Genomic DNA, 112,328 nt, shown 5'->3' on the forward strand with positions numbered 1-112,328 from the left:
GAGCCGCACGCGCGGCAGACCGGAATCTCCGTCCTTTAGGGCGGAGTGGATGTCAAAGTCTGGTACTTGTCCATAGCGCTGGGTTTCCGGCGTGACACTCGCAAGACGAAGGATTTCATGAGACTGCGTACCCGAGCCGCGATCCTGGTGGCGGTCGCGACGGCGGCCGTCGGCCTGACCACCGTGCCCGCGAGCGCGGCCACGGTGCACCGCGCCCACATTCACTGCTTCAACATCTCCTGGCAGAACGGCTGGTCTGCCACCGTCTACTACCACAACACCTGCGGGTCGACGCAGCACATCGCTGTGGCCAAGGGCAGCGACACGCGGTGGTGCGGCGCCGTGAAGGCGCACGCCAAGGGCCACCACAAGACTTGGCTCCCCGCCGGAGCGAAGGTCGTCTGGCGGAAGAGCTGCTGACACGAGGCTCCCCCTGAGAGCCTGATCGCCGGCGCCCACGCATGAGGCACGATCCTCGGCGTGGGCGCCGTCGTGTCCGGCCGGGCGGTCAACATACCTCTACCAATCGGACAATGAGTACGCATGTGCATGCCGCCGCTCCACCGTCCGTCCTAGGGTCTGCGCTGGTGGGGGCGTGCGCTTCGGGAACGGGAGCTCAGGCCTTGTACAGGAGTGACAGCGGCTTCTGCGGATCCCGATGACCGAGCAACTGCGTGGCGGTCCGCCCGACGTAACGGGTCAGCGACCGGGCCAGATGCGGCTGGTCGAAGTAGCCGAGCAGGTGGATCACCTCGTGGACCGGCGTACCCCCCTGGATCAGGACGGCCGCCTGGCGGGCCCGGTCGATCTGCCGGATGGCGCCGCGGGTGAGCCCGGTGGCCGCCACGAAGCGCCGCTGGAGAGTGCGTTCCGAAACGTCCGGCGTCGCACCGCGCAGCACCGCGGCGACGACCGGGTCAAGGGCCAGGACGTCCTCACGCACCATCCGCCGCACGAACGCCTCGGCGTTGTCGTAGTCGGGAAGCCGCCAGGAAGACCCCTTCAGCCAGAACGACCTGCGCGTCGCGTCGGGTATCTCCGCGACGTCGTCGACGAGCCGGTTGACCGGTAGATGCGGCATCGAGGTGCCGATCGAGAAACTGATCCCGAAGAACATGGACTCCTCGGGGACCGGGGCATGGCCGGCCTTCGTCTCCGGCCCCACGACGGCCACGCTGACCTGACCGCGGTGCTCCCAGAAGACCAGGTCCCAACGCGCCGCCGCGACCGCCATCATCTGGTCGACGCCGTCGCTGCGGCTCCGCCACACCCGCTCGATGTACGGCGAATCGGACGGTCGACTCTCGACTTCCAAGCCCATCCGAGCCGATCCCTCCTCGCTCCTCGGCACCACCGACGGCGGTGTGACCTGCCACCCGAGCACTCGACGCCACCCGCACAAGCCACTCCTCAGAACCTATGCGACAACCCCGTCGAAAGGCGGGCAAGACTCCACCTTCTCATCGGAAGAGGCACCCGCGCGGAGCCCGCCCGAAATCAGGGTAACCAGGCACGACAGATCCCTGGTCAGCATGAGGAAGGCAACTTTCCACCGTGTCACCACGCGCGCCAACGCTAGGCGAGAATGATCACACAGGTGTCACGCCTGGCTCCGTCGTACTTGGTATTGGCGGCGGATCGAGCGTCACTCTGATGTCCACGTGCGGGTTGGAGCCATGACGAGCGTCTATGACAGCGAACGGCTGGCGGCAAGCTATGCCTTCGACCGCCCTCCGGTGCATCAGCAGATCCTCAAGTCAGTACGCCTGAAGCGTCCGGTCGGGCGGGCGCTGGACGTCGGATGCGGTGCCGGCGTGTCCACTGCCGCGCTCGCACCACTGACCGAGCAGGTGATCGGCCTGGAGCCGGTCCCGGCGATGCTCGTGCATCGGCGATCCGTCGCGCCATCCGCACGATTCGTCGTCGGCACGGCGGAGGGCCTGCCGTTTCCCGGGGCGTCGTTCGACTTGGTCGCCGCCGCCGGATCGCTGAACTATACCGATCTCGCGTCGGCCCTTGCCGAGGTGGCCCGCGTTCTGACCCCGGACGGAGTCTTCCTCCTGTACGACTTCTCGCAACGGCACTCGCTGACAGGCGACGCGCTGGCGACCTGGTTCGAGGCGTTCCAGCAGCGGTTTCCATCGTCATCTGGATGGCGGCCACTGGTCGTACCGGAGTTGTGTCTTGCCGGGACGGGGCTGCGCCTGCTCGATTGCACCGACGTCGAGATCCCGGTGCCGATGACGTTCGACGACTACCTCCGCTACGTGCTGGGCGAGGTCAGGGTGGACAGCGCCATCGCGCGTGGGGACGACAGCGCCGAGCAGGCACGCGACTGGTGCCGCCGTACGCTTGCGGAGGTCTTCCGGAGCGGGGAGATGACCGTGGTTTTCCGTGGCTATCTGGCCACGCTGGCTCCGACCAGTCACGACTGACCCCGCCGCGCCGCCCCGGCTCGGGCGCTGTTGGAGCGGAAACGCGGATGCCCGTGTCCCGACTCCGCCTCCATCCCGAGGACGGCCAGGAACCGCGGCTACTCCCCGGTCACCGAGACGAACCCCGTGCCGGCTCGGTAGTTGGGGGACTGGTGGCGGAAGTAGGTGTTGTAGACCTCGCAGTAGCGTCCCCCGGAGGCCAGCAGGGCCGCGTGGTCGCCTTCCTCCACGATCCGCCCGTGGTCCAGCACGATGATCCGGTCGACGTGCTCGATCGTGGACAGCCGGTGGGCGATGACGATCGAGGTCCGCCCCGCGAGCACCACGTCGAGTCCTTCCTGGATCTGCGCCTCGGTCAGCGGGTCCACGCTCGCCGTGGCCTCGTCCAGGACCACGATCGCCGGATCCTGGATCAGCAGCCGGGCCAGCGCGACGAGCTGGCGCTGACCCATGGACAGCGCCCGGCCGTGCTCGCCCACGTCCGTCTGCAGGCCGTTCGGCAGGGCGTCGATCCAGTCGCCGCCGCCCACCGCCGCCGCGGCCGCGCGCACCTCCTCGGGGGTGGCCTCCGGCCTCGGGTAGCGGACGTTGTCCGCGACGGTGCCGCTGAACAGGAACGGGACCTGCGGCACCGCGCCGATCTGCCGGCGGTAGCCGCTCAGGTCCAGGGACCGGATGTCCTGCCCGTCGATCAGCAGCCGCCCGTCCTGGAACTCGTAGAAGCGCGTGATCAGCTTGCCGAGCGTCGACTTCCCGGCGCCGGTGTGGCCCACCAGCGCCACGGTCTCACCTGCCTCGATGCGCAGGTCGAAGTCGCGCAGCACCGGATGGGCCGGGTCGTAGCCGAATGTGACGCCCTCGAACTCGATGCTGCCCGCGAGCTCGCCCGCCGGCCGAGCGTCGGTCTGCACCACCCGGGGCGGCGCGTCGATCAGCGCGAACACCCGCTCGGAGGCGGACAGGCCCTGCTGGAACTGCGACCAGAAGGCGGCGATGGACGTCAGCGGGAACCAGAAGAGCGCCACTCCCTGCAGGAACAGGTACCAGTCGCCGGCCGACAGGCCGCCCCCGACCACGGACGTGCCGCCCAGTTGCACCAGCCCGACCGTGGCGAGCCCCGACACCAGGAACAGCACGGGGAAGATGCTGGAGAAGACGAACCCCTGCCGGAGCGTCACCTGGTAGCTCTGCCGGTTGATGGGCCGGAACTCGTCGTAGACCTGCTGCTCCTGGCGGAAGTTCTTCGCGACCGCGATCCCGCCCATGGTCTCCTGCAGGTTGGCGTTGACCCGGCTCAGGGAGCGCTGCGCCCGGCGGGTGCTGACCCTGGCCACCCGCCGGAAGAGCAGCGCGATGCCCACCACGATCGGCACCACCAGCAGTGTCAGCAGGGCCAGCTCCGCGCTGCGCAGGAACAGCAGGACCGTCACGAAGCCCACCATCAGCACCTGGCTGATCAGGTCCATGGTCAGCGTGGACACGGTGGCGAAGTCGTCGGTGTCGGACGTCACCCGGCTGACGATCCTGCCGGACGGCGTCTCGTCGTAGAACGACAGGTCCCGGGCCAGCACCGCGTCGAACGCGTCCTCGCGCAGTTGGAGCACGACGTCGCCGGTCACCCGGGCGCTGTTCCACTGGCGGACGAAGTTGAAGGTCCAGGAGAGCACGCCGGCGACCAGGATCGCGATCACGAGCTGCCAGACCACCGCGGCGATGGTGCCGTCCGTGATCGTGTCCACACCCAGGCTGATCAGCAGCGGAAGGGCCGCCTGAGTCGCGGAGCTCAGCACGATCATGCCCGCCACCAGGAACATCGTGCCCAGCTTCGGCCGGAAGTAGGACAGGATCCGGCGTAGCAGGTCACGATCGCCATAAGTGCGGTCGTAGTCCTCCGCGTCCAGGCCGTCCATGATGAAGCCCATCAGCGCGTCCCTCCCTGCTCGCCGGCCATGATGGTGCGTCCGTCTCCCATGTCGACCTCGTCGTAGTGGGCGAAGACCCGCCGGTAGAGGCGGCTGCGCGCGATCAGCTCGTCATGCGTGCCGAAGTCGACCACCTCGCCCCGGCGGAGCAGCAGCACCTTGTCCGCCCACCGGATCTGGGAGAGCCGATGGGTGATCAGCAGCGTGGTGCGCCCGTCGAGGATGCGCCCGATCGCCTGCTGGATCCGGTCCTCGGTCGCGGAGTCGATCGCGCTGGTCGAGTCGTCGAGCACGAGGATCGCCGGATCGGTCAGCAACGCCCGCGCGATGGCCAGCCGCTGCCGCTGCCCGCCCGAGAGCGTGACGCCGCGCTCCCCGATGACGGTGTCGTAGCCCTCTTCCAGCTCGCTGACGAACTCGGCGGCCTGGGCGTCCTCCGCGGCCCTGACCACCGCCTCCTGGTCGGCCCGCTGGCCGAGGCCGAAGGCGATGTTCTCGGCCACGGACCGGGAGAACAGCACGATGTCCTGCTCGATGGTGGAGATCTGGGAGCGCAGCGAGTCCAGGTCCCAGTCGCGTACGTCCACCCCGTCGACGAGGATCCGGCCGGCGGTGACGTCGTAGATCCGCGGGACCAGCTTGGTCAGTGTGCTCTTGCCCGACCCGGTCTCCCCGACGATCGCCACCGTCTCACCCGGCCGCACGGTGAACGTCACCCCGCGCAGCGCCGGCTCCCCGTCGTCCGCGTAGCCGAACGTCACGTCCTCGAAGACGATCTCCCCGCTGATCGGCGCGGCGTGCCCGTCCGGCCGCTGCTCGATCTCGCTTTCGGAGGTGATGATGCTCAGGATGCGGCGGGAGGACACGATGCCGATCTGGACCAGGGAGAACGTGAAGATCGAGATCTGTGTCGGGAAGGCGAGCATGCCCATGAGCCCCATGAACGCCACCAGTTGCCCGACGGTGATCTCCCCGGCGGCCTGGAGGGCCAGGGCGTGCCACAACGCCCCCGCCATCGCGAACGCGAACAGCAGGGTGGGCAGGTAACGGGCCTGGACCAGCCCGTTGCGTACGAACGAGTCGCGGTAGCGGCGGGCGTCGGCCCGGAACCTGCCCCGCTCCTGCGCCTCCTGCGCGGTCACCTTGATCACCTCGATGCCGCGCACCGCCTGGTTGAGCCCCGCGTTGAGATCGCCGAACTGCTCCCGCATCCGCGTCGACACCGGGTTGAGCTGCCTCATGTAGTGCCAGAGCGCGATCGCGAACACCACCGTGAACACCCCCGGCACCAGCAGCAGCCGCGGATCGACCATCGCGATGAAGACCAGCGCCACGACCCCCTGGAAACCCGAGTCCACGATCAGGTCGGCGCCCGGCGTGACCATGACGGACAGTTGCCTGATGTCGTTGGCGGCCCGGGCCATCAGGTCCCCGACCCGCTGACGGCTGTGGAAGGTCTGGCTCTTGCCCAGCAGGCTCACGTATAGCTCGTCGCGGGCGTCCCGCTCCAGCCGCTTGGCCAGCACCTCGCTCGACAGCCGCGCGACGAGGTCGAACAGCCCCCTGGCCGTCACGATGGCGAGCAACGCCCACGAGATCAGGCCGAGCGCGTCCAGCGGCTCACCCCGCACGCCCAGCACGGCGTCGAAGGCGTCACCGGTGAGCTGGGGAACCATGCCGTTGAGCGCCACCATGACCAGCGACCCGCCGAGGAACCCGGTCAGGTGCGTGGGGTGGCGGCGAAGGTGGGACCAGAGCCAGCGCACCGGGCCGCGCCGGTTGAAGAGCGGACCGGAAACGGTGAATTCAGCATTGCTGGTGGTCACAGGACCGGCCCTCCGAGCCAGACGTCAGGCGAACTTCGAACCTGCTTTCTACCACCGGCCACCGACAATTTCCCAGCGCTTTTTGCGGCGCCCGGATCGGGGCCGGAACGATTTTACGAAAGACGCGGGGGCGGGGGGAGGGGCGCTGCTTTCACGGACGACGAGCTCGGTGGCCAGCTCGAAGTCGCCCCGGCCCACCGGCTCCGCGGCGAGGGGTCGGCCGCCTGCCGGGTACGCTGGTGCGACGGCGTCCGTCCGCGCCCAACCTCCGGCGATCCGCCCCAGCCGGGTCACCTCAGGAGGCAAAGGGAGGTCCACCTCCCGGCCGGGCTTCGTTGCCGATCGTGCGCCCGCCGTACCGGTCGCTGGGGGATCCGCCGGCGGGCCGCGGGAGACGATGATGACCAAGCGAGCCGACTTCAAGCGGCGTGTGCGCGCCCGGATGGCCAAGACCGGCGAGTCGTACGCGACCGCCCGCAGCCACCTCCTCGGCGAGCAGCCGGCCCCTAAAGCCGGCACCCCCGCCGGCGACGGGATGGCGGCGGCCCTGCACGTGAGCAACGGTGATGCCACGGACCTGCCCGGGACCGGGCTCGCGGACCGCGTTCTCTACTGGCGCGACGTCCTGCACGAGGGGCCGGTGCCCGCGGTCGGGCCCGAGGAGCTCCGCCGGATCAGGGCCGACTTCCTGGCCGGGGCGGACGCGGACGACCGAGCGGAGGGCGCCGCCATGTTCGCCGAACGGGACAGCACGCTGGAGGCCAACCGCGACGGCGAGTACGTGCTGTGGTTCGAGGCGGACCTGTACGACCAGCTCCAGATCATCCAGATCCTCGCCCGCCTGGCCGACCTGGGCGTGCCGGCGGAGCGCATCACCCTGATCTGCATCGGCGAGCATCCCGGCATCGCCCGCTTCGGCGGCCTCGGCCAGCTCACGGCCGAGCAACTGCGTGAGCTGCCCGCCACGAACGCCTGCGCCCGCCTGACCCCCGCCGCGCTCCGGCTCGCCACCCATGCCTGGGCCGCCTTCCGGGCGCCGACCCCGGACGGCCTGCGTGCCGTCGCCGGTGACCGCTCGGGTGAGCTGCGGTTCCTGGGTGAGGCGTTCGACCGGCTCAGCCGGGAGTACCCGGCGACCCGCGACGGGTTGTCGCTGACCGAGCGGCGGCTCCTGGCCGCCGTCGCCGACGGCGCGACGTCGGCCGAGGCGGCGTTCGTCCGGGCGGCGGCGCGGGAGACGCGCCCTTTCCTGGGGGACACCTGGGCCTTCGCGATGATGGACCGGATGGCACGCGCCCCCGTCCCGCTGCTGCGGGCCGAGCCTGACGGCCGCCCGGTCGGCCGCGGCACCGGCCTGCGGCTGACCGGCACCGGAGCACAGGTGCTCGCCGGTGCGGCCGACCACGTGACGCTCAACGGCATCGACCGGTGGATCGGCGGGGTGCACCTGCGCGGTCACCACGTCCAGTGGCGCTGGGACGACGGAACCGAGACCATCAAGGCGCCCTGACCGGCCGGATCCCACGGCCCGGCACCGGCTCGTACGCCGACGCTGGGCCGGGAAAGCCGGGCCGGGAAAGCCGGGCCGGGCGGATGGGGTGGCAGGGCTGTGGCGCGGCGGTGTGGGCCGCCGCGCCACAGGCGTGGTGTTCGGGGACTCGGAGGTCAGCCGGCGCTGCAGGAGACCGTGGGCCAGGTCGAGTTGCCGTTGCGCTGGATCGTCACTCCCCAGTTGTTGCCGTTGCCGTTGGGCCTTGCGGTCAGGACCTGGGCGCTGGGGTAGCTGGCGCTGATGTTCCAGGTGGACATGATCCGCGACGGGGAGGGCACGTTCATCGTCACGGTCCAGTTGGTCGAGCCGCTGACCGCGACGTTGAGGTTGTAGCGGTCGCTCCACTGCTCACCCGCGGACAGGGACGCGGTGCAGCCGCTGCCGCCGCCCCCGCCGCCCCCGCCGCCACCACCGCCGCCGCCGCCGACCGTGATGTTGGAACTGCCGCTGCTTTGATAGCCCTCGGTGGCGAGAATCATGTAATCGTGGCTGCCCAGATTCATGCCGTAACGAGCCCACGCGTCAAAGTGGTTGCCGGACGTTATGGTGCCGCCCGTTTTCTTCGACTGCCGGACGCTCCAGTACTGATTGAAGGTCCTCGTGCCTTCGATGGAAGGGGCGTTGTAGCGCGTCGTCTGGTAGATGTCGTACGTGCCGCCGTCGCTGGTCACCGTGCCCTTGTACGTTCCCGTGGGCCGATAGGTGCCCCAGTTGTCGACGATGTAATACTCCACGAGCGGGTTTCTGGTCCACCCATAGAGCGTCAGGTACGCATTGCCGGACGGATTGAAGCTCCCCGAATAGCTCACGCTCCGGCGTCCACCGGTGCTCCAGCCCTTTCCGGCGACGAAGTTCCCGGTGTTGCGCCATGAGGTGCTGTAATTTCCGCCGGAGCCCAGCTCCATGGAGACGGTTCCCTGGCTGTCGGTCCAGAACGAATAGAAGTAGCCGTTGTTGTTGCCGGTCTGGTTGGTGGTGATCGGGGCCGCGCTGGCGACGCCGGGCAGCATCGCGACGGCCACGACCAGCGTGACGGCCAGGGTGCAGGCCCGGCCGATGAGCAGCCTGGCGTTGCCGCGTCTGAGGCGCTGTGGGTGGGCGAGCTCGCCGTTCATGTGCGTGTTCCCTCCTCTGCGGGCTGACGTGGGCGGCCGGCGTGATTACAGCCCGGGCGGGGCTGCCGGTGGCCAGGGTGACGATCACCGCGGTGGCGTCATGACCAAGAAACTATCGGTCCGATGGCGAAAGTATCGGATCGCCTGGCCAAGTTGTCAACGATTCCCAACCGGCCGTGGTGAGCCTGTCAAACCGTCCATCCAGGTAATTGGCCTGTCCTGGTAGCCAAGGTCGGAGGGAAGACGCATGAAAGTTTCGTTGGAACACCGAAAGTATCCAGGTCGGCGCTGATGCGCCCTGGCACGTGAAAAAGCGGCCGCCCTCATCGGACGGCCGCCTCTTCAGGGAGCGTTCATCGGGAAGAAGCGGGCTCCAGCCGGTCGTCGCGGCAGTCGCGCGGTGCGCTCACCGGGTTGCAGCGCACCGCCCGTCCGCCGGGGAGTTCGGCCACGAAGTCGCTGTCGTACCGGGAGGCCATGCCGACGCTCGGGAAGTCCGTCGTCACCATCTGCGCGCCGCTGGCCAGGGCGGTCTTGACCCGGGCGAAGTCCTCGTCGATGACCGACCGCAGCGGCTCGTCCGAGCGCGTACGGACGATGTAGCCACGCTTGACCAGGTCCCGGATGGTCGCTTCGTTGTCGCCGCGCGGGTCGTTCACCATCGTGATCGCCGCGTCCGCGTCGCCGGGGTTGCCGCGTGTGAAGACCGCGCGGCCCTGGAGGCTGGGGTGCCCGTCGAGGTACATGTCACGGATCTCGCCGGGGCCGCCGTTGTCGAAGAAGAACATCACCTTGCCGCGCGCCCAGTCGAGGGTCGGCCAGCCGTGCTTCAGGATCGACTGCTCCAGCGTCAGGCCCGGACGGCGCAGGTCGTCGGCGGTGATCAGCTGCGACTCGCTGAACACCGAGCGGATCTCCTTGTCGATGTCGTCCAGCAGTTTCCGGTCCCACGCCGGGCTGACCGCGCCGCCCGCCTGCTCCAGGCGGTCCTCGGTCTGCTTGAGCTCCAGTTGCATGATGACCGGCACGTGCCCGGGGTTGGCCTGCGACCACTTCCTCACCTGCTGGAGGCAGGCCACCAAGGTCCGGCAGGTGGCGTTGACGTCCAGGTCGGCGACGTGCATGACCTTCATGCCGGGCGCGGCCATGGCCGGGTCCTCGATCGGGCCGAGGCCGGCCAGCTTGCGGACCAGCGGGTTGCGGTAGAGGCCGCCCTCGGGGTCGGGGAGCAGGTCCAGCTCCACGGCCCGTACGTTCTGGCGGCCGAGCAGGTCGGCGATGGACGCGTGCGAGTAGGCGCCCCACGACGGGTAGGTGGGGTCCATCTTGACCCCCTGGGCCAGTTCGGCGCCCTGCAGCTCACGGTGGTAGGCGTTGTGGGCTCCCATGAACTGGATCTGGTTCATCCGGACGTTGCCGGCTGAAGCGGTGGCACTCGCCGGGGTCGCGGCCGGGGCCGTCTGCGCGGAGACGGCGGGTGGCGCGACGGCGGTCGTGACGACCGTGGCGAAGGCGGCGGCGAGCATGGCGCCGAGGCGTGCGCGGGAGATCATTGGTCCTCCTGAGGTGACAACCCCCGCAGGTTAGGGAGCGGTTGTGTCCCCCGAGTGCCGTCCGCCCTCCGGGCGATCATCACATGTGTGAACCTTGCCTGAATTAGGCGCATTGGTATGCTGTGTCCGGTATCCGACGCTTCTGGGTGGCCCGAGACGGATCAACGGTACGCCGCGCGTCTCCGCGCTGTCAGCGCCTGTGCGTCACCTGGCCGCCCGCGGACCTCTCCTGCGTCCCGTACGCCTCGCGGAGGGTCGTGCCGACGGGCGCCCGTACGTCCTCCGAGCCAGGCCGGCCCGGCGGTCGAGATGGAAATCGATCACGAGTAGTTCCCTGAAGTACCGGGTGTCCGGATCTTTGGATGATCACCATGGCTACCGGACGGGCACTCGCAGGCGGCCCGGCAGGTAGCGGCGCCTGGCCGCCATGTCGGTCAGCGAGACGTTGACGGCCGCGCGGTACTTGAACGACATCCAGTCCTGTGCCGCGTGCAGCTCGTTGAACCAGGGCTCGCCCGCGCCGTCGTTGGTGATCCGGTAGGTCAGCAGGCCGAGGCCGCCGGGGAGCCGCCGCAGGCCGGTCACCTGGACGGAGAACGGGCGGCCGGCGAGACGTTTCAGCGGCGCCGTGGGTGCCCGTATGCCGCCACTATTCTCATGTCGAATAGTGTCATCGAAAAGACGCGCTTAACACGGATCACACTGCTACCTACCGTTTGGTCAGGCCGATAAGACATGGACTGGCTGGGGGTCACGTGGCCGTTGACGCTGTCTCTCGACGTAACATCCTCCGACTTGGCGCCGGCACGGCCGGCGCGCTCGCGCTGGGCCCACTGCTCGCGGGGCCGGCGGAGGCGGCCGTGGCCGCCGCCGGAGCCGGGACCGCGCCGCTCGGCGCCCTGGACAAGGCGAAGGACATCTACCGGGCGATCGGCGTGCGGCCGCTGATCAACGCGCGCGGCACGTTCACCATCCTCAGCGGCTCTCTCATGCTGCCCGAGGCCCGTGCCGCCGTCGACGCGGCGGCCCGGCAGTACGTGCACCTGGACGAGCTGGCAGCCGCCGTGGGCAAGCGGCTCGGCGAGCTGACCCGCGCGGAGTTCGGCATGGTCAGCTCCGGCTGCTCCGCCGCGCTCACGCACGCCACGGCGGCCTGTGTCGCCGGCGGCAACCCCGACCTGCACACGCGCATCCCCGACCTGACCGGCTTCCAGAAGACGGAAGTGATCATCCCCAAGCACTCGCGCAACGTCTATGAGGCGGTGGTCAGCGCGGTCGGGCTGAAGGTGGTCGAGGTGGCGACCCGCGCCGAGCTGGAGGCGGCGCTGGGCCCGCAGACCGCGCTGGTCTACATCATGGCCGGGCCGAAGGTGGACGAGAGCGAGATCCCCACCAGGGTCATCGCCGAGGTCGCCAAACCCAAGGGCGTGCCGGTCCTGGTGGACGCCGCCGCGGAGATCCTCACCATCCCCAACGTGCATCTCGGTTACGGCGCGGACCTGGTGGCCTACAGCGGGGGCAAGGCCATCCGCGGCCCCCAGTCGGCGGGCCTGCTGCTCGGCCGCGAGGACCTGGTCAGGGCGGCGTGGGTGCAGAGCGCCCCGCACCACGGCTTCGCGCGCGGCTTCAAGGTCGGCAAGGAAGAGGCCATGGGCATGCTCATGGCGGTGGAGATGTGGGTCCGGCGCGACCACGACGCCGAGTACGAGCGGTGGACCGACTGGCTCAATGACATCGCCCGCCAGGTGTCCGGCGTGCCCACCGTGACCACCTCGATCGAGCAGCCCGAGGGCCTGTCCAACCGGACGCCGTCGCTGATCGTGCTGTGGGACGAGGACCAGCTCAAGGTGTCCGGCCAGACCGCCACGGACACCCTGTACGAGGGCGAGCCGCGCATCGCCCTGAACCCGGCGAGCGGCGACGGCAAGACCGGCGTGTCGATCACGCCGTACATGCTGACGCCCGGCGACGAGAAGGTCATCGCCCGCGAGCTCGTCAAGCTCCTGAAGAACCCGCCGAACTCCCCGGAGCAGGACAAGCCGCCCACGGTTGACGTCAGCGGCGACTGGGCCCTGAAGATCAAGTTTCTGGCCGGCGGCTCCGACGCGCACCGCCTGCGACTCTCCCAGGACGGCAGCACCGTCACCGGCACGCACACCGGCGACTTCGTCACCCGGGACCTGACGGGCACCGTCAGCGGCGCCACGGTACGCGTCCGCAGCAGGTACGGCGAGGAGCACGGCGACTCCCTCGACTTCACCTTCACCGGCACCGTCAAGGGCGACGCGATCAGTGGCGAGCTCGACATGGGCGAGTACCTCAAAGCGACCTGGACGGCGACCCGCGGCGGCTGACCCGGGCCGCAGCACCGCCGTTCCCGATCGAACCGACCCCACGCCGCTCCGGCGTGGACCAAGGAGGAAGTGTTGAGAGAGAACCGCCGGGACTTCATCCGCAAGGCCGCCCCCGCCGTCGCCGTGGCCGCCGCGGTCCCGGTCATCGCCGCCGCTCCGGCCGCGGCGGACGACCGTGACCCCAAGGGCCGCAAGCCGCGGAAGGAGGTCCACTACCCGGGTGGCGAGCCGCCGGAGAACCCCCTGTTCAGCCCGGTCGTCACCTACGGGAACCTGGTCTTCCTGTCCGGCATCGGCGCGCATTTCGAGGGCGATATCAGCGCCCACACCGACCACGTGCTGAACGAGCTGGAGCGCAACCTCGAAGCCGTCGGCTCGTCCATGGCGAAGGTCCTCAAAGTGAACGTCTATCTGAACAGCCTGGACGACTACGACGGCATGAACGCGGTGTTCCAGGGCCGGTTCGGCCCCGAGCCGGGGGTGCGGACCACGATCGCCGCGGCGGCGGGCATCCCCGGTGACTCCCTCGTCGAGATCGACTGCATCGCCGTCATCTGAAAGGTCGGGTATGAATCTTCGATCGCGGGCCGGCCGGGCCGTCATCCCCGCGCTGGTCTCCCTGGTCCTCGGCGCCTCCTCGGTCGCGGCGGGCACCGTCCCGGCCGCCTCCGCGTCGACCGCGCAGGGCAGGGAGCCGCAGTACGACCTCCTGATCAGCCGCGGCCATGTCATCGACGTGAAGAACGGCATCGACGCGGTCCGGGACGTCGCCGTCAAGGACGGCAAGATCGCCAAGGTCGACAGGCACATCGACGCCCGGGAGGCCGAGCGGACGGTCGACGCCGCCGGCAGGTACGTCACCCCGGGCCTCATCGACATGCACACGCACCTGTTCACCGGGCCGGAGGACGCCTATGCCAACGGCTTCCTGGGCGTCGCGCCGGACGGGTTCACCTTCCGCTCGGGCGTCACCACCGCCGTCGACACCGGCTCCTCCGGCGCGTCGAACTTCGCCGAGTTCAAGAAGAACATCATCGACCGCTCGAAGACCCGGGTGCTGGCCTTCCTCAACATCGTCGGCAAGGGCATGGGCGGCGGCGACGTCGAGCAGGACCTGAACGACATGCGGGCGGGCCCGGCGGCCGAGGTCGCGCAGCAGAACCCCGACGTCGTCGTCGGCATCAAGACCGCTCACTACGAGGGCCCGGAATGGGACCCGGTGGAGCGGTCGGTCGAGGCCGGGGAGAAGGCCGGCATCCCGGTGATGGTCGACTTCGGGTCCAACCGGCCCGAGCGGCCGCTCGCCGAGCTGCTGACCGAGAAGCTGCGGCCCGGTGACATCTACACCCACGCCTACTCGGGCCTGCGCGGTGAGCTGGGCGAGGACGGCAAGCTCAACCCGGGCATGTGGGCCGGCCGCAAGCGGGGTGTGGTGTTCGACGTCGGCCACGGCGGCGGCAGCTTCGCCTGGGAGGTCGCCGTACCGGGGATGAAGGAGGGCTTCCTGCCCGACACCATCTCGACCGACCTGCACATCGACAGCATGAACGCCGGCATGAAGGACATGGCGAACGTCATGTCGAAGCTCCTCACCCTCGGCATGCCGCTCAAGGACGTGATGGCGGCCTCCACCTGGCGGCCCGCCCAGGTGCTCGGGCACGAGGAGCTGGGGCACCTGTCGGTGGGCGCGCCGGCCGACATCGCGGTGTTCTCCCTGGAGAAGGGCAGGTTCGGGTTCGTCGACAGCTTCGGGTTCAGGATCGACGGCAAGCAGAAGCTGCTCTGCGAGCTGACCATCCGCGGCGGCGAGGTGGTCTGGGACCTCAACGGTCTGTCCGCGCAGGTCTGGAAGCCGGGCTCCGGCCAGGGCGACAGCCCCGACCAGCACTGACGAGCACCTGCTGACGGGCAACCGCCCCGGCTCAGAGCCGCCGGGGCGGTTGCCCGTCCCAGGGCCACTGGGGTGCGGGCAGGCTCGTGAGGGCGCGGCGGACGGCCTCCACCGCCGGGGACACCACGGCACCGGCCCGCCACCACACCGCCACCACCCGCTCGCAGTGGGACTCGGCGATCGGCACCAGGGCGACCCCCTCGGTGTTGGCCGTGGTCATGGCCAGGCCGTTGGTGACACCGGTGCCCATGCCGTGGCGTACCAGGGAGATGAGGGTCTGCGGTTGGTTGGTCTGGGCGGCGATGACCGGGTTGAGGCCGGCCATGGCGAAGGCGAGGTTGGCCTCGTACTGGCGGCCGTGTCCCTCGCCGCTCTCGCCGATGGTCACCACCGGCAGGGAGGCGATCTGGGCCAGGCGTACGCTGCCGGCGCGCGCCAGCGGGTGGTTGCCGCGGAAGACGGCGACCAGCGGCTCGTGCCACAGCACCTGGCTGGCCACCTCGTCGGAGCCGACGAGCGGCTGCAGCGGCCGGATCGCCAGGTCGAAGGCGCCCTCGACGAGGTCGTCACCGAGCGCCACGCTCGGCCCCTCGCGCAGGACGAGCCGGACGTGCGGGTGCGTCGCGTGCAGCGCCCGCACGGCCAGCGGATAGAGGTAGGCGGCGGCGCTGGGATAGGCGCCCAGCCGCACCTCGCCGCGGACCACGCCGCCGGTCAGCTCGGTGAGCACGCTGAGCCGGCGCAGGATCTCCTCGGCGTGCGGCAGCAGCGCGCGGCCCTCCGGCGTGAGCGTCGCCGGTTGCAGCGAACGGTCCAGCAGCCGGGTGCCGAGCAGGCGTTCCAGCTCGGCGACATGGCTGCTGACCCGCGGCTGGGAGCGGTAGAGGGCCTTGGCGGCGGCCGAGAAGCCGCCGTGATGGGCGACGGCCACGAAGCTGACGATCCAGTCGACCCGATAATGGTGCACGTTTCGGATGTCCATCAGCCCCGCTCTCTTGCCGCGGCTCCGGGATCTCCGCGACGCTTACGAACGGGGCATACCCGGATTTAGCCGATCTTCAGCGGATGAATTGGTCGACGTAGCCGGCGCCGAGGCCGACCTTCTCGTAGTGGGCGCGGCACATGTCGATCTTGGTGAAGGTGTCCTCGTAACCGATCTGCGCGCCGTCCTCGTCCACGTACGCCATCGCGCCGGAGATGTTGAAGAACGTGATCATCTCGGGGCAGTCGTCCGGCACGGCCAGAGTGTGGATCTCGCCCGGCGGCTCGTAGACGAAGTGGCCGGCCTCGGCGACCCACTCGTGCTCGTAGTAGTGCCATTTGCCCTTGATCACGTACCCGAAGACCGCGCCGGGGTGGCGGTGCCTGGAGACGATGCCCGCGGCGGTGACCTTGAGCAGGTTGCACCACTGCCCGATCACCGTGTTGAACATCAGCGGCCGGAACCACACATTGGGCGCCTGCGGCACCCACACGCGCTCGTCCTCGGGGAGGGCCGCGACGGCGATCTCCGGTGGCACCACGGAGGAGATCGGGATCACGGGGGCTTGCGGTCCGGTCATGGCTGCTCCTTGTCTGTCTGCTCTCATGGGGTCGTCACGCGGCCAGGTAGCCGCCGTCCACCGGAAGCACCACGCCCGTGATGAACCGGGCGTCGGGCCCGCACAGGAACGCCACCGCCCCCGCCACGTCCGCGGGCTCGCCCCAGCGGCCCATCGGCGTGCGATCGACGATCCGCCTGGCCGCCGCGCCGTCCTCGTGCAGGGCGGCCGTCAGCGCGGTACGGATCCAGCCCGGCGCCACCGCGTTGACCCGGATGCTCTCCGCCGCCCACGCCACCGCCAGCGCCTTGGTCAACTGCATGACCCCGCCCTTGCTCGCCGTGTACGCGGGCGACTTGGGGCCGCCGAAGAAGCTGAGCATCGACGCGACGTTCACCACGCAGCCCCGGGAGCGGCGCAGCAGGTCGTGGGCCGCGACGCAGGCCCGCATCGTGCCGGTCAGGTTGACCTCGACCACCCGGGCGAACACCGCGGGATCGTACTCCTCGTCCCTGGCGATCACCCCGGCGGCGTTGACCAGCACGTCGAGCTTGGACAACCCGCTCAGGAACCTCTCCAGCGCCCCGGCCTCGGTCAGGTCCAGCTCGACCCGCCGCACGTCGCCCCGCAGGGGGTCCCCGGGGGAGGGGCGCGCGGCCGGGTCGGCGCCGAGTCCGGCGGCGATCACCTCGGCCCCCGCCGCGGCGAAGCGTTCGGCCACTGCCGCACCGATGCCGCTGGTGCCGCCGATCACGACCACGGTGCGACCGTCCTCGGTGCCGCCCGCACCCGCCGAATGTGCTTCGTTCACCGGGCACCTACAGCGTGGAGGCCCCGTCCTACGGGGCGGGCAGGAAAAGCGGAACGGTGGGGCATGCAGGCCTCCCGGTTTTGTCGGTGACGGTCAGTAGTTTGATCGGCGTGTCCCGCTACCGGCTCCAGCCCACACCTGCCCAGGAGGCAGCGCTGCTGAAGCATTGCGCACATGCCCGCTTCGTGTGGAATCTGGCCGTTGCGCAGCACGCGCATTGGAGGCCGGGACGCAGGAGCGCGCCCGGGTTCGCCGAGCAGTGCCGCCAGCTGACGGAAGCCAGAGCGGAGTTCGAGTGGTTGCGCGCGGGGTCGATCATCGTGCAGCAGCAGTCGCTCAAGGACTTCGCCCAGGCCATGGCGAATGCCAACGCCGACGTGAACGCGGCCCGCAACATCAAACACGCGGCAGGGCATGCCGTGTCCGCGCGGGAAGGGCCACGGATTGCCGGGCCAGTGCACCGCGAACCTCAACGCGACCTCCTCCTCGTGGGGTAGTTGCTGTTGGAATCCCCCGTCTTCAAGCGGGGGAGGATGCCAATGTGATCCTCTCCGCTGCTCTCCGCCATCGATCATGCGGGACGAGGATGAGCCCCATTCGATTCAGTCCCCGCGCCGTCCGCCCCCACGCCACGTCGGTGACCCTTCTGCCAGGACGGTGTGGAGATGCGGGATGGGACCCACCGCGCCCGGCCCGGTGGTGGTCAGGGCGGCGGCGACCACGGCGTACCCGGCGGCCTGGAGCGGAGAGTCCCCGTCCAGGAGGCGGGCGGCGAAGGCGCCGTCGAAGGTGTCACCGGCGCCGGTGGCGTCCACCGCCGTCACCGGGTGCGCGGGCACGTGCGTGACCTGGCCGCCGGTCCCGAGCAGCACGCCGTCGGCGCCCATCTTCAGCACGACGATCGACGGGCCCCGCCGCGCGAACGCGGCCAGCACCTCCCGAGGCTCGTCCAGGCCGGTGAGCAGGCGGCCCTCCTCCAGGTTGGGCAGGACCACGTCGGCCAGCTCGGCGGTGCGCAGCACCACCGCGCGGGCCCGCTCCGGCGGCCACAGGGCGGGCCGGTAGTTGGGGTCGTAGGAGACCAGGGTGCCCGACCGCCTGGCCACGTCGATGGCGTGGAACGCGGCGTCGCAGGCCGAGGCGCTGATCGCCTGGGTGATGCCGCTGAGGTGCAGCAGCCGGGCGCCGGCCACGGCCTCCTCGGGCACGTCTCCGGGTGACAGGCGGCTGGCGGGCGACCCGGCGCGGCGGTAGGTGAAGGCATGCCGGCCCTCGCCGTGCCGGGTGACGAAGTAGATGCCGGTGCTTCCGCCCGGCTCGCCGGTGACGTGCCGTACGTCGACGCCCTCGCTCTCCCACAGCCGCAGCAGGGCCCGGCCGAAGGCGTCGTCGCCGACCCGGGTCAGGTATCCGGCGCTCGCGCCGGACCGGCGGGCGGCGATCACCATGTTGGAGGTGTCGCCGCCGAAGCCGAGGTGGAAGGCGGCGGCGTCGGCCAGCGAGCCCTCGGCCGCCGCGTTGAACTCCAGCAGCGCTTCCCCGAGGGCCAGGATCTGCGGGTGCGGCATCGGCTCAGATCCGGTTGTACTTGGCGAGACCGTCACGCAGCGAACCCGAGGCGAGGATGAGCCGCGTCTGCTCCCTCTCCCGCTCCTCGATCTCCTGCGCGGTCCGCAGCACGTCCCCGGCCAGCGCCTGGGGGACGCAGACCACGCCGTCGCGGTCGGCCACGATCAGGTCGCCCGGGTGCACGGTCACCTCGCCCAGCACGATGGGCTGGTTGAGCGAGACCGTGCGGTAGCGGCCCAGGGTGGTGGCGGGCACGCTGCACCGGGCGTACACGGCGAAACCGGGGAAGTCCCGGCGGATCTCGGTGACGTCGCGCACGCCGCCGTCGAGCACGCAGCCCGCGATCCCGCGGGCGATCCCGCCCGCCGTCATGAGCCCGCCCCACACGGCCACGTCGGCGCCGCCCGCGTCGATGCACACGACGCTGCCGGCGGGGGACTCGTCGATGGCGGTGAGCGCGTGCGTCGGCGGCTCCGACTCCGACGTCGGCACCTCCCGGACGGTCACCGCGGGCCCCACCAGCGTGCCGGCGCCCGGCGCGACCTGGCCGAGCGCGCCGGCGAGGTAGCCGCGGGTGCCGTGCTGCTCGACGGCGTCGGCGACGGACGCGGTGGCGATGGAACGGAAGGCTTCCAGGACGTCCTCGGAATATGGGGGCATGCGGAGTGTCTCCTCGTCGTCGGGGGAGGGGGATGATCGCGCGGGGGGATGGTCGGGCACCGCAGGGCGGTGGTGTCTCAGGTCGTGGTGAGGGTGTCGCTGCCGAGCGGGACGATCCTGCGGATGACCAGGCCGTACACCAGCGCGCCCAGCAGCGACACGCCGCCCGCGACGGCCAGCGGGACGAAGTACGAGCCGCCGAAGGCGTCCAGCAGGACGCCCACGACGAGCGGGCTGACGAACCCGGCCAGGTTGGACGCGAAACCCTGGATGCCGGCCAGTGACCCGACGTTCGCCGTGGTGGGGGCGACGTCCACGGGCAGGGCCCACAGGCTGGAGGCGGCGAAGCAGAGCGCGCTCTGCGACAGGGCGAGCAGCGCCAGCGCCAGCCAGGCCTCCTCGACGATTCCGGCGAGCACGATCACCGAGGACAGGACCAGCCCGAGCACCAGCGGGAACTTGCGGGCGTAGGTGACGCTGCGGCCCTGGCTGATCAGCCGCGCCTGCACCCAGCCGCCGAGCCACTGCGCGGGGATCGCCAGCAGCGCCGGGATCATCCCGAAGAAGCCCAGCGTGAGCAGGTCGAAGCCGCGGGCGTCCACCAGGTAGGACGGGAACCAGGTGATGAAGAAGTACAGCACGAACGACAGGCAGAAGAAGCCCAGCACCATGCCCCACACCGTGCGGTAACGGAACAACCGGGCCCACGGCATCGGCGTCATCTGCTCGCCGGCCTCCATGCCGCCGCCCGCGCGGATGTAGTCGCGCTCGCCGGGCGTGACCTTCGCGTGCTCGTCGGGGTCGCGGTAGAACCTCAGCCAGATCGCGCAGTAGATCAGCCCGACCACGCCGGCCGCGACGAACGAGCCACGCCAGCCGAGCACCGCGACCACGGCGGTGGTGATCGGCAGCGCGAACGCCGTGCCGGCCCGGCCGCCGCTGTCGAAGATCGAGGCGGCCATGCCCCGCTCGCGGGTGGGGAACCAGCGCGCGACCACCTGCGAGCTCGACGGGTACGCGGGCGACTCGACGGCCCCGAGCAGCAGCCGGACCAGCAGCAGCACCACGAACCCGGTGGCCGCGCCGACCAGCATGGTGGCGATCGACCAGGCGCCCAGGGCGAAGGCCATCATCCTGCGCGGCCCGAACCGGTCCACGAGCCACCCCGCCCCCGGCAGGAAGGCGGCGTACGTCCAGAAGAAGGCCCCGAGCAGCAGCCCGGTGGCGGTGTTGGACAGGTCGAGGTCCTCGGTCATGTACGGCAGCGCCACCCCGAGGTTGGCGCGGTCGAGGTAGTTGATCGTGATGGAGCCGAAGGCGAGCCAGATCATCGTCCATCTGACCCGTCCCGCGGGTGTCGTGTTCAGGGCGGGGGATGCGGTCATGCACGCTCCTCGGGGTGTTCCACCGTCCACGGGCACACGGAAGCGGACGGCAAGGGGAGGTGGGGGGCTTGTTTCCGCAGGGAGAGGTGGGCTTGTTCCGCGACGGCCGGGATGAAAGCGAGCCTATGAGTGACCAGGTTTCGTGTTAAGCGCACGTTATGTATACGAATATTCGGAAAACGGATCCCGGCTCATTCGCATCCGCGGCCGGGCCTTGTTGGCTTCGCCGGGCTGGGTTAGAGCATGGTTCATGTTGCGACCGGAACTCCGTCTCGAATGGTTCGTCTCGTTCCTCGGCGTCATCGACACCGGAGGTTTCAGCGCGGCCGCCGAGGCCGTGCACCGCTCACAGCCCAGGGTGAGCACGCACGTGGCCGCGCTGGAGCGCGAGGCGGGCGTCTCGCTGTTCGACCGTAGCAAGCGGCCGGTGGAGCTGACCGAGGCGGGCGCGGTGCTCGCCGAGCACGCCCGCGCCATCCTGAGCCAGCTCGGCAGCGCGGAGGAGGCGATGGCCGCGCGGCGCGGCTCCGCTCGCGGCCTGGTCACGCTGGGCAGCTATCCGAGCGCCGGCGCGGCGTTCGTGCCGGGGCTGCTCGAACACCTGGCACGCACCCGGCCCGCCATCAAGGTCGTGCTCGTCGAGCGGGCGACGCTGGAGCTGGACGCGGCCCTGACCGCCGGTGAGATCGACGTCTACCTGCGCCCGATGGCGCCGCCCGCCGGGCCCTCGGTACGCTGGCGGCCGCTGTGGCACGAGACGCTCGCGGTCGTGCACCCTCCGGGCCACCCGCTGGCGGAATTACCCGACCCGTTGCCGGTGGCCGCCGTGGCGGCGTTCCCGCTCATCACGATCGGCCGGCTCGGCTCGGCGGAGGAGCTCGGGTTCGAGACCTACCAGGCGTTCCGGGCGCAGGGCTTCGAGCCCAAGGCCGTACAGGCCACCAACCAGCCACAGACGCTGATCTCCCTGGTACGCGCCAACCTCGGGATCGGCGTGACCAACCGGTTGGCCGTGGCGACGGCCGACACCCGCGGCGTGCGGGTGCGTCGCCTCGACGCGCCCGGCGGCCGGCGGGTGGCGGTGCACTGGGACGCCACCCGCCCGCTCACCCCGGCCGCGCGCACCCTGCTGCGCGAGATCCTGCTCACCCCGGTGCCGCCGGACACCGAACGGCTCGAACCCGGATGACGGCGCCCCGAACGCCTCCCTCCGCACGAGCGTCGCCGGGACTCCCCGAGGCCGGCCGTGCCAGGCCCCGGTGGCAACGTACAGGCTGCTTCCTGGCCGCACCCGCCTGGCCGCGCTGCTCGACGGGGCCGGCCAGAGCTGACCGAGGTTGTCAGCAGTGTGCTAACAGGGAGCAAACACGCCTTGGTGTTCGATGAGCGCATTGACCCAAGGAGATGACAATGGACGCGAACGCACCTCGTGAGCCCGAAACTGGTGGTTGGAGCCAGTTCGGGAGCAGGCCGCCCGCTGCCGGGGGCTTCCACCGGCAGGGGCCGCCGGTGGTCCCGCCGCCCGCTCCGCAGCGGCAGCCGGGGTTCGTCCTCACGCGTACGGCGGTGGTCGGGCTCGCGCTGGGCGCCGTCGTCGCGCTCGGGGTATCGGCGCTCGGGGGCGGCGCCATGGGGGCCTATCTCGCCGACGCCGGCCGGGTGGTGCCGGCGGCCGGCGCCCCCGCCGGCCCCGGCCCGGTCTTCCAGTCGGCCTCCGAGCGCTACACGGTCGCGCAGGTGGCCGAGATCGTGCAGCCGTCGGTGGTGATGATCGACGGGCAGACCGCCGGGGGTTCCGGCGTGGTGCTGTCGGCGGACGGGCTGATCCTCACCAACAACCACGTCGTCGCCGGGCAGAACGGCCGGCTCACGGTGAAGTTCAGCGACGGCAGGACCGCCCAGGCGAGCGTGGTCGGCACCGACCCGCTCACCGACCTCGCGGTGATCAAGGCCGAGGGGGTGTCGGGGCTGGCCAAGGCGACGCTGGGCGACAGCGACCAGCTCAAGGTCGGTGACGAGGTGCTGGCCATCGGCAGTCCGCTGGGCCTGGACGGTACGGTGACGTCGGGCATCATCAGCGCGCTGGACCGTACCGTGACCTCCGGGGACGCCCCGCAGCAGCCGCAACTGCCCCCGGGCTGGGGCGGCCAGCAGCGGGAGGGCGAGACCACCACGCTGGGCGGCATGATCCAGACCGACGCGGCGATCAACCCCGGCAACTCCGGCGGCGCCCTGGTCAACGCCAGCGGTGAGCTGGTGGGCATCAACAGCGCCGTCGCCCCCGACGGGGTGAACCTCGGTTTCGCGATCCCGGTCAACACCGCCAAGCAGGTCGCCGACCAGCTCATCAGCAAGGGCAAGGTGAGCCACGTCTACCTGGGGGTCACCGTCGCCGACGCCACCGGCTCGGTGGCGGGGGCGCTCGTCCGCGAGGTGGCGGCGGGCAGCCCGGCGGAGAAGGCGGGGCTGAAGCCGGGTGACGTGATCACCAAGATCGGTCACACGCCGGTCGAGGGCGGGGACACGGTCGTCGGCCAGGTCCGCGGCTTCAAGGTGGGCCAGCAGGTGGAGGTCACCTACCAGCGGGACGGCAAGGAGAGCACCGTGACCGTCACCATGCAGGAGCAGAAGTGACCTCGCCGCCGCCCGGCTCGCGGGTGCGCGCTTCTCCGGTCCCGGGCCGCGGCGGGCGGTCGCCGGGGCAGCGCCCGCCGCAGGGGTGAGTCCGGTCCGCCAGGCGCGGCCCGGGAACGTCCGGTTCGCTACCGGCCGGGGAAGCTGACCGGGCTGCGGTTGCCCGCCTTGTCGACCGCTCGTACGCCGAAGAAGTAGTTGTCCTTGAAGATGTTCTTCAGGCTGACCGTGGTGACGTTGCCGACCTCGATGGTCTTCGTCCATTCCGGTTCGGTCGTCGCCCGCATCATGACCTCGTAGCCGGCCAGGTCGGGCTCGGTGTTGGCGACCCAGGTCAGCGTGGTGTCGGTGTCGAAGCCGCTCGTGTCCATCCTCGCGCCGCTGGGCGCGGCCGGGGCGAGTGCCAGCGAGGCGAGCGAGATGGCGTTCACCCGGGCCACCCGGGCGATGTAGTCGAAGTCGCAGAACTCGGGCAGGTCACCGATCTGCACGCCGTTCTCCACCCGGACGTTCTGGTGCTGATGGCGCCAGTCCTCGTTGATCTCGGTGAACCGCGCCGCCGCGTAGCCCTGCTCCAGGAACGGGATGTGGTCGCCGCCCCGCCCGAACCGGTCACGACGGTAGATCATCTTCACTTTCATGCGGGTCGAGTCGTTCTCGGCGACCTCCTTGACGTACCTGGCGAGCTGGCGCGCGAGCGACTCGGTCTCGCCGCCGCCGAACCGCCGCCAGTCGGCCTCGGCCGCCGCCGGCGTCTCGGCCAGCCCCTCGGCGAAGATCCGCACCGTGTACGGGTCACGGATGCCGTTCTGCCCCACGGAGCTGCCGATGATGTCGTTGGTGAACATGCCGGCGATGTTGCGGTTCTGCTGCTTGGCCTGCTCGGCGAAGTAGGTGGAGCCCCACAGGCCCTGCTCCTCGCCGGCGACCGCCATGAAGACGATGGTGGCGTCGAACTTCCTGGTCGCCATCACCCTGGCCATCTCCAGTACGGCGGCCACCCCGGAGGCGTCGTCGTTGGCTCCCGGCGCGTCGGTGGCGAAGTCGGCGACCCCGGTGGGCATCGAGTCGTAGTGCCCGCTCACCACGTACGTACGGCCGGCCGACTCGGCCTGGGACCCGTGCAACGTCGCCACGACGTTGGTGACCGGGATCGGCTGCGGGTAGCGGGGAGGTTGGGCCGGCTGGATGAAGGACTGCAACTCCACGGTCATCCGGCCGCCCGAGGGCGCCGCCGCCTTCGTGAACTCCTCGAACAGCCAGTCCCTGGCCGCGCCGATGCCACGGGTGGGGTCGTCCTGCGCGGAAAGGGTGTTCCGGGTGCCGAACGAGACAAGCTTCAAAACCGTTCGCTTGATGTTCTGGGCGCTTATCTCGCGCAGCATGCGGCGTAATTCGGTGGCGGGTGCGTGGCCGCCGTTTCCGGTCGCCGCCGATGCCGATGCCGGAGCCGCCGCGGCTCCGATGATGAGTGGTGTGCCGCCGACGGCCGCCGCTCCCGCGAGTGCCTGACGTCGAGTGAGTCCCTGGTCCTGCGAAGGCTGATGGTTCATGACGCTCCTGCCTTTTGCGAGGGTGCCGAGGTACCGGCCCTCCGAAAATATGCGCCCCGACTAGGCCCGTCCAGATCACTTGACAGATTTCGTTAATTGGACGTCCGGGCCCGCGACCGGCCCATTACATTGCGCTGATGCTTTTCTCTCGGCCGGGCCCGGAAAAGCCGGGTAATGCTTTTTGGCGGTTGCGGCTCCGCCTTTGCCGCGATCGGCACGGCTCGCCGGCCGAATGCCGCGACCGGATCCTCCCCTTCCTCCGTGACGGCGTCACCTCACTCCTCCTCTACGTGGCCCCCACCCCCGAACTGCTCACCGGCCGCGTCACCCTGGAGAGCGTCCTGGCCGAACTACGCACCGGCTGACCCGCCACGACAGGGCGGCCGACCGCCCGCGGAGGCCTGTCGACTTCCCACGCCATCAGGGAGCCGCTGCCGCAGCCTTGGCGGCGTGACGTCCGAATACCTGCGGTGGTCGGGGTCGTCGTTGCTGTCGAGCACCACCCGGTCCGTACGCCGCGGGAACATGGTCGCGTAGACCGCGCCCACGTAGGTGCCGTAGGAGACACCCCAGTAGGACAGCTTCGGCTCACCCAGCGCGGCGCGCAGGCTGTCGATGTCCCTGGCCTCGGTCCGCGTGCTCATGCCGCGCAGCACGTCCCCGCCGTCGCGGGCGCACGCCTGCGCGACCCGGCGCGCCCAGGCGACGTTCGCCGTGATGTCACCGCCCTTGCCGGGCCACCCCTTCATCAGGGAGGACCCGAGGTCGGCCGGGTCCAGGCCGCACGACACGGGACCCCCTGCCCCTGCGCGCACGGCATCCGGTCGATCTTCTCCGCCGCCTGGGCGCCGTACGGAACGGCGGCGACCAACAGGCCGGCGATGGTCACAGGAATCACAATCCGTTTCACGGCTACAGCTTGCCGATCACGGCCCCACGGCCACGATCAGGGACACCGGCCAGGAAAAGGTGGGGCAGGCCCTAGCGTGACGCCGGGGTGACATCATCTCCGGCCCGCTGTGCGATTGCTATGGCGCCATGATGATGTCATAGTGGCGTCATGGACCTTGCGCCGTATGTCGACCACCTCCGCCGGGAGCTCGCTCTCGCCGCCGGCGCGGGCGGCGAGGAAGCCCGCGCGCTGGCCGAGCGGCTCGCCGCGACACTCGAGTCGGCCGCCCGGCTCGCCCTGCTGGAGGCCCTGGCGGCCGCCGCCGACGAAATCACCCAGGACCTCACCCCGGGCTCGGTCGAGGTGCGCCTGCGCGGACGCGACCCCGACTTCGTCGTGACCCGGCCGCCCGGCACCCGATCGCTGGAGGAGGAGGGCGAGGCCGCGCGGCCCGACCGGCCGGCCGCCCCGCCGCCACCGCCGGACGACGAGGGCGGGACGTCCCGGATCTCGCTCCGGGTCCCGGAGTCCCTCAAGCCACGCATCGAGGAGGCGGCCGCCGCGGAGGGGCTGTCGACCAACTCCTGGCTGGTCCGCGTCATCTCCGCCGCACTCGAACCCGAGCCCCGCCGCCGCCCGGGCCGCGGCGGGACCCGGCAGACCGGGAGCAGCTACAGCGGATGGGCGCGCTGATGGCCACGCCGACTCATGACGAGGAGATCACCATGCCGGCCTTCGACACCCCACAACCCATCGTCGCCGTCATCGACATGGCGACCGCCACCATCCGGATCAACGCGAGCGACCGCACCGACACCGTCGTCGAGGTCCGCCCGGACGACCAGTTCAACGAGGCCGACGTGCAGGCCGCCCAGCGCACGCGGGTCGACTACGCCAACGGCAGGCTCACCGTGCGGACGGACCGGGAGCACGGGGGCGGCTCGGCCCTCGGCTGGGGGCTGTCGCTCGACAAGCTGGTGGAGTCGCCCACGCGCTGGGCGCGTTCGCTGGTGCTCGGCCCGGGCTCGGTCGACGTGACGATCGACCTGCCGGCGGGCTCCCGCGTCGATGCCAAGGCCGCGGCGAGCCTGCGCTGCCGGGGCGCGCTCGGTGAGGTGTCGTTCGTCACCTCCTACGGCGACATCGAGGTCGAGCGGGCCGGGCGGCTGCGGCTGAAGAGCACGTACGGCGACGTCTCGGTCGGCCATGCGTCCGGGCACGCCGAGGTCACCTCGGCCCACGGCGCCATCCGCGTCGAGGAGATCGACGGCACGGCGGCGATCAGGACCTCGCACGGCGACGTCCGCCTCGGCGAGGTGACCGGCGAGCTGCGGCTGAGCTCCGCCCACGGCGACAGCACCGTCGACCGCGCCCTGGCCGGCGTCGTCGCCAAGACCGCCTACGGCAGCATCCAGATCGGCGAGGTGGCGTCCGGCTCGGTCGTCATGGAGACCACCGGCGGCGGGCTGGAGCTCGGGATCCAGGAGGGCACCGCCGCGTGGCTGGACGTGAGCTCGAAATACGGCACCGTGGACGTCTCCCTGGACTCCAGCGACGGCCCCGGCGAGGCCGACCGGATCGTCGAGGTGCGGGCGCACACCACGTACGGCGACATCGTCATCCACCGTTCCTGACAAACCGAGAAGGAGATTCCCATGCCAGCCGCGATCGTGGCCGAGGGCCTGACCAAGAAGTACGGCGACGTCGTCGCCCTCGACGGGATGGACCTGACCGTCCCGGAAGGCACGGTGTTCGGGCTGCTCGGCCCGAACGGCGCCGGCAAGACGACCACCGTGCGCATCCTGACCACACTCCTGAAACCGGACGCCGGGCACGCCATGGTGGCAGGGTTCGACGTCGTCGAGGACGCGCGCCGGTTGCGCGCCCACATCGGCGCCTCCGGCCAGTACGCCGCCGTCGACGAGCACCTCACCGGGGCCGAGAACCTGGAGATGGTCGGCCGCCTCTACCATCTGGGCGTCAGGCGCGCCAAGCAGCGCGCCCGCGAGCTGCTGGAGCGTTTCGACCTGACCGAGGCGGGCGACCGCCCGGTGCAGGGCTACTCGGGCGGCATGCGCCGCCGGCTGGACCTGGCCGGCGCACTGGTCGCCGCCCCGCCGGTGCTGTTCCTCGACGAGCCCACCACCGGCCTCGACCCGCGGGCCCGGGCGAGCCTGTGGGAGATCATCGCCGAGCGCGTCGCGGACGGCACGACGGTGCTGCTCACCACCCAGTACATGGAGGAGGCCGACCGGCTCGCCGACCGCATCGCGGTGGTCGACCACGGCCACGTGATCGCACTCGGCACCGCCGACCAGCTCAAGGACCAGGTGGGCGGAGACCGGATCGAGCTGTCGATGACGAGCGCCGCCGACCTGGAGACCGCCCGGCGGACGCTCGCGCCGCTGGCCGTCGGGGACATCCAGGCCGACCTCGCCGCCCTGCGGGTGACGGTCCCGGTCTCCGGCGGCGCGGCCGCGCTCACCAGCGCGCTCGGCCACCTGGCCGCCGAGCGGATCACCGTACGCGATGCCGGCCTGCGCCGCCCGACCCTGGACGACGTGTTCCTGACCCTCACGGGGCACGAGACCGACGACAAGATCAAGGAGACCGTCCGATGAACACCCTCCAGATGGCGATCGCCGACGGCATGACCATCACCAAGCGCAACGCGTTGAAGATCAGGCGAGCGCCCGACATGCTGGGCGGCGTCGTCCTGCTGCCGATCGTGTTCGTGCTGCTGTTCACCTACGTCTTCGGCAGCATGATCGAGCTGCCCGGCATGTCCTACGCGGAATACATGCTCCCCGGCATCTTCGTCATGACGATCACCACGAGCGCGCAGATCACCGGCTACACCCTCACCCAGGACCTGCAGAAGGGCATCTTCGACCGGTTCCGCACCCTGCCGATGTCACCGTCGGCGGTGCTGACCGGCCAGACCGTCAGCGACCTGATCACCAACGTGACCAGCATCGTCACGATGATCCTGGTGGGGCTGGTGGTCGGGTGGCGAGTCCACTCCTCGCCGCTCGAAGCGTTGCTGGGCTTCCTGTTGCTGTTGCTGTTCGCGTACGCCTTCTCCTGGGTGACGGCGACGGTGGCGCTGGCCCTGCGCACGCCCGAGGTGTTCAACAACGTGGCCACCCTCGTGTCGCTCCCGCTGGTCTTCCTGTCCAACGCGTTCGTCGACAGCTCGCGCCTGCCCGGGCCGCTGAAGCCGATCGCCGAGTGGAGCCCGGTCTCCACGCTCATCCAGGCCGCCCGCGAGCTGTTCGGCAACACCAGTGCGGCCATGCCCGTGCCCGACGCCTGGCCGCTGCGGCACGCGGTGCCGGCGGCGCTGCTGTGGTCGCTCGTGCTCCTCGCCGTGTTCGTGCCGCTGGCCAGGCGGCTCTACAAGAGGGCGGTCAGCCAGTGATCCCGCACGAGGAGACGGCGGCCGTGGCACCCCTGGTGCGCGCCTCCGACGCGGACCGCGACCGGACCGTCCAGCGGCTGCAGGTGGCCTTCGCCGAGGGCCGCCTCACGGCCGGCGAGCTTGAACTGCGGCTCGAACGGGCGCTCACCGAGCGCTCCCACGACGGCCTGCGCGCGGTCACCTCCGACCTGCCGGACGGTCCGGGCGGCCCTGCGGGTGACCTGGCGGACGACACGGTCCGCCTGAGGTCCAAGGGCGGCAGCATCGTGCGCGAGGGCGAGTGGCGGGTCCCGCGCCTGCTGCGGATCGACTCGAAATACGGCAAGGTGCGGCTCGACCTCTCGCGGGCCCACTTCCCCCATTCCGAGGTCGACATCGAGCTCCGGCTCCCGTACGGCTCCGCCACGATCATCCTGCCCGCCGGGGCGAGCGCGGACGTCGACGGGGTGCGTACCAAGTGGGGCAGCGTGAAGTGCGAGGCCGCGCGCACCGGCCGGCCGCACGTCCGGCTCACCGGGGACCTCGCCTACGGAGATCTGACCATCCGCACCTCGCGCGGGTGACCCCGCGCCCCCGTGAGGACTGCCCTCACCGCGGGAGGGCAGAGCGGACGCACGGGGCCGCTCGTTCCGCACGCCGGGGATGCCGGTGGTGCCGGCCGTCGGGGCGCTCTTCTCGCTCTGGCTGATCACCTTCCTGGATCCGCTGACGTGGCTGCGCTTCGCCGCCTGGTTCGCGGTCGGAGCGTTCATCTACTTCTCCTACGGCCGGCGGCACTCGCTGCTCGGGTGATCCGCCGCACTCCTGAAGCCCGATGCCCGCGCGCTCGCTCCGTTCGTTGCCTAATGTGCAGTCAAGGACGCAGTGCGGGAAAATAGCCGGGCCCGCCTCGCGGGCGAGCACGGCGGCCCAGGAGGAACCACGGAGGATGACGTCGGGAATGAGCGCTCAGACGCAGGAGCATCTCGGCCCGTACCGGGTGATCGGGAAGATCGGCGAGGGCGGCATGGGGGTCGTCCACCTGGGGCTCGACGGAGGGGGCCGGGAAGTCGCGATCAAGGTGCTGCACCCGTACGTCGCCGCCGATCTCAAGGCGCGCGACCGGCTGTCCCGTGAGGTGGAGACCATGCGGCGGGTGCGCAGCCCGTACGTGGCCGAGGTGATCGACGCCGAGCTGACGGGCGACCGGCCGTACGTGGTGACCCGGTTCGCCGCGGGCCGCACGCTAGAGGACACCGTGCTGGCCAACGGCCCCATGCCGGCCGGCGAGGTCATCAAGCTCGCCCGCGGGCTGTGTCAGGCGTTGGTCGGCATCCACGCGGCCGGCGTGATCCACCGGGACCTCAAGCCGTCCAACGTCATGATGGTCGACGGCGAGCCGCTGGTCATCGACTTCGGCATCGCGCATCTGGTCAACGCCTCCCGGCTGACGCAGACCGGGATGATCGTCGGCACGCCGGGCTTCCTGGCGCCGGAGATCATCCGCGCCGCCGAGATCACCCAGGCGGCCGACGTGCACGCGCTGGCCTCGACGGTGTTCTTCGCCGCCACCGGGCAGCCTCCGTTCGGGACGGGGTCGTTCGAGGCGGTCTGCTTCAACACCATGGAAGGGCGGGCGCGGCTCGACAAGGCGCCGGCGTGGCTGCGCGACTGGCTGGGCCGGGCGCTGCAGGTCGATCCGGCGGCCCGGCCGAGCGCCGGGGAGCTGCTGCGGCTGGCCGGGGCGCTCGATCCGGCGCCCCGCCGGGGCGGGGGCACGCGGCTCGCCGAGCGTACGCTGACCATGGACATCGTCTCCGACCTGCTCCCGCCGGTCGACTACTCGGCGCGGCGGCAGGAGGAGGACCATTCGCCCGCCGTGGCGCCGACCCGGCAGGCCGACCGGCCGGAGGAGCGCCGCCCGGCCCCGCCGCCTCCCAGGGAGCCCTTCGACCTGCGGCGGTTCCTGCGGGGCAGCGACTTCGTCGGGGTGCTCATGCTCGTGACGCTGATCGCGATGACCGTCGTCATGCCGGTCGGCGTGGGCCTGCTGGCGGCGGCGATCTGGCTGGTGCTGCGCGCAGTCGAATACTACTTCGCCGAGGACCGGCGGGAACTGCTCGTGACCGCGCTCATGACGGTCGGCCACATGGTCCTGGCGCTCGCGTTCGGCACCGTCGCCGCGGGCCTGCTGCACATGGCCGCCGTCCTGAGCGCCGGCCACGCGGAGTCGCTGGCCGCGGGCGCCTTCACGCTGGGACTGTTCGTCCTGCCCGGGGCGGGCCCGGCGCGGCGGACCGCCGCGCGGGGCCTCGCCCGGCTGCTGCCCGGCAACCGCGCGACCGTGGTGACGGTGGCCGTGATGGGGCCGGTCGCGCTGACCGCCGTGATCGTGGCCTTGGTCCAGGCGCTGTAACCGGCGCCCCGAGCCCCGGCCCGGGGCGCTGAGGGCTCGGCTCAGCGGGCCGGGGAGCCCGGCTCAGAGGGGCTGGCGGACCCCTCCGCGCCAGACGGCCGACACCAGCGGCACCCCCGGGCGGTAGGCGAGGTGGACGTGGCTCGGCGCGTCGAGCAGGACCAGGTCGGCGCGGCAGCCGGGGGAGAGGCGGCCCACGTCCTCGCGCCGCAGCGCCCTGGCCCCGCCCAGCGTGGCCGCGGTGGCCGCCTCGTCCGGGGTCATCCCCATCTCTCGTACGGCGATCGCCACGCAGAACGGCATCGAGCTGGTGAAGCTAGACCCCGGGTTGCAGTCGGTGGACAGCGCCACCGTCACCCCGGCGTCGAGCAGACGGCGCGCGTCCGGATACCGGGCCCGGGTGGAGAACTCCGCGCCCGGCAGCAGCGTCGCCACCGTCGAGCCGCTCGCGAGCGCGTCCACGTCGGCGTCGTCGAGATGGGTGCAGTGGTCGGCGGAGGCCGCGCCCAGCTCCACGGCGAGCCGCACGCCGGGGCCGGGACCGAGCTGGTTGGCGTGCACGCGCGGGACCAGCCCGGCCTGCACCCCGGCGGCCAGCACGGCACGGGCCTGGTCGCCGTCGAAGGCGCCACGCTCGCAGAAGACGTCCACCCAGCGGGCGTGCGGCGCGCACGCCTCCAGCATGGGGCCGGTCACGAGCGCCACGTAGGCGTCCGGGTCCTCGGCGTACTCCGCCGGCACCACGTGCGCGCCCAGGTAGGTGACCTCGTCGGTGTGCTCGCCGGCGATCCGCAGCGACCGCGCCTCGTCCTCGACCGTCAGCCCGTAGCCGGACTTGCACTCGATCGTGGTCGTCCCCTGCCGCAGGGCCTCCCGCACGTAGCGGGCGACGTTGGCGGACAGGTCGGCGTCGGTGGCGGCGCGGGTGGCGGCCACGGTGGTGCGGATGCCGCCCGCCGTGTACGGCCGCCCCGACATCCGGGCGTTGAACTCGGCGGTGCGGTCACCGGCGAACACCAGGTGGGAGTGCGAGTCGACGAAGCCGGGAAGCGCGGCCCGGCCGCCCGCGTCCACCCGCTCGTCGGCTTCCGGGACCCGGGAGGCGGGTCCGGCCCAGGCGACCCGGTCGCCGTCGAACACGACGGCGGCGTCCGTGATCGTGCCCAGCTCGGGATCGTTGGTCAGCAGGCTGCCGATGCCGGTGATGGCGACGGACATGAGAGGCGATCTTCCTTTCGTCAGGTGGTGACGAGGCGGTCAACGGCGCGGGCCAGCGCCCCCGGCACGTCGCCGGCCGTCAGGTGGACGCCGTCGCGCACGACCGTACGCCCGCCGACCACGACGTGGCGCACGTCGGCGGCGGTCGCGGCGAACACCGCGGTCTCCGCGCCGAGCGACGGCGGCGGGCCGGCCGTGCGCACCGAGTCGAGCGCGACCGTGGCGAGGTCCGCGAGCGCGCCCGCCTCGATCCGGCCCGCCTCGGGCCAGCCCAGCGACGCGTGCCCGTCCAGGGTGGCCGCGCGCAGCAGCGCGGCGGCGCTCCAGTGGCCGCGCCGCCGCGTCCGCAGCCGCTCGTCCAGCTCCATGGCCCGCGCCTCCTCGAACAGGTCGATGACGGCGTGGCTGTCGCTGCCGAGGGTCAGCGGCGACCCGGCGCGGGCCAGGTCGGCCGCGGGGCCGATGCCGTCGGCCAGGTCCCGTTCGGTGGTGGGGCACAGGCACACGGTGGTGCCCGAGCCGCCGAGCAGCCCGAGGTCGGCGCCGGTGAGGTGGGTGGCGTGGACCGCCGACGTGCGGGGGCCGAGCGCGCCCCGCTCGGCCAGCAGCCCGGTCGGCGTGCGGCCGTGGGCGGCCAGGCACGCCTCGTTCTCGGCGGGCTGCTCGGACAGGTGGACGTGCAGCGGCGCCTGCCGCTCGGCGGCCCACTCGGCGACCGGCGCGATCTGGTCGGCCGGCACCGCGCGGACCGAGTGCACGGCCGCGCCGATCCGGGCGTGCGGCCGCTCCTTCAGCTCCGCCGCCCGGGCGGCCCAGGCCGCCGCGTCGCCGTCGCTGAAGCGGAGCTGGTGCTGCTCGGGCGGCGTGCCGAAGCCTGCCGCCAGGTAGCACGTGTCCAGCAGGGTGATCCGGATCCCGGCCCGCGCCGCCGCCTCGATCAGCGCCTCGCCCATGGAGTTAGGCTCCGCGTACGGGCGGCCGCCCGGCGCGTGGTGCAGGTAGTGGAACTCGCCCACGCAGGTGATCCCGGCCAGCGCCATCTCCGCGTAGACCGCCCGCGCCAGCTCCAGGTAGGAGCCGGGGTCAAGGCGGGCGGACACGCCGTACATGGTCTCGCGCCAGGTCCAGAACGTGCCGGAGCCACGCTGGACGAAGCCGCGCAGCGCCCGGTGGAAGGCGTGCGAGTGGGCGTTGGCCAGCCCCGGCACGGTCAGCCCCGGCAGCCGCTCCGCCCCGGGCGGGGGCGCGGCGACCCCCGTCCGCACGGCCGCGATCCGCTCCCCGGCCGTCTCGATCACGACCCCGGAGGCGACCGCGCCGCCGGTCCAGGCGTGCTCGGCCCAGTACGTCACCGGCACGCCAGCCCCGCCAGCACGTCGGTGAGCGCCTCCACCCCGGCCAGGCAGTCGTCCTCGCGGGCGTGCTCGGCGGGGGAGTGGGAGACGCCCGTGGGATTGCGGACGAACAGCATCGCGGCGGGCACCTTCGCGGCCAGGATGCCCGCGTCGTGCCCGGCTCCCGTGGGCAGCACCGGCACCTCGTAAGGCCGCGCGGCCAGCAGCCCGACCAGCTCGTCCCGCAGCGCCGGCGCGAAGTCCACGACCGGCGTGAACGACTCGCGGACCAGCTCCACCTCGCCTCCCTCCCGGGCGGCGTGCTCCCGGGCGGAGCGCTCGATCGCGCCGACGACCCGGCCGAGTGTGGGCTCGTCGGCGGCCCGGGCGTCCAGCCAGGCCCGCACCAGGCTCGGGACGGCGTTGACGCCGTTCGGCGCCACGCTCAGCTTCCCGAAGGTGGCCAGCGCCCCCGCCGCCGCGGCGTGCTCCCGTGCGGCCAGCACAGTCGCGGCGTAGGCGGGCATCGGGTCGTGCCGGTGCTCCATCCGGGTGGTGCCGGCGTGGTTGGCCTCGCCCCGGAAGTCGAAGCGCCAGCGCCCGTGCGGCCAGATCGCCGAGGCCACGCCCACCGGGGACGCGGTGTCGCCGAGGTGGCGGCCCTGCTCGACGTGGAGCTCGACGAAGACGCCGACGCGGGCCAGCCGCTCGTCGTCCGGCCCGATCGCCTCCGGGTCGTGTCCGGCCCGCTCCATCGCCTGCGGCAGTGACACCCCGTCGGCGTCCCGCAGCCCGGCCGCCTGCTCGGGGGTGAGCCGCCCGGTGGCCAGCCGCGAACCCACGCAGGCCACCCCGAACCGGGCGCCCTCCTCGTCGCCGAAGTTCACCACGGCGACCGGCCGGGTGGGCCGCGCGCCGCGCGCCCGCAGCCCGTCGAGCGCGGCGAACGCCGACACCACGCCGAGCGGCCCGTCGAACGCGCCGCCGTCGGGCACCGAGTCCAGGTGCGAGCCGGTCACCACCGCGTCCCCGGCCGCCGGGTCGCCGAGCCAGGCCCACTGGTTGCCGTTGCGGTCCACCTCGTAGGCCAGGCCGCGGGCCGCCGCCTGCTCGCGGAACCAGTCGCGGCATTCGGCGTCCGCCCCGGTCCAGGCGTAGCGCCGGTATCCGCCGGACCCGGAGTGCCGCCCCACCGGCAGCAGCTCCGCCCACATCTCCCCGAACGAGCCCGGCATCAGGACTCCCGCATGGGGACGCGTACGCCGGTGTCGTGGGCGACCTCCTCGGCGCGCTCGTATCCGGCGTCCACGTGCCGGATGACGCCCATGCCGGGGTCGTTGGTCAGCACGCGGCGGATCTTCTCCCCGGCCAGCGCCGACCCGTCGGCCACGGTCACCTGCCCGGCGTGGAGGGAGCGGCCGATGCCGACCCCGCCGCCGTGGTGGATCGACACCCACGACGCGCCCGAGGCCACGTTCACCATCGCGTTGAGCAGCGGCCAGTCGGCGATCGCGTCGGAGCCGTCGCGCATGCCCTCGGTCTCCCGGTAGGGCGAGGCCACCGAGCCGCAGTCCAGGTGGTCGCGGCCGATCACGATCGGGGCCCTGAGCTCGCCCGCGGCCACCATGTCGTTGAACCGCTCGCCGGCCCGGTCGCGCTCGCCGTAGCCGAGCCAGCAGATGCGCGCCGGCAGCCCCTGGAAGCGCACCTTCTCCCCGGCCAGGCGGATCCAGCGGGCCAGCGGCTCGTTGCCGGGGAACAGGTCGAGGATCGCGCGGTCGGTCGCGGCGATGTCGGCCGGGTCACCGCTCAGCGCGGCCCACCGGAACGGGCCCCTGCCCTCGCAGAACAGCGGCCTGATGTAGGCGGGCACGAACCCGGGGAAGTCGAAGGCCCGCGCGTATCCGGCCAGCTTCGCCTCGCCGCGGATCGAGTTGCCGTAGTCGAACACCTCCGCCCCGGCGTCCAGGAAGCCCACCATGGCCTCCACGTGCCGGGCCATCGACTCGCGGGCCCGCCGGGTGAAGGCGGCCGGGTCCTTGTCCCGCTCGGCCGCCATGTCCTCGAAGGCGACGCCGAGCGGCAGGTAGGCCAGGGGGTCGTGGGCGCTGGTCTGGTCGGTCACGACGTCGATCGGGGCGCCCTCGGCGAGCATCCGCGGCAGCACGTCGGCGGCGTTGCCGAGCAGGCCGATGGACAGCGGGCGGCGGGCGTCGCGGGCCTCGATGGCCAGCCGCAGCGCGTGCTCCAGGTCGTCGGCGCGCACGTCGAGATAGCCGTGGTCGAGCCGGCGCTGGATGCGGGACGGGTCGCACTCGACGCAGATCGCCACGCCGCCGTTCATGGTGACGGCCAGGGGCTGGGCTCCGCCCATCCCGCCGAGCCCCGCCGTGAGCGTGATCGTTCCGGCCAGCGAGCCGCCGAACTTCCTGGCCGCGACCGCGGCGAACGTCTCGTACGTGCCCTGCAGGATGCCCTGCGTGCCGATGTAGATCCACGAACCGGCGGTCATCTGGCCGTACATCGTGAGCCCGGCCGCCTCAAGCCGGCGGAACTCCTCCCAGGTGGCCCAGTCGCCGACCAGGTTGGAGTTGGCGATGAGCACGCGCGGGGCCCACTCGTGGGTGGTCATCACGCCGACCGGCCGGCCCGACTGGACGAGCATCGTCTCGTCGGCCTTCAGCGTGCTCAGCGTGCGGACCATCGCGTCGAACGAGCGCCAGTCGCGGGCGGCGCGGCCGGTGCCGCCGTAGACGACCAGGTCGTCGGGGTGCTCGGCGACCTCGGGGTCGAGGTTGTTCTGCAGCATCCGCAGCGCGGCCTCCTGCGGCCAGCCCAGAGCGGTCGGCTCGGTGCCGCGCGGAGCCCTGACGGGGCGTGCGCCTTCCATGATGTCTTCCCTTCGGTCCTGCGTCTGTTTCTAGAAAATCCCCAGGCCAGGGGGTCGTACCAGCCGTCTGGATCATCTTTTGTCTGGGATATCAGACACTTGGGTACGCTTCCAGCATGTCGATCGTGCCCGCCGCCGACCAGGTGCTGGCGATCCTGCGTTATCTGGCGGCGCGGGCCGGGCCCGCCTCGGCCGCGGCCATCGCGCGTGACGTGGGGTTGCCGCGGTCGACCACGTACCACCTGCTGGACACGCTGATCCGCAACGGCTTCGTGGTGCACCTCGCGGAGGAGCGGCGTTATGGGCTGGGGGTGAGCGCGTTCGAGCTCGGCTCCGGCTACGTACGGCAGGCACCCCTGCAGCGGCTGGCGCGCGCGCCGCTGGCCCGGCTCGTCGACCGCACCGGGCACAGCGCCCACCTGGCGGTGCCGCACGGCCGCGAGGTGCTCTACGTCGTTGAGGAACGCGCGCCCGGCCGCCCCCCGCTGGTCACCGAGGTCGGCGTGCGCCTGCCCGCGCACCTGACCGCCAGCGGCCGGGCAGTCCTGGCGGGCCTGCCGCCCGGCCAGGTCAGGGCGTTGTTCCCGGACGCGTCGGCGTTCGTGCGGCGCGGCGAGGCGGGCCCCCGGTCGCTGCCGGAGCTGCGCGGCCTGCTGTCCGAGGTCCGCCGGCGCGGGCACGCCACCGAGGAGGGCGAGGTCACCCCGGGCTTCTCCTCGATCGCCGCCGCCGTCCCCGACCACCGGGGGCATCCGGTGGCCGGCGTGGCGGTGACGTTCCCCACCGAGGAGGTGGACGGCGGGCAGCGCCGGGTCATCGCCGACCGGGTCATCCGGACGGCTCAGGAGCTCAGCCGCCGCATGGGCGGCGTCGCCTCCGACGGATAGACCATCGCGGCGGGCGGGTTCGCGGTCCGCCTGGCCCACGGGTAGTAGAGCGCCGCGGTGGCGGCCAGGCCGACGATCCAGGAGATGTCGGCGCCGCCGAGCAGCTCGGTGATCGGCCCGGTGTAGAGCGCCTGTGCCAGGAACGGGATCTGGATCAGCACGCCGAAGGCATAGCTGACCAGCGCGGTCACATTCCACCGGCGGTAGCGGCCCGCCGGGTCGTACAGGGCGGGGATGTCCACCCGCTCCTTGGAGACCAGGTAGTAGTCGGTCAGGTTGATCGCGCTCCACGGCGTGAACACCATGAGCAGCAGCAGCACGAAGTTCTTGAAGTTGGCCAGGAAGTCGGTGCTGGCCGCGACCGCGACCACGACCGACACGGCGGTGAAGCCCACGATGTACCACGCGCGGGCCGCCTGCGAGATCCGCGAGCGGCCGCTGAAGGCGGTCACCGTCGTCAGCACGCACATGAACCCGCCGTAGGCGTTGAGCGTGTTGACGGTCAGCTTGCCGACCACGATCACGAGATAGATCAGCAGCGCGACCGCGGCCGGCCCGGCCAGCTCGCCGACGAAGCCGACCTGGTCGCCGACGAACGCGTCACCGGAGACCGCGGCGATCAGCGCGCCCAGCGTCATCGCCCACTGCGACCCGATCACGCTGCCCGCCAACGTGGACCAGAAGGTGCTCCGCTCGCTCGTCTCGCGCGGCAGGTAGCGCGAGTAGTCGGCCACGTACGGGCCGAAGGTGAGCTGCCAGCCCGCGCCCAGCCCCACGGCCAGCAGGAACGTCGGCGCGTCGAACCCCTTGACCCCCACGACCGAGCCCACGTCGTATTTGGTGAACAGGGCGATCAGCAGGTAGCCCAGGCCGAGCAGGCCCATGACGGTCGCGATCCGGCCCACGGTGTGGATGAGCCGGTAGCCGGTCACCGCCACGACCACGGTCAGCGCGCCGAAGATCAGGATGCCGGCGGTCGCCGGGACGTGCAGGATCCGGGCGAGCGCCTGCCCGGCCAGCACGCTGCCGGTGGCGGCGAACCCGAGATACATGAGCACGACCAGCACGAGCGGCAGGACCGCACCGAGCACGCCGAACTGCGCCCGGCTGGAGATCATCTGCGGCAGGCCGAGTCGCGGCCCCTGGGCGGAGTGCAGCGCCATCACGATGCCGCCCAGCACGTTTCCGATCAGCAGGGCCACGATGGCCCAGAGGGCGTCGGCGCCGAAGACGACGGCCAGCGCGCCGTCCACGATCGCCGTGATCTGCATGTTCGCGCCGAACCAGAGTGTGAACTGGCTGCGCGGGGAGCCGTGCCGCTCGGCGTCGGGAATCACGTCGATCGTCCGGCGTTCCACGGCGGGAGCCGGACCCGGGGGTGCTTGCTGTTTCATGACGGTCCGCCTCTCGCGCCTCGTCGCGCTGTGGGGAAAAGGGGATGGGAGGAATGTACAGTCCTGTATATACAGCGGGCCAGCCCTGGGTCCGGATAAAATTCGGGCCACCGGGCCGGGACATCCGCCCGTCCCCCGTCCCCGAGGATCGGAAGGCCGTGGCGCCCATCACTGTGGTCGAGCTCGCTGCCAGGTTCCAGGAGGCCGGGCCGGCCTCCGTTCCGGCCTACGAGCGGGTCAAGAACGTCATCGCCGCCGGCGTCCGCTCGGGCCGCTGGGCACACGGTCAGCAGCTCCCGTCCGAGCTCCAGCTCGTCGGCGCGCTCGGCCTGTCCCGCATGACGATCAACCGGGCGCTGCGCGAGCTGACCCACGAGGGCCTGATCGTGCGGCGGGCCGGCGTGGGCACGTTCGTCGCCGTGCCCAAGGCCGCCTCCGCCCTGCTGGAGGTGCGCAACATCGCCGACGACGTGCGGCGGCGCGGGCACCGCCACCGCACCGAGGTCGTTCACGTACGCGAGGAGCCCGCCGAGGCGGCCGACGCGGACCTGCGGGCGGCGGCCGGGCCGACCGTGTTCCGCTCGCTCATCGTCCACTTCGAGGACGACCTGCCGATCCAGCTCGAAGACCGCCTGGTCAACCCCGCCGCCGCGCCCAGCTATCTGGAGCGCGACTTCACCCGCGAGACCCCGCACGCCTACCTCAACGAGGTGGCCCCGCTCACCCGCGGCGAGCACATCGTCGAGGCGGTCGTCGCCGACGCCGCCGAGCGGCGCCTGCTGCGCGTCGGCCGCCACGAGCCGTGCCTGCTCGTCCGCCGCCGCACCTGGTCGAAGGACGTCCTGGTGAGCACGGCCCGCCTGCTCCACCCCGGCTCCCGCCACCGGCTCGAAGGCGGCTTCGGGGTGGAATGACGGCGGCCCGGCCCGCCGGACGCCGGCGTCGCCCAGATCGACCACCCCCGAGCTCCCGGAGTGCCCACCGGCTGGACCGGTGCGGCCTCCGTGCGCGTCATCGCCACATGCGAGCGATCACATCGGACGGTCACCGGCCGCTACCGATCATTCATTCTCCCGTTCACCGCCACACGCCTGGTTCCGCCCCGGCGTTCGCCTGAACACGCTGGACTGCCGACTCGGTCATATCGCCCTGAACCGGTCACTTCACCCGGGCGTTTATCGAGTCTAAGGATGTGTCATGGACAACAGTCATCGCAGCGATCGCCGCTGTCGCGCGCGGCTCCTGCTCGGCGTGGCGGCGCTGGCCGTCGTGGCGCCTCTGTCGATCCCCGGGGTGGCCGCCGCGGACACCCCCGCCGCGCCGTCCCCGTCCCCGTCCGCGTCCGCCGGCGGCACCGCGCCGCAGTGGACGACGCGGACGGTCGCGCCGGGGGTGGAGGTGCGCACCGGGACCCTCAAGAACCCCGCCGCCACGCCCAGTTGGACGATCACCGTGCAGGCCGAGGTGAAGGCGCGCTACACCGGCGCCCAGGCGTGGGCCGCCGTGGGCACGGAGGCGTGGGCGTCGCAGACCGCCGACCGCCTGCGCGCCGCCGGTCTCGACCCGGTGGTGGCCGGTGTCCCCTGGCCGGACTACGCCGACACGCCGCACGGCCTCATGGGCGTACGCGTCCGGGTCGGGTCCTTCCCGACCCAGGACGCGGCGCGGAGCGTGGCCTCGCAGGTCACGGCCGCGGGACTCCGCAACGTCGTGGAGTGGACCGGCTATGACGTCGACCAGGCGGCCGACGTGGAGAACATCAGCGTCGCGGTCATCGACCCGCGCCGGTTCCGCGGCGCGGTCGAGGCCACGCACGGCGACAACGTGGCCGACCGGGAGACGACCTCCGCGGTGGCGGCCAGGCTGGGCTCGCTGGTGGGCGTCAACGGCGGCTTCTTCGTCACCTCCGCCGCCGACGGCGTACCCGGCATCATGGCGGGCATCGGTGCCTACGACGGGGAGCTCACCTCGATGGCGGTGGGATCGCGGGCGGCGCTGATCCTCGGGGACGGCGGCCGGCGTACCCGGATCGCCGACCTCAGCACCACCGTGACGGCCCGCGCCGGCCGCGCCGAACACGCCGTCGAGGGCATCAACCGCACGCCAGGACGCCTGCGCAACTGCGGCCGGCCGGGCGCGGTCCCCACCGCCGACCCGCGCCACGACACCACCTGCACCACGGCCGACGAGCTGGTGAAGTTCACCGACGACTACGCCACCGCCCTGCCGACCGGCGACGGCGTGCAGGTGGTGCTGGACGCCAAGGACCGGGTCGTGTCGGTCGGCGACAGGACCGGCACCGTCGCGCCCGGCCAGACCGTGCTGCAGGGCATCGGCGGCGCGGCCGGCTGGCTCACCGAGCACGCGAAGCCCGGCCGGAAGCTCTCCGTCACGGAGGACATCCGCGACGAGCACGGCCGCAAGGTGACGCTGCACGCCCGCGACAGCATCGTCAGCGCCGGCCCGACGCTGGTGGAGGACGGGCGTACCCGCATCGACGCCGCCACGGAGGGCGTCCTCGACCCGCAGGACCTGTCGTTCGGCTTCGCCTGGGCGAACAGCCGCCAGCCCCGCACCATGGCCGGCATCGACCGGCGCGGCCGGCTGCTACTGGTGACCGTGGACGGCCGGCTCAGCGGCGGCAGCGAGGGCTTCACGCTCGCCGAGGGCGCGGCCTTCATGCGCTCTCTGGGCGCGGTCGACGCGCTCAACCTCGACGGGGGCGGCTCCTCCGCCATGGCGGTGAACGGCGCCCTGGTCAACCGCCCGTCGGACGCGACGGGCGAGCGGCCGGTGGGTGACACGATCCAGGTGCTGCCCACCCGCTGAGCCGGGCCATCACCGACGCGGCTCGCTCCCGCACTGGTGGCACAACCGCAGTGGCGAGGACGCGGAGATCATCGGCGCCGTGACACCACCGTCGTTCTGACCTGCCCGCCGTCCGACCACCGTTCACCGAATCTGGAGGCACCCCGGATGACCGAAGACGCAACCCTGGAGCAGCAACTCGCCCGGCGACACCGGCAACCGGCAGGCGTGGAGCAGTTCGGGATCGAGCCGATCCCCGAGGACAAGAAAACCGTCGCCTGGTACGACCTCTTTGTCATCGTGCTGAACTTCCTGGTCAATCCGGGCACGGTGTTGACGGCGGGCACCGCGGTGGCGGCCGGGTTGCCCTTCTGGGGAGCGATGGTGGCCTCGATCCTCGGCATCGTCATCGCCTTCGGCGTTTATGTGATCATGGCGACGGTCGGCGTGGACTATGGCATCCCCGGCCAGGTGGCCACCCGCATGGCCTACGGCCTGCGGGGATCCCGGTGGCTCCCCTCGGTGGTGCGGACGATCTCGTCGGTGTTCTGGTTCGCCTTCCAGACGATCGCGGGAGCGCTGGCGATCATCTCGGTGGTGGAGCAGTTGTGGGGAGTACGGCTGCCGGTGCAGGCGGTGAGCGTCGTGTTCGCCGTCTTCCAGGTGCTGGTGGCGACCGTGGGTTACGGGCCGCTGAAGCTCCTGTCCCGGTTCGCGTTCCCGTTGAAGATCGTCATCACCGCCTACCTGATGTACCTGCTGATCACGCAGCCCGCGGGCTCGTACGCGGGCCTGGACGTCTTCGGCTGGGCCGGCGACATCGGCTGGCAGTGGCCGCTGCTGGCGTTGTGGATCAACACGGTCGCCTCCGCCTGGTATTCGATGGTGACCGACGCCGCCGACTTCTGCCGCTACTCCCGGGGGCGGTTCGACATGCAGTTCGGCACCATGCTCGCGGCGGTGGCCGGCACCGCGATCGCCAGCATGCTCGGCGCGTACGCGGTCGCCGCCACGCACGCGGCCAACGGCAACGCCTGGGACGTGCTCGCCCGGATCTCCTCTCCGCCGGCGCTGCTGCTGATCCTGGTGCTGGTGGTGCTGGACAACTGGACCATCAACGTGCTGAACCTCTACACCGGCGGGCTGTCGGTGAGCAACATCTTCGTACGGCTGGGCCGGTTCTGGGCGACGCTCGCGGTGTCGGTGCTCGGGGTGGCGCTCTCCCTGGTGCCCGAGGTCATCAACGAGTACTCCGGGCTCATGACCACGATGGGCAGCATCTTCGCGCCGATCGCCGGCGTGCTGATCGCCGACTACGTCATTCTCAAGAAGATGCGGCTCGACGTCGGCGCGCTCTTCGACCGCACCGGGCCGTACTGGTACTGGCATGGCTTCAACTGGGTGGCCATCGCCTGGACGATCGCCGGATTCGGCCTCTACAACCTGCTGCCGATGGCGAGCGTCCCCAACCTGACGTCACTGGTGATCGTGCTGGTCGGCTACGTCGTGACGACGCGGATCGTGGCCCGCGGGTCCACGGTGGCGGCCGTGGCGGCCCGCCCGCTGGACAGTCCCGTCAGCATCCGACTCAACGAGCGCATTGTGGAGAGGTACGGATCTTGAGCATTCTCCCTGATGTCGACGACATCCTCGACGGCCATACCCACGTCGACGAGGTGCCGGCGCTGGGCTGGATCGACCCGCCCGGCAAGCTGGTCGCGCTGCTCGACGAGGCGGGCATCCGGCAGGCGGTCGTCATGACCTACACCGAATATCCCGGTTACAACCCGCAGGCCCTCGACTATCTCGCCCAGGTCGTCGGCCGGTATCCGGATCGGCTCATCGGGTTCGTCCGCGTACATCCCTGGTATCAGGAGGAGATGCCGCGGATCATCGACCGGGCGCTGGGCGAGCTCGGCATGAAGGGCGTCAAGCTGCACCCGGTCGGGACCCTGGACCACCCGGCCGGCCCGTCCACGCTGCGGGTGCTGGAGCTGGCCGCCGAGCGCAACGCGCCGGTCCTGTTCCACTGCGGTGACGAGCCGATGACCACTCCGCTGGCGATCGCCGAGGCGGCCCGCCGCGTGCCCGAGGCGACCGTCATCCTCGGGCACATGGGCGGGTTCTTCCACGTACGGGAGGCGATCGAGGTGGCTGAACGGCTGCCGAACGTGGTGCTGGAGACCTCGGCTATGCCGTACCCGGCGGCCATCCGCGAGGCGGTCCAGCGGATCGGCGCCGACCGGGTGATCTATGGAAGCGACGGGCCGGGATGTCCGCCCAGGTTGGAGATTCGCAAGGTGATCGCCGCCGGCCTCGACACCGAGGCACAACGCGCCGTGCTGGGAGCGAACATGCGCCGGCTGCTCGCGGCGGTGCGCGCATGATCGGCACCGTGGACGCGCTGGCCTTCGCCGGCCCCAACCTGTTCGGGCCGGCCCAGACCGAGAACGAGCTGCTGTCCGGCCCCGGGGCGGCCGGAATAGACCTCACGGTGGCGGTGACCGGCCGCCCCCTGGACTACCGGCTGGAAGCGGGCAACGACGGCGTCGCCGCCTGCGCCGCCGAGCACCCGGAATCCGTCCGCGGGCTGGCGCGCGTCGATCCGAACCGGCCGGACGCGGCCGCCGAGTTGCGCCGCTGCCTGGAGACCCTGCGCCTGTCCGGGCTGTTCCTGCACCCGTGGGAGGAGGTCTTCCAAATCAACGACCCGCGGGTCGGCCCGGTGCTCAGGGTGGCCGCAGAGTCCGGCTGTCCCGTCGTCGTGGCCGCCGGTCATCCCTGGGTGTCCGAACCCTTGCAGATCGCCGACGTGGCCTGCCGTCACCCGGAGACGACCTTCGTCCTCACCAACGGGGGCCAGTTCAACATCAGCGGGCTCGGCCAGACCGACGCCCGGCTCGCCCTGGAACGCGCGGCCAACACCGTGCTGACCACCACCGGGGTGTACCGCCAGGATTTCATCGAGTCGGTGGTGGGGGAGTTCGGCGCGCACCGCGTCATGTACGCCGGGGGCAGCCCTCACTTCGACCGCTCGTACGAGCTGCTGCGCGTCACCGAGGCGAGCCTCCCACCGGACGATCGCGACATGCTGCGCGCGGGCACCGCCCGCGCCGTGTTCGGCCTGTGACCGAGTGATCGTGTCCGCCCCCGTGGACACGATCACGCCCCGAGCGTCCTCGAACCCCGGCGTCACCGAGGTCCTCCGCAAAGATCGCCATGATCCCTCGTTTCGTCGAACCGGCCACCGCTGCCTTATGCCCGGCAGCGATACCCTGGCGTCATCATGATGCGCAGTTGGATCTTGCCGTTGGTGTTCGTGGCCGCCGGAGCGATCATGGCGATCGCGCTTCCCGGCTCAGGCGTGGCGATGCTGGCGGCGTTCGTGCTGCTCGCGGGGCTCCACTCGCCGCTGATCTTCCCGAGGTCGGTCACCGCGGCGGAGGCGCGCCGCCGCAGCGCGGTGGACGGCCGGCCGATCGTCTACTGGCGGCCGGGCTGCAAGTTCTGCATACGCCTGCGGATCCGGCTGGGCTCCCACGCCGGACGGCTGCACTGGGTCAACATCTGGCGCGACCCGGACGGCGCGGCAGACGTACGCGCGGTCAACGACGGCAACGAGACCGTGCCGACCGTCGTGGTGGCGGGACAGGCGCACGTCAACCCCGCCCCCGGCTGGGTACGCGGCCAACTCTCCTGACCCGCGCCGCCGAATGAGTTGTGGGCACCCGCGCGGCCGAAACTCGATTGCGCGCTCGCGGGCCGGGTGGCCAAGATCAGGTCATGAAACCGGACGTGATCGATGCGGGCTGGCTGGCCTTGCGGCCCTTCACCCCGGCGGACATCCCGTGGGTCTACGAGGTGTCCCAGGACCCGGCGCTGCAGCACTTCGTGAACCTGCCCTCGCCCTATCGCATGGAGAACGCGGCGTTCTTCGTCGAGGGAGCTGGCCATCGCCGGCGGACAAAGTGGACGGCGCCTGGAGTTCCTCGCGGAGGATGCCTCAACGGGAGAGCGGCTGGGCCGCGTGGGCCTGGGGCTGGGCATCCCGGGCACGGCCGAGATCGGATACTGGGTGGCGCCGGACGCCCACCCCGGAGGGCGCCGGCGGTGTTGATCAGGTACGAGCCGCGCTTCATCGAGGCGGGCGCCTATGTGAGCTGCTCGCGGGCGAGCCGGTCGAACTCCGCGCTCAGATCCAGTTCGCGGGCGATGTCCAGTACGGCCTTGGCCATCACCGATCCCGGGCCCGTACCGGCCAGGACGAGGCCGACGCGTGGCTCGTGGGCGGGTCGCTCCAGCCGGACGACCCGCATGCCCTCCGGGACGCCGAACATGTACAGCCACGCGTGCGCGATGACGCTGGACCAGCGGTGCGTCGCCACGTGCGCGAACAGGGCGGAGACGGTGTCGGTCTCGATCGCGGGAACGGCCACCGCCCCGGCCTGCCGGAAGATGGCGTCCAGGATGCGGCGGTTGCGCATCTCGGGGGCGAGCAGGCACAGCGGCAGCGCGGCGACCTCCGTCCAGCGGGCCACCCGCCGCTCGGCCAGCTCGCCGTCGGAGGGGGTGAGCAGCAGGTAGCGCTCGTCGTACAGCGGGATGGTGCGCATCCCGCCGAAGTCCTCCTCGTCGTCGTCGAGGTACGTCATCGCCATGTCGATCTCGTACTCGTTGAGCCGCCGCGCGATCTCCCGCGACGACAGCGAGGTGAGCCGCACCCGTACGTGCGGGTACCGCTCGCAGAACGGCGTCGTCAGCATCGAGGCGGCGGTCAGCGCGGTCGGGATCGCCCCCATCCGCAGCCTGCCCGACAACCCCTCGCGCATCCTGGACAGGTCCTGGCGCAGGGCGTCGGTGTCGGCGAGGATGCGATGCGCCCACAGCAGCACCCGCTCGCCCTCCGGGGTCAGCCCGGCGAAGCGCTGCCCGCGCCGGACGAGGGACACGTCCAGCTCGCGTTCGAGCTTGCGGATGGCCGCCGACAGCGACGGCTGGGAGACATGGCAGGCGGCCGCGGCACGGGCGAAATGGCGCTCACGGGCCAGGGCGACAAGATACTCCAACTGGCGCAACAACACGCCACAGGATGCCCCGGGCGCGCCCGTCCCGTCCAGCCCCGAGATCGCGATTCGGGTCAGTCCGTCACGGTCGCGCCGGTCCAGGTGAGCACGATGAACGGGACGTCGCTCGAAGGGTGGTGGAGGCGCCCGGAGGTGATCCGGTAGGCGATGTCGCGCGGGTCGCCGGCCGTCTCGACGGGCACCCGTACGATGCCGATGTCCTGGTGGATACGGGTGAGCATGCCGTCGCACGGCCCGCCGGCGCAGATGGCGTTCGGAGCGGGCTTCACCGCGGGCCGGCCCCTTAAGGCGTGCGCGTCGTTCACTGTCACCGGCAGTCCTCCGGAGCCGTGAGTAGTCTACGAAAGACTACTTTGCGGCCAACTGATCGTTATGGCCGCCCTACCCTTGAACGGGTTGACTCTCCGGGATTGTCGGCTGTTCTTGCCCGCTTGCCGTTCATCGGCCCCGGGATCACGGCTACTCTGCGGCAATGCCATTCGATCATCGATCTGCCGTCGCGGTGGTGCTCGCGGCGGCGGCCGCACTGGCCACGGCGACCACGCCCGCGCACGCCCACGAGGCGCCCGCGGCGGATCGCGTCTTACGGGTCTACAACAACAACATCGAGAACCTGGTGACCAACAACGCCGACGGCACCTGCACCCGGATCCAGGGCCCGGACCACCTCACGTCGATGCTGGTCGACGACGACGGCAGAACGGGCACCTCCGGCGTGCAGGCTCCCGACCTCCTGATCGTGCAGCAGATACGCGGCACCGGACAGGCCACGGCCTACGCCGACCAGCTCGGAGCCAAATTCGGATATCCGGCGGGCACCTACGGGGCGATCGTGGCCTGGGACGACCCCGAGGTGTGGGGCAGCACGCACAAGTGCAGCCAGCAGTCCCTGGGCGATCTGAAGAAGCGGCAGACCAATGCGATCATCTACAACACCAGGACGCTGAGCCTGGCCGCGGGCGACATCTCGAAATACTGGAGCGCGGGCTGGCTGAAGCCCGGGACCTCGTACCGGGGCGGGGCCGGGTGCACCCTCTACAAGCCGCCGGACAACGACGACGGCACCACCAACGCCTACAAGTGGAAGCGTACGAGCGCCATCGCGGCGAGGTTCACGATCAGGCAGACGGGGACGACGGTGTTCGCCGCCACCATGCACCTCCCCGAGCAGAACGGCCAGAACGCCTGCGCGGGCGCGGGCGACACCGGCATCGCGAGCTCCGGCATCCATCTCGGCGCGGACGCCACGAGCCTGATGAACGCCTCCACGATCCGCGTGGTCGGCATCGACGCGAACCGGACGAACATCGCCCCCACCACGCTCGGCGGCTTCGGCATGACCGGCTACGGAGCGAAGCCGACCATGGGCTCCAGGAAGATCGACTACCTGTTCGTCAAGGGCGCCGTCCGGCCGTCGCCCATCGACCACACGGTGAGCGGCACGAAGTCGAACCACCTGGCGCTGTACGGATTCATCGAGTTCTGAGCCCTCGGCGGCTGCGACGTCGCGTACCTCGATCTACGAGGGCGCGCTGGCGGACGGCGAGGTGCTCAACCAGGTCGCGGTCGCCGAGCACTTCGGCGTCTCCCGGGTGCCGGTGCGCGAGGCCATGCGACAGCTCCAGGCCGAGGGCCTGCTGAGCGTCGAGGCGCACCGGATCTCCGCCGCTGATGATCCATGGTGGCGGCGCGACGGGGGCGTGCTTCCGGGCCCCTTCGCCGGTGACGGGTGACGGGGCCGCGGCCCGAGGGGGCCGGGCCCGTCAGGTCGTCCGTCTCTCGCGACGGTGCTCGCGGCCGATGGGCGCGGGCAGCAGCTTGCCGAACGGTACGGCACGCAGGAGCCGGAGCCGTTCGGCGGCGCCCGGGTGGCCGTGGTCGGCGGGACGCGCGGGCGGCGGGCAGCGTGGGCAGGGCGCGGCGAGGGTAATTCGGCTGACCAAACAGCACCTTCCGCCACAAAAGACCCCGCCCTACAATCAGCGGTCAGGAAGATCCACAACTTCAGGAAGCACCACCGACCAGAGGCGGTCACATGAGTGGCAGCGTCCTCTCCGGGATCAACCCGGACACCCCGAACGTCGCCCGCATGTACGACTACTACCTGGGTGGCCGCGACAACTTCGCCTCGGACCGCGCGGCGGCCGAGCGGATGATCGCGCTGGGCCGGCAGATGGGCAACGACGCCCGCGAGCTCGCCCGCGCGAACCGGGCCTTCCTCGGCCGGGCCGTGCACGGCCTCGCCGCGTCGGGGGTGCGCCAGTTCCTCGACATCGGAGCCGGGCTGCCCACCCGGGACAACGTCCACCAGGTGGCCAAGCGGCACGCCACCGGCGTCCGCGTCGCCTACGTGGACAACGACCCGGTGGTGCTCAACCACGCCCGCGCCCTGCTGGCCAGGGACTCCGACGTCATCACCGTCGAAGGCGACGTCAGGGACACCGACGCCATCTTCGACGACCTGGACATCACACTGCACCTGGACTTCACCCGGCCGATCGCGGTCCTGCTCGTCGCCATCCTCCACTTCATCCCGGACGACGACGAGGCCGCGGGGATCGTCGCCCGCGTCAAGAAGCGGTTGCGCCCGGGCGACCACCTGGTGCTGTCCCACGTGGCGGCGGGCAACACGACGCAGCGGGACGCGTGGGAGGGGCAGCGGGTCTACTCCGCCACCACCGCCGGCGGGATCGCCCACCGCGGGTATGCCGATATCTCCAAATATTTCGATGGGCTGGAACTGCTGTCACCCGGCCTGGTCCCGGTCGCCGACTGGAAACAGGGCGTCCCGCTGCCCCCGGACACCGACTTCGACCGCCCGGGCATCCTCGCGGCCGTGGCCAGGGTGCCCGGTTGACGCGCGCGGCCGCGTCAGAGGGCGGCGAGGAGCTGCCGCATGCGGGTGATCTCGATGCGCTGGTCGGAGTCGACGTGGTTGGCGAACTGGTCGATCTCCGGCTCTATGCCGCCCTTCTCGGCGTAGAGCTGCTCCACCATCCGCAGCGCCCCGGTGTGGTGCTGGATCATGTACTGGTAGAAGAGCCGGTCGAACTGCGCGCCCTTGGTCCCGCGCAGCTCGGCGAGCTGCGCCTCGGTGAGCATGCCGGGCATCAGCGCGCCGCCGCCGTGGCCGTGGCCGGAGTCCACGCTGGGCACCTGCTTCATCCGGTCACGCAGCCAGCGCACCATCAGGTCCATCTCGTCCCGCTGGGAGACCTCGACGCGCTTGGCGAAACGCGGCAGGCCCGCGCTCGCGTTGCGTCCGGCGACCAGCCCGGTCATCTCCAGCGCCTGCGCGTGGTGACGGATCATCCCCTGCATGAACCGTACGTCCGCGTCCGTGTACGCGGTGTCCGGCGGCTCGACCTGGTCCAGCGGCACCACCTGCGCGGTCTCACCAGGCCGTCCGGGCTGCACGACGGTCACCGAGGACCGGTCGGCGGAGCACCCGGTGAGCGCGGCGGCCGCGAGCAGGAGTGAAGGGATGAGGAGGCGTAACGACATCATGACGGACGCTCGCTTCGAAAATGCTAGATATCGGTCGTATCCGGAAGGGCAGACGGGATATAGCACAGTTCACCAAATTACTTTAGTGTCCGCATAACCGCCGTGCCGCACACCGACGGTCCGGGTGGACACGCGGACTTCTCCGGGGTGCGGCATGGCGCGTTGGGTCACGCCAGGAACACCAGAAAAGGAGGGGTGCGACCCATGCAGCAGATCAGTACGGTACGACGTCGTACCGGGTTACGCGGCTTAGCCTTGATCGCCGCGGGGGCGATCCTAGCGGCGATGCTGCCCACCACGGCCGCGTCGGCCGATCCGGCTTCGCCCGAAGCCGATCCGCGGGTCGGCCTGGGCGCCGGATGGCTCGATGCCCAGCAGGCCGCCAGCGGGCTCAAGCTCGTCGGCCACCAGGACAGGCCGGAGGGTTTCTTCCAGCCCGACAACCCGGGCAACCTCGCATTCGCCAACTCCGACCTCGCGTTCAACGGTGAATACGCGTTCGTCGGAAACTTCAACGGCTTCAACATCTACGACATTTCCCAGCCGTCCCAGCCGGCCCTGAAGACCTCCGTGGTCTGCCCGGGTGGCCAGGGCGACATGTCCGTGTACGGCAATCTGCTGTTCATGTCGGTCGAGGAGACCCGGGGCCGGCTGGACTGTGGCACCCAGGGCGCTCCCGGCACGGTGAACCCGGAGCGCTTCCGCGGCGTCCGGATCTTCGACGTGAGCAACATCGCCCAGCCGGTCCAGGTGGCCGCGGTGCAGACCTGCCGTGGCTCGCACACGCACAGCGTGGTGACCAGCAAGAAGGACAAGGACAACGTCTACATCTACGTCTCCGGCACCGCCGGAGTGCGGAGCGGCAGCGAACTGGCCGGCTGCGCGAACGCGCCGGCGACCGATCCGAACACCTCCCTGTGGCGGATCGACATCATCAAGGTCCCGCTGGCCGCCCCGCAGAGCGCGACGGTCATCAGCCAGCCCCGGGTGTTCACCGACCCCGCGACCGGCGCGATCAACGGTCTGCAGAACACCCCGCCCGCGCCGACGCACCCGTCCGGCGGCAACTGGTCGCCGCAGCCGGTGACCAACCACTGCCACGACCTCACCGCGTTCCCGGCGAAGAACCTGGTCGCCGGGGCCTGCGCCGGCAACGGCATCCTGCTCGACACCACCGACCCGGCCAACCCGGTCCGGCTGGACGAGGTCACCGACCCCAACTTCGCCTACTGGCACTCGGCGACGCTGAGCAACGACGGGACGAAGGTCGTCTTCACCGACGAGTGGGGCGGTGGCACCGGCGCGCGCTGCCGGGACACCGACGAGCCGTCGTGGGGCGCGGACGCCATCTTCGACATCGTCGACGGCAAGATGGAGTTCCGCAGCTACTACAAGATGCCGGCGGTGCAGACGACCGCGGAAAACTGCGTCGCGCACAACGGGTCGCTGATCCCGGTGCCGGGGCGGGACATCATGGTCCAGGCCTGGTACCAGGGCGGCGTCTCGGTGTTCGACTTCACCGATTCGGCCAACCCGAAGGAGATCGCCTTCTTCGACCGCGGCCCGATCAACGCCGCCCAGCTCGTCACCGGCGGGCTCTGGTCCACGTACTTCTACAACGGCCGCATCTACGGCTCCGAGATCGCCCGCGGTCTCGACGTCTTCGAGCTGACCCCGACCGAGAGCCTGGCCAAGGCGGAGATCTCCGCCGCGGCGAAGGTCAAGTCCGACCTGTTCAACGCCCAGCACCAGCCGCAGGTGATCCACCGGCCCAGCTTCGACGTGGTCCGGTCGTACCAGGTGCAGACGGAGCGGGCCGGCACGATGAAGAGGGGCACCGCCATCGCGGTGGACAAGCTCATCGACTCGGCCGAGCGCATGGCCGACCGGCGGCTCGAGAAGGTCGCCGCGATCGAGCTGCGTACCGCCGCCAGGCTGCTCAAGACCTCTGACCCGGCCCAGCGCGCCTTCGCCGGCGCGCTCAACGACCTGGCCAGAGCTCTCGACTAGCGAACACCGCCCGGGGGCGCCCCCGCCCGGGGGCGCCCTCTTCCACGCCGCCGCGGGTCCCGGCGGCGCGTGACCTGAACGGCCGTTCGGCCTGAGACGTCAGAGCTGCCGGCGAAGCCACTCCAGGCCCTCTTCGGCGTGGCCGACGATGGTGAAGTGGCTGTCGCCCTCGCGGAGCCGCAGTTCGGCGGTCGGGCAACGGGCCGCCAGCCACGACCCGTGGGTGGCGGGGATGATCCTGTCGGCGGTGCCGTGCAGGAGGAGGACCGGGGCGCCGATGGCGCCTGGATCGCAGCCCCATGGCAGGGTGTAGGAGACGTCGTCGTCGATCTGGCCGTACGGGCCGGCGGCGAGAGCCGGCTCCGCGACCTTCCCGAGCCATCCCCACGGCCCCTCGAACAGGGCCAGATCGGCCGCCGTGAACTGGGAGTCGTAGGTGAAGCCCGACGCCTCCAGCGCCGCCCTCGCCTCGCGGCTCGCCGCCGCCGTCCCCAGCGCGGCCACCCCGGACGGGACCATTCCGGCGAACCAGTCCAGTCCGTCCGCGCCGTACGGGGCGATGCCGGCCAGGCTCAGCACCGCCTGGACGCGATCACCCAGCGCCGCGGCGCACCCCAGAGCATAGGACCCGCCGCCGGAGTATCCCGCGACGGCGAACCGGCCGATGCCGAGCGCGTCCGCGACGGTCGCCGCGTCACCGGCGACCGACGAGACGGTGCGCCCGGGCGCGGCGCCGGAGCCCCCGTAGCCCGGCCGATCGAACGACACCCAGCGCAGGCCCAGCCTGCCGGCCGCGGCGAAGAGCGGCTCGGGAGGCGCCCCCAGGTTCGGTGTCCCGTGATGCCACATGACGGGCAGCAGCCCGTTCCCCTCCGGGGCGGTGTCGTAGACGTGCAGCGTGCGACCTCCGCCCACCGGGACGTCCAGCTCGATCATCCCGCCATCCTTTCACGCCAGCCGCTTGCCACACTCCTTCACCGAAGGCCCCATCGCAGCCGCAGGTCAGGGAACGGCCAGAACGCAGGTGGTCCAGGGCCTTGAAGCTCCGCACCGGTTCAGGCTCCACCTGGCAATCACCCGAGGTCACAGGTCCGTGGGCGCGCCGATCTTTGTACGGCATTGATTGTTCGCCGCGGCGCCGTCGGCGCCGTACAACGCCTTCGCGGTAGACACACCATCGACTCCGGCCGGCGATTCCGTCGGCTTCTCCCCGAGGCAAGGAGAGAGATGTTGCGTGTCAGGCGCATCGCCGGTGCGGCGTGGCGTTCGACCGTCCCGCCGGTTGTCGCCGTCGCCTGTCTCTTGATGACGGGGGCCTGCTCGGTGGGAGGAGGGACGCCTGCGGGCACCCCGGCAGAGTCCGCCGATCTGCCACCGCCGGTGACCGCCGGCGAGGCTCGCGTGCTCTGGGACGCCGAACAGTCGCTGCTGCGCGACTGCATGGCGCGGCACGGGTTCAAGTACTGGGTCGCACCGCACGACCCGATCCCCGAGGATCGCGACTTCCCGTACGTGGTCGACGACCTTGGCTGGGCCCGCCGGCACGGCTACGGCAGCGACATCAGGGAACACGTCAGCCGGCTCAGGGATGAGGATCCGAACCGGCTCTATTTCGAGGGACTGCCTGCCCAGCGCCGGAAGGCCGCCTTCGTCGCCCTCAACGGCGAGGGCCCCCGCCCCGGGACCGTGAAACGCCGGCCCGACCAACTGGAGGTCCGGCTCCCCACCGGGGGACGCGTCCGGAGAAGCGCGGTCAGCTGCACCTCGCAGGCACAGCGGCAACTGTACGGCGAGGTCTGGCGGCTGTGGCACGCGATCTCGACGAGCAGTACGCGCGTGAGCTCGCCCTGCGCTACCGGCGCGAAGTGCGGTCCGAGCGACGCCTGCAGCGCGCCGCACTCCCTCGTGCACTCACCATCACCGCCGCCGGACGGGACGCCGGGCCATCACCCGCGCGTGGCGCGGCCGAGACCCTTACCGACAACAACCACCAGGGAAAGGTCAATTCATGAAGAGAACCGTCGGGTTACTGGCCGGCCTGGCCATCACGGGCCTGATCGTGGCCGCCGCACCGGGGGAGCCTTCGCGACACCGACACCCGCGCCCGACCCGTCGAGCACGGCCTCGCCCGACCCGTCGAGCACGCCGACGCCCGCCGCGGGTGGGGCACCGCGCACGCCCGTCGCCCCCGGCAAGGCGGCCGCCAAGGGCGCGCAGATGGAGGACGGCAACGTCTATGTCTGGGGAGACCTCGACTTCACGGGCCTGTGGTGCTACTGGAGCGGCGATCACAGGCACTGGCGGTACGCATGGGCCGACCCCTACGGGAGCCCGGGCACCTGCCTGACCAAGGATCACTCCTTCAACGACGTCGCCACGTCGATGTGGAACAACGGCTTCCCGGGCAGTTACGGCAACGTGAAGTTCTTCAAGGACTCCGGCCTGGAGGGACCCGAGATGTGCCTCGCCCCAGGCGAGGACTGGGGGAATCTCGGGTTGGGCTGGGAGCTCTTCAACGACGGTACGAACGCCAACGACCAGATCTCCTCCCACATGTGGGTGACGAACTGCTGATCCGCGGCTGACACCCCCGCGGCGGTGCCCGGCGGGAGCAGCCGGGCACCGCCGTACAGGTGACCTAGCAGGGCGGCCGGTAGGCGAGGTCGGCGAAATGCCGGCTCCACTCCGGAGCGGGGATCCTTGGGAAGGACAGGTCACAGACCCGACCGGCGACCTGCTCGGGATCCACCTGCCACAGCCGTACGGTGCGATCCTCGCCGGAGGTGACGAGATGCCCGCCCGAGCGGCTGAACGCGGCCGAGTAGACGCGGTCGGTGTGCCCGGTCAGCGCGGCCAGCGCCACGGGGGCCCGCCGGTCGGAGAAGTCCCACAGCCGGACGGTCCGGTCGAGGCCGGCCGTGGCCAGCAGCGGCCCCCGTGGGGCGAAGGCCACCGAGGAGATGGCGTCGGTGTGGCCGTGCGAGACGGACAGAGCCGCCACCTTGCGCCGGCCGGAGAGGTCCCAGAGCCGGAGCGTGCTGTCCAGCCCGGCGGTCGCGAGAGTACGGCCGTCGGGAGCGAAGGCCACTCCCTGCACGTGGTCGGTATGTCCCTCGGCCCGCGCCAGGGGAGTGGGCCGGCCGGGGTCGGTGACGTCCCACAGGGCCACCGCCTTCTCCTGGGTGGTCGCCAGCGTCCGGCCGTCCGGAGCGAACGCCAGCGCCAGCGTGCCGCTGCCCTGCGGGGGCAGGGCACCGGCGGAGCGGGGATGGCGGGGGTCGCGCACATCCCACAGCCGTACGACACTGTCGCTCGGGCTGGCGCTGGCCACCAGGCCGCCCGAGGGGTGGAAGGCGACCGACCTGATCCCCTCGACGTGCGCGTCGATCTCCGCCAGCGGCGTGGGGCGGCTCGGCTCGGTGATCCGCCACAGGCGGACGGCGCCGTCGATGCCGCCGGAGACCAGCAGGTCGCCGGCGGGACTGAAGGCCACCGATTTGACCTGCCCCTTGTGGCCGGTGAGCACCGGCAGCGCCTGGGGGTGGTAGGCGTCGGTGACGTCCCACAGCCGCACCGTGCCGTCCTCCCCTGCGGTGGCCATGGTTTGCTCGTCGGTGGTTAAAGCCACCGTGAACAGGGGTTTCGCGCTGGCCGTCAGGGTGACCAGCGGCTCGGGCGCCCGCCGGTCGGAGGTGTCCCACAGCCGTACGGTGCCGTCATAGAGGGCGCCGACCAGGATCCGCCCGTTGTGGATGAAGCGCAGCGACTCCACTTCCCCGGACAGCCGGGGAAGCACCGCGTGCGCGCTACGAGCGAGCTGGCGGTATGTCGGATTTCCGGCCTTCTTACGCAGCAAGCGGAGATCGGCGGCGAACCGCAGCAGCATGCTGTCCCCCGCGTCCAGCGGACGCTCCCCCCGAGGCATCTCTTCCCCTCTGCTCCGTGGCCGCTCGGACTTCCACCGCTCACCCATCGTGAGAGTCCCGGCCAGAAGATCGCAACTGGGAACTTTGCCGTCCAGCACTCCCGCTGGTCATTCGGCGCGAGGATCAAGCTGTACGGCCCCGCAACGCATGGTCGGCGGCGAGCACGAAAGGGCCGGCTCAGCGTGCTGGGCGGGCCGTCTCCAGGGCCGCGGCCACTGACTTGGCCGCCTGCACGACGGCCTGGTGTGCCGTCACGGCCGGGCGCCGGCTTCCGGCTCCCGGGCGCGGGTGCGGGTGCGGGTGCGGGTGCGGGGGAGCAGCGGGCTCAGCAGGGCGGCGAGGCCGAAGACGGCGGCGACGCACCACAGCGTGCCCGCCGTGGCCGGCACGAACCCGGCCGCGGCGGCGAGCGAGAAGAAGACCGCGCCGACCCCCGCGACCCCCAGCGCGGTGCCGAGCTGGATCGCCGTGTTGACCACCCCGGACCCGGCGCCCGCGTCGTCCGCGGGCACCTCGCCGAGGGCCACGGTGGCCAGGATGGGCACGCACAACCCCATGCCCAGCCCGAGGACCAGCTCGGCGGCCACGACCGGTGGCCACGGGACGTCCGCACCCCACGTGCTCACGCAGGCGAGCATCAGGATCGTGCCCGCCGCCATGACCCCCATCCCGACGCCGACGAGTGCCCGTCCCAGGTGGCGCAGCGCGAACCGGGTGGTCGCGGTGATCCCCACCGGCCAGGCGAGCGTCACCAGCGCCACGCGTATGGGCTCCCAGCCGAGCCCCGACTGCAGGTGGTAGGTCAGCACGAGGAAGAACGCGGCCACCCCCGCGAACACCAGCAACACGATGACCACGCCCGCGGTGAACGACCGGCGCGCGAACAGCGCCGGCGGGACCAGGGCGGCCCCGTCCAGGCGGTCGCGCCTGCGCTGCTGGACGGCGAGGCACGGCACGACCAGCACGGCTCCCGCCAGGACCGCGAAGGTCCACGCGGGCCATCCCGCCTCCCGGCCCTGCACGAGCGGATACATCACCCCTGAGGTGGCCAGGCTAACCAGCGCCACCCCGGCCAGGTCCAGCCGGAGCGGCCGCGCCGACCGCGTCTCGGGCATGACCCGGGCGGCCAGCCACAACGTGACGACCCCCACCGGCACGTTGATCAGGAAGATCGCCCGCCATCCCAGCCCCAGCAGGTCGAACTCGGTGAGCAGCCCGCCGAGCAGCGGGCCGCTCACGGAGCCCGCGCTCAGCACGGCCCCCAGCAGGGCGAACGCCTTCGGCCGCTCCGCCTCCCCGAACATCGCCACGATCACCGACATGACCTGCGCGACCATCAGAGCCGCCAGCGCGCCCTGGGCGAGGCGGCCGGCGACGAGAACGCCGGGCGTCATCGCGGTCCCGCACACCACCGAGGCCAGCGTGAACCCCGCGACCCCGGCGAGGAAGACGCGCCGCCGGCCGTGGATGTCGCCGAGGCGGCCGCCGGTGATCAGCAGCAGCGCGAACGCCAGCGAATAGCCGGCCAGGCTCCACTGGGCGGTGGCGGGGCTCGTGCCGAGGTCCCGCTGGAGGCGGGGGAGGGCGACGCTGAGGATGGTCGCGTCCACGTTGTCCATGAAGGCGGCGGTCAGGACGATGCCGAGGGCTGTCCAGCGGCGAGGGGATGCGGGCATGGCCTACCCTTGCGGAGACGGAAAAAGAGCTTCTCGCTTTTAGAGTATCTCTGATTTAGAGAGATTGGCGGCGCGGTCATGTCCAAGGCGCGGTCGGAGCTGGTCGCGGCGGTGATCGACCAGGGGCGCGTGACGGCCATGCGCTCGGCGCTGTTCCACGTGGTGGTGGCGGCCCGGGCGGGGATCAACGTGACGGACTTCAACTGTCTGGCCGTCCTCGACAAGGAGGGGCCGATGACGCCGCACGGCCTGGCCGAGCGGGTCGGGCTGACCCGCGGTGGCGCGATCACCGCGGCGCTGGACCGGCTGGAGAAGGCCGGCTACACGACCCGCCGCCGCGACGTCGCGGACCGCCGCCGGGTCCTGGTCGAGCTGGTGCGCGAGGGTCCCTACGAGGACCTGCAGGAGATCCTGGACGAGGTGGGCCGCGCCTACGCCGAGCTGGCGGCCGGCTACAGCGACGCCGAGCTGGCGGTCGTGCGGGATTTCACGGCCCGCGCCAACGAGCTGATCCACGAGCAGACCCGGCGCCTGAGGACACCTGCCAGGTGACGCGGGCGGGGGGCCGACCGGGCGCAGCGCCCACGTCCTGCCCACGTCCTGCCCGCGCCCGCCTCAGCAGCTCCGGCGGGCTCGTCCGGTAGGCGTAGCGGGTGCCCCGGCCCGCCAGCAGCCCGCCGCCGAAGGGCGCGGCGTTGAAGACCCCCATGCCGAGCTCGGTCGCCTGCTCGAAGGCGCCTGACACGATTCGGCGAGCGCGTCCGGCGCGCCGATTGCCGGCACCACGCCGATTACCAGAACATCGTTTGGGCCGTCCGGCCGGTTGCGTTGGCGGGGGAGTGGAAAGCACATGACCGTAGGGCGAGACGGGGAGCAGGTGACCGATGCCCGCACACGTGCCGATGGACCGGCGGCCGTGAGGCTCGCCGGCGCCCACGTGCTCGTCACCGGCGCCTCCTCGGGCATTGGGGCGGCCACCGCGCGGGCGCTCGCGGGCACCGGGGCGCGGCTGACGCTGGCCGGGCGCGATCGTGAGCGGCTGGCGGCCGTCGCGGCGGCCACCGGCGGGCAGGTGCTGGTGGGCGACATCACCACCCAGGCCGAGGAGCTGGTCTCGCGGAGCGGGCACGTCGATGTGCTGGTGAACAACGCCGGCGTGGGGTGGGCGGGCCCGTTCGTCCGGATGCCGGCCGGCGATGTCGAGCGGTTGCTGGCGGTCAACCTGGCCGCGCCGATCGCGCTCACCCGGCTGCTGCTGCCGGGGATGGTGGCGGCGGGCCGCGGGCACCTGGTGTTCGTGGCCTCCATCGCCGGGGCGGTGGGCGTGGCGCAGGAGGCCGTCTACTCCGCCACCAAGGCGGGGCTGCTGACCTTCGCCGAGGGTCTGCGCCACGAGCTGCACCACGTGCCGGGGGTCGGCGTGTCCGTGCTGCTGCCCGGGGTGGTGGACACCCCCTTCTTCGCGCGGCGCGGCGCCCCGTACACGCGGGCCTGGCCGGCGCCGATCGCGCCGGAGCGGGTGGCGCGGGCGATCGTGGCGGCGATCAGGGACGGCCGGCCGGAGTCGTTCGTGCCGGGCTGGCTACGGGTGCCGGCCCGGCTGCGCGGGGCGGCCCCGGGCGCGTTCCGGGTGCTCGCGCGGCGTTTCGGGAGCATGCGGGGGGATTGAGCCGTTCAGCCGTTCCTGATGGCACGCAGGGACTCCTTCAGCGACCCGACCGTGGCCAGGACGGCGGTCGGCTCATACCCGCAGTGCGCCATGCAGTTGTCGCAGCGGGGGTCGCGGCCCCGGCCGTAGGCCGACCAGTCGGTGTCCTCGATCAGCTCGCGGTAGGTCTGCGCGTATCCGTCCGCCATCAGGTAGCACGGCCGCTGCCAGCCGAACAGCGAGTACGACGGGATGGCCCAGGCGGTACACGGGAGCTCGATCCGGCCCTCCAGGAAGTCCAGGAACAGCGGCGAGTGGTTGAACCGCCAGCGCCGCCGCCTCCCGCCGGCGAACGCCTCGCGGAACAGCGCGCGGATCTCCCGCACGCCCATGAACTGGTCCTGGACGGGCGCCTTCTCGTACGCGTACGCGGGCGAGATCATCATCTGGTCCACCGCGAGCTCGTCGTTGAGGTAGTTGAGCACCTCGATGACGGTCTGCGGGCTGTCCGAGGAGAAGAACGTCGTGTTGGTGGTCACCCGGAAGCCGCGCCGCTGACACTCGCGCACCGCTGCGACCGCCTCGTCGAAGACGCCCTCCTTGCAGACCGAGGCGTCGTGGCGCTCGCGCACGCCGTCGATGTGCACGGTCCAGGTGAAGTAGCGGGAGGGCTCGAACTCGTCGATCTTCCTGGGGATCAGCAGCGCGTTCGTGCACAGGAACACGTACTTCTTCATGCCGACGAGGCGGCGGACCATCTCGCCGATCTGCGGGTGCATGAGCGGCTCGCCGCCGGCGATGGACACCATCGGCGCGCCGCACTCCTCGATGGCCGCGACGGCCTGCTCCACCGGCATACGCCGCTTGAGCACGTCGGCGGGATGCTGGATCTTGCCGCAGCCCGCGCATTTCAGGTTGCACGCGAACAGCGGCTCCAGCTCCACCAGCAGCGGGAACTTGGTCCGCCCCCGGAGCCGCTGGCCGAGGATGTAACCGCCGACGCGCAGGCTCTGCCGGATCGGGATCGTCATGACAGGGCTTCCTTGGGTAGCGAGAACTGCACGGTCTCTCGGGCGATCACCCGCTCCTCGACGGTCACCGCGCCGAGCCCGCGCAGGGCCGCCACGATGTCCTCGACGAGCGCGGGCGGGGCGGAGGCGCCGGCGCTGAGCCCGACCGTACGGGCGCCGGCAAGCCAGTCGAGGGCGATTCCGCCCTGGTCGTCCACCAGATGCGCCGGGGCGTGGTGGCCGGCGACCTCCACCAGGCGCAGGGAGTTGGAGGAGTTGGCCGACCCCACGATGAGGACGACGTCGGACTTCTCGGCTATCGTGCGGACGGCCCCCTGGCGGTTGGTCGTCGCGTAGCAGATGTCGTTCCGCTTCGGCCCCCGGGCGTCGGGGAAGCGGCGCCGGATCGCGGCGGCGATCTCCGCCGCCTCGTCCTCCGCGAGGGTCGTCTGCATGAGGTACGACACCGGCCGGTCGTCCGGCAGGTCCGCCACGTCGTCCACCGTCTGCACCAGCACGCCGGCCCCGCCGGCCTCGCCGAGCGTGCCCTCGGCCTCCTCGTGGCCCGCGTGCCCGATGAGGACGACCAGCCGTCCCTCGGTGGTGTACCGGCGGGCCTCCGCGTGCACCTTGGAGACCAGCGGGCAGGTCGCGTCGATCACCCGCAGCCCTCGGACGTCGGCCTCGTCGCGCACCTCGGGCGACACTCCGTGCGCGGAGAAGATGGTCACCGCCCCAGCCGGCACCTCGTCGAGTTCGTCCACGAACACCGCGCCCCGCCGGCTCAGGTCCGCCACCACGTGCAGGTTGTGCACGATCTGCTTGCGGACGTAGACGGGCGGGCCGTACCGCTCCAGCGCGACCTCGACGATCTCGATGGCGCGCTCCACCCCCGCGCAGAACGAGCGCGGCTCGGCCAGCAGGACGGTCCGCGGGCCGGTGGCCGCCGCCCAGCGGGCCAGGGCGGGGCCGACGGCGGCGAGCGTGCGGCGGGCGGCGGCGCCCCGGGCGAGCGTCCCGGGACTCAGCAGCGGCGCCGCCGGGGTGTCCACGATGACCCGCACGGCGGCCAGCGGGCGCCCACCGGCGGCGCGGGCCAGCGGGCCGGTCTCCATGTCCACGGCGTACGCGCCGGCCGCGGCGAGGCGGTGCCGCTCCGCGCCGCCGACCAGGTGATCGGCGGTGACCAGCGGCCCGACCCGGGCGGGCAGGCCGGCCCTGGCCAGCTCCCCCGCCAGGAGGGGAGCGGATGGGCACGGATGGACGCGCCCGGCGTACCGGACCTCGCTCGCCACCAGGACGTCGCCCGGCCGCAGGCTCCGGTCGACGGCGCCGCCGAACCCGGCCACGGCCACCGCCTCCGCGCCGCCCAGGCCGGCGGCCACCCGGGCCGCCCGCCGCGGGCCGACCCCGGTGACGACCACCCTGGCGCCGGCGGGCAGGCCGCGCCTGATCGCGCGGGCCTCGATCCCGAGCGCGGCGCAGATCAGCAGCTCCGTCACGATGACTCCTGACCGGCCGGGTCGCGGCGCAGGTAACGGCCGAGGGCGCTGATCGGGAAGACGAGCCGGTAGAGGTGGTAGTTGAGGTAGAAGTCGCCGGGGAAGCCCGTACCGGTGAAATATGGCTCGTCCCAGGTGCCGTCCGGCCGCTGCCGCTCGACCAGCCAGCGCACCCCCCTTTCCACCGCCGGCGAGCGCTCGCCGGCGGCGAGCAGGGCCAGCAGTGCCCAGGCGGTCTGCGAGGCGGTCGAGGCGCCGTGGCCGATCCAGGCCGGCTCGCGGTAGGAGCGCAGGTCCTCGCCCCAGCCGCCGTCGTCGTTCTGGTGGCGTTCCAGCCAGGCGACGGCGCGGCGTACCGAGGAATGCCCCGGGCGGACACCCGCGGCGACCAGGGCGGGCACGGCGGCGCCGGTGCCGTAGACGTGGTTCGCGCCCCAGCGGCCGAACCACGATCCGTCCTTCTCCTGCGCCTTGAGCAGCCAGATCACCCCCCTGCGCAGGACGGCGGAGTGCGGCCGCTCCTCGGCCAGGGCCTCGACGACGTGCGCGGTGACGTCGGCGGAGGGCGGGTCGATCGCCGCGCCGAAGTCGCAGAAGGGCAGCCTGGTGCAGAGCGTGCGGTCGTTGTCGGCGTCGAACGCCGCGAAGCCGCCGTCGGAGCTCGCCATGCCGGCCATCCAGCGGACCCCGCGATCGACCGCCGAGCGCACGCCGGGGCGGTCCAGCCGGCGCAGCGCGAGCACCACCTCAGCGGTGTCGTCGGTGTCGGGGTAGCCGTCGTTGTCGAACTCGAACGCCCAGCCGCCGGGCGCCAGGCCGGGCCGGCGCACGGCCCAGTCTCCCGCCGTCGTGACCTCCTCGCGCAGCAGCCAGTCGGCGGCCCCGGTGACGGCCGGATGGTCGGCGGGGGTGCCCGCGTCGAGCAGTGCGTTGACCGCCAGCGCCGTGTCCCAGACGGGAGACTGGCACGCCTCCAGCCGGCGCCCCCGCTCGTCGCGGATGGTGAACCGGTCGAGCCCGCCGATCGCCCGGCGCATCACCGGATGATCCAGGTCGAAGCCGGACAGGTGGAGCGCGATGATGGAGTACACCCACGGTGGCTGGATGCCGCCCCAGGACCCGTCGGCCTCCTGGCGCGCGACGACCCAGTCCACGGCGCGTCGCAGCGCGGCCCGCCGCAGGGCCGCCGACGGGTGCCGCTCATACCGGTGCAGCACCTTGTCCAGCAGGCCGAACGCCGTCTCCCAGCCCCCGCGCGCGGCCCGCCGGGGCCTCCGGCCGGTCCGCAGCTCGGGTAGTCGGAACGGGAGCCCGCGACACGGCCGGTACGCGGTCACGACGGTCAAGGGCACGATCGTCTGCCTGGCCCAGCAGCCCCAGTCGTAGATGTTGAGCGGGAACCACGGCGGCAGGAACATCAGCTCCGGAGGCACGACGGGCAGCTCCCGCCACGACCACTCGCCGAACAGGGCCAGCCAGATCCGGGTGAACACCCGGCTGGCCTCGATCCCGCCCATGTCCCTGACCTGCGCGGACGCGGCCAGCATGTGCTCGGCGCCGGGCGGGTCGCCGGCGAGCCGCAGCGCGGTGTACGCCTCGACCGTGGTGGACAGGTCCGCGGGGCCTTCGTGGAAGTTGGCCCACGTGCCGTCGGCCCGCTGCTCGGAGCGGATCCACCGGGCGGCCTCGGCCGTTTCCTGCTCCGTGCGGATGCCGAGGAACTGCCGCAGCAGCAGGTCCTCCGCGTCCATGGTCACGTTGGTCTGCAGCTCACCCTTCCACCAGCCCTCCGGGGACCGCAGGCCGATCAGGTGATCGCAGGCGGCGCGGAGGGCGTGCTCGGCGCCGGCGAGCAGGCTCCGGGGCGTCTCAAGGGTGGTCATGTCAATGATCCCTGGCAGTGATGAATCGGGCGATCTCCAGGAACTCGGCGCGTACGCCCGCGGGCATGTCCGCCTCGGCCAGGTACCGGGCCGCGGCGTCGAGGCGCCGTTCGGCCTCCTGCTCGGCCCACGCCCGGCCGCCTGCCTGCTCGACCAGGCGGGCGGCGTCGTGCAGGTCGTCCTCCGTCAGCTCCCCGGGCCTGGCCAGCAGCTCGGCGAGGCGGCCGCCGGCCTCCGTACGGCCGGTGAGCGCGGCCACCACGGGCAGGCTCTTCTTGCGGGTCCGCAGGTCCGACAGCACCGGCTTGCCCGTCACCTCGGTCCTGCCCCAGATGCCGAGCAGGTCGTCGGCCAGTTGGAAGGCCAGGCCCGCCTCGACGCCGAACGCGTCCAGCGCCCCGGCCAGCGGGCCGGGACCGTCCGCCGCCAGGACGCCGATCGAGCAGGCGCACGCGAGCAGCGAGGCGGTCTTGTGCCGCGACATCAGCAGGCACTCCTCCCGCGTCACGTCGTCGCGGTCCTGGAACGCCAGATCGAGGGCCTGGCCCGCGATGAGCGAGTGCGTGGCCTGGTTGAGCGCGCGGGCCGCCGCCACGTAGCCGGCGGTCCCCTGCTCCAGCAGGAGCTCCCCGGCCAGCACGAGCAGCGCGTTGCCGCTGAGGATCGCATGGGAGCGGCCGAAGACCGTCCAGGCGGCCGGCCGGTGCCGGCGCACCGGGTCGTCGTCCATGACGTCGTCGTGCAGGAGGGAGAACGCGTGCACGAGCTCCACCGCGGCGGCGGCCGGCAGGCACCGCTCGGCGTCCGCGCCCGCGGCCCGGGCCGACAGCACCGCGAGCGTGGGCCGCAGCGCCTTGCCGCCGGTGGCGCAGGGCCGGCCGTCGGCGTCGGTCCAGCCGAGGTGGTAGCGGGCGACGCGCGCGCTGTGCGGGTCGAGGCGGTCGACGGCCTCGCGCAGCACCGGCTCGACGAGCTCGCGGGCGGCCTCCGCCGGTGGCAGGGTCAGGGTCATGACACGCTCTCCTGATGTCGCATGTGGTGTCTGACCAGGTGGGCCGCGTGGAGTCCGCTGCGTACGGCGCCCTCCATCGTGTCGGGCCAGCCGGTGTCGGTCCAGGCGCCGGCGAGATAGAGGCCGGGCCATCGGGTGGTGCCCTGCGGGCGGAGCGCCCCGCTGCCCGGGGCCTGGCGGAATGTCGCGCGCCGTTCCCTGGTGACGAAGAAGTCGGTCAGCCTGGCCTGGCGCGCGGCCGGGAACACCGAGCGCAGCGCCGGGACGAAGACCTCGCGGATGTCGGCGGTCGGCCGGTCGATCCACGTGTCCGCGACCGACACCGAAACCGCCAGATACTGCCCCTGGCCCAGCCCGGCGACCCGGGTCTTGTCGAACACCCACTGCACGGGCGAGCCGGTGACCGCGACGAACGGCATCCGCATCACCGGCCGGTCGTAGACCGCGTGGACGTTGATGATGGGGCTGGCGTCCAGGGCACTCCATGTGTCCCGGCCGGGCGCCGCCTCCGGCGGGACCAGCTTCGCGGCCTGCTCGTGGCGCGTCGCCACGACCACCGCCGACGCCCTGGTGCGTACGCCGTCCACGACGACGGCCGGGCCCGGCTCGATGGCCGTGACCTTCGCCGCCAGGCGCACCGCGCCGCCGCGCCCCGCGATGGCCGCCCTGGCCGCGGTGTCGTGCAGCTCGCCCAGCGGAACCAGCGGGATCCCCAGGTCGGCGGCGTCCGGCCGGCCGAGCAGGGCGGTCTTGAACACCTTCACCGCCGGGCCGAGCGCGGCCTCGTCGACGCCGGTGTTCAGGGCCGCGACCGCGAGCAGGTCCCAGAGCGCCTGCCGGACCGGAGCCCGCTGGCCGTGCGCCGCGAGCCAACCGCCGAACGTCATCGCGTCGAGCGCCGGATCGGCCGGATCGAGCCTGCTCAGCGCGAGCGAGCCGCGCAGCGCCTGGAACCGGTCGCCCGGCCTGAGCAGCCGGTATCCCGCTAGGGCGGGCAGGAAGTGGAGCGGGCCGGGCAGCCCGGCCCGGCGCAGCCGTCCCGACCGGCCCGCGGTGCCGAGCACGCGCACGTCGAACCGGCTCTGCAGGCCGACCCGCCCGGTGCCGCCGAGCCGTTCCAGCAGTCCCCGGTACGCCGTGCAACAGCGCAGGAAGACGTGCTGGCCGTTGTCGATCGTCAGCCCGCCGCGCCGGAAGGAGTAGGTGGCGCCGCCCAGCCGGGGACGGGCCTCGTAGAGGGTCACGGGGCAGCCGGCCTCCGCGAGCGCCAGGGCGGCGGTGATGCCGGCCAGGCCGCCGCCGATCACGGCCACCGGCGCGGTCGTCATCACAGGTCTCCCAGGGAAGGTGCCATCGGCGCCTGCCCGCGGGCGCGGGTTGCCCGACGGCAGGCCGGGCGGCGGGCCTGACGAGGGGCCGAGCGGCGGGCCGGACGACGGGCTGGACGACGGGCCGGGCGGCGGGAGGGCCGGCTTCGCACGCTGCGCACGCTGCTCACGCGGACGACAGCCGTCGCATGTCGGGCGACCTCGCGGTCATGAGCAGCCGCGCCCACGCCCTGACCAGGCGTGCGCGGCGGGGCCGGACGGCCCGGCCCAGGACGTCGTATCCGGCGCCTTCGAGCGCGGCCAGGGTCGCGTGGCCGCCCGCGACGTAGCCCGAGACCGCCGCGCGTGCGAAGCCGGAAAGTGAGGCGACGATCGTCTCACCCTCGGCCAGCATCGTCCCGGCCCGCGCGGCCTGCGCGGCCACCACCTCGCGCAACTGCGGTGACGTGGCCGCCGCCGCGAGATGGCCGGTCGGGCATCCCGCCCGGCGCAGATCCCGGGCCGGCAGGTAGACGCGGCCACGCCGGTAGTCCTCACCGACGTCCTGGCAGTGCTCGATGACCTGCAACGCCGAGCACACCTGGTCGGACAGGGCCAGCCGGGGGTCGCTGACCTCGCCGAACACGTACAGGACGAGATGGCCGACCGGGTTGGCCGACAGCTCGCAGTAGCCGAGGAGGTCCTCGAACGTCTCGTAGCGGGCGACGGTCTGGTCGCGCCGGTTGGCCTCGATGAGGCGGTGGAACGGGTCGGCGGGAATCGAGCACTCACGGACGGTGCGGGCCAGCGCCTGGATCGCCCTGAGCCGTGGCGGGTGGCCCCCGTAGAGGCGGGCCAGGTCGGCCTCGGCCTCGTCCAGCAGCCGCAGGCGGTCGTCCGGGTGCGCGTCGTCGCCCAGGTCGTCGATTGTGCGCGCGAAGCCGTAAACGGCCATGAGGTGCTCGCGGTGCCGGCGCGGCAGCAGGCGCGAGGCCACCGGGAAGTTCTCCCGGCGCGCCTTTTCCGCCAACTGGCGTGAATGGCTCCTCATCGACCGCACGACAAGAAGTTATCCGCCGCCGGGCGGTGCAAACATGGCGGCATTGGTTCTATATTCCGTTGCCCGGCGATTGGCGCTTGGTTTACTTTTCCGGAGCCCGTTAAGGCGGCGTTTGAATAGCTGTGAAAAGGGGGACTGGCCGATATGGAAACGCGTTCGCGCGCGATTGCGAGCAGCCGCCCGGACGGGTCTCTCGGCAGGCCCGCGCTCAGCGGCCGTGGCCGCGCGGCAGGCCCGCGCTCAGACGCCGTGGTCGCGCAGCGGGCCCACGCTCAGGCCCATGAGCCTGCAGCGGTCCACGAGCGCGGGGAGGGCGCCGAGCGCCGAGCGCCAGCAACCAGGGACGGAGGTGTGGTCGGAGTCATGGAGCAGGACGGTCGCCCCGCCGCGCAGCCCGGCCGCCACGGTGGCCAGCACCGAGGCGGGCGTGGCCGCCGCCTCCCAGTCGCGGCCCCAGACGGTCCACAACACCGGGCGCAGACCCCGCAGGCGGGCGGCCACCAGTGCTTCGAGGCTGAGCACCCCGTAGGGCGGGCGGTACCACACCGGCGGAGCCCCGCCCACCGCTGTCACGAGGTCGGCGGCCCGGCCGATCTCGGCCGTCACCCGGCCCGGCGGGGCGAACAGGGCGTTGCCGTGCCGCCACCCGTGTACGGCCAGCTCGTGCCCCTCGGCCACGATGCGGCGGCCCAGCCACTGGTGGCGTTCGAGCAGCTCGCCGAGGACGAAGAAGGTCGCCCGGCAGCCGAGCCGCCCCAGCTCGTCCAGGAAACGCGGGGTCGAGTCGGGATGGGGCCCGTCGTCGAACGTGAGCGCCACGTGGGAGGGGTCGCCGGCCCCGGCGAGGCCGGGCACCAGGCGCCGGACCGACGGCAGCCAGGTGGCGGCGGGGCCCACGTGCAGCAACGCCAGGCACGCGATCCCGAGCGGCAGCCCGACCCGTCCCGTCCCTCTCGGCCCGCCAGGCCGGTCACGGAGACCCGTCACTCCACGTGCGCCGGACCCGGCCCGGAGACGGCGGCTCATCGTCCCCTGCCCGGCCTGTCCGTCGCGGAGGGTGAGGGGGCCGGACGTGGGGAGTGAGATGTCCGGGCGGGTGGGGGCCCGCCGGGCGGGGCATGAGGGGCGGCGGGTGCTCATCCTCAGCGCGTCGATGGGCAGCGGCCATGACGGGGTGGCCGCCGAGCTGGCCGCCCGGCTCGCCGCCGAGGGTGCCGATTCGGAGATCATCGATGTCCTCCAGATGTTCCCGCTCCGCCTGGGATCGGCGCTGCGCCGCGGGTACCGCTGGATGATCCTGCACGCTCCCTGGCTCTACGAGGTCATCTACCAGGTCTTCTTCGTCGGCAAACGGGCCGGCGGCACGTCGCCGCTCACGGCGCTCGCCGTCCCCCGGCTGCGCCGGCTCCTCGCCGCCCGGGCGCCCGACGAGGTCGTCTCGACCTTCCACCTGGCGGCTCAGCTCACGGGCCTGCTGCGGGAGCGCGGCGGGCTGCCCTGCCCGAGCACGGTGCTGGTCACGGACTTCGCGGTGCACCGGTTGTGGCTGCATCGTGGCAACGACCTCTACCTGTGCCCGAATCCCGACGTCATCGGGGAGATCGCCGCCCGCACCGGCCGCCCGGCGCTGCACTGCGCCCCGGTCGTGCGCCCGGAGTTCACGCGCGTGGCGACCGGCCGTCAGGGAGCGATCGGTCCCCCGGGGGTGATCGGCCCCGGGCGAGCGGTGGGTCCCGGGGACGTGGGTTTCGGGGAGCGGTTCGTACTGGTGTCGAGTGGCTCGTGGGGGGTCGGGGACGTTGTCGCCACCGCGCGGGCGCTGGCGGGGTCGGGGCGGTACACGCCGCTCGTCCTGTGCGGGAACAACGCCGGGCTGCGGCGCCGCCTGCAGGCCGAGGGGCTGGGCCCCGGGCTCGGGTGGCGCGATGACGTGCCGGAGCTGATGGCGGCCGCCTACGCCCTGGTCGACAACGGCTCCGGCCTGACCTGCGAGGAGGCCTTCGCCGCTGGGCTGCCGGTCATCGTCCACCGGCCCATCCCCGGCCACGGCCGGGCCGGCGCGCGGGGGATGGCCCGGGCCGGGGTGAGCGTCCACACCGGCACCGCCCCCGCCCTGCTGGCGGCGCTGGACCTGCTGGAGGACCCGCTATCGCGGAAGCGGCAGGCGGACCGGGCCCGCGCGCTGTTCTCCTCGATGCCGGCCCAGGCGGGTCTCATTTCGGCGGCTCGCCGGTCGCGATTTGGGCCTGGATGACCGGCGATCGGGCCAGCGCGATGACGCCGTAGACCAGGAGCCCGGCCCCGGCCACTTCAAGCACGAGCCACGGGCCGGTCCGGATCGGCTCCCCGTACAACAGCGCGCCGTACAGGATGCTCGCCATGGGGTCGCTGATGGTCAGCGCCGGCTGGGCGACGACGAGGGTGCCGCTGTGCAGGGCGTTCTGCAGCAGGTACACGCTGCACAGACCTGCGGCCACCATCCCGTACAGCGGCCAGGACACCAGCAGGGCGCCCGGGTCCTGCTCCAGGATCGTCGTGCAGTTCTTGATGAGCGTGGCTGTGAAGGCGAAGCCGATGCCCCCGGCCACGCCCAGCGCGGCGGGACGGATGGGGCCCCTGGACAGGACCGCCACCGCCACCAGCGCGGCGACCGTCGCCACGGTCACGATGATGGTGATGATCCATTCGAGCGCGTCCGGCGTCCACTGCCCCGCGCCCGGAACCGCCCCGGTGAGGAACATCGCCAGGCCGGCCGACAACACCCCGATCGCCAGCCACGACCGCCTGTCCAGGACCGTGCCGAACACCCGGGACAGGATGATCATGGTGAACGGGAGCTCGATCACCATCGCCGGCTGGACCAGGGAGACGCCTCCCCTGGACAGCGCGGCCGCCTGGAAGGCGAAGCCCGCGATGAGCGCCGCGATGCCCCACCGCCACAGCGGGTTCCCGATGAGCGCCCAGATCAGGCCGAGCCGCAGCCCGAACTCCTGCGGCACCGATCGCGCCGCCCGCCGCTGCAGAACCGACGCGGCGGCGTTACACAGGGCGGCCAGCACCGCCAGCAGGGCGGCAAAGATCAACGGAACCACGCTCGGCGTCGTCCACGACCTCTTTCCCCGAGGGCGGAGCTCCAGCGCCGGCACCGGGTCGCCCTGAGCATGCCCTACCCGCCTCTCCCGCGCCTCGCCTGGACGAGGGCACGCACCGCGACCATGGACTTCTCCCTCGTCGTCAGCGACATCCGGGCGGCCAGCGCCCGGCCGGGATCGGCGGCGATGCGGTCGAGCAGGCACCGGTAGATGCCGGCCATGGTCGCCGTGCAGGCGGCGCTGCGCGCGTCCAGCATGGGCAGCAGGCGCATCCCGGTCGCGAACCAGTCGCGCGCCCGCTCCGCCTCGAACCGGACGAGCCGGGCCAGGCGCTCCGGCGGATCGCTGAACCGGCCGTCCGCGTCGGCGTCCAGGCTGCAGCCGAACCGTTCGAGGTCCTGGGCGGGCAGGTAGACCCGCCTGGCCAGGCGGTCCTCCCGCAGGTCGCGCAGGATGTTGGTGATCTGCAGGGCCACGCCGAGCGCGTCCGCGAGCGGTGTGGCCTTCTCGACGTCGTCGGTGCCGAACACCCCCAGCGAGAGCCGCCCGATCGAGCCGGCCACGCATCGGCAGTAGGCGACGAGGTCCTCGAACGTCGCGTACGTCGTCCCGCGCACGTCGGCGGCGCAACCGTCCACGAGATCGGCGAACGCCGGGAGCGGGATCGGGTAACGTCCGGCGGCCTCTAGCAGTGCCACCAGTACGAGGTCGGAGCGCGCGGGGGTGACCCCTCCGAGCAGTTCGGGGACCGCGGCCAGGCGGTCCAGCCGCTGCTCGGCGGGCCCGTCGCCGTCGGCGATGTCGTCGATCCTGCGGGCCAGCGCGTAGACGGCGCTGAGCGCGCGCCGCTTGGGGGCGGGCAGTAGCCGCAGGCCGTACGAGAAGTTGCGGGCCTGACTGCGCATGATCTGCTCGCAGTGCCGGTAGGCGTCGTCGATGCCCACCACCCCGTCCTCCGCGGCGGCGTAACCCTGCCGCCGCCACATACTCGCGGCCCGGTCGAACATCATGGCCGCGATGGCCTTTTGCGTCGTTCCTCCCAAGACATGAGTGATGGCTGTCCGTTATGTCGCGGCAATAAACCCGCGCGCCGGCCCGATGGCGGGCTGTCAGGAATTACTGGGCGAATAATTTACGCGCGGATGAACGATTCAACCGGGCCGAACAATTGCCGGGAAATTGCGTGGCGTCCCGTTTCCTTGGTGAAACCCGGCTGCCCCCGATCTCAGCGGACGCGGCCGGAGGGCGGGTCGGCGTGCATGGCCGGCAGGGCGATGTCGTCCTTCGACCCGCGCGCCGTCATGGCGCGCATCGCGCGGTCGCACACGCGCTCGGGGTCGCCTCCGTGACCGGACAGCGCCTCGCACAGGGTGGTGAGCCGATCGGTGAGGAGGTCGGACGGCGACGTGATCGGCTTCGGCGGCGGAGCCCGCGTGATCGCCGCTCCCGGACACACCGACGGCAGCATCGCCCTCCACCTGCCGCGGGCGGGTGTCCTGTTCACCGGTGCCGCCGTCGCGCAGGTCACCGGTCAGGTCATGCCGGGGGTGTTCAATATGGACCGCCAGGACATGCTCCGGTCGTTCCGGCGGCTCGCGGAGGCCGGCGCCCGGGTGGCCTGCGTCGGCCACGGCGAACCCGTCATCGGGGCGGACCTGCTGCTGCGGAAGGCGGCACGCGATCTTCCGGGGTGATCGCGAAGGTTGTCCGTTTTTAACCCGTGACAGCGGGTTCGTGCTGATCCTAGAATCATGCCACCTGTGATCTTCGGCCGCGCGGTGTGTCCGATCACACCACGCGGCCTCTAGGGAGTGTTCGGTGAAAGTGAAGTCCCTGGTGGCGGGTGCGGTCGCGCTGGCGGCCGTGGCGGCGCTCCAAGTGTCTGGAGTAAGCCCGGCGTTAGCCGATGATCCGTCCGAATCGTCCCCGTCCTACAATTCCGCCCACGGTGGCCCTGTCCTCGACGACGTCCACAACATCCCGACGAACGCTGTCGCCGGGAACGTCACGTTCCTCGACAACGTCAAGGGGGTGAGCGGGTATTCGGGACTGAACTTCATCCATTACGAGAAGTACGGCTACGACTTCATGTTCGCCAACGGCACCGGCGGTCTCGCCGTCTGGTCGCTGAAGGACCCCAAGCATCCCGCCCTGGTCTCGACGATCACCGCCGCCCAGCTGCGCCAGCCGGGTGACACCCAGGACAGGTTCTGGGAAGGCGAGAACATGACCGTCGACGGGAAGCGCAAGCTGGTCTTCCTCAGCCGCGACCCGCGCGGCTTCGGCGGCACCGTCTCGACCGGGCAGTCGGGCGTCTACATCATCGACGTCAAGGACCCGTGGAAGCCCGAGACGGCCGTCTTCCAGCCGATCCCGGCCGGCCACACCTCCACCTGCATCAACGACTGCAAATACCTGTGGACGGTCGGCCCGGCCAACACGGGTACGCCGGGCCAGGACCCGGCGTGGAAGGGCGTACCGGTGCGGGTGACCGACATCCGCGACTACCGGCACCCGCGCACGTGGGACGGGGCGCTCGACCTCAGCCGGTTCGACGGGGTCACCGACTACGTGCACAGCGTCGACGTCGACAAGAACGGTGTCGCGTGGGCCTCCGGCGAGGGCGGCGTACGCGGCTACTGGACCGAGGGCAAGCACTACGACCCGGTGCAGAAGCGCCGGCGGGTGGCGACGGCCTTCGACCCGGTGCCGTACGCGGGAGGCACCGTCGTCCCCACGAACCCGGCAGGCACCGAGTTCTTCGACTTCTTCGACCACAACGCCTACCACAACACCGAGAAGCTCGGCCGCTACGACAAGGGCGAGCTGCTCTACATCACCAACGAGAACATCACGACCTGCTCCCAGGCGGGCGAGTTCAAGATCGCCTCACTGGAGGGCAGCTACGACGGCGACGCCTGGCGCTCGACGCCGGAGAAGCCGTTCCGGCTGAAGCTGATCAGCCACTGGTCGCCGTGGGGCAAGGAGGGGTCGGCCACCACCGGTAGCTGCTCCGCCCACTGGTTCACGGTGAACGGCAACATCGTGGCACAGGCCTGGTACGGGCAGGGCACCCGCTTCCTCGACGTGTCGGACCCCGAGAACCCGACCCAGGTCGGCTACTTCCGGGTGCCCGCGGGCGAGGGCGTGACGGCCGGCTCGGCGTCGGCCTCCTACTGGCACAACGGGCTGGTCTACGTCGCCGACTACAACCGGGGCGTGGACGTGCTCCGCTTCGACGGCAGGCTGGCCGGCAAGCCGGACAAGAAGATCTGCTGGAACTCGTGCGACAAGTAGTGACCGACTGAGCGGGAGGCCTGCCCGAGCGCGGAACCACGCCGCGCTCGGGCAGGCCTTCGGCTGGAACTGGCGGTCTACCGGAAAGCGAAGCAGGCGGTGCACTGGATGGGCTACCGGACCATGCCCGGCGAACCGCGCGCGGGCGGGGCCGGGTGATGAGCGGTAAGTGTCTCCCGGGCCGGGCCGGACGATGAGCGGTACGTATGTCCCGGGCCGGTCGATGAGCGGTACGCGCCTCGCGGTTCGCCGCCGGGCCCGGCCGGTGGCGCGGCTGGCGGTCATCGTGCTCCTCGTGGCCGGTGGCCTGGTCGCGGACCTCGTCACCGCCGCGGTCACGCGCCCGGCCTACGCGCACGCCTACCTGATCGAGAGCTCGCCGGTCGACACCCAGGTGCTGGGCCGGGCCCCGGCCGAGGTCAGGCTCCACTTCAACGAGTCGGTGAGCCTCGGCCGGCGGGCGATCCAACTGCTCGACGTGACCGGGAAGAGCCTGGCGATCGGCGCTCCGGGCTACGCGGAGGGCAAGGCCAACACGGCGCGGGCGAGCCTGCCCGCAGGGCTGGCCGAGGGAACGTACGTCGTCGCGTGGCGGGTCACGTCCGCGGACTCGCATGTGGTGTCGGGTGCGTTCAGCTTCAGCGTCGGCCGGCCGAGCTCGCTGGCCGTCACCGTGGATCAGGACACCGACCCCGCCGTCCCCGTCGTGGACGCGATCGGCCGTGCCCTGGCCTTTCTCGGCGTGGCCCTCGCGCTCGGCGGGGCGCTGTTCGTCGTCGTGCTCTGGCCCGCGGGCCGGGGCGACCGCCGCGGGCGGCGCATCGTGTGGTCCGGCCTGGCCGCGCTGACCGCCGGCACCGTCCTGGTGCTGCTCGTTCAGGGACCGTACGCCGAGGGCACGCCGCTCGCCGGGGTCTTCGACCCGGACCTGCTCGGCGCGACCCTGACCACCCGCCTGGGCCAGGCGCTGGTGGCACGGCTGGCGATCGTACTGGCCCTCGGCGTGGCCTTCTGGACCACCGCCCACCGCACCGCGCCGCCCACCGCGCCGCCCACCGCGCCGCCCACCGCGCCGCCCACCGCGCCGCCCACCGGCCCCTCCTCCGGGTCCTCCGCCAGGGGCGGGGCGGTCGGTGGCGGTCGCCGGGGTGTTCTGGTCGCGGGCGCGGTGGCCGGGGGTGTCGCGCTGGCGCTGACCTGGACACTGGCGGACCACGCGCAGACCGGCGAACAGACCTGGCTGGCGGTGCCGGCGACCAGCCTGCACCTGCTCGCCATGGCGCTGTGGCTGGGCGGCCTGATCACGCTCGTGGCCTGCGTGCTCATCCCGGCGGGGCGGCGGGATCCCGCCCGCGCCGTCTCCCTGGAGCCCGCGCTGCCGAGGTTCTCCCTGCTCGCGCAGATCTGCTTCGTGGTCATCGCGGTGACCGGTATCTACCTGGCCTGGCGGCAGGTCGGAACGTGGGGTGCCCTCGGCGGGACCGACTTCGGGCGGCTGCTGCTCGGCAAGCTCGCCGCCGTCCTCGCCGTACTGGCCCTGGCCGCCGGGGCACGGCGGTTCGTCCGGCGGCGCACCCGCGAGCCCAGCGGCTTCGACGCCGTCCCGTCCGCCGCGTTGCGCCGGCTGCGCCGCTCGGTCGCGGGCGAGGCCGTGCTCGGGATCGCCGTCGTGTCGATCACCGCCGTCCTGGTCAACACCGCCCCGGCCCGCACCAGCTACGCACCGCCGGTGGACAGCACGGTGCCCTTCCCCGCCGCCGCGGCGGCCGCGCAGGGCGCGGCCCCCGGCCTGCGGGGCGCCTCGGTCGAGGTGAGGATCGAGCCGGCCAGGCCGGGCCGCAACGTGGCCGACATCTACCTCAACGGGGGGAACGGCTTGCTGGTCGCCGTTCCCGAGATCTCCGGCGCGCTCGAGTCACGAGACGGTACGGTGCCGGCGCTGCCCGTCAAGGTGACCGGTGCCGAACCCGGCCACTACGTGGCGAACTCGATGTCCATCCCGTACCCGGGGGAGTGGGTGCTGCGGCTGGACATTCGCGTCACCGATTTCGATGAGGCACCCATTCGTGTCCCGTTCACGGCACGCTGAAAGGCTGATGACACACATGCGAGCTGCTGACCGCGGGGCGTCCCGATGGCTGGCCGCCGCCGGCGCGTTGGCGCTCGGCGTCCTGGCGGGCTGTTCCGGCACGGCCCCGCAACCGCAGGCCAAGCCGCCCTACACCGTGGACTCCGTCCGGGCCGGCCTCGTACGCCCCGCCGACCTGGGCGAGGGCGCGGTCGAGACCGAGGATTCCGACCACGGGTCCCACGTCATCTACACGCCGCCGAACAGCATCCCGACCTGCCCGTACGTCCAGCGCTCCGAGGACGTCAAGGTCGTCGTGCAGCCGGCGGTCGAGCCGGTGGGCGGGAACCCGACCGGCAGGTTCATCGTCGGCCCGCAGCGCGTGGGGCCGTCGTCGCTCCCGGTCGTCACGCAGGGCGCGGTGGTCTTCCAGAGCGACGCGCTCGCCGGCAACACGATGAGCGCCGTCACGACCGAGTCGGCCAAGTGCCCGGAGGCGTTCAGCGTGTTCGGCGGACCGCCGTCCGTCGTGGGAGAGTACAAGGTCGGCAGCCGGCCGATCGAGCTGAACGGATGGAAGGGGTTCGCCCAGCACCTCGTGCACACCTCGCCGCCGGAGGTGAACCCGGAGACCTACGACGATCTGGTCACCGTCGTGGTGCACAAGGCGAACGCCATCGTCTACGTCGGCTACGCGCAGATCAAGAAGGTGGGCCAGCGCGCCGACACCGACGAGAAGATCGAGACGTTGATGAGCACGACGCTGGCCCGCCTCGGCTAGCGCCCCGGCAGAGAAGAAGGTTCGAGGAACGTTGAGAGTCCTTTCTGCGAGAGGCGGAGCCGGCGCGGGGGCGCGGGCGCCGCGTCGCCTCGTGGGCGGTCTGGTGACCGTCGCGGTGGCGGCCTGCCTGGTGGGCGTCCTGCCGGGGGTGGCGTTCGCGCACGTGGTGGTGAGCCCGGGCACGGCCACGCAGGGCGGTTACGCCGCCTTGACGTTCCGCGTGCCCAACGAGCGCGACGACGCGGACACGACCGGGATCGAGCTCCAGTTTCCCGCCGACTCCGCGCTGGCCTCGGTGTCGGTCAAGCCGAACCCCCGGTTCACGTACGAGATCACGAAGACCAGGCCGGCCACGCCGGTCGAGGCGCACGGCGCGTCGGTCGGCGAGGTCGTCAGCAAGATCACCTGGACCGCGGCGGACCCGGAGGAAGCCATCAGACCAGGTGAGTACGACGAGTTCTCGGTGAGCGTCGGGCCGCTGCCCGAGACCGACCGGCTCGTGTTCAAGACCCTCCAGCACTACAGCGACGGCGAGGTGGTGCGCTGGATCCAGGATCCGGTCCCCGGCGCCGAGGAGCCGGAGCGGCCCGCGCCGGTGCTCAAGCTGCTGCCCAAGGGCAGCGACACCCAGGGAAGCGATGGCGCCCAGGGGAACGCGGCGGCTTCCTCGTCCACGGGTGACGCCCAGGCGGCGCTGGCCTCGGGCGCTGAGTCCATGAGTGGGAAGGGTGCGGGGGTCGCGTGGGCGGTGGGGCTGTCGGCGGCCGCACTGGCGATCTCCCTCGCGTGCGCCGCGACGCTGATCCTGCGCTGGCGCCGCGGCCGCGGAGCACGCCGATGAGATGAGGGAGGGGGCCGCGACGCGACCCCCTCCCGTTCGCCGCCGCCGGCCGCTACAGGCCCTCAGCGGAAGGTGCTATCTCCTCTCGATGGTGCGGCCGTCGTGGCCTGGAACAACCTCGGGCCGCGTCACTCAAACGGCTTCTTGAAGAAGCCCCGGATGAAACCGATGACGAACGCGCCCGGGCGTCCGATATCGCCCATCGCGTCGCCGTACTTCGGTATGAGCGGGAACGCCCTGCCGAGGGTGTCCGAGAACTTGTCCTGGTACTGCAGTCCGGTCTCGAACCCCTTGTTAATCCGAGGGTGCCGGATCGCGGACCGCTGGATGGCGCCCTGCCGGTAGCTGGAGCCTTGCGAGGTCGCCGGTGTACGCCGTGCCCTGGGCGGCGATTGCCGCTGGGCCGCCCGGTGACTGGTCGGCCGGGTGGCGGGCCGCTGCCGGGCCACGGGCCGGGCCCTGTTCGCGCGCCTGGTCACCGCCCTGGCCGCGGCCTGGGCCCGCCGCCTGTTCGCCGCGGCCCGGCGCGCGGCCTCCGCCGCCCGCCGCCTGGCCGCCGCGGCGGCGGCTCTCTGCCTGGCCTCCGCCGCCCTGCGCCGGGCTGCTTCCGCGGCGCGCCTTCTGGCTGCCTCGGCCGCTCTCCGCCGGGCTGCTTCCGCGGCGCGCCTTCTGGCCGCCTCGGCCGCCCTGCGCCGGGCTGCTTCCGCGGCGCGCCTTCTGGCCGCCTCGGCGGCTCTGCGCCTGGCCTCCTGGAGGGCCCGTCGCCGGGCCGCCGCGATCGCCGCCCGCCGGGCAGCGGCCTGCGCCGCCCGCCTGGCCGCTATGCGCAGTGCGACCCTGGCCGCGATGGCGACGACGAACCAGGCGAACTGCCCATCGGGGTCGCTCATGCTGACGGGGCTGTTGTTGGCATAGGCATAGGCGTTGAGCTGCTGCGGGTCCTCCTCGTCGATGATCGGATCGACCGAGATGAACCGGCCGTTCTTGGCGTCGTACTCACGGGCGCCGAGGTGGACGAGCCCGGTCGGGTCCTCCGTACCGCCGACGAATCCGCGTTGCCCCGGCCACCACGGTGGCGGCGAGCCCCGGTCCTCGCCGAACGGGGTCTGCCTGCGGATGGCCAAGTCTCCGGTGCCGGCGTTCACCGCGGCCTGCGCGGTGCCCTGGTGGTCGTTGGCCAGGAAGTAGAGCTGGTTGTCCGGTGTGCGCACCGCGATGGGCTCGCCACCGATGGTGTAGTAGCGGGTCTGCTCGACCTTGTCCTCGGCGAAGTCGAAACGCAGCTCCATGTCGTCGATGTAGAGGGTGGCGTCGGTCGGGGTCTTGCGGAGCAGCCGGTCGCCGTCGGCGTCGTAGAGGTACGACGTGGTCTTGCCGGCTTCGGTCACCGACTCCAGGTTGCCCTCGGCGTCCCAGACCAGGGTCTGGTCGGAGGTGCCGACCTTGCGGCGGGTGGTGTTGCCGGCCTCGTCGTACTGGAACAGGTCCGCGCCGACGGTCTGCAGCGCGTGCGGCTGCTTGCCGCCCGGCGCCGGGTAGGTGGAGGTGCGCACCTGCTCGGAGGCGCCGCCCCAGGCGTGCTTGGTCTCCTTGATCCGGTTGCCGGTGGAATCGTAGCCGTAGCTGACCGCGTACGGGGCCACGCCGCCGATCTTGTCGGACTGCGGTGAGCCGGAGGCGCAGTCGTCGGTGGCCGTCCACGCCGAGGACAGGCGGCGCAGGTGGTCATAGGTGAAGCACTGGGTGTCCTGGACGGCCTTGTCACTGATCTTGGTGATGTTGCCGATCGCGTCGTAGCCGTAGTTGAGGTCCAGGTCGCTGCGGGCGGCACCGGCCCGGTCCAGCCGCATGCCGGTCAGCCTGCGGGTGGCCTCGTCGTGGGTGTAGGTGAGCCAGGTCTTCTTGTTCCCCTCGCCCAGCTCGTACTGGAGGGTCTCGCCCATCTTGGAGTAACGGGTCGCGCTCACGTACGCCGACAGGCCGGTCACCTGGGTCGGCTGGCTGAGCACGTCGTAGCTGTAGACGACCGACTCCTCCGCCAGGCCGCCGACGGCCGGGAAGGTGACGGACTGGACCTGGTCGTCGAGCGTGTAGCGGGTGTTGAGCTGGTAGGAGCCGGCCAGCTTGGCCTCTCGCTCGGGGATGGTGATGGTCTGGCGCAGCGTGCGGTAGTCCTCGTCGATCTTGTTGATCTCGGCCTTGTACGCCTGCCCGCCCACATACCGGATGCTGGCGTTCATGTGGCCCTTGGCCAGCGCGTCGTGCTTCCACTCGGCCAGCAGCGGACCGGTCGCGGAGCCCTCGCGCATCTCCGTTTTGCGGCCCAGCTTGTCATAGCCGTACCACAGGGTCTTGCCGCGGGCGTCGGTGGTGGTGACGACCTCGTCGGCGTCGTTGTACGTGGTCTTCGTGACGCCCTTGTCCGGGTCCTCGGTCTCGATCTCCCGGCCACGCAGGTCGTAGTGGTGGCGCCACACGTTGCCCGCGGGGTCGGTCACCGTGGACAGCCGCCCGGCGGCGTCGTAGGTGTACTTCGTGGCCTCGTACTCGCCGGTAGGGCTGGCGCCCTTGTACTGGCGCAGCTCGATCAGGCGGTCGTCGGCGTCGCCGATGCGGGTGGTCGCGGTGCCTCCCGCGGGCGGCGTGATGTGGATCCGGTCACCCTCCTGCTTGGCGGTCACCCGGTGCTTCTCCACGCCCTTCGCCTTGAGGACCTCGGCGTTGACCTCGCCGACACCGTCGAAGAGCGACACGATCTGGTTGGGCACGTCGGCGTCGGCCACCGCCAGCAGGTCGGTGGAGGGGGTGCCGGTGGCGAAGTAGCCGGTGTTCTCCTTGTACTGCTCTCCCTGGGAGTTGTAGAAGGTGTCGGTGATCGTCCGGCCGTCACGCAGCGCCGGATCGGTGGCCTGGTCGTCGCGGGGCGCGGGCTCCTGGGTCTGCCGCTCGCGCATCAGGCCGTCGTACAGCTCGTGGCTGACGGTGTAGTTCCCGTCGGCGCCCAGCGTCTTCGTGGTGACGTAGCTGGGGCCGTCGGTGCGCATGGTGTAGACGTACTCGGTGCTCGGCGACTGGTTCGCCGCCTTGCTGCGGTCGGGCTGCCAGACCTTGACCAGGCGGCCGAGCGGGTCGTACTCCATGTCGACCCGGCGCTCGTTCGCGTCGATCTCGGCGACCGGCTCGCCCCAGGCCGGTTCGAGCAGCGTGCGCTCGACTTGGCCCAGCTCGTTGGTCTCGGTCGTCTCCCGCGCGGGAGCGCCCGTGGCCGGGAGGTAGGCGGTGACGGACTTGGTCTGCACCGGGTCCGTCTCGCTGGTCTGCCGGCCATAGACGTCATAGGTACGCGTGCTGCCCGTGATCGTCGTGCCGTCCGCCGAGACGAGCTCCTCGACCGCGGTCACGTCGCCCTTGGTCGGGGCCTGACCGTGCGCCTGGCCGTCGTACCGGACCTTCTCGTCGGAGATCACCTCGTCGGCGGCCAGCTTGGACACGGCGGTGGTGCAGGGTGCCGCGACCTTCTGGACCCGGCTGGGGTAGTCGAGCATCCAGGAGGTGTCGTTGAGGGCGTAGGTGTAGCGGGTGCACTGGTCGTCGTCGCCGCTGGCCAGGTCGCCCTGCTCCTCGACCTGCATGAGCAGGCCCTTGGTGTCGTACGTCCGGGCCTCGCCGGTCCGCCGCCACTTGCCGCCCGCCAGGGCGGTGCGGGTGACCATGGACTTGGGCTGCACGATGTACGCGGCCTTGGTGACACCGCCCTGCGTGGACTCGGCGGTCTTGAACGACCACGGCTCCTCGAGCGTGGCGTTCAGGATGGATCCGCCGTCGCCGTCGTGGAGGATCTCCTCGCGCTCGAAGCCGGCGTACTGGTCGAGGTCGTCCAGCTTGCCTCCCTCGGTGTCCACCACCTGCGCGCTGCGCTTGGAACCGTCGGCCTGCTTGTCCCCGTCCAGACCACGGAAATACCGGAACTCGGTCAGCGTGCGCTTGCCGTCCTGCCCGTCACCCTGACGAACGCGAACCCTGCCGAACCCACGGAAGTCCGACCACGTGCGGTGCTCGGGCTTGACCAGGATGTTGTCCGCGAAGCGCCAGCCGGCGCCGTCGAGATACTCGAAGTCGGTGACGACGTTCGGCGAGCCGGCCACCCGGTCCACCTCGACCGTCTGCTTGACCAGGTACTTGTGGAACCAGTCGGTGACCTCGGCCTCATCCGGCGGCGCCCAGCGCTGCGGGAAGCAGTTCCTGCTGTTCTTGTCGGCCGCGGGCACGTCACCCGGCTTGCAGTCGGCAGGCGAGTAGTTGATCCGCAGCTCGCCGCCGTTCTCATTGCCGATCGCCTGCACCCGCCACTTGACCAGCGGCGCGCGGCCTTCGTTCGTGTCGACCCGGTTCGGCAACTGGAGGCCGGTGAACGTGACGGGCGGAAGCGACAAGGTCCCGCCGACGAGGCCGGTCTGCTGGATCGAGGCCAGCCACAACGCCGGGCTCATCCCGTCACCCGAGGCCGGGAACTCCTGCTTCAGCGCCCACGAGTCCACCGGGTAGTACTGGCCGGAGGCGTTGAGCACCTGCGTGGTGACCTTGAACAGGCGCTTCCGGGAGAAGAACGTCGGCGTCAGCCGGTCGGTGCACTTCACCCCGGAATCACAGATCTGATCGAACGGGACATCCGGCCAATGATTGGCGGTGTCCTTCTTCAACTGCTCCGGCGCACAGGTGACCGTCCCGCTGGGCAGGCAGCGCTCGGCCACATCGAACGCCACCTGAGCGGCCGGCTTCTTGGTGAACAGCTCGTCCTTCAGGTAGCCGTAGTCGATCCGGCGCAGATAGGCACCCCGAATGTACTGGGTGCCCAGCTCCGGCTTGGAGTTACGGCCGTAGAAGTTCGTCTCCTGCTCGTACCAGTACGTCGTGGCGTTGCCGTGGGTGTCCACCGCATAGTCCAGGTTCCACCGATACGCCTGCTGGCACCAGGCATTGGCCGGCGTGCTGGAGTAACACGGCTCGCCGCTGTTGTTGCCGAACACCGGCACCGTCTGCACCGACTTGGTCTCCGTCTTGCCCGACGTCCATCCCGGCAACCGGTTCAACCCGAACGTGTACTGCGTCCCGTCGTCGGTAGTGACGACCCAGTACTCGCCGTTGTTGTCACCGTTCGCGGCGCCGGTGCGCGCCTCGATCCGGGTGCCGTCATCGCGCTTGGGCCGCCACTGCTTGGTGGTGGCGTTCCAGACCAGCTCGATCGCCGAGTCGCCCAGCGACATCGTGGCGTTGTCCTGGTCCCAGCACAGGTCCCCGGTCTTCTTGCCGTCGATCGAGCAGGACTTGTAGCGCCGCTCGATGTAACCACCCGGGTTCAGCTCGAACCCCTCACCCACCCAGGAGGGCTGGTTGTTGGTGGAAGCGGACCGGCCGTCCACGCTCTGCGAAGAGTAACCCAGCGACAGCTCCGGCGCGTCCCCGCCCAGCGCGGGCGGCGTACGCATCTCGTAGCCCCAGTTGAAGTCGCCGGACTGGGTGCCCACGCTCCAGTTCGCCGAGGGGGCCAGAGAGGTGGCCGCATGGTCGCCGGACGGGCCGGACGCGGCCGCGGTCAGCGCATACACGGCGCCGGTCTGGACCTCGGCGGTCACCGTGCCGTCCTTGGCGTTGTTCTCGCTCTTGATCGGCTCCGGCGCGGGACAGTCCGCGGCGCCGGTGAGCGCGCATTCCTCCAGCTTGACCATGCGCAACCGGGAACCGTAGTCACCGCCGTACGCGTGCCGGAAGCCGGAGTAGTCGACCTCCAGGCGGGTCTTGGCAGCGGACTTGGCCGCCACCGTGGCCCCCTGCCCGGGCGACACCCGCATCGCCAGGCCGAGCCGGTCGGTCTTCAGCAGCTCCACGCTCACCGGCTCGACCGCCGCCGCCTTGAGACCCTGCTGGGGAGCCAGCCGCACCGGGAACCCGGCCGCCAGCGTCTTGACCGAACCGCCCAGCTCGACCTTCTGCGGCTTGGGCCAGGTGACGGCCGGTGGCGCCTTCCACGCCTGCTTCGTGATCGGGTTCTCCAGCGGCGGCTTCACGGCGACCTTGCCGCCCGTGACCGGCTTCTCCCGCTGCACCGACGGTGCCTCGCGCGGCGCCGCGTAGGCCGGCATGGCGTAGGTCAGCTCCACCATCAGGAGGACCGACAGGACCGGGGCCAGCCTGCGCGGCCAGCGGGATTCGGGTTTCTGACCTTCGAGGCGGTTCCAGGAACTGTCCGGGCGAGCCGGCTCCTGGGCGGAGGGCGGTTGCAGGCTGTTCCATCGGGATTCGGGGAGATCTAACTCTTCGGGTAGATCCATGGACCTCTCCAAGGGGGTGCCGACTGGGACTCCTGGGGCGGCCTGCCGAACGATCCGTGTGGTGAGCGGCCGTTGTCCAGGGCTTGAGGGGACGTGTCGCGATCTTCGGTTGACGATCGGATCGTCCCGTCCGTCAATCCCTTGGTCCAGACTTTTGATCATTCTGCTCAAGATTTTTTTCAGGCCCGCCGCCCGCCTGGAGGTTTTCGCCTGCACGCTGCGCCTGCCGGTGGTCAGCCGGAGGCGCCGGTCAAGGTGAGGAACTCGCCGCGTGACCGCGCGTCGGTGCGCGGCAGCCCGAGGAGGGTCGAGGTCGTGGTAGTGGTGCCGATGGCCGGCGCGCCCCCCGGCGTATGCGGGCTGGCGGACGGCCGGAACGAGCGGTAGGTGGCCGACGGGCGCCACACTGGGACCGGACGGCAGCCGACGTCCGGTGCGGCACGACCCGCTTCACCCGCTGTTCGCCTGCGAGTGCGAAGGTGACGCCGCGCACAGCGACGCATCAGCAAGGAAGGTGATCGCGTGTCCCAGCCCGCCGTGGCCCCCGTCCTGGAGCGGACTCCCGCGTGGCGCTACGCCGCCGGGATGTTAGGCACATCCATCCCGATCAACATGATCAAGGGATCGATGATCCTCTTCTATGTCGACATTCTCGGCCTCGACGTGCGCGCCTACGGCGCGGTGATGGTGATCTACGCGGTCATCGACGCCCTCGACAACCCGCTGCTCGGCCACCTCTCCGACCGCACCCGCACCCGGTTCGGCCGGCGCCGGCCGTGGCTGCTCGTCGGCGCCCCGATGCTGGCGGCCTGCATGATCGCGTTCTTCTCCACGCCGACCTCGCTGGAGGGCATGGGCCTCGTGCTCTGGTTCGCGGTGTTCGCGATCCTCTGCGAGGCTTTCGACTCGATGCTCAACGCGAACTACGGCGCGCTGCTCCCCGAGCTCTACCCTCGGGAGCGCGACCGCGCCGTGGCCAACAGCCTGCGCCAGGGCTTCCAGCTCGTGGCGCTGGTGGTCTCGCTCGCCGTCACCCCGGTGCTCACGACGAGCGTGTTCGGCACCGAGGACTCCACCCAGGGCTTCCAGATCACGGCGATCATCTACGGCGTGATCGCGCTCGTCGTGATCGCGTTCATGGCGCTCAGCGCGCGTGAGCGACCCCGCTACTCCACGCGTGAGCGGTCGCTGCTGCTGCCCAGCGTGTGGTCGATCGTGCGCAACCCGTTGTTCTGGACGGTCGGGCTCACCGGCGCCTGCTACGGGATCGCCATGGCGCTCGTGCTCTCGGGCTTCCAGTTGTACGTCCGCTACTCGCTCGGCCTCGCGGTCGCGAACGCGCTCTACCTTCAGGGCATCGCGATCGTCGTCTCGGCGGCCGGTCTCGTGGTGTGGACGCGTGTCGTCGCGCGCCGTGGCGCCCTGTGGACCTGGCGGCTGGCCTTCGCGCTCCTCGCGGTCAGCTTCGCGGCACTGTTCCTCGCCACCGATCTCGGCACCGCGATCGCCGCGTCGGTGTTCGTCGGGGTGGGGTGGTCGGGAATGCTCGCGACGAACGACCTCATCGTCGCGCGGGTGCTGGACGCCGACGCGGCGCGCAACGGGCAGCACCGCGAAGGGCTGTTCCTGTCGGCGTTCGGGTTCTTCGGCCGGCTCAACGGGATCGTGACCGGGCTCGCGCTCACCTCGCTGGGGGTGTTCTTCGGCTACAACTCGGGGGACGATCCCGGCGCCGATCCCGGGCTGGCGTTCCGGGTGTATCTGAGCGCCTACCCGTTCGTGCTGACGGCGATCGGCGCGGTCGCGGCGCGGTTCATCACGGTCCCGGTCGAGACGCCGCCCGAGGCGGCCGGCCCGGTCGAGACGCCGTCCCCGGGGCCCGGGGACGAGTCGGCCGTGGAGCGTCCCCGATGACCCGCCGCGTCGTGATCACGGCCGACGACCTCGGCCGGGAGCCCGGGACGACGGAGGTCATCGCCGCCCTGCTGGCCGAGGGCCACGTCAGCGCGACGACGCTCATCTGCGTCTCGCCGATCGCCGAGCAGGCCGCGAACGAGGTGTGGAAGCTCGGCGTCGTACCGCGCCTGCACGTGACGCTCACGAGCGAGCGCGGGCTGCCGCGCTGGCGGCCGCTCGACGGCGCGGCCAGCCTCGTCGATCCGGACGGGACGCTCAGCGACGATCCCATGGCGCTCGGAGCCCGCGGCGAGTCCCAGGACGTCATGCGGGAGGCGGAGGCGCAACTGTCCTGGATGCGTGACCGGGGACCCGTCCCCGTGGCGGCCGACTCCCACGCCGGCACCCTCTACGGCCTGCACGGCAGGTCGTGGCTCGCCGAGACGCTCGAGTGGTGTGCCCGCCACGGCCTGGCCTTCCGGCTGCCCCGCGACCCGGAGCCGTACTTCGGCGGGCCGCTCCCGCCGCCGCTCGCGGCGGCGCACGAGCGCGCGGTCGCCCTCGCCGACGCCCTGGGCGTGGCCATCCCGCGGACGATCGCCACCAACCGGCGCGGCGCGCACGAGCTCGGCTCCTACGAGCGGCTGCGGGACGACTACCTCCGTCGGCTCGCGGCCCTCCCCGAGGGCACGAGCGAGCTGTTCCTGCATCCGTCGCGCGAGGACGCGGTCACGGGACCGGACGGCATCGTGCGAACGTGGGAGACGCGGCTGCTGCGCGACCCGGCGTGGCACCAGGCCCTGGAGAGCGAGGGGGTCGAGGTCGTCGGGGGCTGGTGGCCCTGACCCGGTGAGCTGACCGGCCCGGGGCCGGTCAGCTCACCGCACCCGCCGCCTCGTACGGCTGCGACCCGTGGCGCTACGTGGTGTCCGCGGGATCGTACGCCGGGCTCGGGACGAGTCCCTCCCGGATGGCCAGGAGCGCGGCCTGCGTGCGCGAGGACAGTTGGAGCTTGTTCAGCATGTTGCTCACGTGCGTCCGCGCCGTCCGTTCGCTGATCACCAGGCGGTCGGCGATCTCCTGGTTGGACAGCCCCAGCGCGACCAGGGTCAGGACCTGCCGTTCCCGTGTGGTGAGCGACGACAGCCCGACGTGTGGCGCGACCATGCGCCGTACGAGCTGGCGGGCCACCGCCGAGCCCAGGTGCACCTCACCCGCCACGGCGGCCCTGACCGCGAGCAGGACCTCCTCGGGCTCGGCGTCCTTGAGCAGGTAGCCCGCCGCCCCGGCGGACAGGGCGGCGTGCACGCGCTCCACTTCGCAGAAGCTCGACAGCACCACCACCTTGACCCGCGGGAACGTGCGCGCGATGGCATCGGTCGCGGCCACCCCGTCCAGGCGCGGCATCCGCAGGTCCATGAGCACCACGTCGGGCAGCGGCTCGCCGAGGGTCTCCCACTGCCGCAGCCTGGTCAGCGCCTGCTCACCGTCGGCCGCCTCGCCCACCACCGTCAGCGCGGGCACCGTGTCGACGTAGGCCAGCAGGCCACGCCGGACGATCGCGTGGTCGTCGACCACCATGATGCGGATGGGCGAGCTGTCGTCGATCATCGCCTCCCGTGACCGGCCCTGGCGATCCAGCACGACCGTACTACAGTGTGGCGCGCCTCACATAGCCGGCAATCCTGGCAGTACGTCCCGGGTGCGGCGGCTTGCGTTCATGGGTTGTCCGGGTTGATCGGTTCCAGGGGCTTGGCGGCGGGGCCGTGCAGGACGGACTCGGGCACTCCCGGAAGCGATGCCATAATCGACGCCCTTCCCCGGGGGTGAGGGCCGTACTGATCAGTATGTGCCGGTCAAGGGTGGGTAGCAGGTATTCATGAGAAGGCCGATCGTGGTCGGGATTGTGAAGTGGATCAAGGAGAACTCGCTCGCGCTGGCGTTCCTGATCATGTTCCTGCTGGCGGTGGGCGGGCAGGCCGTGGCGGGGATGCTGCAGTTCAACGACCAGCAGGTGGCCCAGGGGGCGGAGCCGGTTTCGTTCCTCCAGTACGTGGCGTCCTCGTCGTTCGCGGTGGACGTGGCGGAGAACTGGCAGTCGGAGTATCTGCAGTTCTTCCTGTTCATCATGCTCACCGTCTGGTTCGTCCAGCGGGGCTCGCCTGAGTCGAAGAAACCCGATGAGGCGGGCGCCGAGTCCGAGGAGCAGCAGCGGATCGGGCGGTATGCCGGTGACCGCTCGCCGGCCTGGGCCAAGGCTCGTGGGGCACGGCTGTGGCTGTTCAGCAACTCGCTGGGGCTGGTGATGGGTTTGATCTTCCTGCTGTCGTGGCTGGCCCAGTCGGTCGCGGGGCAGGCCGCCTACAACTCCGAGCGGCTCGGAGATCTCCGCGATCCGGTCTCGTGGTGGTCGTACGTCACCTCGCCCGAGTTCTGGAGCCGCAGCCTGCAGAACTGGCAGTCGGAGCTGCTGGCCGTGCTGTCGATGGTGGTGCTGTCGATCTACCTGCGCCAGCGCGGCTCACCGGAGTCCAAGCCGGTCGGCGCTCCGCACGCGGCCACGGGCGTGGAAGGCTGAGTCCCGCCGTTCCAGAGGTGCCACTTGACGCGCCCCCCGGCGGACAGGAGAACTGAGGCGACGCTGTCCCGTCCGACAGGGCGCCCTGCTCGCCCCCACCGAAGGAGCGCGCTTGTACCTCGCCACCCGGCCCGGCCGCGACGACAAACCCAACGAGGACCACGTGGCCGCCGCCGGCGGCACCGTCACGCGGGCCGTCCTGCTCGACGGCGCCGGGGGCCCGGCCGAGCTGCCGACCGGCTGCCACCACGGCACACCCTGGTACGTCACCCTGCTGGCCGGTGCGGCCATGACGCACATGCGCGACCCGATGGTCCCGTTGAACACCGCCCTGCTCCGGGCCATCGCCACGGTCGCCGGCGAGCACGGCGCCCACACCTGCGACCTCGACCATCCCGGTACGCCGTCCAGCACGGTGATCATGATCCGGCACACGGCCGGCACGCTCGAATACCTGGTGCTCGGCGACTCCACCTTCGTCGCCGACGTCAGCGGCGAGCTGGTCGTCATCACGGACAGGCGCATCGACCAGGTGGGCACCGATCTGTGGAAGGCCATGGCGGCCTTACCGACGGGGACGCCCGAGCACCAGGCCGCGCGCGTCCGGTTCGTCGAGCACCAGCGGCGCATGAGAAACAAGCCGGGCGGCTATCCCTGTGCCGGCGCCGTCCCCGAGGCCGCCCACGAGGCGCTGACCGGCATGTTGCCGGCGGCGCGGACGCGGCGGGTCGCGCTGCTCTCCGACGGGGCGACGCGGTTCGTGGAGTTCGGGCTCGGCTCGTGGACCGAGCTGCTCGACATCCTCGGGTCGGCCGCGCCCGGGCGGCTCTTCGACCAGGTACGGGAGGCCGAGACGCGGGACCCCGTGGGGGAGCGTTGGCCGCGCGCGAAGCGGCACGACGACATCGCGGCCGTCTACCTGGAAGGCACCGAGCTGTGACAGGTCCCCAGCCGGGGATGACGCTCCGGGCGCGACCGGTTACGATCGCCGACGTGGCCGGTCGTGGTCCTCGTACGCGTGATTACGTAGCCGGTGCCGTCCGTCGCCGGAAGCGGAGCAGGGCCGGCCGGCGTGACGATGAGCGGCATGAAAAGAGTCTTCACTGGCCTGGCGGCCCTGCTGATGCTCGCTGTCCTCGTACAGTTCTACCTGGCCGCCAGCGGCGCGTTCGACTCCGCACCCATCGAGGCGGCCTTCCAGCCGCATCGCACGCTCGGATTCTCGATCCTGGGCCTCGCGGTCCTGATCACGATCTTCGCCGCCGTCGCCCGGATGCCGGGACGGCTCATCGGGCTGTCGGGCCTGGTCGTCGGTTGGTGCTCGTCCAGTCGCTGATCCGGGAGGTCTCCAAGGCGTTCGGTGAGGGCTCGACCGTCGGGCATTTCATTTTCGGCCTGCACGCGATCAACGGGCTGCTCATCATGGGAGCGGCCGAGGAGGTTCTGCGGCGATCGCGGCAGAAGCCTCAGGAGCCCGTCGAAACCGGCCAGACGGTGTCATGACGACAGCCGCCTTGATCATCCTGGACCATGCCGTCGTGTTGCTGAGCGTCGTCGCCTGGTTCGCGGCAGGCGTCCCGATGCTGCGGCAGGCGCTGGCCGAGGCCAAGAACGACAAGTCGGTGCACAACGTGATGGTGTTCGCCCACCACCCGGTGGACGACCCCGCCGAGACCAAGTCCAGCCAGCTCGGCGACCGTGATGAGGTCGCTCTCGTCGAGAACCTGCTCACGGACTTCCGTGACGCCTCCGGCAAGGGCGCCGCGATGGTCGGATCCCACGCCCAGATCGCCGACGTGCACCGCGTCGAGGGCGTCCCGTACCTGGTGCTGCCGTCCTCGGGCAAGGACCCGTACGGCACGCCGGACCGCGGCGGCTTCACCGGCTGGGTGGACTGGTCGGTCGACCCGCGGCGCGGGGCGGACCAGCAGTGGATCGAGGCCGAGGTACGCGCCTTCGCGCAGTCCATCACCCTCGAGGCCCCGGACTCGATCGGGGTACGCGAGACGGCCCGGCTCTCGGGCAGCATCGTGCAGCCGCAGGGCGTGCCGGCGGGCACGCGGGTGGTGCCGCTGCGCTACCCGATGTCGGTCGGCTGGAGCGGCTCGGCCAACCTGGCGATCGGCAGCGGCAAGGCGGCCGCGGACGAGGCGCGCCGCAAGGGCAAGGCCGCGATCCTCGACCCGCGGACCCGGACGGTCACCGCGCTGAACCGCGGCACGGTGACCATCACGGTGACGAACAAGTCGATGCGCGCCTACACCGACGACAGCTCCCTCGCACCGATCACGACCTCGAAGACCATCCAGGTCGTACGCGGCGGAAGGTGACACCGGTACACGGCCCGCCCCCTGGGCGGCCTGACTGAGGGCGAGCACACGTGTGCTCGCCCTCAGCGCCTTCCCCGCGGCGACCTGGAGCGGGGCCGCCACCGGCCGCGGCGGGCGGCGGCCCGCGCCGCGGCCAGGGCGGTGGCGACCCCCCGGCTCGCCGGTCAGGCGAGAACGGGAACCTCTCTGCGGGCTTGGGCCGCCGTGGGGGATACCCTGGCGAGGGAAATGTCGGGAAAGTCCGCATCGGGGTGGGGCGGAGGGGTGCCGCACGCGGAAGCTGTCGCCTTCCGCCGGGCTCTTACGGCGACGGGGAGGGGGACATCAGTGCGCCGGATATCAGTTTTCGACGCAGTAACCATGATTGGGGGCCTGGTGCTCCTGGTGTTCGGGGCCCAGCAGGCGGGCCCGGCACTGGCGGCGGCCCGGGGTGACGGCCCGCACGGCACGTTCACCGCCGTCAACGCGCACTGCTACGAGCATCACCCCGGCAAGCTGGTATGCACCTGGACAGGCGACTTCCGGTCCGACGACGGCAAGGACCTCCGCAAGGGGATCACCCTGTACGACTCCGAGCAGGACTCGCTCACGGCCGGGCGCACGCTGCGCGCCTTCGACACCGGGCGCCCCGATCACGTCTACGGCGAGGACGGCTCCAGGGAGTGGGTCACCGTCGCCCTCCTCGTCCTGCTGGGTACGGGGCTGGTGGCCCGGCCGCTGCTGCCGACCCGCCGCCGCTCCCGCCGGCCCGCCCGGCGACCCGTACCGAGCGGCGAGGCGGTCGCGTGATCGGCCGCCGGGGCTGAGCGCTCGGGTCACCCCAGGTTCGCAAGCTCCGTCTCGAAGCGCGCGCGGAGCGCGGCCTTCTCAGGTTCCGGCAGCCAGCACGCGTCCACCCCGGCCAGCGCCATCGCCCGCAGCCGCTCATCCGGTACGGCGAGCTGCTCGGAGAGGATCCGATACTCGTCCGCCAGCGACGTCGGGAACATCCCCGGGTCGTCGGAAGCGGGGATGACGTTGAGCCCGGCCTCCAGCATCGCCGCGATCGACGCCCGCCGCCACGGCCGCCACGATCGCCGCGAGGTGGTCGAGATGACGGTGAACGGGATCTGCTCGTCCCGGACCCGGGCGACGACCTCGTCGTCCTGGAGCACGAAGTAGCCGTGGTCGATCCGGTCGCACCCGAGCACGTCCAGGCAGGTGATCGTGTTGCCGGCGACGGGCGCGTGCTCCGAGGAGTGCGCCGTACGGCGGAGCCCGGCCTCACCCGCCAGCCGGAAGGCGGCCTCGAACCGCTCGGGCGGCCCGGCGGTCTCCAGGTTGTCCAGCCCGATCCCGGCCACGTAGTCGTGCGGGTTGTCCACCACCGTGCGTACCCACGAGAGCGCGTCCTCGCCCGACCCGCTCCGGTCGATGGCCGCGATGAGCCTGCCCGACATGCCGAAGTCGCGTTCGGCCATCCTGACGCCCTCGGCGTACGCCTCGACGACCGTGGCGTAGCCGAGCTTCTCCTGATGGTCGGTCAGCGTGTCGAAGGAGACCTCGAGATGCCTGGTCGCGCTGGTCCGGTGGGCGGCCTCGAACGCCTCGTAGGTGATCCTGGTGAGATCGTCGGCGTCGCGCAGGACCTGGAGAACCCACGAGGACACCTGGAACAGCGAGTAGGAGACCTCGGGCTCGTCCGCGCTCCTGCCCTGCGGAACCGGGATCCGGGTGTTCAGGTAGAGCGCCGGGTCCGGCGGGAGCGAGTTCACGCTCTCGTAGATCCGCTCGGGCGTGTCGGGCAGGTCGAGCCGCTCCCGCCTGGCCAGCTCGGCGAAGGTCGCGGCCCGTACGGTGCCGATGAGGTGGCAGTGCAGGTCGACCTTGGGCATCAGGGCGAGGTTCACTTGCCGGCCACCTCGCGGGTGAAGCGGTCGACCCACGTGTCGCGGGTGCCGACGAGCTGGGCGGGGTCGAGCGTCTTGAACCCGGCGGCCACGGGGTCCTTCGCCGCCTCGCCCGTCACCTTGGCGATGTCGGCCGGGATCTCGGCCTTCGGGTTCGTGGGCAGGTCACCGACGATCTTCGCGGTGGCGCTCTGCGCCTCGGCCGACAGCATGTAGTCGATGAACTTCGCCGCGCCCTGCGGGTTGCGCGCGCCCTTGGGGATCATCGCCCGGTTGGTGGCCATGTAGCGGCCCTCGGCGGGAGCCGTCCAGGCGATCGGCTCGCCCGAGGTGACCAGCTGGGTGGCGAAGCCGCTCAGCGCGTCGGCGGCGACGATCTCGCCCTGGGTCAGCAGGTTCGTGACCTCGGTCGTGGAGGTGTAGAACTGCAGGACGTTCGGCGCCCAGCCGGCCAGGGTCTTCAGGGAGGTGTCGATGTCGTACGGGCCCTTGCCGTACGCCTCACCCACCCCCGAGATCATGAGTTGTCCGGCGGTCACCGAAATGTCGGGGAGCGCGACCTTCCCCTTGTTCGCCGCGTTCGCGAACAGCCCCCAGTCGGCGGCCTGCTCCTGGCTGAGCTTGGTGGTGTTGTAGATGACCCCGTTGAGCTGGTGCGTGTACGCCGGCCCGTCATAGGCACCCTCGGTCGCGAACGGCGCGAGCTGCTTCATGTTGGGCACGTCGACCTTCTGGAAGAGACCTTCCTTCTGCCCGAGCGCGGCGAAGTAGTCGGAGATCAGCACCACGTCCGCCTCCGGCTCGCCCTTGGCGAGCTTCAGCTTCGACAGGCGATCGGCGTTGGAGCCGGTGTCCAGCTCGACCTTGATCCCCGTCTTCTTGGTGAACGGGGTGACGACCGCCTGCTCGAACTCCTTCACCCCGAAGGGAAAGGTGCTGACGACGACGGTCTGCTGGTCGGCCTGCTGCTCCCCGGAGCCCGAGCCGGAACATCCGGCTGCGGCGAGTACTGTCAGGGCAGCGGCCAGTACGGCACGGCGCGTGGGCATGGGTTCCTTCTTTCAGGGGCTTGCGGCGACTTCAGCGAGCTTCGGCGGGCTTCACGGGCTTCACGGGCTTCAGCGGGGGAGGGGGACCAGATGGTCGTCCGGCGTGATCACCGTGACGCTCGATCCGGGGGTCAGGGTGGTGCCGCCGCGCACGTCGGCGAGCAGCCTGACGGTCGCGCCCGACGGATCGACCACGTCGAGCGAGACCAGCAGGTCGACGCCGCGGAAGGCCACGTCGACCACCTTGGCGTCCAGGCCGTGACCCTCCTCGGCGACGCGCAGATGCTCGGGCCGGATGGTCAGCGGGGTGCCGTCGGCGGCGGTGAGGCAGTTCTCGTAGCCGAGGAACTCCGCGACGAAGCGGTCGGCCGGATGGGGGAAGATCTGCTGGGGAGTGCCCTGCTGCACGATCCTGCCCTCGTTCATGATGACCATCTCGTCGGACATCTCCAGCGCCTCGTCCTGGTCATGGGTGACGAGGATGACGGTCAGCCTGGTCTCGGTCTGGATGCGCCGGATCTCGGCCCGCATCTGGACACGCAGGCGGGCATCGAGGTTGGACAGCGGCTCGTCGAGCAGCAGGAGCTTGGGCCTGATCGCGATCGCCCTGGCCAGGGCCACCCGCTGCTGCTGCCCGCCGGAGAGCTTCTTCGGCTTGCGGTCGGCCAGGTGCGCGAGCCCGACGAGCTCCAGCGTCTCCATCACCCGCGACCGCCTTTCCGCGGGCGGCACCTTGCGCAGCTTGAGCCCGTAACCGACGTTGTCGGCCACCGTCATGTGCGGGAACAGCGCGTACGACTGGAAGACCATTCCCAGATCCCGCTTCTCCGGCGGCGTGCGCGTGCTGTCGACGCCGTCGATGCGGATCGTCCCCGACGTCGGCGTCTGGTAGCCCGCGATCATCCTGAGCGTGGTGGTCTTGCCGCAGCCGCTCGGGCCCAGCAACGTCGTCAGCTTCCCCGACGGCACGGCGAGGTCGATCCCGTCGACGGCGGTGAAGGCGCCGAACCTCTGGGTGACTCCGATCAACTCGGCGGCGGCGGTCATTGGTTGATCCCTCCGAAGATCTTGGCGAATCCGACCGTGCGCTCGGCGATCATCGCGATGACCACGGTGGCGGCCAGGACGAGGGTGGAGGCGGCGGCGACCATCGGGTCATAAGACTGCTGCACGTAGTCGAGCATCGTCACCGGCAGCGTCCGGAAGTCGCGTCCCTGCAGCAGCAGCGACAGCGGCACGTTGTTGAAGGACGTGACCACGCTGAGCAAACCGGCGGAGAAGATCCCCGGACGCAGGATGGGCAACGTCACGTTGAGGAACGCGCGCAGCGGCGAGGCGCCGAGCCCCCGGGCGGCCTCCTCCAGCGCGGGGTCGGCCAGCGCGAGCGAGGCGCCGGTCACGCGCACCGCGTACGGAAGTAACAGCGCCGTGTGCCCGACCAGCAGGGTGCTGAAGTTGTCCAGGTCCAGACCGACCATCAACTGCTGGAACAGCGCGAGGCCGACGACCAGCTCGGGGACGATGAGCGGCGACAGGAACAGCCCCTCGACCAGGCCCTTGCCGGGGAGCTTGCCGCGGTGGACGGCGAGCGTGACCGGCACACCGATCAGCAGCGCGAGCGCGGTGGCGAGCACGGCGAGCTCCAGGCTGGAGATCGCGGCCTCGACGAACGGCTCGTAGCCGAGTGCCTCGCCGAACCAGCGCAGCGAGATCCCCTCGGGCGGGAACCTCAGGACGCTGCCCGCCGTGAAGGCGGTGGCGACCACGAAGATGATCGGCACGATCATGATGACGTAGCCGATGACCGCGAGCGCCGCCGTGATCGGCCGCTTCATGAGGTGGCCCCCTTCCGCCCGATCAGCGAGGACAGCCCGGAGACCAGGAAGACCAGGACCGTCATGATGAGCGCGGTCGCCGAGGCGGAGGCCCAGTCGATCGTGGTGCTCGCGTAGGTGAAGAGCTGCGTGGAGAGCATCCGCTGGCTGGACCCGCCGAGCAGGTAGGGCGTGGTGTAGGCGGTGACGGATCCCGCGAAGACCAGGGTGGCGGCCACCACGATGCCCGGCATGGTCAGCGGGATGACGACGTTCCACATCGTACGGATCCTGCTCGCGCCGAGCCCGCGCGAGGCGTCGTCCAGGCCGGGATCGACCTGGGCGACGGCCGAGTAGCAGGAGATGATCGCCATCGGCAGGAAGAGCTGGGTGAGGCCGAGGACGATCGCGAGCTTGGTGTAGAGCAGTTGCGGCGCCACCTCCACGATGCCGAGCCGGACGAGCGACTGGCCGAGCGCCCCCTTGGAGCCGAGGATCACCAGCCAGCCGAACGTCCGTACCACGTTGCTCAGCATCAACGGGAAGATCGCCACCGCCAGGAAGACCCCACTCCAGCGTGACGTCGAGCGGGCGAGCCAGTAGGCGATGGGAAAGCCGAGGACGACGCAGATGACCGTGACGGCCAGGGCAGGCCCGACCGTGCGCCCGATCACCTCCAGGTCGTAGGGGTCCTTGAGCATCTCGCCCAGGCGCGCGAAGATCTCGCTGGTCGATACGTCCGGCGGCGCGAAGAGCATCGCGGCGGAGGGGATGAGGAAGCCTGCGAGGAGAAGGACGAGACCAGGCACCAGTAGAAGGGCCGATTTGCGGGAGATGTCGGCGTCCTTTCTCCGTGGCGTACGCTTGGCTTGGAACCGGTTGTGGAACCGGTTGCACGAGCCTGACCATAGATTATGAGCGGCCTCGCGCACAAACCGCCCTTTAAGTTCCGTGTGACCGCTCAAGGAGGATCGGTGCCGACACTCGCGGACGTCGCCGCGCTGGCCGGGGTTTCCAAGGCGACGGCCTCCCGCGCGCTGGGCCGGCCGGACCTGGCCGCCCCGGAAACGGTGGCCCGTGTCCGCGCGGCCGCCGAGCAGCTCGGATTCGTCCCCAACCGGGCGGCCACGCAGCTCGCCCGGGGGAGGACGGGAGTGGTCGCCGTCGTGGTGCCCACCCTGGACAACACCTTCTTCACCCCGATCATCGGCGGCGCCCAGGCGCGTGCGGCCGACTCGGGGATGCAACTGACCATCGCGGTGCACGGCCTGGAGCACGCGGCCCAGCTCGCGGCGGTCGGGCAGCTCGCGCACCAGGTGGACGGCTTCCTGCTCACCGCGCCCCGGGGTTCGGACGAGATCGTGCGAGCCGCCGCGTCGTTCAAGCCGACCGTGCTCATCGACCGCGAGATCGAGGGCATGACCTCGGCGGTCGCCGACACGGCCACCGCCTTCGGCGCGCTCGTGAGCTGGTTCGCCGGGAAGGGGCACGAGCACGTCGTCTACATCGGCGGCCCGGCGGGCTCCTGGCAGGATCGCCAGCGGCAGGCGGCCATCCGCGCCGCGGCCGAGTCGAGCGGCGCGAGGCTGACCATGCTCGGCCCGTACCCCTCGACGTTCGCCGCCGGAGTGGAGGCGGCGGAGGCCGTGGTGGCCGCCGGCGCCACCGCCGTGGTCCCCTACGCGACCGCGATCGGCCTCGGCCTCATGTTCGTGCTGCTGCGCCGCGGGATCCGCGAGGTCGTGGTCAGCTCGGAGCGCATGGTCGTCGAGAGCCTCGCCCTGGGCGACGTCCCCTCGATCGACGTGGACGGCGAGAAGCTCGGCGAGATGGCCATGGACCAGCTCCTGACCCTCCTCGGAGAGCGCAGGGAGCCGCCGCCCCCCACCAGGCGCCGCCTCACCGTCCCGATCAGCTAGCCGGACCGCCCGGGTTCCGCGTCCGTTGGACGGCGATTACGGTCACCATCCGGCGGTCCTCCCGAAACCCTTGTTCTGGGCGGTTGCTTCCATGCTCAAATCATCAGGTTGCGAGACATCACGCTTCTCATTTTCCGCGGGCGGCCTCGATTTTCACTGGGAGGCCGGCTGATCAGGGCGTCAGGGACGGGGCCGCCTCTTCCGGTTGCCGGGCCATCGGCAGGAACTGGTTGTAGAAGTCCACCCGCAACTGGTACGCCCGCCGCTCGACCTGCCGGAACCCGTCGGCGTCCCCGTCACGTGCCAGCAACTCGCTCAGCCGCACGCCGAGCCGGTCGGAATGGCTGGCCGACAGCCGGGAGGTCGTCGCGAGCGGATGCGCCTTCGCGTCGTGCACGAGGTGGGGGTAGTAGAAGTACGACTGGTTCTTGCCGTCGTGCGTCAGCCGCCCCTCCATCCGGGGCCAGAACCGCTCGTACTCCAGCGAGACGAGGATCTCGCCCCAGAAGCGCAGGATCGTCAGCAGCCGCAGATCCGCGTGCTCGGCCCGCCCGGCGTCGGCGATGAGCTCCAGGGTGCCCGTGACGGCGGCCGTCGTCGCCGCGGTCGGCCGGGCCTCGACCAGCGCCTGCCGGGTGACGCCGAGCTGGAGCAGGTCTTCCTTCATGTCCTCGCGGTGCGAGCGCGTACGGCCGTGGCTGCCCGGATATTCCTCGCGCAGGATCGTACGGGCGATGCGCAGGCCGCTCTCGTCGGTCAGCAGGTCGATCGCCAGGTCGTAGGCCGGGGTGAAGGCCAGCGACAGGAAGCGCCGCTGCAGCAGCAGCGTGGCGAAGTCGTCGTCGGAGAGCAGCGGCACGTGGACGAGCACGGGATGCCGCTTGAAGTCCTCGATCAGGCCGTCTTCGAAGCCGTCGAGCTCTCTGAGGGAGCCGGAATCGTCCACGGGGCAGTCCTTTCGTGCCTAGAAACAGAGATTATTGACCGATCTGCGCCAGTCGCCGGGATCGATGGGGTGGCTGATGTCCCAGATCTTGTCCAGCTCGTGGCGTACGTCGCGGCCCATGCCGGTGTCACTGCCCGCCACCTCGATCTGGCTGGAGTCGATGGCGAGCTTGCCGTGCAGGAAGAAGCTGACGAAGTAGCGCTCGTCCGCCTGGTAGACGGCGACCGACGGCAGCGAGTTGTAGACGTGGACCTGGAGGAGCTCGCGGTGCTCGCCGAGTCTCGCGTGGATCTTGGAGAAGGTCTCCAGGCAGTGCTCCACGCTCTCGCGGACGTTCACCTCGGCGGCGGGTTCGCGATGCCCGGCCAGCGCCTCGTCGCGGAGCAGCGCGACCGGGGACGTGGGATGCAGCAGCAGCACGCGGACCCGGATCCGCCTGTGGACGATGGCGTCCTCCAGCTCCTGCTGGAAGTTCTGCAGGTTGGGGATCCAGGTCTGCAGGATGCGTACCTCGCTGCGGGCCGCGCGGAGGTGCTCCGCGAACACCTGGCCGGGGAACCCGCGGTGCACGCGTGCCACGCCGCCGTAGTGGTCACGCAGGCGGTCGCGGACGATCGCGTCCGTGTCGAGCCGTCGTACGACGTCGTGGATGTCGTCGACCACGCGCAGCCGGCCGAGCTCCAGCAGGAGGTAGACCACCACCGTGCTGAGGATGAGCAGCGTGATCTTCGGCAGGGCGCCGCCCAGGGCCACGTTGTCGAGTAACCCCAGCAGGCCGGCCAGTGAGATCCCGATGCCCGCGACCGCCATCACCCACTGCACCGCCCGTTCGGCGATCCGACTCACACTCATGCGCACCTCCGTCACAGGGCGACGGCGTCGCCGCTTCGGAGCCAGTGGTGACCCTTCCTCCATCTTTGTGCACGGGCGGCGACGGTGCGCGGTGATCGGGCAACGCAGGGCGACGGGTTTGACGACGGGCCGGTCACCGTCGCAGCGCGACCAGTTCTCCCTTGCCGACGTTGATCGTGGTCACGGTCAGCCGTGGCTCCTGCCGCAGCAGGTCGTGCAGCGGGGCGATCTCCTCGGGGTGGGACAGGGCGTTGTCGGCCACGAGGACACCGCCCTGGCGCAGTACCCGGAAGGGGTGCGGCCACCAGGACGGGTACTCGGGGCGTTCGGCGTCGAGGAAGAGCAGGTCCACCGCGCCGTCCGGCATGCTCGCGAGCGCGGAGCCGCCGTCGGCGACGCGGAACTCCACGTGATCGGCCAGGCCCGCGTCGGTCGTCGTGCGCCGGGCGTGCGCCTGGGCGTCGGCGTCGGTGTCGAGGCTGAGGACGTGCCCGCCGACCGCACGGGCCGCGTCGGCCAGCCACAGCGTGGACACGCCACGGGAGGTGCCCACCTCCACGATGATCCGCGCGCTGATGCTCTGGGCCAGGAACCACAGGAACTCTCCGGCGTCGGGCTCCAGCACCCGCCACCGGTCCAGCCTGTCCTGCTGAGCGGCGTCGTGCCGGGCCGCGGCCTCGTTGAGGTCCTTGATGATCTTCCGTAGCGTCTCGTCCACGGGTATGAGTCTGCCCGACCGAAACCGGATAAGACCGGCTTCCGGCTTGTATGGGAGTGGATACCCGCTCGTCGGGAGCCCAACGGGACGGAGGCGGCGTGGCCGGCCCCGCCGCCGGCCTTTCTGGCATGTCGCGCCCACGTGCACCGGCGGGATGAGCCGCTCAGCGGCGCCGCAGCCGGGCGTCGAAGGAGTCGCGCAGCCCGTCGCCGATGAAGTTGAACCCGATCACGATGAGCACGATGGCACCAGCATGCCGTCCTCTGGGGGGCGAGGAAACGTGTCTCAGATCTTTGTACAAGTCGCCCCGCGTGAGAGAACAACCCTTATATGACAGGTGAGTTCCCCGATTACAGCCGGGCCGATTCGGGTTCCGCCCCGCGAGGCTCGATACGGGGAAGCACCTCGGACCCGACTGGACCGTGACGCGATTCGCGTGTTCCTGTGGCCCGCGGTGCGGCGGCCAAGCGAACGGTCGGCCGCGTGCGCGACGCGCCCCGGACGGGGGAAGATGCTGGAGGCATATCGCCGCGTGGTCCGGTCAGGAGAGTGCCATGACCAAGCCGATCGAGCCCCGGGAGCCCCGCCCCGAGGCTGCCCCTCCGGTCCAGGTGCTGCTCTCGGCCGCCAACGTGTGGCGGGTCGGGTTCGTCATCGTCGCCGTCGTCGGAGTGGTGTACTTCATCCGCTTCGTTCTCACGGACGCGGGTTCGCTGGTCGTCCTCGTGGTGATGGCCTGGTTCCTGTCGCTGGCGATGGAGCCCGCGGTGGGCCGGCTGGCCCGGCACATGCGCCGCGGCGCCGCGGCCATCCTCGTGATGATCGGGATCGCCCTGCTCGCGGCGGTCTTCCTCTTCCTGTTCGGCAACCTGTTCGTCGAGCAGGCCGCGTTGCTCGTACGGGCGCTGCCCGAGGTGGTCACCGGCGCCATCGACTGGATCAACGCCAGATTCGGCACGAGATACGAGATCTCCACCATCCTCAGCTCCATCAACCTGACCCCCCAGCAGGCCGCCACCTACGCCCAGGACCTGGTCGGCGGCGTGCTCGGCCTGCTCGGCACGATCACCGCGGCGGTGTTCAACACCTTCGCCCTGCTGCTGCTGACCTTCTACTTCTCGGCCGACGGCCCCCGGCTGCGGCGCTGGCTCGCCCAGCTCCTGCCCGGCCGCGTCCAGCAGATCTTCCTCACCGTGTGGGACGTGTCGCTGGTCAAGACCGGCGGCTACGTCTCCGCCCGGCTCATCCTGGCCACGATCAACGGCACCACCTCGGCCATCGTGTTCCTGCTGATCGGCATGCCCTCGTGGCTGGCGCTGGGCGTGTGGACGGGCGTCGTGGCCCAGTTCGTGCCGACGATCGGCACGTACATCGCGATCGCGCTGCCCACCGTCGTGGGCCTGGTCTCGCCCCGGCCCTGGATCGGGGTGGCGGCGCTGGCCTGGGCGATCCTGTACCAGCAGGTGGAGAACCTGACGCTGGAGCCGCGCATCAGCGGGCGGGCGGTGAACATGCATCCGGGCGTCGCGTTCGCGGGCGTGCTCCTGGGGGCGCAGCTCTTCGGGGCGGTCGGCGCGCTGCTGGCGGTGCCGGTGCTGGCCATGCTGCTCTCGCTGCTCGGCACGTTCGTGGCCCGCAAGGAACTGGTGCCGGTCCCGGCCGAGGTACCGGAGGCCTACCCCGAGGACGGCGGCGACGGCCCGGCGGCGACGGAGCCCGAGGACAAGCCGCGCACGGGACGGGCGTGGACAGCGCCCCGGGACGGCTGACCCGGCCGTGGGGCGGGTCGTGCGGTGGGGTCGTGCGGTGGGGTCGTGCGGTGGGGTCGTGCGGTGGGGTCGTGCGGTGGGGTCGTGCGGTAGGCCCCTTCCCGGCAACGACCGGGAAGGGGCTCGATGCGCGGACGTTACTGCTGAAACTGGCCCGGGCCGAAGACCTGCCAGGTCTGGGTGTCCGGATCGTCGATCGAGTGCACCGGAACGGTGAAGCTCAGTGCCTGCGAGGTGGACCGCTTGATCGCCCAGAGCCTGGGCGTGCGGTCCGAACGGTCCCAGGCGATGCCCTGGCCCTCGACGCTCGGCAGGGTGACGGTGGCCACCCACTGGAGCTCGGCGCCGGCGGACGGCGGCTTCATGACATAGGCCTCACCGAGGTCGTGACCGGTGAGCCAGAGCCGGCCGTCGGGGCCCCACGATCCGCCGGAGTTGCTCATCGGCTTGAAGCGGTCGAGGATCGCCTTCGGGATGTTCCACGACTCGACGACCTGGAAGTCGTCGTTCATCTTGACGATCTGGGTGTTGTCGGTCCCGCCGTACGGCTCGGTCTCGCCGTCGGGCACCTCGTCGTAGTTGGCGAAGCCCGCCCACCATGCGCCGTCGTGGCGGTCCAGCCAGGTCAGCGAGCCGCGGTAGATGCCGAAGCTGTACGTGTCGACGTGCCGCAACGTCCTGGTGTCGAACACCTCGATCGAGCTCTCCATCGGCGACTGGTCGTAGTTGGAGTGCGCCGCGTACAGCTTGTCGCCGACCACGACGGCGCTGTCCATGTGGATGATCGGACCGTCGGGGTCGGACACGAACTGCAGCAGGGGCTTGCCGGTCGCCTTGTCGTGCTTGGTGATCTTACGGTTGTCGACCGCGTAGAAGTACTTCTTGTCGACGGCGACGGCCTGGTGCGCGTCGAAAGTGTCGTACGACCTGGCAAGGGTGGCAGTGAAGGCCGGCGGCTCGGCGACGGCCGCCACACCGGCGGCGGAGCGCGCCTGCGCCGGCTGGGCCGCCTGTGCGGGGGCGACCATGTTCAACGCCAAGGCACCGACGGCGATCGACGCCGCCACGCCGGCGGCGGCACTGGCTCGGGTGATCATCATTTCCTCCAGGGGGCACATGGGCCGGAAGACGCACACATGCTTCTTCGCGACTCCCGTGGAGACTCTGGCCGTTCTGATGCACATCTACGCGAACTCAACCAGACCTACCGATGAACCCTGAAAGATCACATAACACCCATTCAGGCGCTAGTCGCAGTACCTCCACACGGTGGTGGTGGTGCCGCGGATTCCTCCGCCGTAGATCAACCCGATGGATCCCGTCCACCTGATGCACGTGCCGGCGGCGTAGCCGCTGGCCGCCGCGTAGTGGGCGTAGTTCCCTTCGTCTCTGACAGTCGCCATGCCCTGACGTTCCAGGACGGCCTCCGTGTAGCTGGCGATGCCGTCCGCCCGGCCGACTCTCAGGGTGACCACGCAGTTCTCCTGATAGGTGCCGTTCCACAACACGTAGACCTCGCCCAGGGGCATGTTGTTCCGGTCATCCCAAAGGTCCTCCCTGGTCAGCTCCGTGTAGGCGCCGTTCGGCCAGCCGCATCCGCGCTCCGAAACGACGGCTTGGCCCAGGGTGTGGGCCGAGGCGGGCGCGGCCGCGTACGTGACCGAGGCGAGCGCGAGGCCAAGGGCCACGCCGATATGTACGAGTGTGCGCCGGTACGTGCGGGGCATGGCAGCTCCTTTCGGGCTGACAAATCGGCAGAAACCGCGCTGTGTGGCAAAAGCTGCCGCTGGATGTGGGTCGGCTCGGATTCATCATGCTGCGGCGTGCGCACACTGTCCTTGACGAAGCGTCCTCGGTTTCTTGACGCTCGGTCACTCCGGCCCTGTGCCGACCTCGTTCGCCCCGGCACTGCTCCAGGCGCGCGAGGAGGGCGCTCAGGGGGTGTGCGCCGATCACGGATCATCAAGGTGTCACTGCTGCGCGCCCGCCGCCGCACCCCACGACCTACCAGCCGGCTGACCGGGCGCGCTAGCCCGACGGCGGATTCCGGACCGTCGAGCCGCGCACCTCCAGGAAGGGGGCGATCGCGACGTCCTCGTCGGCTCCGGCGACCGCGGCGAGCGAGGCGTCCACGATCGCGTCGGTACGCGACGCGAGCGTGGTCAGGCCAGGCTCGACGATCTCGGCCAGGCTCGTGCCGTCGAAGCTGGTGAGGGCGATGTCGTCCGGCACTCTTACCCCCGCGTGCTGCAGCGTGGTGAGCATCCCGACGGCGAGCACATCGGCGGCGCAGATGACCGCGTCGGCGGCGCGGGAGTCGCGGAGGAGGTGCCGGGCCGCCTCGACGCCGCTGCGCACGGAGAAGGTCGGCATGTCGATCAGCCAGTCGGACGGTCCGGCCAGGTCGAGGAAGCCGTTGAGCCGCTCGTGCCCGGCCGAGCTCGTCGAGCGGGCGTCGACGAACACGATCCGGTCGCGCCCGATGGAGCGCAGGTGGTCGACCAGTACGGCCACTCCCGCGGCGTTGTCCAGCCCGACAGAGATCGCCTCCACGCCGGCGGCCGTCCTGTCCACCTGGACGACGCGCCGGGTACGCATGACCCGGCGGATCGCCTCACCGCTGTGCTCGCGCGAGACGGGCACCACCATCAGGGCGTCGACCAGGACGCGGTCGATCGAGCGGAGCTGGAGCGTCTCGACCTCGATGTCGTCGTTCGTGTCGACCGTGATGAGGCTGCGCCCCTCCGCCACCAGCCGCTGCGAGAACGCCGCGACGAGCTCGGCGAAGTAGGGGTTGGCGATGCCGGGCACGAGAAGCGCGAGTGTGTCCGTCGACTGGCGCCGCAGTGCCCGCGCGGCGGCGTTCACCCGGTAGCCGAGCAGGTCGGCGGCTTCGCGTACGCGTTCCGCGAGCGCGGCGTCGACGTTGCGATCGACGCCGGACAGAACGCGGCTAGCCGTGGGCACGGAGACATCGGCCAGCCGCGCGACCTCTTTGAGGCTGGTGCGCTTTGCAGCTCCGTGATCCATTTGCCCGGTATCGTAGCGCGGATTGACAGCGGGCTGATGTCCGTGTTTGTCTCTGGAAATGCATTTCCCGCACCGTGGCCCCGATCGACTCGGCATGCTCGTCATCGGATCGGTCAACGTCGACCTGGGGCTTCGGATCGACCGGCTCCCGAGCACCGGCCAGACGATCACAGCGGCCAGCACAGTCGAGGCGCCTGGCGGGAAAGGCGTCGACCAGGCCCTGGCCGCGGCCCGCCTGGACAGCCGCACCGGCCTCCTCGCCGCCGCCGGCCCGGACGCGGCCTCCGTCCTCGAACCCCTCCGTGACGCCGCCGACCTGGCGGCATCTCGTCACGGTGCCTCGGTCGGATCGCTGCCGGCCTCGATGATCGACGCCGTCACCCGTCCCTGACCTCGAACCGCACCACCCGCACCGACGCGCGCGTGTGCGTATCCGATCGAAAGTGAAACCCCCTGTGACCCACGACACGCTCGCCCAGAAGAAGCCCCTCGTCGAGACCAACGGTGTGAACCCCGTGCCCGACGACGAACGGCGCGGCCACCCGCGCGGCCTGTTCGCCATCTGGTTCGCCTGGAACATCTCCATCCTCGGCATCAGCTACGGCATCTACGTCTTCAGCCTCGGGCTGAGCGTGTCACAGGCGATCATCGCCGGCACGATCGGCTATCTCGTCTCCTCGGCGTTCGTCGGCATCCTCGCCGTCGGAGGCCCACGTACGGGCCTGCCGACCCTGACGCAGACCCGGTTCGCCTTCGGATTCACGGGCAACCGGGTGCCCGCCTTCTTCGCCTACCTGTCGAACATGGGGTGGAAGGTCACGATCATCACGCTCGCGTCCACGACCGGCGCCAACCTCTTCTCCAGGCTGTGGCCGGGCGTCTTCGCCGGCTCCGACGGCAGCAGCTCGACCTTCACCATCGTGCTCTGGTTCGTGCTCGTGCTCGCCGTGACGATGACGGTCTCCGTCCTCGGCCATGAGCTGATCATGAAGGTGGAGGTCTGGATCTCCTGGGTGACCGGCCTGATGACGGTGGTCTTCCTCGCCCTGATCATCCCGCACATCGACTGGGCACGCCTCGGCGACGCCCCGGCCGGCGGTCCGCTCGCCGTCGTCGGCGGGGCCATCATGGCCATGACCCTCGTCGGCCTCGGCTTCCTCAACTACGGCGGCGACTTCGCCCGCTACCTGCCGCGCAGGACCCCGGCCAGGGGAGTCATCGGCTGGACGATCTCCGGCCTCTCCGTGCCGACCGTGATCCTGCTCGTGATCGGCGTACTGCTGGCCGGAAGCGCCTCGAAGCTCGGCGAGGAGGCGGCGGCGGATCCGATCAGCGCGCTGACCGACCTGCTCCCGCTGTGGTTCTTCATCCCGTTCTCGATCGTCATCGTGATCTCGCTCGTCTCGGCCGCGATCACCGGCATCTACTCCTCGGGCCTCGCGCTCCTGGCCATCGGAGTCCCGCTGCGCCGCTCGACCTCCACGGCGATCAACGCCCTCATCATCGCCGCAGGCGCCTTCTACCTGCTGTTCGTCTCGACCTCGTTCCTCGCGACGTTCCAGTCGTTCCTGTCCCTCATCGCCGTCATGATGGGGACGATGGGCGGCATCCAGATGATCGACTTCATCCGCCAGCGCCGCCTCGACTGGAACACCGACATGGCCAAGCCCTTCGGCCACGGCGGGCGCAACGGCCGGTGGACGGCGCTGACCAGCCTCGGCATCGGCACCGTCATCGGGCTGGGCCTGGTGACCAGCGCGGACCCGAACTTCGCCTATGTCACCGGCTTCTTCCTGACCCGCGAGGCCGAGACCGGCGTCATCGGCGCGAGCAACGTCGGCGTCGTGATCGCCATGGCCGTGGGCGCCGGACTGTACGCGCTGCTGACGTTCGTCTTCGAACTCGACCCGAAGCCCGACTACTCGCGCCAGTCCGCGTAGGCCGCGGAGCGGCCTACGCGTCCTTGGCGGCTGCGAGAGTCTTGTGGCGACGCCGACCGAGACCTTGACCCCTGTGGCGATGGTGCGGATGGACTCTCCGCGCCGTCGGCGGGCCAGGATCGCGGGACGCTTGCCGTCATCGACCACGGGCCGCCTGCAGGCCGTCCTTGGTCTTGCGGACGATGTCGCGGCGCCGGTCCTCGGCCAAGGTGAGGGCCAGGTCGAGGATCAGGGACCGTTCGGTGTGCTCGCCGGCCGCGGTGCCCTCCAGCACCCTGACGGCGACGCCGCGCCAGGCCCTCGAGGATCGATCAGAAGTACTGGAAGAACCAGCCTTGGGGGTCGTGAAAGCACGGCGTGGTGCGGTCATAAATCTGCTCGGCCGCATTCCGGTCAAGGTTGCACTGCTTGAAAGAGACGTAGGGCCCGGAGAGCGCTTGGGTGTGCACGGTGCCGTCCATCTCGGTTCCCCGGTGCTCACCGGCAAAAGCTGATGCCGAAGGGAGTGCGCCGCCCCCCAGCGCGAGACCAGCGGCGATCGCGACGGTGGAAAGTGCGAGCGTTGAGCGTCGCAAGTGCCGCCGGTAGTGCCCAAGCCGTGTCGTAACGGTAGCCATGGCGCCTCCTAAGGGGTGAAGAGGTGACACGGACACGATCTCAGACTCGGCTCAGGAAACTCCACTGGCATAGGCCACAAAGTAGCTTCGTGGAGGCAACGTTAAAACGATGTGGAATCTGTGGCAAGGATATTTTCCCTTGTCCGTCATACGCTTGAGAGGTGGCGCACCGGAAGGATTCGACGAAGTCGACGTGCACACCGCTCACATCGGCGCATGTGCGCTCCCGAGCAACAAACCAGCGGCCAACAGCCGACCCTCGCTAAGGAACGCCATCCGAGCCGAAATCGCTCGTATATTACGCTACAGCATGCGGTACGGCGGAGGGCCCACCCGGCCCGATGCCGGGTGGGCCTTTTTCTTGGTGGAGGCGGGTCGCGGGGGTTGTCTTGCAGGAATGCGTGCACAATCCTTCCGGCTTCGATGTGCCTGAACACTTCGGAGAGCCCTGAATTCCTCGGCAAGGGCAGTCACGATTCTCTTTTCTGGGCCGTCCGCCGTATAGGCGTTCACCTTTTCCGGTTCCGGTTTTTCCGTGGCGTTGTCCGTCGTGGGTCATCACCCCTTTCCCATATGCGGTGTTCGAATGGGGGAGTTATCGGGTGCCGTCGAGGTGGAGTCTCCGCGCGTGGTTCCAGATGCGGCGGCGCCGCGCGCGTCGGGGCCTGGCCGTTCAGGCGGCTGAACGGCGTCCCACGTTGGGCCAGAATCTCCGCTGGACCAGGAGCGTCGCGGTGCCCGCGAGCACCATGCCGAGGATGTTGACCGCGAGCTGCGAGACCGAGCCCGCGACCTCCGGCCAGTCGGACAGCGCCAGCGCGACGGCCACGTAGCCGGCCGCCGGGACCGTGGTGACCGAGATGAAGACGCCGACCAGGGCCGACGACTTGCCCGCCGTGATCGACAGCACCCCTGCCGCGCCGGCCAGCAGTGCCACGATGAACGACCAGCGGTCCGGTTTGACGATGAACTGGACCTCCTCGTTCCTGGTGAGGTTGCCGAGGTCGATCCAGCCCAGCCAGACGGAGACGAGCGCGCAGGCGTACGTGATCGCGACGGCCACCGCGAACCCGACGACCAGCGTCCTGAACGAGCCGGCGATCAGGCGCCAGCGGCGGTGCAGCAGCCCGAAACAGATGGCCGCGACGGCGCCGAACTCGGGCCCGAGCACCATGGCGCCGACGATCAGAATGGGGGAGTTCTGCAGGATGCCGATGCCCGCGATCTGGGTGGCGATGGCGAGGAAGGCCAGGAACGCCCACGTCATGCGGGAGTCGCCCTGCACTTTCTGCGACAGGTCCTCCCAGACCACCGCGTCGTCGGGCTCGCCCGGCGCCTCCTCGACCGCGTCGTCCGCCGCCTTCGACAGCGCCAGATCGACCTGCTCGACGGCGATCGACCCTTCGTGCTCCAGCCACTTGAGCTTGCTCAGCACCTCGTTGGCCGACTCCCTGGCCGCGTCGCACAGGATGACGTCGCCCTTCGGCTCGCGGGCCGCGCCGGGCAGCACCACGATGTTGGTGACCCCGGGACACTCCTCCAGCACCGCCACCACCTCGTCGGTGCGCGCCGCCGGGCTGATCAGTCGCAGATGTAGCACCCGGCCATTGTCGTCCATCGGACGTTGACGCGTTTTTGACACCCGGCTGAGCTCGCCATACCGGATCGGGGAGGGCTCACGACCAGAGGACGGGGACTCTGTGCGGTGGGTCCCGGTGAAAGCCACGCCATCGACCGCACCAGGACGCCCTGAGCCGCCCGCCGGACCGCGCCGAAGGCACGTTCGCGGATCGTAAGGGTTCTTACGGAGGGCGAACGGTGGACGCCATGGCGGCCGCGAACCGGGCCGGAGATGCGAGTCTGCCCCGTGTGAACCGGAAGACGCTCGTCGCCGGGGCGGTGCTCGCCGCCCTCGCGGCGGTCATGATCAGGATGGTGGCGGGGCGGCCCGTCCTGGGCTGGTACCTGCTGGCCTGGGCGCTGTTCGCCGCGGCTCTGTGGCTGGCCCGGCGGGTGCCGGAACGGCGACTGAGCGCGCTGGTCCTCACCGGCGGGATCGCGCTGGCGACGATCGGGCTGGCGACGCCGCCGAGCAGCAGCACCGACTCCTTCCGGTACGCCTGGGACGGCCGCGTGCAGGCCGCGGGCATCTCGCCCTACGACCATCCGCCCGCCGACCCGGCGCTCGCCGGACTGCGCGACGACTGGCTTTTCCCCGCCGACTGCGGGGACCCGCTCCTGTGGCCGCTACCCTATGGTGGCTGCACCCGGATCAACCGGCCCACCGTGCCCACGATCTACCCTCCGCTCGCGCAGGGGTACTTCCTGCTGGTCCACTGGCTGTCGCCGGACGGCTCCCGGCACAAGGCACTGCAGCTCGGCGGCTGGGCGATGGCCGTACTCGCGATGCTGGCGCTGTGGCGGGTCGCGGGCGTGCGGCGGGCGGCGTACTGGGCGTGGTGCCCGGCCGTGCCGGTCGAGGCCGTGAACAACGCGCATGTCGACATGCTCGGTGTGCTGCTCGTGGTGCTGGCCTTCGGCACCGTACGCGGCCGCGGCACGCTGCTGGGGGCGGCCGTGGCGGCCAAGCTGCTGCCCGCCACGGCGCTGCCCGGCGCCTTATCAGGCGCGCTGGCGGGCGGGGTGGCGTGGCGGCGCGTGCTCGGCATCATGGTGCCCGCAGCGCTCGTGGCGGCCCTCTCCTACCTGCCGTACGTGCTGCTCTCGGGTGCCTCGGTGGCCGGCTACCTGCCGGGCTACCTGCAGGAGGAGCGGTACGACGGCGGCGGCAACCGGTACGCGGTCCTGCGGTTGCTCATGCCGGACTCCTGGGCCCCCTACGCCGCGGTCCTGCTGCTGGCCCTGGTGGCCCTGGCCGTCCTGCGGTACGGCGACGCGGAGCGGCCCTGGCAGGGTGCGCTGCTGGTCAGCGGCTCGCTCCTGCTGCTGTTCACCCCCGGCTACTCCTGGTACGCGCTGCTCGTCGTCGCACTGGCCGCCATGGACGGACGGTGGGAATGGCTGGGCACGGCCCTGGCCGGCGCGATCGCCTACGCCACCGGCCCGGCGGCCACCGACAGCCCCGCGACCCTCTTCTACGCCGCGGCCGCGCTGGCCGTCCTGATCGGCTGGGCCGCACGCCGCCCTCATCGAGCGGCAACACGTCGCCCTCATCGAGCGGAAACACGCCAATGATCCTCACCACCATCGCGGCCAGGTTCACCAGCCCCCTGCGCTCCGAGCAGGTGGCCGCCAAGCTGGGCGCCTGGCTCGGCGCGAGCTTCACCGTCGCCTTCGCCACGGGCTTGTTCAGCCACTTCCTGCAGCATCCGCCCGCCTGGCTGCTCTGGCCCTCCAGACCGGTCAACCTCTACCGGGTCACCCAGGGGCTGCACGTCATCGGCGGGATCGCCACGATCCCGCTGCTGCTGGCCAAGTTGTGGGCGGTGTACCCGAAGCTGTGGCAGTGGCCCCCGTTCCGCTCCGCCGGCCACGCCGTCGAGCGGCTGTGCGTGCTGCTCCTGGTGGCGGGCGCGTTGTTCCAGCTCGTCACCGGGGTGCTGAACATCGCCTACGTCTACCCCTGGCCGTTCGGCTTCCTCCAGGCGCACTACTGGACGGCCTACATCGTCTACGGCGCGCTCCTGATCCACGTGGTCAACGAGTGGGCCAAGGTCAGGCGGAGCCTGTTGACCCGCGTGGAGAGCCCGGACCGCCGGCGCTTCCTGCTCACCGTCGCCGCCGCCTGCGGCCTGACCGTCCTGGTCACCGCGGGCGAGGCGGTCACCCCGCTGGAACGGCTGGCCGTGCTGGCCCCGCGCAACCCCCGCGTCGGACCCCAGGGGGTGCCGGTCAACCGGTCGGCGGCCGCGGCAGGCGTGGCCGCCGACCCGGACTACCGGTTGCTGGTCACCGGCGCCGTCCGTACGCCCCTGTCCCTCCGCCACGCCGATCTCGTACGGATGCCGCAGCACACCGTCCGCCTGCCGATCTCGTGCGTGGAGGGCTGGAGCGTGGAGTGCGAGTGGACCGGAATCCGGCTGCGCGACCTGCTCCTGTCCGCCGGCGCCGCCCCGGACGCGTTCGTCACCGTCGAGTCCCTCGAACGGACGGGGGCGTACCGGACCAGCGAGATCCGCCCACCCCACTGGACCGACCCGCTCACCCTGCTGGCCCTGCGGATCAACGGGCAGCCGCTGGACGCCGACCACGGCTTCCCGGTGCGCCTGATCACGCCGAACCGGCCCGGCGTCCAGCAGACCAAGTGGGTCAAGGAGGTGAGGGTGGCATGAGGTGGGCCGGCCACGCGGTGGGTGCCGCCCTGGTCGTCATCGGCCTGGGCGGGCTGGCGGCGGAGGGCGTCCTGGTCGGGTGGGCTCTGTGGTTCGGTGGGGTGCTCGTCGTGCACGACGCCCTGCTCGCCCCGGGTGTGGCGGTCGCCGGCACGGTGATCAGCCGGTGGCCCCGGCCCGTGCGGACCGCGCTGATCCTGGCGGGAACACTCTTCCTGGCCACCCTCCCGACCGTGCTGGCGCCGGGCCGGCGGGCCGACAATCCCTCGATCCTCCCGCTGGCCTACGGCGTCAACCTCGTCATCGTGCTCGCCGTCATCGCCCTGCTCGCGGTGGCGGATCACCTGTTGTCAGCAAGTCGTAAGGACTGATAACGCTGAGTCATCGTAATTTCGATCACATGCCGCAGATCCTGATCGTCGCCAAGGAACCGGTGCCGGGGAAGGTCAAGACCCGGTTGACCCCGCCTTACAGCCCGGCCCAGGCCGCCGCCCTCGCCGAGGCCGCGCTCCGCGACAGCCTGCGGGCCGCCGCCGCGGCGCCGGCCACTCAGCGGGTGCTGGCCCTGGACGGCTTGCCGGGCCGCTGGCTGCCCGCGGGGTTCGTGGTGATCCCG

At 71.3% G+C, this 112,328-nt stretch carries 107 protein-coding genes (2 of these 107 cut by a window edge); 54 read left to right on the forward strand and 53 right to left on the reverse strand.

Annotated elements, in window-relative coordinates; genetic code table 11:
* Together ABGB18_RS08095 and ABGB18_RS08100 are read left to right on the forward strand one after the other, a co-directional pair.
* Positions 1-39: the end of a transposase gene (locus tag ABGB18_RS08095; protein WP_347694741.1), read on the forward strand. It extends 1,194 nt beyond the left edge of the window; only the last 39 of its 1,233 coding nucleotides appear in the window; its start codon lies off the left edge, out of view; its stop codon occupies positions 37-39.
* A gap of 78 nt (positions 40-117) precedes the next feature.
* The gene (locus ABGB18_RS08100; RefSeq protein WP_347694742.1) at positions 118-420 is read left to right on the forward strand and encodes a hypothetical protein; all 303 of its coding nucleotides are present in this window, start codon (positions 118-120) and stop codon (positions 418-420) included.
* 196 nt (positions 421-616) lie between these two features.
* Here the strand turns inward: ABGB18_RS08100 and ABGB18_RS08105 are convergent, their stop codons facing one another.
* The gene (locus tag ABGB18_RS08105; RefSeq protein ID WP_347694743.1) at positions 617-1,321 is read right to left on the reverse strand and encodes a helix-turn-helix domain-containing protein; all 705 of its coding nucleotides are present in this window, start codon (positions 1,319-1,321) and stop codon (positions 617-619) included.
* Positions 1,322-1,676: 355 nt separating this feature from the next.
* Here ABGB18_RS08105 and ABGB18_RS08110 point away from each other — a divergent pair, with 355 nt between their 5' ends.
* Entirely contained in the window at positions 1,677-2,435 is a 759-nt protein-coding gene (locus ABGB18_RS08110) for a methyltransferase domain-containing protein (RefSeq protein WP_347694744.1), read from the forward strand.
* Between the two features lie 98 nt (positions 2,436-2,533).
* On the opposite strand, the gene ABGB18_RS08115 is transcribed toward ABGB18_RS08110, so the two are convergent.
* The gene (locus tag ABGB18_RS08115) at positions 2,534-4,357 is read right to left on the reverse strand and encodes an ABC transporter ATP-binding protein (RefSeq protein ID WP_347694745.1); all 1,824 of its coding nucleotides are present in this window, start codon (positions 4,355-4,357) and stop codon (positions 2,534-2,536) included.
* Complete coding sequence (locus tag ABGB18_RS08120) at positions 4,357-6,183, reverse strand: ABC transporter ATP-binding protein (RefSeq protein WP_347694746.1); 1,827 nt, start codon at positions 6,181-6,183, stop codon at positions 4,357-4,359. The genes ABGB18_RS08115 and ABGB18_RS08120 overlap by 1 nt, the downstream gene beginning before the upstream one ends.
* 397 nt (positions 6,184-6,580) lie before the next feature.
* On the opposite strand from ABGB18_RS08120, the gene ABGB18_RS08125 reads away from it, so the two are divergent.
* On the forward strand, positions 6,581-7,693 hold the full coding sequence (locus tag ABGB18_RS08125) for a hypothetical protein (RefSeq protein ID WP_347694747.1): 1,113 nt from the start codon (positions 6,581-6,583) through the stop codon (positions 7,691-7,693).
* A 155-nt stretch (positions 7,694-7,848) separates the two neighbouring features.
* Here the strand turns inward: ABGB18_RS08125 and ABGB18_RS08130 are convergent, their stop codons facing one another.
* The 3 genes from ABGB18_RS08130 to ABGB18_RS08140 form a co-directional block, all read right to left on the reverse strand.
* Entirely contained in the window at positions 7,849-8,850 is a 1,002-nt protein-coding gene (locus ABGB18_RS08130) for a glycoside hydrolase family 11 protein (RefSeq protein WP_347694748.1), read from the reverse strand.
* Between the two features lie 353 nt (positions 8,851-9,203).
* Positions 9,204-10,403: a phosphatidylinositol-specific phospholipase C1-like protein gene (locus tag ABGB18_RS08135; protein WP_347694749.1), complete on the reverse strand. Its 1,200-nt coding sequence runs from the start codon at positions 10,401-10,403 to the stop codon at positions 9,204-9,206.
* A 375-nt stretch (positions 10,404-10,778) separates the two neighbouring features.
* On the reverse strand, positions 10,779-10,988 hold the full coding sequence (locus ABGB18_RS08140) for a hypothetical protein (RefSeq protein ID WP_347694750.1): 210 nt from the start codon (positions 10,986-10,988) through the stop codon (positions 10,779-10,781).
* Between the two features lie 170 nt (positions 10,989-11,158).
* Between ABGB18_RS08140 and ABGB18_RS08145 the strand changes: the two genes are divergently transcribed.
* The 3 genes from ABGB18_RS08145 to ABGB18_RS08155 all read left to right on the forward strand — a co-directional run bounded on the left by ABGB18_RS08145 (position 11,159) and on the right by ABGB18_RS08155 (position 14,648).
* Entirely contained in the window at positions 11,159-12,757 is a 1,599-nt protein-coding gene (locus tag ABGB18_RS08145; protein WP_347694751.1) for an aminotransferase class V-fold PLP-dependent enzyme, read from the forward strand.
* A 72-nt stretch (positions 12,758-12,829) separates the two neighbouring features.
* Entirely contained in the window at positions 12,830-13,315 is a 486-nt protein-coding gene (locus ABGB18_RS08150; RefSeq protein ID WP_347694752.1) for a RidA family protein, read from the forward strand.
* A 10-nt stretch (positions 13,316-13,325) separates the two neighbouring features.
* The gene (locus ABGB18_RS08155) at positions 13,326-14,648 is read left to right on the forward strand and encodes an amidohydrolase/deacetylase family metallohydrolase (RefSeq protein WP_347694753.1); all 1,323 of its coding nucleotides are present in this window, start codon (positions 13,326-13,328) and stop codon (positions 14,646-14,648) included.
* Between the two features lie 31 nt (positions 14,649-14,679).
* On the opposite strand, the gene ABGB18_RS08160 is transcribed toward ABGB18_RS08155, so the two are convergent.
* From ABGB18_RS08160 to ABGB18_RS08170, 3 genes are all read right to left on the reverse strand, one after another.
* On the reverse strand, positions 14,680-15,630 hold the full coding sequence (locus ABGB18_RS08160) for a LysR family transcriptional regulator (RefSeq protein ID WP_347694754.1): 951 nt from the start codon (positions 15,628-15,630) through the stop codon (positions 14,680-14,682).
* 76 nt (positions 15,631-15,706) lie between these two features.
* Positions 15,707-16,210, reverse strand: coding sequence for a 2,4'-dihydroxyacetophenone dioxygenase family protein (locus ABGB18_RS08165; RefSeq protein ID WP_347694755.1), 504 nt, complete (start codon positions 16,208-16,210; stop codon positions 15,707-15,709).
* Between the two features lie 34 nt (positions 16,211-16,244).
* Positions 16,245-17,000: an SDR family oxidoreductase gene (locus ABGB18_RS08170; protein WP_347694756.1), complete on the reverse strand. Its 756-nt coding sequence runs from the start codon at positions 16,998-17,000 to the stop codon at positions 16,245-16,247.
* A gap of 86 nt (positions 17,001-17,086) precedes the next feature.
* Between ABGB18_RS08170 and ABGB18_RS08175 the strand changes: the two genes are divergently transcribed.
* A complete protein-coding gene (locus ABGB18_RS08175; protein ID WP_347694757.1) occupies positions 17,087-17,497 on the forward strand; it encodes a helix-turn-helix domain-containing protein in 411 nt (136 codons plus the stop codon).
* Between the two features lie 105 nt (positions 17,498-17,602).
* On the opposite strand, the gene ABGB18_RS08180 is transcribed toward ABGB18_RS08175, so the two are convergent.
* The 3 genes from ABGB18_RS08180 to ABGB18_RS08190 all read right to left on the reverse strand — a co-directional run bounded on the left by ABGB18_RS08180 (position 17,603) and on the right by ABGB18_RS08190 (position 20,614).
* Positions 17,603-18,568, reverse strand: coding sequence for a sugar kinase (locus ABGB18_RS08180; RefSeq protein ID WP_347694758.1), 966 nt, complete (start codon positions 18,566-18,568; stop codon positions 17,603-17,605).
* 4 nt (positions 18,569-18,572) lie between these two features.
* On the reverse strand, positions 18,573-19,229 hold the full coding sequence (locus tag ABGB18_RS08185) for an RraA family protein (protein WP_347694759.1): 657 nt from the start codon (positions 19,227-19,229) through the stop codon (positions 18,573-18,575).
* A gap of 77 nt (positions 19,230-19,306) precedes the next feature.
* Positions 19,307-20,614 (reverse strand): MFS transporter, encoded by a 1,308-nt coding sequence (locus tag ABGB18_RS08190; protein WP_347694760.1) that lies wholly within the window; start codon positions 20,612-20,614, stop codon positions 19,307-19,309.
* 250 nt (positions 20,615-20,864) lie between these two features.
* Here ABGB18_RS08190 and ABGB18_RS08195 point away from each other — a divergent pair, with 250 nt between their 5' ends.
* On the forward strand, positions 20,865-21,803 hold the full coding sequence (locus tag ABGB18_RS08195) for a LysR family transcriptional regulator (protein WP_347694761.1): 939 nt from the start codon (positions 20,865-20,867) through the stop codon (positions 21,801-21,803).
* 221 nt (positions 21,804-22,024) lie between these two features.
* Positions 22,025-23,248: a trypsin-like peptidase domain-containing protein gene (locus tag ABGB18_RS08200; RefSeq protein ID WP_347694762.1), complete on the forward strand. Its 1,224-nt coding sequence runs from the start codon at positions 22,025-22,027 to the stop codon at positions 23,246-23,248.
* 128 nt (positions 23,249-23,376) lie between these two features.
* Here ABGB18_RS08200 and ABGB18_RS08205 read toward each other — a convergent pair whose 3' ends face one another.
* A complete protein-coding gene (locus tag ABGB18_RS08205; protein WP_347694763.1) occupies positions 23,377-24,801 on the reverse strand; it encodes a M28 family metallopeptidase in 1,425 nt (474 codons plus the stop codon).
* Positions 24,802-24,989: 188 nt separating this feature from the next.
* Between ABGB18_RS08205 and ABGB18_RS08210 the strand changes: the two genes are divergently transcribed.
* Positions 24,990-25,166: a hypothetical protein gene (locus tag ABGB18_RS08210; RefSeq protein WP_347694764.1), complete on the forward strand. Its 177-nt coding sequence runs from the start codon at positions 24,990-24,992 to the stop codon at positions 25,164-25,166.
* On the opposite strand, the gene ABGB18_RS08215 is transcribed toward ABGB18_RS08210, so the two are convergent.
* Positions 25,152-25,592 (reverse strand): alpha/beta fold hydrolase, encoded by a 441-nt coding sequence (locus ABGB18_RS08215; RefSeq protein WP_347694765.1) that lies wholly within the window; start codon positions 25,590-25,592, stop codon positions 25,152-25,154. The genes ABGB18_RS08210 and ABGB18_RS08215 overlap by 15 nt on opposite strands.
* A 269-nt stretch (positions 25,593-25,861) precedes the next feature.
* On the opposite strand from ABGB18_RS08215, the gene ABGB18_RS08220 reads away from it, so the two are divergent.
* The 7 genes from ABGB18_RS08220 to ABGB18_RS08250 all read left to right on the forward strand — a co-directional run bounded on the left by ABGB18_RS08220 (position 25,862) and on the right by ABGB18_RS08250 (position 31,509).
* Positions 25,862-26,386, forward strand: a complete 525-nt coding sequence (locus ABGB18_RS08220) for a toxin-antitoxin system HicB family antitoxin (protein ID WP_347694766.1) — start codon at positions 25,862-25,864, stop codon at positions 26,384-26,386.
* The gene (locus ABGB18_RS08225; RefSeq protein ID WP_347694767.1) at positions 26,374-27,327 is read left to right on the forward strand and encodes a DUF4097 family beta strand repeat-containing protein; all 954 of its coding nucleotides are present in this window, start codon (positions 26,374-26,376) and stop codon (positions 27,325-27,327) included. Before ABGB18_RS08220 ends, ABGB18_RS08225 begins: the two co-directional genes overlap by 13 nt.
* 21 nt (positions 27,328-27,348) lie before the next feature.
* Entirely contained in the window at positions 27,349-28,314 is a 966-nt protein-coding gene (locus ABGB18_RS08230) for an ATP-binding cassette domain-containing protein (protein ID WP_347694768.1), read from the forward strand.
* Entirely contained in the window at positions 28,311-29,114 is an 804-nt protein-coding gene (locus tag ABGB18_RS08235) for an ABC transporter permease (RefSeq protein WP_347694769.1), read from the forward strand. Before ABGB18_RS08230 ends, ABGB18_RS08235 begins: the two co-directional genes overlap by 4 nt.
* Before the next feature lie 23 nt (positions 29,115-29,137).
* Positions 29,138-29,677, forward strand: coding sequence for a DUF1707 domain-containing protein (locus ABGB18_RS08240; protein ID WP_347694770.1), 540 nt, complete (start codon positions 29,138-29,140; stop codon positions 29,675-29,677).
* Positions 29,678-29,696: 19 nt separating this feature from the next.
* Positions 29,697-29,906 (forward strand): amino acid permease C-terminal domain-containing protein, encoded by a 210-nt coding sequence (locus ABGB18_RS08245; RefSeq protein WP_347694889.1) that lies wholly within the window; start codon positions 29,697-29,699, stop codon positions 29,904-29,906.
* A 148-nt stretch (positions 29,907-30,054) separates the two neighbouring features.
* Positions 30,055-31,509: a serine/threonine-protein kinase gene (locus ABGB18_RS08250; RefSeq protein WP_347694771.1), complete on the forward strand. Its 1,455-nt coding sequence runs from the start codon at positions 30,055-30,057 to the stop codon at positions 31,507-31,509.
* Between the two features lie 63 nt (positions 31,510-31,572).
* Here ABGB18_RS08250 and hutI read toward each other — a convergent pair whose 3' ends face one another.
* The 4 genes from hutI to hutU are packed head-to-tail and all read right to left on the reverse strand — an operon-like array spanning position 31,573 to position 36,951.
* The gene (gene hutI / locus ABGB18_RS08255) at positions 31,573-32,727 is read right to left on the reverse strand and encodes an imidazolonepropionase (RefSeq protein WP_347694772.1); all 1,155 of its coding nucleotides are present in this window, start codon (positions 32,725-32,727) and stop codon (positions 31,573-31,575) included.
* Between the two features lie 20 nt (positions 32,728-32,747).
* Positions 32,748-34,079, reverse strand: coding sequence for a formimidoylglutamate deiminase (locus ABGB18_RS08260; RefSeq protein WP_347694890.1), 1,332 nt, complete (start codon positions 34,077-34,079; stop codon positions 32,748-32,750).
* Positions 34,076-35,296, reverse strand: coding sequence for an allantoate amidohydrolase (locus ABGB18_RS08265; RefSeq protein WP_347694773.1), 1,221 nt, complete (start codon positions 35,294-35,296; stop codon positions 34,076-34,078). Before ABGB18_RS08265 ends, ABGB18_RS08260 begins: the two co-directional genes overlap by 4 nt.
* Positions 35,296-36,951, reverse strand: a complete 1,656-nt coding sequence (gene hutU / locus ABGB18_RS08270) for a urocanate hydratase (protein WP_347694774.1) — start codon at positions 36,949-36,951, stop codon at positions 35,296-35,298. Before hutU ends, ABGB18_RS08265 begins: the two co-directional genes overlap by 1 nt.
* 116 nt (positions 36,952-37,067) lie before the next feature.
* Here hutU and ABGB18_RS08275 point away from each other — a divergent pair, with 116 nt between their 5' ends.
* Positions 37,068-37,838, forward strand: coding sequence for an IclR family transcriptional regulator (locus tag ABGB18_RS08275; RefSeq protein ID WP_347694775.1), 771 nt, complete (start codon positions 37,068-37,070; stop codon positions 37,836-37,838).
* Here the strand turns inward: ABGB18_RS08275 and ABGB18_RS08280 are convergent.
* Positions 37,793-39,232: a cytosine permease gene (locus ABGB18_RS08280; RefSeq protein WP_347694776.1), complete on the reverse strand. Its 1,440-nt coding sequence runs from the start codon at positions 39,230-39,232 to the stop codon at positions 37,793-37,795. The genes ABGB18_RS08275 and ABGB18_RS08280 overlap by 46 nt on opposite strands.
* A gap of 158 nt (positions 39,233-39,390) precedes the next feature.
* Here ABGB18_RS08280 and hutC point away from each other — a divergent pair, with 158 nt between their 5' ends.
* The 6 genes from hutC to ABGB18_RS08310 all read left to right on the forward strand — a co-directional run bounded on the left by hutC (position 39,391) and on the right by ABGB18_RS08310 (position 45,740).
* The gene (hutC, locus tag ABGB18_RS08285) at positions 39,391-40,146 is read left to right on the forward strand and encodes a histidine utilization repressor (RefSeq protein WP_347694777.1); all 756 of its coding nucleotides are present in this window, start codon (positions 39,391-39,393) and stop codon (positions 40,144-40,146) included.
* A 283-nt stretch (positions 40,147-40,429) separates the two neighbouring features.
* Positions 40,430-42,061, forward strand: coding sequence for a phosphodiester glycosidase family protein (locus tag ABGB18_RS08290; RefSeq protein ID WP_347694778.1), 1,632 nt, complete (start codon positions 40,430-40,432; stop codon positions 42,059-42,061).
* 147 nt (positions 42,062-42,208) lie between these two features.
* Complete coding sequence (locus ABGB18_RS08295) at positions 42,209-43,663, forward strand: cytosine permease (protein WP_347694779.1); 1,455 nt, start codon at positions 42,209-42,211, stop codon at positions 43,661-43,663.
* Positions 43,660-44,427 (forward strand): amidohydrolase family protein, encoded by a 768-nt coding sequence (locus ABGB18_RS08300; protein WP_347694780.1) that lies wholly within the window; start codon positions 43,660-43,662, stop codon positions 44,425-44,427. The genes ABGB18_RS08295 and ABGB18_RS08300 overlap by 4 nt, the downstream gene beginning before the upstream one ends.
* A complete protein-coding gene (locus ABGB18_RS08305) occupies positions 44,424-45,170 on the forward strand; it encodes an amidohydrolase family protein (protein ID WP_347694781.1) in 747 nt (248 codons plus the stop codon). The genes ABGB18_RS08300 and ABGB18_RS08305 overlap by 4 nt, the downstream gene beginning before the upstream one ends.
* Before the next feature lie 156 nt (positions 45,171-45,326).
* Positions 45,327-45,740 (forward strand): glutaredoxin domain-containing protein, encoded by a 414-nt coding sequence (locus ABGB18_RS08310; RefSeq protein WP_347694782.1) that lies wholly within the window; start codon positions 45,327-45,329, stop codon positions 45,738-45,740.
* Between the two features lie 451 nt (positions 45,741-46,191).
* On the opposite strand, the gene ABGB18_RS08315 is transcribed toward ABGB18_RS08310, so the two are convergent.
* Both ABGB18_RS08315 and ABGB18_RS08320 read right to left on the reverse strand, forming a co-directional pair.
* Positions 46,192-47,106, reverse strand: a complete 915-nt coding sequence (locus ABGB18_RS08315; protein ID WP_347694783.1) for a LysR family transcriptional regulator — start codon at positions 47,104-47,106, stop codon at positions 46,192-46,194.
* Positions 47,107-47,177: 71 nt separating this feature from the next.
* Positions 47,178-47,435, reverse strand: coding sequence for a hypothetical protein (locus ABGB18_RS08320; protein WP_347694784.1), 258 nt, complete (start codon positions 47,433-47,435; stop codon positions 47,178-47,180).
* Positions 47,436-47,596: 161 nt separating this feature from the next.
* Here ABGB18_RS08320 and ABGB18_RS08325 point away from each other — a divergent pair, with 161 nt between their 5' ends.
* Together ABGB18_RS08325 and ABGB18_RS08330 are read left to right on the forward strand one after the other, a co-directional pair.
* The gene (locus ABGB18_RS08325) at positions 47,597-48,610 is read left to right on the forward strand and encodes a hypothetical protein (RefSeq protein WP_347694785.1); all 1,014 of its coding nucleotides are present in this window, start codon (positions 47,597-47,599) and stop codon (positions 48,608-48,610) included.
* Positions 48,611-48,641: 31 nt separating this feature from the next.
* Positions 48,642-48,857, forward strand: a complete 216-nt coding sequence (locus ABGB18_RS08330; RefSeq protein WP_347694891.1) for a GntR family transcriptional regulator — start codon at positions 48,642-48,644, stop codon at positions 48,855-48,857.
* A gap of 30 nt (positions 48,858-48,887) precedes the next feature.
* Here the strand turns inward: ABGB18_RS08330 and ABGB18_RS08335 are convergent, their stop codons facing one another.
* Complete coding sequence (locus tag ABGB18_RS08335) at positions 48,888-49,067, reverse strand: hypothetical protein (RefSeq protein ID WP_347694786.1); 180 nt, start codon at positions 49,065-49,067, stop codon at positions 48,888-48,890.
* A gap of 92 nt (positions 49,068-49,159) precedes the next feature.
* Between ABGB18_RS08335 and ABGB18_RS08340 the strand changes: the two genes are divergently transcribed.
* On the forward strand, positions 49,160-49,981 hold the full coding sequence (locus ABGB18_RS08340) for an SAM-dependent methyltransferase (protein WP_347694787.1): 822 nt from the start codon (positions 49,160-49,162) through the stop codon (positions 49,979-49,981).
* A gap of 14 nt (positions 49,982-49,995) precedes the next feature.
* Here ABGB18_RS08340 and ABGB18_RS08345 read toward each other — a convergent pair whose 3' ends face one another.
* A complete protein-coding gene (locus ABGB18_RS08345) occupies positions 49,996-50,631 on the reverse strand; it encodes a DUF305 domain-containing protein (protein ID WP_347694788.1) in 636 nt (211 codons plus the stop codon).
* Positions 50,632-50,916: 285 nt separating this feature from the next.
* On the opposite strand from ABGB18_RS08345, the gene ABGB18_RS08350 reads away from it, so the two are divergent.
* A complete protein-coding gene (locus ABGB18_RS08350) occupies positions 50,917-52,641 on the forward strand; it encodes a hypothetical protein (RefSeq protein WP_347694789.1) in 1,725 nt (574 codons plus the stop codon).
* Between the two features lie 99 nt (positions 52,642-52,740).
* Here the strand turns inward: ABGB18_RS08350 and ABGB18_RS08355 are convergent, their stop codons facing one another.
* Positions 52,741-53,577 carry an alpha/beta hydrolase gene (locus tag ABGB18_RS08355; RefSeq protein ID WP_347694790.1) on the reverse strand — a complete coding sequence of 279 codons (837 nt, stop codon included), beginning with the start codon at positions 53,575-53,577 and terminating at the stop codon, positions 52,741-52,743.
* Positions 53,578-53,868: 291 nt separating this feature from the next.
* On the opposite strand from ABGB18_RS08355, the gene ABGB18_RS08360 reads away from it, so the two are divergent.
* A complete protein-coding gene (locus tag ABGB18_RS08360) occupies positions 53,869-55,215 on the forward strand; it encodes a hypothetical protein (RefSeq protein ID WP_347694791.1) in 1,347 nt (448 codons plus the stop codon).
* A gap of 64 nt (positions 55,216-55,279) precedes the next feature.
* Here the strand turns inward: ABGB18_RS08360 and ABGB18_RS08365 are convergent, their stop codons facing one another.
* On the reverse strand, positions 55,280-56,566 hold the full coding sequence (locus ABGB18_RS08365; protein WP_347694792.1) for a WD40 repeat domain-containing protein: 1,287 nt from the start codon (positions 56,564-56,566) through the stop codon (positions 55,280-55,282).
* A 252-nt stretch (positions 56,567-56,818) separates the two neighbouring features.
* Positions 56,819-58,243: an MFS transporter gene (locus ABGB18_RS08370; protein WP_347694793.1), complete on the reverse strand. Its 1,425-nt coding sequence runs from the start codon at positions 58,241-58,243 to the stop codon at positions 56,819-56,821.
* 78 nt (positions 58,244-58,321) lie between these two features.
* Between ABGB18_RS08370 and ABGB18_RS08375 the strand changes: the two genes are divergently transcribed.
* Entirely contained in the window at positions 58,322-58,795 is a 474-nt protein-coding gene (locus ABGB18_RS08375) for a MarR family transcriptional regulator (protein ID WP_347694794.1), read from the forward strand.
* Between the two features lie 298 nt (positions 58,796-59,093).
* Positions 59,094-59,912, forward strand: coding sequence for an SDR family NAD(P)-dependent oxidoreductase (locus ABGB18_RS08380; protein ID WP_347694795.1), 819 nt, complete (start codon positions 59,094-59,096; stop codon positions 59,910-59,912).
* Between the two features lie 5 nt (positions 59,913-59,917).
* On the opposite strand, the gene hpnH is transcribed toward ABGB18_RS08380, so the two are convergent.
* The 7 genes from hpnH to ABGB18_RS08415 form a co-directional block, all read right to left on the reverse strand.
* On the reverse strand, positions 59,918-60,922 hold the full coding sequence (gene hpnH / locus ABGB18_RS08385; RefSeq protein WP_347694796.1) for an adenosyl-hopene transferase HpnH: 1,005 nt from the start codon (positions 60,920-60,922) through the stop codon (positions 59,918-59,920).
* The gene (ispH, locus tag ABGB18_RS08390) at positions 60,919-62,403 is read right to left on the reverse strand and encodes a 4-hydroxy-3-methylbut-2-enyl diphosphate reductase (protein ID WP_347694797.1); all 1,485 of its coding nucleotides are present in this window, start codon (positions 62,401-62,403) and stop codon (positions 60,919-60,921) included. Before ispH ends, hpnH begins: the two co-directional genes overlap by 4 nt.
* Entirely contained in the window at positions 62,400-64,286 is a 1,887-nt protein-coding gene (shc, locus tag ABGB18_RS08395; RefSeq protein ID WP_347694798.1) for a squalene--hopene cyclase, read from the reverse strand. The genes ispH and shc overlap by 4 nt, the downstream gene beginning before the upstream one ends.
* Before the next feature lies 1 nt (position 64,287).
* Positions 64,288-65,298 carry a polyprenyl synthetase family protein gene (locus ABGB18_RS08400; protein ID WP_347694799.1) on the reverse strand — a complete coding sequence of 337 codons (1,011 nt, stop codon included), beginning with the start codon at positions 65,296-65,298 and terminating at the stop codon, positions 64,288-64,290.
* Positions 65,295-66,626 (reverse strand): hydroxysqualene dehydroxylase HpnE, encoded by a 1,332-nt coding sequence (gene hpnE, locus ABGB18_RS08405; RefSeq protein WP_347694800.1) that lies wholly within the window; start codon positions 66,624-66,626, stop codon positions 65,295-65,297. Before hpnE ends, ABGB18_RS08400 begins: the two co-directional genes overlap by 4 nt.
* 166 nt (positions 66,627-66,792) lie before the next feature.
* Positions 66,793-67,656: a squalene synthase HpnC gene (gene hpnC / locus ABGB18_RS08410; protein WP_347694801.1), complete on the reverse strand. Its 864-nt coding sequence runs from the start codon at positions 67,654-67,656 to the stop codon at positions 66,793-66,795.
* 249 nt (positions 67,657-67,905) lie between these two features.
* A complete protein-coding gene (locus ABGB18_RS08415) occupies positions 67,906-68,691 on the reverse strand; it encodes a polysaccharide deacetylase family protein (RefSeq protein WP_347694802.1) in 786 nt (261 codons plus the stop codon).
* Positions 68,692-68,737: 46 nt separating this feature from the next.
* Between ABGB18_RS08415 and ABGB18_RS08420 the strand changes: the two genes are divergently transcribed.
* Complete coding sequence (locus tag ABGB18_RS08420) at positions 68,738-69,919, forward strand: hypothetical protein (protein ID WP_347694803.1); 1,182 nt, start codon at positions 68,738-68,740, stop codon at positions 69,917-69,919.
* Here ABGB18_RS08420 and ABGB18_RS08425 read toward each other — a convergent pair.
* The 3 genes from ABGB18_RS08425 to ABGB18_RS08435 form a co-directional block, all read right to left on the reverse strand.
* Positions 69,879-70,748, reverse strand: a complete 870-nt coding sequence (locus tag ABGB18_RS08425; protein WP_347694804.1) for a DMT family transporter — start codon at positions 70,746-70,748, stop codon at positions 69,879-69,881. The genes ABGB18_RS08420 and ABGB18_RS08425 overlap by 41 nt on opposite strands.
* Positions 70,749-70,831: 83 nt before the next feature.
* Positions 70,832-71,800, reverse strand: coding sequence for a squalene/phytoene synthase family protein (locus ABGB18_RS08430; RefSeq protein WP_347694805.1), 969 nt, complete (start codon positions 71,798-71,800; stop codon positions 70,832-70,834).
* 182 nt (positions 71,801-71,982) lie between these two features.
* Positions 71,983-72,213: a hypothetical protein gene (locus ABGB18_RS08435; protein WP_347694806.1), complete on the reverse strand. Its 231-nt coding sequence runs from the start codon at positions 72,211-72,213 to the stop codon at positions 71,983-71,985.
* Between ABGB18_RS08435 and ABGB18_RS08440 the strand changes: the two genes are divergently transcribed.
* The 5 genes from ABGB18_RS08440 (at position 72,191) to ABGB18_RS08460 (ending at position 77,744) form a co-directional block, all read left to right on the forward strand.
* Positions 72,191-72,451 carry an MBL fold metallo-hydrolase gene (locus tag ABGB18_RS08440; protein ID WP_347694807.1) on the forward strand — a complete coding sequence of 87 codons (261 nt, stop codon included), beginning with the start codon at positions 72,191-72,193 and terminating at the stop codon, positions 72,449-72,451. The genes ABGB18_RS08435 and ABGB18_RS08440 overlap by 23 nt on opposite strands.
* A 124-nt stretch (positions 72,452-72,575) precedes the next feature.
* On the forward strand, positions 72,576-74,054 hold the full coding sequence (locus ABGB18_RS08445; protein ID WP_347694808.1) for a hypothetical protein: 1,479 nt from the start codon (positions 72,576-72,578) through the stop codon (positions 74,052-74,054).
* A 223-nt stretch (positions 74,055-74,277) separates the two neighbouring features.
* On the forward strand, positions 74,278-76,143 hold the full coding sequence (locus ABGB18_RS08450; RefSeq protein ID WP_347694809.1) for a CopD family protein: 1,866 nt from the start codon (positions 74,278-74,280) through the stop codon (positions 76,141-76,143).
* A gap of 16 nt (positions 76,144-76,159) precedes the next feature.
* Positions 76,160-76,903 (forward strand): hypothetical protein, encoded by a 744-nt coding sequence (locus ABGB18_RS08455; protein ID WP_347694810.1) that lies wholly within the window; start codon positions 76,160-76,162, stop codon positions 76,901-76,903.
* Positions 76,904-76,994: 91 nt separating this feature from the next.
* Positions 76,995-77,744 (forward strand): YcnI family protein, encoded by a 750-nt coding sequence (locus ABGB18_RS08460; RefSeq protein WP_347694811.1) that lies wholly within the window; start codon positions 76,995-76,997, stop codon positions 77,742-77,744.
* A 128-nt stretch (positions 77,745-77,872) separates the two neighbouring features.
* On the opposite strand, the gene ABGB18_RS08465 is transcribed toward ABGB18_RS08460, so the two are convergent.
* Complete coding sequence (locus tag ABGB18_RS08465; RefSeq protein ID WP_347694812.1) at positions 77,873-83,905, reverse strand: RHS repeat-associated core domain-containing protein; 6,033 nt, start codon at positions 83,903-83,905, stop codon at positions 77,873-77,875.
* A 690-nt stretch (positions 83,906-84,595) separates the two neighbouring features.
* On the opposite strand from ABGB18_RS08465, the gene ABGB18_RS08470 reads away from it, so the two are divergent.
* Positions 84,596-85,987: an MFS transporter gene (locus tag ABGB18_RS08470; protein ID WP_347694813.1), complete on the forward strand. Its 1,392-nt coding sequence runs from the start codon at positions 84,596-84,598 to the stop codon at positions 85,985-85,987.
* The gene (locus tag ABGB18_RS08475) at positions 85,984-86,814 is read left to right on the forward strand and encodes a ChbG/HpnK family deacetylase (RefSeq protein WP_347694814.1); all 831 of its coding nucleotides are present in this window, start codon (positions 85,984-85,986) and stop codon (positions 86,812-86,814) included. The genes ABGB18_RS08470 and ABGB18_RS08475 overlap by 4 nt, the downstream gene beginning before the upstream one ends.
* Before the next feature lie 73 nt (positions 86,815-86,887).
* Here the strand turns inward: ABGB18_RS08475 and ABGB18_RS08480 are convergent, their stop codons facing one another.
* Positions 86,888-87,613, reverse strand: coding sequence for a response regulator transcription factor (locus tag ABGB18_RS08480; protein ID WP_347694815.1), 726 nt, complete (start codon positions 87,611-87,613; stop codon positions 86,888-86,890).
* Positions 87,614-87,848: 235 nt separating this feature from the next.
* Between ABGB18_RS08480 and ABGB18_RS08485 the strand changes: the two genes are divergently transcribed.
* The 6 genes from ABGB18_RS08485 to ABGB18_RS08510 all read left to right on the forward strand — a co-directional run bounded on the left by ABGB18_RS08485 (position 87,849) and on the right by ABGB18_RS08510 (position 91,666).
* A complete protein-coding gene (locus tag ABGB18_RS08485) occupies positions 87,849-88,547 on the forward strand; it encodes a DUF6766 family protein (RefSeq protein WP_347694816.1) in 699 nt (232 codons plus the stop codon).
* A gap of 112 nt (positions 88,548-88,659) precedes the next feature.
* Positions 88,660-89,487: a protein phosphatase 2C domain-containing protein gene (locus tag ABGB18_RS08490; protein ID WP_347694817.1), complete on the forward strand. Its 828-nt coding sequence runs from the start codon at positions 88,660-88,662 to the stop codon at positions 89,485-89,487.
* Positions 89,488-89,634: 147 nt separating this feature from the next.
* Entirely contained in the window at positions 89,635-89,883 is a 249-nt protein-coding gene (locus tag ABGB18_RS08495) for a DUF6220 domain-containing protein (RefSeq protein ID WP_347694818.1), read from the forward strand.
* Positions 89,865-90,050 (forward strand): hypothetical protein, encoded by a 186-nt coding sequence (locus ABGB18_RS08500; RefSeq protein WP_347694819.1) that lies wholly within the window; start codon positions 89,865-89,867, stop codon positions 90,048-90,050. The genes ABGB18_RS08495 and ABGB18_RS08500 overlap by 19 nt, the downstream gene beginning before the upstream one ends.
* Positions 90,047-90,877 (forward strand): hypothetical protein, encoded by an 831-nt coding sequence (locus ABGB18_RS08505; protein ID WP_347694820.1) that lies wholly within the window; start codon positions 90,047-90,049, stop codon positions 90,875-90,877. The genes ABGB18_RS08500 and ABGB18_RS08505 overlap by 4 nt, the downstream gene beginning before the upstream one ends.
* A gap of 360 nt (positions 90,878-91,237) precedes the next feature.
* Positions 91,238-91,666: a hypothetical protein gene (locus ABGB18_RS08510; protein WP_347694821.1), complete on the forward strand. Its 429-nt coding sequence runs from the start codon at positions 91,238-91,240 to the stop codon at positions 91,664-91,666.
* A gap of 26 nt (positions 91,667-91,692) precedes the next feature.
* Here the strand turns inward: ABGB18_RS08510 and ABGB18_RS08515 are convergent, their stop codons facing one another.
* The 5 genes from ABGB18_RS08515 to ABGB18_RS08535 form a co-directional block, all read right to left on the reverse strand.
* Positions 91,693-92,766, reverse strand: a complete 1,074-nt coding sequence (locus tag ABGB18_RS08515) for a hypothetical protein (RefSeq protein ID WP_347694822.1) — start codon at positions 92,764-92,766, stop codon at positions 91,693-91,695.
* On the reverse strand, positions 92,763-93,815 hold the full coding sequence (locus ABGB18_RS08520) for an ABC transporter substrate-binding protein (RefSeq protein WP_347694823.1): 1,053 nt from the start codon (positions 93,813-93,815) through the stop codon (positions 92,763-92,765). Before ABGB18_RS08520 ends, ABGB18_RS08515 begins: the two co-directional genes overlap by 4 nt.
* Before the next feature lie 69 nt (positions 93,816-93,884).
* Entirely contained in the window at positions 93,885-94,862 is a 978-nt protein-coding gene (locus tag ABGB18_RS08525; protein ID WP_347694824.1) for an ABC transporter ATP-binding protein, read from the reverse strand.
* The gene (locus ABGB18_RS08530; protein ID WP_347694825.1) at positions 94,859-95,650 is read right to left on the reverse strand and encodes an ABC transporter permease; all 792 of its coding nucleotides are present in this window, start codon (positions 95,648-95,650) and stop codon (positions 94,859-94,861) included. The genes ABGB18_RS08525 and ABGB18_RS08530 overlap by 4 nt, the downstream gene beginning before the upstream one ends.
* On the reverse strand, positions 95,647-96,438 hold the full coding sequence (locus ABGB18_RS08535; RefSeq protein ID WP_347694826.1) for an ABC transporter permease: 792 nt from the start codon (positions 96,436-96,438) through the stop codon (positions 95,647-95,649). The genes ABGB18_RS08530 and ABGB18_RS08535 overlap by 4 nt, the downstream gene beginning before the upstream one ends.
* Positions 96,439-96,603: 165 nt before the next feature.
* On the opposite strand from ABGB18_RS08535, the gene ABGB18_RS08540 reads away from it, so the two are divergent.
* Positions 96,604-97,548 (forward strand): LacI family DNA-binding transcriptional regulator, encoded by a 945-nt coding sequence (locus ABGB18_RS08540; RefSeq protein WP_347694827.1) that lies wholly within the window; start codon positions 96,604-96,606, stop codon positions 97,546-97,548.
* 172 nt (positions 97,549-97,720) lie between these two features.
* Here the strand turns inward: ABGB18_RS08540 and ABGB18_RS08545 are convergent, their stop codons facing one another.
* From ABGB18_RS08545 to ABGB18_RS08560, 4 genes are all read right to left on the reverse strand, one after another.
* Entirely contained in the window at positions 97,721-98,494 is a 774-nt protein-coding gene (locus ABGB18_RS08545) for a hypothetical protein (RefSeq protein WP_347694828.1), read from the reverse strand.
* A gap of 18 nt (positions 98,495-98,512) precedes the next feature.
* Entirely contained in the window at positions 98,513-99,346 is an 834-nt protein-coding gene (locus ABGB18_RS08550; protein WP_347694829.1) for a hypothetical protein, read from the reverse strand.
* Positions 99,347-99,479: 133 nt separating this feature from the next.
* Positions 99,480-100,064 carry a class I SAM-dependent methyltransferase gene (locus ABGB18_RS08555; RefSeq protein WP_347694830.1) on the reverse strand — a complete coding sequence of 195 codons (585 nt, stop codon included), beginning with the start codon at positions 100,062-100,064 and terminating at the stop codon, positions 99,480-99,482.
* 163 nt (positions 100,065-100,227) lie between these two features.
* Complete coding sequence (locus ABGB18_RS08560) at positions 100,228-100,365, reverse strand: hypothetical protein (RefSeq protein WP_347694831.1); 138 nt, start codon at positions 100,363-100,365, stop codon at positions 100,228-100,230.
* Positions 100,366-100,618: 253 nt separating this feature from the next.
* Here ABGB18_RS08560 and ABGB18_RS08565 point away from each other — a divergent pair, with 253 nt between their 5' ends.
* Entirely contained in the window at positions 100,619-101,833 is a 1,215-nt protein-coding gene (locus ABGB18_RS08565; protein ID WP_347694832.1) for an AI-2E family transporter, read from the forward strand.
* 137 nt (positions 101,834-101,970) lie between these two features.
* Here ABGB18_RS08565 and ABGB18_RS08570 read toward each other — a convergent pair whose 3' ends face one another.
* The 3 genes from ABGB18_RS08570 to ABGB18_RS08580 all read right to left on the reverse strand — a co-directional run bounded on the left by ABGB18_RS08570 (position 101,971) and on the right by ABGB18_RS08580 (position 104,863).
* Positions 101,971-102,933: a hypothetical protein gene (locus ABGB18_RS08570; RefSeq protein ID WP_347694833.1), complete on the reverse strand. Its 963-nt coding sequence runs from the start codon at positions 102,931-102,933 to the stop codon at positions 101,971-101,973.
* Positions 102,934-103,080: 147 nt separating this feature from the next.
* Positions 103,081-103,560: a hypothetical protein gene (locus ABGB18_RS08575; RefSeq protein WP_347694834.1), complete on the reverse strand. Its 480-nt coding sequence runs from the start codon at positions 103,558-103,560 to the stop codon at positions 103,081-103,083.
* 301 nt (positions 103,561-103,861) lie between these two features.
* Positions 103,862-104,863, reverse strand: a complete 1,002-nt coding sequence (locus tag ABGB18_RS08580) for a LacI family DNA-binding transcriptional regulator (RefSeq protein ID WP_347694835.1) — start codon at positions 104,861-104,863, stop codon at positions 103,862-103,864.
* Between the two features lie 94 nt (positions 104,864-104,957).
* On the opposite strand from ABGB18_RS08580, the gene ABGB18_RS08585 reads away from it, so the two are divergent.
* Both ABGB18_RS08585 and ABGB18_RS08590 read left to right on the forward strand, forming a co-directional pair.
* The gene (locus ABGB18_RS08585) at positions 104,958-105,254 is read left to right on the forward strand and encodes a hypothetical protein (RefSeq protein ID WP_347694836.1); all 297 of its coding nucleotides are present in this window, start codon (positions 104,958-104,960) and stop codon (positions 105,252-105,254) included.
* A 52-nt stretch (positions 105,255-105,306) separates the two neighbouring features.
* Positions 105,307-106,803, forward strand: coding sequence for a cytosine permease (locus ABGB18_RS08590; RefSeq protein ID WP_347694837.1), 1,497 nt, complete (start codon positions 105,307-105,309; stop codon positions 106,801-106,803).
* 136 nt (positions 106,804-106,939) lie between these two features.
* On the opposite strand, the gene ABGB18_RS08595 is transcribed toward ABGB18_RS08590, so the two are convergent.
* The 3 genes from ABGB18_RS08595 to ABGB18_RS08605 all read right to left on the reverse strand — a co-directional run bounded on the left by ABGB18_RS08595 (position 106,940) and on the right by ABGB18_RS08605 (position 109,020).
* Positions 106,940-107,077, reverse strand: coding sequence for a hypothetical protein (locus ABGB18_RS08595; protein WP_347694838.1), 138 nt, complete (start codon positions 107,075-107,077; stop codon positions 106,940-106,942).
* Positions 107,078-107,114: 37 nt separating this feature from the next.
* The gene (locus ABGB18_RS08600; RefSeq protein WP_347694839.1) at positions 107,115-107,420 is read right to left on the reverse strand and encodes a hypothetical protein; all 306 of its coding nucleotides are present in this window, start codon (positions 107,418-107,420) and stop codon (positions 107,115-107,117) included.
* Between the two features lie 673 nt (positions 107,421-108,093).
* Positions 108,094-109,020 carry a DUF389 domain-containing protein gene (locus tag ABGB18_RS08605; protein WP_347694840.1) on the reverse strand — a complete coding sequence of 309 codons (927 nt, stop codon included), beginning with the start codon at positions 109,018-109,020 and terminating at the stop codon, positions 108,094-108,096.
* A gap of 269 nt (positions 109,021-109,289) precedes the next feature.
* Between ABGB18_RS08605 and ABGB18_RS08610 the strand changes: the two genes are divergently transcribed.
* The 4 genes in view from ABGB18_RS08610 to ABGB18_RS08625 are tightly spaced (at most 29 nt apart) and all read left to right on the forward strand, a layout consistent with a single transcriptional unit that may run on beyond the window.
* Positions 109,290-110,615 carry a glycosyltransferase 87 family protein gene (locus ABGB18_RS08610; RefSeq protein WP_347694841.1) on the forward strand — a complete coding sequence of 442 codons (1,326 nt, stop codon included), beginning with the start codon at positions 109,290-109,292 and terminating at the stop codon, positions 110,613-110,615.
* A complete protein-coding gene (locus ABGB18_RS08615; RefSeq protein ID WP_347694842.1) occupies positions 110,612-111,712 on the forward strand; it encodes a molybdopterin-dependent oxidoreductase in 1,101 nt (366 codons plus the stop codon). Before ABGB18_RS08610 ends, ABGB18_RS08615 begins: the two co-directional genes overlap by 4 nt.
* Positions 111,709-112,083, forward strand: coding sequence for a hypothetical protein (locus ABGB18_RS08620; RefSeq protein ID WP_347694843.1), 375 nt, complete (start codon positions 111,709-111,711; stop codon positions 112,081-112,083). The genes ABGB18_RS08615 and ABGB18_RS08620 overlap by 4 nt, the downstream gene beginning before the upstream one ends.
* Positions 112,084-112,112: 29 nt before the next feature.
* Positions 112,113-112,328 carry the 5' end (the start) of a TIGR04282 family arsenosugar biosynthesis glycosyltransferase gene (locus tag ABGB18_RS08625; protein ID WP_347694844.1) on the forward strand. Its footprint extends 411 nt past the window's final position, so only the first 216 of its 627 coding nucleotides appear in the window; its start codon is at positions 112,113-112,115; its stop codon lies off the right edge, out of view.

This window comes from Nonomuraea sp. B12E4 (assembly GCF_039871825.1).
Lineage (GTDB): Bacteria > Actinomycetota > Actinomycetes > Streptosporangiales > Streptosporangiaceae > Nonomuraea.

Excerpts from the sequence above, each read along its gene's own strand:
- ABGB18_RS08235 (WP_347694769.1), top strand. The coding sequence starts at position 28,311 with ATGAACACCCTCCAGATGGCGATCGCCGACGGCATGACCATCACCAAG.
- ABGB18_RS08115 (WP_347694745.1), bottom strand. The coding sequence starts at position 4,357 with ATGGGCTTCATCATGGACGGCCTGGACGCGGAGGACTACGACCGCACT.
- hutI (WP_347694772.1), bottom strand. The coding sequence starts at position 32,727 with ATGTCCGTCGCCATCACCGGCATCGGCAGCCTGCTGACCAACGATCCC.
- ABGB18_RS08225 (WP_347694767.1), top strand. The coding sequence starts at position 26,374 with ATGGGCGCGCTGATGGCCACGCCGACTCATGACGAGGAGATCACCATG.
- ABGB18_RS08355 (WP_347694790.1), bottom strand. The coding sequence starts at position 53,577 with ATGATCGAGCTGGACGTCCCGGTGGGCGGAGGTCGCACGCTGCACGTC.
- ABGB18_RS08455 (WP_347694810.1), top strand. The coding sequence starts at position 76,160 with ATGCGAGCTGCTGACCGCGGGGCGTCCCGATGGCTGGCCGCCGCCGGC.
- ABGB18_RS08280 (WP_347694776.1), bottom strand. The coding sequence starts at position 39,232 with ATGAAACAGCAAGCACCCCCGGGTCCGGCTCCCGCCGTGGAACGCCGG.
- ABGB18_RS08575 (WP_347694834.1), bottom strand. The coding sequence starts at position 103,560 with ATGCCCCGCACGTACCGGCGCACACTCGTACATATCGGCGTGGCCCTT.
- ABGB18_RS08325 (WP_347694785.1), top strand. The coding sequence starts at position 47,597 with ATGCCATTCGATCATCGATCTGCCGTCGCGGTGGTGCTCGCGGCGGCG.
- ABGB18_RS08125 (WP_347694747.1), top strand. The coding sequence starts at position 6,581 with ATGATGACCAAGCGAGCCGACTTCAAGCGGCGTGTGCGCGCCCGGATG.
- ABGB18_RS08380 (WP_347694795.1), top strand. The coding sequence starts at position 59,094 with ATGACCGTAGGGCGAGACGGGGAGCAGGTGACCGATGCCCGCACACGT.
- ABGB18_RS08230 (WP_347694768.1), top strand. The coding sequence starts at position 27,349 with ATGCCAGCCGCGATCGTGGCCGAGGGCCTGACCAAGAAGTACGGCGAC.
- ABGB18_RS08130 (WP_347694748.1), bottom strand. The coding sequence starts at position 8,850 with ATGAACGGCGAGCTCGCCCACCCACAGCGCCTCAGACGCGGCAACGCC.
- ABGB18_RS08370 (WP_347694793.1), bottom strand. The coding sequence starts at position 58,243 with ATGCCCGCATCCCCTCGCCGCTGGACAGCCCTCGGCATCGTCCTGACC.
- ABGB18_RS08350 (WP_347694789.1), top strand. The coding sequence starts at position 50,917 with ATGCTGCCCACCACGGCCGCGTCGGCCGATCCGGCTTCGCCCGAAGCC.
- ABGB18_RS08135 (WP_347694749.1), bottom strand. The coding sequence starts at position 10,403 with ATGATCTCCCGCGCACGCCTCGGCGCCATGCTCGCCGCCGCCTTCGCC.
- ABGB18_RS08495 (WP_347694818.1), top strand. The coding sequence starts at position 89,635 with ATGAAAAGAGTCTTCACTGGCCTGGCGGCCCTGCTGATGCTCGCTGTC.
- ABGB18_RS08340 (WP_347694787.1), top strand. The coding sequence starts at position 49,160 with ATGAGTGGCAGCGTCCTCTCCGGGATCAACCCGGACACCCCGAACGTC.
- ABGB18_RS08160 (WP_347694754.1), bottom strand. The coding sequence starts at position 15,630 with ATGGACATCCGAAACGTGCACCATTATCGGGTCGACTGGATCGTCAGC.
- ABGB18_RS08570 (WP_347694833.1), bottom strand. The coding sequence starts at position 102,933 with ATGATGATCACCCGAGCCAGTGCCGCCGCCGGCGTGGCGGCGTCGATC.
- hpnC (WP_347694801.1), bottom strand. The coding sequence starts at position 67,656 with ATGAGGAGCCATTCACGCCAGTTGGCGGAAAAGGCGCGCCGGGAGAAC.
- ABGB18_RS08345 (WP_347694788.1), bottom strand. The coding sequence starts at position 50,631 with ATGATGTCGTTACGCCTCCTCATCCCTTCACTCCTGCTCGCGGCCGCC.
- ABGB18_RS08450 (WP_347694809.1), top strand. The coding sequence starts at position 74,278 with ATGAGCGGTACGCGCCTCGCGGTTCGCCGCCGGGCCCGGCCGGTGGCG.
- ABGB18_RS08100 (WP_347694742.1), top strand. The coding sequence starts at position 118 with ATGAGACTGCGTACCCGAGCCGCGATCCTGGTGGCGGTCGCGACGGCG.
- ABGB18_RS08295 (WP_347694779.1), top strand. The coding sequence starts at position 42,209 with ATGACCGAAGACGCAACCCTGGAGCAGCAACTCGCCCGGCGACACCGG.
- hpnH (WP_347694796.1), bottom strand. The coding sequence starts at position 60,922 with ATGACGATCCCGATCCGGCAGAGCCTGCGCGTCGGCGGTTACATCCTC.
- ABGB18_RS08415 (WP_347694802.1), bottom strand. The coding sequence starts at position 68,691 with ATGAGCCGCCGTCTCCGGGCCGGGTCCGGCGCACGTGGAGTGACGGGT.
- ABGB18_RS08510 (WP_347694821.1), top strand. The coding sequence starts at position 91,238 with ATGATTGGGGGCCTGGTGCTCCTGGTGTTCGGGGCCCAGCAGGCGGGC.
- ABGB18_RS08195 (WP_347694761.1), top strand. The coding sequence starts at position 20,865 with ATGTTGCGACCGGAACTCCGTCTCGAATGGTTCGTCTCGTTCCTCGGC.
- ABGB18_RS08600 (WP_347694839.1), bottom strand. The coding sequence starts at position 107,420 with ATGGCTACCGTTACGACACGGCTTGGGCACTACCGGCGGCACTTGCGA.
- ABGB18_RS08465 (WP_347694812.1), bottom strand. The coding sequence starts at position 83,905 with ATGGTGGAGCTGACCTACGCCATGCCGGCCTACGCGGCGCCGCGCGAG.
- ABGB18_RS08615 (WP_347694842.1), top strand. The coding sequence starts at position 110,612 with ATGATCCTCACCACCATCGCGGCCAGGTTCACCAGCCCCCTGCGCTCC.
- ABGB18_RS08520 (WP_347694823.1), bottom strand. The coding sequence starts at position 93,815 with ATGCCCACGCGCCGTGCCGTACTGGCCGCTGCCCTGACAGTACTCGCC.
- ABGB18_RS08190 (WP_347694760.1), bottom strand. The coding sequence starts at position 20,614 with ATGACCGCATCCCCCGCCCTGAACACGACACCCGCGGGACGGGTCAGA.
- ABGB18_RS08585 (WP_347694836.1), top strand. The coding sequence starts at position 104,958 with ATGCTCGTCATCGGATCGGTCAACGTCGACCTGGGGCTTCGGATCGAC.
- ABGB18_RS08155 (WP_347694753.1), top strand. The coding sequence starts at position 13,326 with ATGAATCTTCGATCGCGGGCCGGCCGGGCCGTCATCCCCGCGCTGGTC.
- ABGB18_RS08290 (WP_347694778.1), top strand. The coding sequence starts at position 40,430 with ATGGACAACAGTCATCGCAGCGATCGCCGCTGTCGCGCGCGGCTCCTG.
- shc (WP_347694798.1), bottom strand. The coding sequence starts at position 64,286 with ATGACCACCCTTGAGACGCCCCGGAGCCTGCTCGCCGGCGCCGAGCAC.
- ABGB18_RS08265 (WP_347694773.1), bottom strand. The coding sequence starts at position 35,296 with ATGCCGGGCTCGTTCGGGGAGATGTGGGCGGAGCTGCTGCCGGTGGGG.
- ABGB18_RS08220 (WP_347694766.1), top strand. The coding sequence starts at position 25,862 with ATGGACCTTGCGCCGTATGTCGACCACCTCCGCCGGGAGCTCGCTCTC.
- hpnE (WP_347694800.1), bottom strand. The coding sequence starts at position 66,626 with ATGACGACCGCGCCGGTGGCCGTGATCGGCGGCGGCCTGGCCGGCATC.
- ABGB18_RS08525 (WP_347694824.1), bottom strand. The coding sequence starts at position 94,862 with ATGACCGCCGCCGCCGAGTTGATCGGAGTCACCCAGAGGTTCGGCGCC.
- ABGB18_RS08620 (WP_347694843.1), top strand. The coding sequence starts at position 111,709 with ATGAGGTGGGCCGGCCACGCGGTGGGTGCCGCCCTGGTCGTCATCGGC.
- ABGB18_RS08365 (WP_347694792.1), bottom strand. The coding sequence starts at position 56,566 with ATGCCTCGGGGGGAGCGTCCGCTGGACGCGGGGGACAGCATGCTGCTG.
- ABGB18_RS08310 (WP_347694782.1), top strand. The coding sequence starts at position 45,327 with ATGATGCGCAGTTGGATCTTGCCGTTGGTGTTCGTGGCCGCCGGAGCG.
- ABGB18_RS08565 (WP_347694832.1), top strand. The coding sequence starts at position 100,619 with ATGACCAAGCCGATCGAGCCCCGGGAGCCCCGCCCCGAGGCTGCCCCT.
- ABGB18_RS08580 (WP_347694835.1), bottom strand. The coding sequence starts at position 104,863 with ATGGATCACGGAGCTGCAAAGCGCACCAGCCTCAAAGAGGTCGCGCGG.
- ABGB18_RS08530 (WP_347694825.1), bottom strand. The coding sequence starts at position 95,650 with ATGAAGCGGCCGATCACGGCGGCGCTCGCGGTCATCGGCTACGTCATC.
- ABGB18_RS08375 (WP_347694794.1), top strand. The coding sequence starts at position 58,322 with ATGTCCAAGGCGCGGTCGGAGCTGGTCGCGGCGGTGATCGACCAGGGG.
- ABGB18_RS08105 (WP_347694743.1), bottom strand. The coding sequence starts at position 1,321 with ATGGGCTTGGAAGTCGAGAGTCGACCGTCCGATTCGCCGTACATCGAG.
- ABGB18_RS08180 (WP_347694758.1), bottom strand. The coding sequence starts at position 18,568 with ATGCCGCACCCGCAGATCCTGGCCCTCGGGGAAGCGCTGCTGGAGTTC.
- ABGB18_RS08250 (WP_347694771.1), top strand. The coding sequence starts at position 30,055 with ATGAGCGCTCAGACGCAGGAGCATCTCGGCCCGTACCGGGTGATCGGG.
- ABGB18_RS08305 (WP_347694781.1), top strand. The coding sequence starts at position 44,424 with ATGATCGGCACCGTGGACGCGCTGGCCTTCGCCGGCCCCAACCTGTTC.
- ABGB18_RS08550 (WP_347694829.1), bottom strand. The coding sequence starts at position 99,346 with ATGAGTGTGAGTCGGATCGCCGAACGGGCGGTGCAGTGGGTGATGGCG.
- ABGB18_RS08110 (WP_347694744.1), top strand. The coding sequence starts at position 1,677 with ATGACGAGCGTCTATGACAGCGAACGGCTGGCGGCAAGCTATGCCTTC.
- ABGB18_RS08400 (WP_347694799.1), bottom strand. The coding sequence starts at position 65,298 with ATGACCCTGACCCTGCCACCGGCGGAGGCCGCCCGCGAGCTCGTCGAG.
- hutU (WP_347694774.1), bottom strand. The coding sequence starts at position 36,951 with ATGGAAGGCGCACGCCCCGTCAGGGCTCCGCGCGGCACCGAGCCGACC.
- ABGB18_RS08275 (WP_347694775.1), top strand. The coding sequence starts at position 37,068 with ATGTCGATCGTGCCCGCCGCCGACCAGGTGCTGGCGATCCTGCGTTAT.
- ABGB18_RS08475 (WP_347694814.1), top strand. The coding sequence starts at position 85,984 with ATGACCCGCCGCGTCGTGATCACGGCCGACGACCTCGGCCGGGAGCCC.
- ABGB18_RS08505 (WP_347694820.1), top strand. The coding sequence starts at position 90,047 with ATGACGACAGCCGCCTTGATCATCCTGGACCATGCCGTCGTGTTGCTG.
- ABGB18_RS08205 (WP_347694763.1), bottom strand. The coding sequence starts at position 24,801 with ATGAACCATCAGCCTTCGCAGGACCAGGGACTCACTCGACGTCAGGCA.
- ABGB18_RS08165 (WP_347694755.1), bottom strand. The coding sequence starts at position 16,210 with ATGACCGGACCGCAAGCCCCCGTGATCCCGATCTCCTCCGTGGTGCCA.
- ABGB18_RS08200 (WP_347694762.1), top strand. The coding sequence starts at position 22,025 with ATGGACGCGAACGCACCTCGTGAGCCCGAAACTGGTGGTTGGAGCCAG.
- ABGB18_RS08360 (WP_347694791.1), top strand. The coding sequence starts at position 53,869 with ATGTTGCGTGTCAGGCGCATCGCCGGTGCGGCGTGGCGTTCGACCGTC.
- ABGB18_RS08485 (WP_347694816.1), top strand. The coding sequence starts at position 87,849 with ATGAGAAGGCCGATCGTGGTCGGGATTGTGAAGTGGATCAAGGAGAAC.
- ABGB18_RS08185 (WP_347694759.1), bottom strand. The coding sequence starts at position 19,229 with ATGCCCCCATATTCCGAGGACGTCCTGGAAGCCTTCCGTTCCATCGCC.